Origin of the sequence: Oceanobacillus jeddahensis (genome assembly GCF_000750635.1) — a bacterium.
GTDB classification, from domain to species: Bacteria; Bacillota; Bacilli; order Bacillales; family Amphibacillaceae; genus Oceanobacillus; species Oceanobacillus jeddahense.
Window position 1 is genome coordinate 1,211,104 of sequence record NZ_CCDM010000001.1, and the last position, 115,343, is coordinate 1,326,446.

Here is a 115,343-nt window from a genome sequence, read left to right on the forward strand (position 1 = left end):
GAAAAGCAATGCCTAATTTTTGGCTTGGTATTCTTTTGATTTTATTATTCGCCGTTAATGTTCAACTTTTCCCTGTATCAGGAAGAGGAACATTTATACATTTAGTTCTTCCTGCATTGACATTAGGCACAGGTATAGCAGCTGAAATGACACGGCTTATTCGTTCAAATATGTTAGAAATATTTAGTCAAGATTATATTCGTACAGCCAAAAGTAAAGGTGTTTCCAATCAGGTACTTGTATATAAACATGCATTTAGAAATTCTTTAATCCCTGTTGTTACGATAATGGGATTGCAGCTTTCTCATTTAGTAAGCGGTGCATTAATTACGGAGAGTGTTTTTTCATGGCCGGGAATTGGCCTACTATTAGTTCAGGCAGTTAACGGGAGAGATATGGCAGTTGTCCAAGCAGCGGTGATTGTTATTGCTCTTATTGTTATTGTGATTAATCTACTCACGGATATATTATATCGTTTATTAGATCCTCGAATTAATTATTCATGAAAGAGGTGATACAGTGAATACAAATGAAGAAACACAGTCTTTACAAGTAGATGAGAATCAGCAGCCAGGAATGAAAGTTATGACTTCGTTTTCCAAACTATATAAATTATTAATTAGAAGTAAAACAGGTTTAGCAGGGTTCATTATCGTTTTAGCTGTTATTATCATAGCAATTATAGCAAATTGGATCATACCTCATAACCCAGCTCAGAATGATTTAAGTAATACATTACTACCACCATTTTGGATGGAAGGTGGGTCAACAAATTACTTACTAGGTACAGACAATTTAGGAAGGGATATATTAAGCCGTATTATTATAGGATCAAGGGTCTCTCTCCTGGTTGGGGTGTTTTCTGTTTTACTAGCAGGATTCATTGGATTGTTAGTTGGCGTATTGGCAGGATATTATGGGAAATGGATTGATACTATTTTAATGCGGTTCGTAGATTCTTTTCTTGCTATTCCTAGTATTTTATTCATTCTCGTTGTATTAACTGTATTTGAGCCTAGTATCATGACTCTAATTATAGTTATTGGATTAACCAACTGGGTGGCTTATGCAAGAGTAGTCCGAGGAGAAGTATTAAGTGTTAAGGAAAGAGACTATGTGAGAGCATCTAAGTCCATTGGAACAAATAATACAACGATTATTACTAAGCATATCATTCCAAATATTTTGTCCTCTTTTATTGTTATTTCTGCTTTAAGTGTAGCAACAACCATTATACTTGAAGCGTCATTAAGCTTTCTTGGTTTAGGTATTCAACCTCCAGATGTTTCTTGGGGAGCGATGCTTACAGATGGAAGAGATTATTTAGCTACAAATTGGTGGATTGCTACATTTCCTGGTATAGCAATAACGATAACAGTTTTAGGAATTATCTTCCTTGGGGATTGGCTACGAGATATATTAGATCCAAGAAATACTCTTTCTAAAAAAGGAGGCGTATAGAATGGAAGAAAGTTTGCTGGATATTAATAATTTACACACATACTTTTATACAGAAAATGGGGAAGTGCCTTCAGTTAACGGTGTATCCTTTTCTGTGAAAAAAGGAGAGATTGTTGGTGTCGTAGGTGAATCTGGTTGTGGTAAAAGTGTTACCTCTTTATCTATCCTACAGCTAATTAATCCACCAGGACAGATTAAAGGTGGAGAAATTTTATTTCATGGTAAAGACCTTACAAAAATGTCTGAGAAAGAGATTAGAAACATTCGTGGAAATCAAATTTCAATGATATTTCAAGAACCACTTACGTCATTAAATCCAGTATTTACAATAGGCTATCAAATATCTGAGACGATACGTCTGCATCAAAACCTAGGTAAAAAAGAAGCAAAACAAAAATCTATTCATTTATTAGATAAGGTAGGTATACCTAACGCAAATAAGCAATATCATTCTTTTCCTCATCAATTAAGTGGAGGTATGAGACAGCGGGTTATGATAGCGATGGCTTTGTCATGTAATCCTGAATTACTTATTGCGGATGAACCGACAACAGCTTTAGATGTTACCATTCAAAAGCAAATACTTCGCTTAATGCGTAATTTGAAAGATGAATTAAATACATCCATTATTTTGATAACACATGATTTGGGTGTTATTGCAGAAATGGTTGATAGGGTAGTAGTTATGTACGGTGGAGAAGTAGTTGAAGAAAATGATGTCAATAATATATTTAAAAATCCTAAACACCCATATACAAAGGGGTTATTAGATAGTACACCTAAAATTAATCAATTAGATGAAAAGCTCATCTCTATAAAGGGGAATGTGCCTACACCTGATCAACTTCCACATGGATGTAATTTTCAAGATAGATGCCCGTTTGTAATGGAGAAATGTAGAGAATCCCCTCCAGATTTATTTGAAATGAATAATCAGTCATCTGTAAGGTGCTGGTTGCATCAAGAGGAGGCAAAAGCTTATGATTAAGTTAGAACAATCCGTATCAGAAGAAAGAATAAGTAATCAGGAAATATTACGGGTAGAGAATCTAACAAAACATTATGTAGATTCTACTTCTTTCTTCGGGAGACCAAAAAGTGCAGTAAAAGCCTTAAATAGTGTTAGTTTTTATTTGAAGAAAGGAGAAACGTTAGGGATTGTAGGAGAATCTGGGTGTGGGAAATCTACTTTAGGAAATGTTATCATGCAATTAATAGATGCCACAGAGGGAAATGTCTTTTACCAGGGTAAAAATATTCAGAATATGCCTAAAGCAGAGCTTCAGAAAATCAAGAAGGATATACAAATGATTTTCCAAGATCCATTTTCTTCATTGAATCCACGTATGAAGATATTTGATATTATAGCTGAGCCATTTCTTACACATAAAATTGCAAAAGGCGCTGAACTGAAGAAACGGATATATAATTTATTAGAATTAGTTGGACTAAATAGATCACAAGCTGATCGGTATCCTCATGAATTTAGTGGGGGACAGAGACAAAGGATTGGTATTGCAAGAGCAATTGCTTTACATCCACAATTAGTTGTATGTGATGAACCTGTATCTGCATTAGATGTTTCGATACAGGCACAAATATTAAATTTATTAAAAGAATTAAAAAAAGAACTACAGTTAACATTTATTTTTATTGGTCATGGGATTCCTGCAGTAAAATATATTAGCGATCGAATAGCAGTAATGTACTTGGGAGAAATTGTAGAATTAGCCAGAACGGAAGATTTGTTTGAGAAGACTTTTCATCCGTATACGCAGGGTTTGATATCATCTGTGCCAGTACCAGATCCGTCTTTAAGAAATGAAAGTGATGAGGTATTTATTGAAAAGGATTTACCAGATCAGCGTAATATACCAGTAGGATGTAGTTTTTATGGCAGATGCCCTATTGCGCAGGATATCTGTAAAGAAATAAAACCAAAATTACAAGAACAAGAAACAAATCATTATGTAGCATGTCATTTTCCATTGCATACAGATTAAAGGAGGAGTTAGGATGAAAGTTATTATTGTTGGAACAGGAATCGTGGGAGCAAGTGCGGCTTATTATTTAGTGAATCAGGGAGCGGAAGTAGTTATGATAGATCGCCCTGAAGAGGGAAAAGCTACTTCAGCTGGGGCAGGGATAGTGTGTCCGTGGATTTCTCGTGTAGAAGATCCTCACTGGTATGCTATTGCTAAACGTGGGGCTAAGTTTTACCCAAATCTAATTAAACAACTAGAATCTGACGGGGAAGCAGATACAGGATACAAGATTGTTGGAGCATTAAGTGTAAGTAAAGATAGCGGGGAGTTGGATAGAATTGAAAAAGCTGTTCGAGATAAACAAAGTGATGCTCCAGAACTTGGAGACGTAGAGCGATTGAATCATGAAGAAGCAAAACAAAAGTTTCCTCCTCTGGCAGATGATTTAGGTGCTGTCTATGTATCGGGAGCAGCTAGAATTGATGGGAGATTGCTACGTGAATCTATGAAACGTGCTGCTGTGAAAAATGGTGCGCAATTGATAGAAGGGGAAGCATCTCTCCAGTTTAGCAATCAGGAAGTAACTGGTGTTCGTGTGGAGGGGAATGACATTGAAGCTGATAAGGTATTATTAGCAACTGGAGCATGGGCGCCGGAATTATTGAAGCCACTAGGTATAGAATTAGCAATTGAACCACAGAAAGGCCAAATTGCTCACATCTCTCTTCCAAATCAAGATACTACGGACTGGCCAGTGGTATTGCCAAGGACAAGTCATTATATGTTGGCATTTGATGACTCTAGAGTAGTAGCCGGGGCGACTAGAGAAACAGGTTCCGGGTTTGACTATCGTTTAACTGCTGGTGGTGTTCAACAAGTCTTAGAAGCGGCATTAGATGTAGCACCGGGTTTAGAAGAAGGTACTTTAAAAGAAGTAAGAATAGGATTTCGTCCGATGGGGCCGGATGTACTTCCGTTGATTGGCCAGCTAGATGCCTTTACTGGAATCCATATGGTAAATGGCCTTGGCCCTTCCGGCTTAACGATGGGCCCATATGCAGGCAAATTAGCAGCAAAACAAATTTTAAATGAAGATATGGAGATCGATATGTCTCCTTACCACCCTAATCGAGCAATTTCTAAATCAGTTACTCATTGATATATAAATAAAAGAACCTTTAAAAAAGAGGTTCTTTTATTTATACGATCGTTTTCCTAATATATTTTATAACACCTGACTGTTTTCTAAACACTATATTTTCTATGAAAAATAATGTTTAGGAAGCTTCTTCTATTGCTTCATCAGGTACTTCAATGTCATCAATATTGTTTATATCATCATAGTTTACTTGAATATTTATCTCTACATTGCCAGTTTCATTTTCGACAGAGAGATTGTATTCTAAGTTCTCAATATAATAATCAGACTTATCGACTTCAAAGACAAAATTCAAAGACATGTCTTCGTCAGCGATATCAGAACCACCTAGCAGTATATTGAACGGTTCTTCAAAAGCTTCGTAAATATCCCGCTCAAAGCCATCATAACTAAAGGTATAGGTCCCGCCTTCTGAATCAAATTCAGCATAATCAATTACATTTTCCATTACAGAGACAACATCTCTATAGGAAGGGGTAAATAGAGGCTCACCTTCTTCTGCTTCGCTCTTTACCCAAGGGTTGTCAGCTTCTTGTGTATACATTTCATTGTCGACACGATACGTTTCAACGGTTGTTTCTTCACCATCAGCTTCCATTGTTGAAATTTGATGTAGAGCAGCAGGTTCTTCGGTCAAATTAACTTCTATGTTATAACTTGTCGTTCTTGTAAGGTCAGATGTATCAATATTAAAATCAGCTGCATATTGATTAACATCCCGATGTGAACTTAGCACATTTTCAACAACCTCTTCTTCACTTGCATCTTGAGAACAAGCTATTAAAAAGAATAGTAGAGAAATAGCAAGCAAAGAGCCTATCTTTTTCACGTTTTCACCACCTTTCCCATCATTTTAGGGGAATAATATTACACTCTGTATTCTAGTGTATATCATTCGTAAAGGTTTTGTAAATCGGCTGCAACATATAGAAATATATGCATTTCTCTTTTCATTACTGCGCTTACTTTTTCTTTTCCATTAATTGCATAAAAAGTATTTTAATATACTTCCCTTTATCCTCTAGTTCTGTATGTTGTAAGGCGTGCTGATAGGAGTTAATGACACTTTCCATTAGCAATAAATCTGGGTCATCCGTTTTTAATTGTTCCTGTAAAAACCGGTGATAATATGTCAGTTTATTATTTTCTAATTCTTCTATAAGCCTATCTAGGTCAGTCAATGTTTGCTGTAAGCTGTTCTTAATGTCTTTTTCTGCTACATTCTTTTTCTGATGATAAGGTAGAAAATAGTCTTCCTGTAAAAATGGGGGATACACGTTTGTTTGTTCGATTTGCCTTAGTGCGAAATTAATCGTTTCTTCAATAGGGATCTCTGTTTTACCAATATCCATCAATATTTTAGAAGTTAAATGGATGGTACCGAAGCAGGTAACAGCATTATCATAGGCATATTTTTGTTTCTTATCACCAAACACATCGCAGATTCGTTCTGCCATCCATGTTATTTCTTCCAGATATTGCTGGTTTAAGAATTCTTTTAATTCCTGATGTGCTGTATCTGAACTTCCGAGAGAAGCAAATAAAGCCATGAGGTTATGTTTCTTATCAATATGAAAACGGGCAGCTATTTGCTTTATAAAAATATCTCTATCGGAAGGAGATTTTCCAAGAGCTAATTGTTGCCGGTCATCAATGACTTCATCTTTAATAAATGACAAAATAGCCATTAAGCATTCTATTTTCGAGGAAAAATAATTATAAAAAGTTCCTTTTGATATATTCGCAGTATCTAAAATATCTTGAATCGGAGTTGCAGAAAAACCTTTTTTTATAAAAAGTGTTTGTGCGGCTTCGATAATTTGTTTCTTTTTCTTATTCATTTAACCGTCCCTTTGTATTTATTTTTTGAAAAATAGAACTTGAGTATAATATTTATGGTAGTCTATATCTATTGATATATCAATCTTTTAAAATCATTTTCATTTTTTTGTTGCATTTATTAGACTCCAGGTATAAAATAGTTAAGTCTTAATTGAGAAAGTTGCTATGAAATATTTTTGGTGTCCGATAAACATTTCATTGCGATAAAGTGAAACTTCCTTCAGTGGGGGCTTTTTCATCCCACACTGAAGGTTAGTTGAACGAATCGGGCCGTTACTGGCTGTTGGATCTCCCACTTAGAATTTTCGATTCTTCTTCATTCTTGAAGTGGGAGTCTTATAGCCAGGTACACTGCGATAAAATTTAAACATACAAAGTAGAAGAAAAACAATCGTTATCTAATATGGTGGTTAACGGGTATATGTGATTTTTCTAACGGATGAAAGTGAGGGTATATCAATCATGACAGATATCAAAGAGATGCATAAACAGCCGCCTTATGGCATGATTGCTATTTTATTTATTGGGGCGTTTGTGGCAATTTTAAATGAAACATTATTAAACGTGGCACTGCCTTCCATTATGAACGAATTTGAAGTTGGCCCGACGTCTGTTCAATGGCTGACAAACGGATATATGCTTGTTAACGGGATTCTTATTCCGGCAAGTGCGTTTTTAATTCAACGTTTCACAAATAGAAAACTATTTTTAACAGCAATGACGTTATTTACATTAGGTACGTTATTGGCTGCCGTTTCACCGACTTTTTCGATTCTTTTAACTGCAAGGTTAATTCAGGCTTCAGGTTCGGCAGTGATGATGCCGCTTCTCATGAACGTAATGCTGACTGCTTTTCCAATTGAAAAGCGTGGGACGGCAATGGGGACATTCGGTCTTGTCATGATTGTGGCACCGGCGATTGGACCTACATTATCAGGATGGATAGTGGAACACTTTGATTGGAGAACATTATTCTATATTGTCCTTCCGATCTCCATTATTTCGTTATTAATTGGTGTATTCAAATTGAAGAATATTACGCCGCAGCGTGGTATCAAGTTGGATGTCATTTCGATTATTTTATCCAGCTTTGGTTTTGGCGGTTTATTATATGGTTTCAGTTCAGCAGGAGATGAAGAGATGGGGTGGGGCCACCCGGCTGTCTATATTACAATAATTGTCGGAGTAATTAGTGTTATCGCACTGATCCTTCGTCAATTACGTATGAAAGATCCAATGCTGGAGTTCCGTATTTTCCGTTATCCGATGTTTGCCTTATCTTCGGCCATTTCTGTTGTGTTGGCCATGGCATTGTTCTCAGGGATGATTTTAATTCCTTTATATGTGCAAACGGTTCGTGGTTTTACCCCTTTCGAAGCAGGATTATTAATGCTTCCCGGCGCGCTGGTGATGGGGATTATGTCCCCGATTACCGGGCGGCTATTTGATAAATTCGGTGCCCGTACATTAACGCTGGTCGGGCTTACGATTACAGGTGTGACGACCTATTTATTTACACAGTTAGATATGGAAATTACACTCACATCGCTTATGGTTATCTTTGCGGCCCGTTCATTTGGTATGTCGATGGTAATGATGCCTGTGATGACAAATGGATTGAATCAATTACCAATGCACCAAAATCCGCATGGTACTGCAATGAATAACACATTGCAGCAGGTATCTGGAGCGATTGGTTCAGCCCTGTTGATTACAGTGATGAACAGCAGAACGGGGAAAGAAGCTGAGTCACTGGCTGAGGAAGCAATGAAAAATATTGACCCATCACAGATGCCGACTGGTGCAGCGGCAGAACAGATGGAGGCAGAAATAATGAATGAGGCAATGCTTCATGGAATTAACTTTTCCTTCTTTATCTCTCTGTTAATTATCGCTTTAGCTTTTATTCTGGCGCTGTTTATTAAGAGGGTAGGTACAGATGGTAAAATAATGATGAAAGCAGCAAAAAATAAATAAGTAGAAAAACCATCACCTAATGATCAGGTGATGGTTTTTTATATGATAGGAAAGTACAGCGGACACGATGCCCTAGTACCCACCTTGATCACACGGTGTGACCTTGATCGATAAAAAAATAAGGAAATACGATTTAATTCCCTGCGGTCTTGGGAAACATTGAAGTCAACAAACTTTTGTGCATGAAATGCCTGCGTTTTCTAAAGCGAAGGCAGTTGGAACATGTTAAACTAATAAAAGACGATGTTTACATAAAGCCTAGTTAAAAATGATATAAAAAACAGAAAGCAGGAATATCATGATTCATTTTTCAAAGGTATATAAGCAAGGAAGTAATCCAACAAATGAAGATGCTTATGTAGAAAATCAAAAAAGAAAGTTGTTTGCAGTAATTGATGGAGCAACAGGTTTAGGAGGGTTACCAGGAAAAATAGCAGCAGAAACGATACAACAGCGATTTTGTATGGGAAAGACAGAAGAATCATTAGTGGATATTATTCGTAAGGGAAATATTGATTTAGCTGAGAGAACAGAACAGGAACTCGGCCGGAAGATGGAAGAAATTACGAAAGAAAAACGCAGTACCTGTGGAGTTGCAGCGGTACAATTACAAGAAACATATATGGAGTATGCTCAGTCTGGGGATTGTATGATTTTTGTTCGATATCTAGATGGTGGAATTCAAGCGCTTTCTTATGATCACGTGATGCGATTGGATGAGAAGGCTCTTTCGGACTTATATGCGTCGATTACCAATCGATGTTATCCAACAGTTAGTAAAGAAACTTTTCAACAGATTTATCAAGAAGAAAAAGAAAAGATTGTGCCCACACTAGTAGAAAATCGAAAAAAATTAAATACAGTTGAGGGATATAGTATTATGGATGGTACAGCGGAAGCGATGGAATTTTTAAATTATGGAAGAATTCCGCTTCAGGAGGTGGAAAAAATTTTATTGCTTACCGATGGGATGCAGCTTCATAAAGTAGAAGAGGATGTCTGGAAAGAGACGGCAAATTATGCAATGGAGTATGGCATAGAGTGTTTATTACATGAAGTTGTTCAACAAGAAGAAAGCGACATTTATTTACAAAAATATCCTCGATTTAAGCATGCTGACGATAAAACGGGAATATTGTTGAAATTTGGATGATAAAACAAATTATATTCCCTTTACTTTTTTGAAAAAAAGCATTATAGTATAGACAACTGGTAATAACCAGTTGTTTGAGAGGTGGTACTATTTTTGGATAAATCAAATAAAATACCTTTATATTTACAATTGATGGAAGAAATAAAGGCAAAGATCGAAACTCAAACGTACCGTGAACACGAAAAGCTTCCCTCAGAACGAGAGTTATGTGATCGATATGAGCTAAGCAGAATTACTGTTAGGCAGGCACTGCAAGCACTAGAGCAAGAAGGGTTTATTTATAAGCTTCATGGAAAGGGAACCTTTGTCTCACAAAAAGCGTTTAAGCAAGATTTAAAAAGTCTTTATAGTTTTACGGATGAAATGAGAAAAAAGAATAAAAATCCGAAATCGAATGTCTTAGCATTTCAAGAAATATCTGCTGATGAAAAATTGATGTTGGAAATGGGGGTAGAGGAAGAGGAAAAGATATATGAAGTTGTTCGTCTGCGATTAGCAGATGAGGAACCACTTATCTATGAGACTTCTTATATTCCCGAAAAATGGTTTCCAGGATTAACAAAGCAACGTTTAATTGAAAAACCGATGTACGAAGTGTTTGAAACGGATTTTCATCGAAAAGTGACACGTGTTGTAGAAGATTTTTCAGCAACTACCACAGGAGAAAAAGAGGCTGGTTACTTAGGGCTCACAGAAAAACAGCCTGTTATGCGCATTAAGCGTTTTGCATATCACGATGAAAAACTAATTGAATATACCGTGAGTGTAGCTAGAGGAGATAAGTTTAATTATCAAGTAGAGTTAACGTAAATAAAGTGCGAATAAAATTATTTCGCACTTTTATAAATAATAATCTGGTTATGACAACATAACCAGATTAGGAGGAGGAGTTCTATATGTTTCATTTAACGGAAAAGGAATTAAAAGATGGGTACGGAGGTCATACGGCAAAAGAAATTTATCAGCAGCCCAAAGTGTGGTTAGATGCTTTTACAACCTTTGAAAAAAATCGAACACAGTATCAGAACTTTATTCAGTCTATTTTAAAAAAGCACGCACAGATTCGAGTATTACTTGCTGGAGCGGGAACTTCAGCTTTTGCAGGAGATGTATTAGCTTCTGTATTGCAACGCCAATATCAAGGAACAGTTTCTTTTGAAGGAGCGGCAACAACAGATATTGTTTCGAATCCAGATAATTTCTTGTTTAAAGAAGTACCTACGATTCTCGTATCTTTTGCACGATCTGGAAATAGTCCAGAGAGTGTAGCAGCTGTTGAATTAGGGGAACAGATTGTCGATGATTTTTATCAAGTAGTCATCACTTGTAATAAAGATGGAGAGCTTGCTAAGCGAATAGAAAATGATGCAAATAGTTTAAGTGTTTTAACACCTAATGAGGCGCATGACCAAGGATTTGCGATGACCAGCAGTTATACAAGTATGATGCTTTTATGTTATGAATTATTTTCACTTCAACCAACATCAAAAGATAGTTTCGAATTATTAGCTAAGTGCGCGGGGAATATTTTGGATACAGTTACTCCAACAGTGGAAGAAATTTTAGAAATACCAATGGAGCGAATTGTATATTTAGGATCCGGCTTACTGCAACATGTGGCACATGAAGCTTCTTTGAAGATGCTTGAGCTTACTGGCGGCGAGGTAGCAGCTGTTTATGAATCTTCACTTGGATTCCGTCATGGACCGAAATCTATCTTAAACGATCAATCAGTAGCAGTTGTTTTTCTTTCCGAAGAACCTTATACAAGAAAATATGATTTGGATATCGTGAAAGAACTCGCAGCAGAAGAATCCGAATTGAAATTAATTGTTATCGGAGAACGTTATGATAAAACAATTAAAGAGCTGGCAGATTGGTCACTATTTGTGAATGATACGGAATCAACCATCCAGAATGATTTTTATAACAGCTTGCTATATATCGTCTTTCCACAAATACTGGCATTAAAAAAATCTGTTCAGTTAGGAATTACGCCAGATAACCCAAGTCCGAGCGGTAGTGTCAACCGTGTTGTTCAAGGTGTTACGATCTATGATTATGTGAATGAGGAAGACAAATAAAAGGAGGAGTTCTTGTGGGAAACATTCAAAATACAAAAGAGATGCTCATCAAAGCCAGGAAAGAAGGTTATGCGGTTCCGGCATTTAATATTCACAATTTAGAAACTATCCAGACCGTTGTTCAGACGGCGGCGGAGGAGAAATCTCCAGTTATTTTGGCAGCGACTCCAGGGACAATGAAATACGCTGGGCGCGCATATATTCAAGCAATTGCAGAGGTAGCAGCTAAAGAGTATTCTATCCCGATTGCGCTTCACTTAGATCATCATGAAACGTTTGATTCGATTCAAGCATCTTTAGAGTTAGGTACGAAATCTGTAATGATTGATGGGTCACACCATTCGTTTGAAGAAAACATTTCTATCTCTAAAAAAGTAGCAGAGGCAGCACATGCTCATGGAGCAACGGTAGAAGCTGAACTTGGTAAGCTGGTCGGTCAAGAGGATGATTTAATCGTTGAAGCAAGTGAAGCAGCTTATACAGATCCCGCTACAGTTGTTGAATTTGTAGAGCGTACAGGAGTCGATTCCCTTGCTGTTGCTATTGGAACAGGACATGGATTATATGAAACAGAACCTGATTTAGATTTTGAGAGACTAGAAAAAATTAGCAATCTTATTGATATTCCAATCGTACTGCATGGAGCTTCTGGTATTTCAAAAGAAGATGTGCAGAAATGTATTTCTTTAGGGTGTGCAAAGGTTAATATTTCTACTGAATTAAAAATTCCTTTTTCCCATAGCTTAAGAGACCATTTGACGAATTACCCGAATGAAACGGACCCAAGAAAATATATGGAACCAGCTAAAGAAGCAATGAAAGCTGCTGTTCAAGAAAAAATTGCTATTTGCATGAGTGCTGGAAAAGCTTAAAATATGAGGTTGTGTAAGAAAGGAGAATACCATTGATTCTAACCGTTACTTTAAATCCTTCTGTTGATATACAATATCGTGTCGATGCTTTTCGGGAAAACCATGTTCACCGTGCTCAAACTGTATCCAAAACTGCTGGAGGAAAAGGGTTAAATGTAACACGCGTTCTTTATCAATTGAATGAAGAAGTCATTGCTTGTGGATTTGCAGGAGGACCTCTTGGCAGTTTTATTGAAGCGGAATTAGATAACCGTGGGATTGCACATGAATTTACGCCAATTGCAGGAGAAACACGAAATTGTATAGCGATTATTCATGATGGAAAGCAAACCGAAATTCTGGAAGCTGGTCCCGTTATTACGGAAAAGGAAATCGAAAGCTTTTTGACTGCATTTCAAGAAAGAGCTGAAAAAGTAGAAGTGATTACTATTTCTGGCAGTTTGCCTAAAGGAGTACCGGAGAATTTTTATAATCAATTGCTTGAGATCGCGAATAAAGCAAATAAACCCGTATTATTGGATACAAAAAGCACGCTCATCCAGACCGCTTTGGAAAAAGAGAATATCCCTTTTCTGATTAAACCAAATCAGGAAGAATTTGAAGAACTTGCTGGCATTACTTTTTCGTCAATAGAAACCATTATTGGATCACTAAAGAAACCATTATTCAGCGAGTTATCCTGGGTGGTTGTTACACTAGGAAAAGACGGTGCTATTGTGAAGCATGGAGATAAAATTTATCGTGTAGTTTCCCCCGCTGTAGAAGCTGTAAATCCTGTTGGCTCTGGAGATTCAGTAATTGCTGGTTTAGCTGCTGGATACCGGCGAGGATTAGAAGGAAAAGATTTTATTCAGTTTGGCATTGTAATGGGTGTTTTAAACGCTTTGGAAGAACAGACCGGAAAAATTCGTTTAAATCAGCTGGATGATTATTTGAATCAGATTGAAATCAGGGAAATTACATGATGGATGATAAATTGACGTATTCTCTTTTTTTGGAGGGTACGTCTTTTTATCATGGAGAACCGTCTGTGAAAACCAGACCTCCAAATAAAGTGTGAAAATAAATTTATTTAGGGAGGAGTTAAAGGACGCCAACCTTGTAGACAAAGAATAAATAGCAGGTGAAGTGTATAGCACCGCTGCGGCGGACCGTTTTGCTTTCCGACGTACAACGGTTTTTGATGGGGCGAGTAACCGCAAAAGCTCTTCGGTGGGGCGAGTGATCGCAGCCCCAGTCCCAGGACGTTGCGACTTTAGTCTGCCTAGGGGCACGCTCTTCAGCTAACTTTTGCCAAGAAGAGCGCTTGGCAAAAGTGGATCTTCAGATGGTGCTGATCCCACAAGAGTCAAAACAGTCCGCCTCCGCTAGTTAGGCATTCTATATGTGGAATAGCTGAACAAATAAAAGGTAGTTCAGACAGAAGAGATTTTTTGTGGTGCATGGTAAAAATATTCAGCCAAGATTACGCTCTGTGCATGAAAGCTATTCTAAATGTTAACTATCCACGCTGTTATGATTCGAACTGCTAAACCAACCATTTGAAATAACGAAATGATCGTGTCATCAAGCGATAGAGATACTATTTCGTCCACCCCAATAGGATGTTATCTCTTTCATTCGCTGTAGAATCCCATCAGAGCGCAGGGCAACCATGGAGACTCCTATGGGAACAGGGCGAGCTGAAGATCCACTTGAAAAGCGGTTTTCTTTTCAAGTTAGCTGAAGCCGTCCCCATGGCAGACTAAGACCGCAACGTCCTGGGGTTGCGATTACTCACCCCATCGAAAAGAGTTGTTGCAACGTCTGCACTAGTACGTCCTGGGACTGCGATTACTCGCCCCATCGAAAACATTTGTACGTCGGAAAGCGGAGTGGTTGCCCGGAGCGGAGCCATGCACAACCATCAATTCAACAATGAACGGATATTTAACCAAAAAGCAAATATGGTAATGGGCAACATGTTCATCCTAAAATGGCAAGATATATATGCTTACTCTTAGCTGTGATAGTGGAAGCGGAACAAGCTTGTACTATTAAAAGAAAATAAATTTCTTTATTCCAACTAAATCTATATAAATAAAATTGATTTATTTGTTTATTAATAATTTTTAAAAAAATTATAGACGGATAAAATATAGTATGCTAATATAAGAAAAAAGTTAGTAAATAATTTATTAAAATAACAGTAAATATTTACTTGAAGTAGGTGAGAGATTGGAATATGTAATTGGTGTAGATATTGGAGGAACAAAAATTGCATCTATTGTCGTAGATTCTGGTGGAAATATTGTACAGCGCTATGAACTGCCAAGTATTAAGGGAGATTCAGAGGAAATGTTTCAGCAGGTGGCTGACTGTATTCATCAATTAATGCTGTTAGCAAATATTTCGATGCAGGAGGTAACTGTAATGGGGGTCGGCATCCCGGGCAAAGTAGATCGGGAGAAAGGAGTAGCTGTTTTTCAGAATAATTTACCGTGGAGGGATTTCCCTATTGTCGAGAGATTGCAGGAACAGTTTCCGTTAATACAGGATATTGCAATAGATAATGATGTCTACATGGCAGCGTATGCTGAATGGGAGCTGGCTAAATTACCTCAGGATTCGATGTTTGTATATGTGACGGTGAGTACAGGCATATCCTGTTCTATTATACAGAATGGGAAGTTTCTTAGAGGAAATGGGTTCGCTGGAGAGCTTGGACTTCTCCCGATTGAAAAGAAGAAAACATTAGAAGATATTGCATCAGGACCTGCGATTTTACGGTCAGCGAGAGAAGTGTATAACGATTCAAAGATGGATATAGAAACATTATTTTTGAAGTATAAAAATAATGAGAAGAAGGCAGTGAAAATAATTAACAGCATGCTGGAATCATTAGCGAAGGGAATTTACTCTATCATTTGCTTGATTCATCCACACCAAATTGTCTGTGGGGGAGGTGTGATTAACCATCAGCCATATATCATTGATTTACTAAATAAATTAATTAGCCAATATATGATTTCAGGACAACAAGAGGCCGATAATAATAACTCGGTTAAAATAAGTAGACTAAAAGAAGATGCTGGAGTGGTTGGGGCAAGTAAAAATATTACCAATAATGTAAGCGCTTTAAATCGGAGGAGGTGAAAGGAATCTATTGCAATCCTGAGTATCTGAGTTATCGCTTATACGAAACGATTTACTTTTAGGGGGGATTTTCATTGAAGTTAAAAAAATTATTTATTTTAATGACGCTGATTGTTCTGTTATTAGCTGCTTGTAGTAATAGTGGTTCAAGTGGTGACGCTGCCGCAGAAGAAGATTTGGATAATTTGACAGACTCCGGCTTACCAATTGTAGAAGAATCGATTGATTTAAATATATTCGCAGGAAAAGCTCCTGCAACAGCAGATGATTGGAATGATGTTCTCATTTGGAATGAGTATGAGGAAATGTCGAATATTAATGTGGAATGGGACATGGTTCCTCATGAAGGATTAAGTGAAAAAAGAAACCTTGCCTTAGCGAGCGGCGATTTGCCAGATGCATTCCATAGTGCAGTTATTCCTGTTCCTGATATTTTCAAGTATGGACAGCAGGGAACTTTTATTCCATTAAATGACCTTATTGAGGAACATGCACCCAATCTGAAACAAATATTAGAAGAATATCCAGAAGTAGAAAAAGCGATTACATTCCCAGATGGCAATATTTATTCTTTTCCTTTAATTTATGATCCAGAGTTCTCTGCACTTCGAATTAGTGAAGGACCATGGTTCCGTGAAGATTGGCTGGAAGAATTGGATATGGATGTGCCGGAAACAACCGATGAATTTTATGAATATTTAAAAGCTGTTAAAGAAGGTAACCCGAGTGGGGATGAGAGTATAGAAGAAATTCCTTTTGGGGGGTTATCTATTAATGGTCTGCTAACGTATTTAAAGGGTTCTTATGGAATTGGTAATAAAGGAAAAGGACATCGATTTATCGACTTAGATCCTGATGGAGAAACAGTTCGATTCTATCCAACTACTGACAATTATAAAGAAATGCTTGAGTTTGTTCATAAGCTTTATGACGAAGGTTTGATTGAAGAAAATATATTTTCTATCAGCGCAGAACAATTTTACGCAAATGCTGGAGACGGAGTATATGGCAGCACATACAACCATAGCCCTGCAGAGCTGTTTCCTGGAGAGCACCGGACGGACTATACAGGTGGTGTAGCGTTAGAAGGACCTTATGGAGACCAGGAATTTGCTGGTATTGGATTCCCTTCAGGTACAAGCGGGTTTGTTATCACAAGCAGTAATGAGAATCCTGCTGCAACTGCTCGTTGGATGGATTACTTTTACAGTGATGAAGGTGCTGAGCTGTTCTTTATGGGGATTGAAGGAGAGACATTTGAGAAAACAGAAGATGGAGAATACCAATATGTAGAAGAAATTCGTGATAATCCGGATGGCTTAACTTTAGATCAGGCTGTTGCGCAATACCTCACTTGGCCAGGTGGACAATACCCTGGAATTTTGATGGAAGACTATTTTAAAGGAGCTGAAGGAGCAGAATCATCCAAAGGGGCTGCTGAAAAGTTAGAGCCTGATTTTATAGATGAAGTATGGCCTTCCTTCACATATACAGAAGAAGAAAACAATACGATGACTTCTGTAGGAGCAGATATTGAGAAATATGTTGAGGAAATGACGGACCAATTCATTTCTGGGCAGACGTCATTTACACAATGGGATGATTATGTAGAGACACTTGAAAGCATGGGATTAGAACAATACATGGAAATTCAACAGGATGCTTATGAACGTTATTTAAGTAACTAAGGAAATTAAATAGTGTTTAATAACCAATTAAAACCTCAGGAAATAAGCACCTTTTCTCTTATTTCCTGAGGAAGGATAAGTGATCAAACATCATCAAAAAAAGCTTTGAATGAAAGTATTTTATCAAACAATCATCAATTAATCAGGGCATTGTTTAGGTTGTAAAAGGAGGGCTAGGATGGCAAAGAATCCTGCACGTGCGATGAGTATGAGCAGCAATAGATTGGAGCGGTTTAAGAAAAATGTTCTTTTGAACTGGAGATTATATGTTTTTCTTTTGCCGGCAATGATTTACTTTACCATTTTTCATTATATCCCAATGTACGGAGTGCAAATTGCTTTTAAAGATTTTTATGCAACAGAAGGGATTATAGGAAGTCCATGGGCTGGCTTTGAACATTTTCAACGCTTTTTTGATTCCTATTACTTTTGGCGGCTAATTAAAAACACGGTTATTTTAAGTCTTTATCAGCTTATTTTATTCCCGTTGCCGATTATATTTGCACTTATGCTGAATGAGCTGAAAAATGGAGCTTTTAAAAAATGGTCGCAGACGCTTACATATGCGCCGCATTTTATGTCTGTCGTCGTTATTGTAGGAATGCTCGTTGCTTTTCTGGACCCTATTACTGGAATGGTAAACCATGTTATTACTTACTTTGGGGGATCATCGATTTCCTTTCTGACCAGTCCTGATTGGTTTCGCCATATTTTTGTATGGTCTGGCCAATGGCAAACATTAGGGTGGGGGACGATTATTTATTTAGCAGCATTAGCAGGAGTAAATCCAGAACTTCATGAAGCAGCTAAGATGGATGGAGCTTCCCGGATACAGCGTATTATTCATATTAATATTCCTGCGATACTGCCGACGATTGTTGTTTTATTTATCCTGAATATCGGAAGCTTTATGGCGATTGGATTTGAGAAGGTATTATTAATGCAGAATAATTTGAATGCGGAGACATCAGATATTATTCAAACGTTTGTATATCAAACCGGTTTGTTGGAGGGACAATATAGTTTTGCCGCAGCAATTGGGCTGTTTGACTCGGTTATTAATCTAACATTACTCATTATCGTCAATCAAATTGCACGGAAAACTAGTGAGAACAGTCTGTGGTAAGGAGGAATGACTATGCGAAAGTTTCAGCTGTCCGATAAAGGTTTTGATGTTCTGAATACGATATTTGTTACGATTATCGTCATACTGATTGTTTACCCGCTTATTTTTGTATTAAGTGCATCCATCAGTAGTCCGGCTGCTGTAAATACAGGTAAAATGTGGCTCTGGCCGGTAGATATTTCATTTAATGGATTTAAAACAGTGTTTCAAAATGAAGCTATTTGGTCCGGGTATCGGAATACCATTATATATACAGTGGTCGGTACGATTCTTCATTTAGCCATCTTATTACCTTGCTCATATGCTTTATCAAGGAAAGAAGTAGTAGGAAAACAGTTTATTATGTGGTTTATTCTATTTACGATGCTATTTAATGGAGGGCTGATTCCTACTTATCTTGTGATTCAGTCATTGGGAATGATTGATACGATGTGGGCAATTGTTGTTCCCAATGTTGTTGGAGCATGGTCTATTCTTGTTGCCCGGGCTTTTTTCCAGCAGAGTATTCCAGATCAGCTTGTTGAAGCGTCAAAAATTGATGGGGCTACGGACTTTCAGATTTTCTTTAAAATTGTCTTGCCGCTATCCATGCCAATTATTGCTGTAATGGCACTGTTTCATGCGGTTGGCTTATGGAATCAGTACTTTAATGCATTAATCTATTTATCCGATGAAACGAAATATCCGTTACAGTTGATTCTGAGAGAAATTTTAATTTTAAATGAAGGTATGATGTCTGGCGGTGCAGGAGCAGAAGGTGGATCAGCAAGTTCATTTGCAGAACAAATTGAAACCGCTTCCCTTATTAAGTATGCCGTTATTATCGTATCGTCCCTGCCGTTATTAATCGTCTATCCATTTGTTCAACGGTTCTTTGTAAAAGGGGTATTGATTGGTTCCGTAAAAGAGTAAATGGGTCAAGTGAAGTAGAAAAGATAGGCAGTGTTATATGGGTTTATAGATGAAATAGTATTTTTGATAAGATGGGGAGGGGAGAAAATGACAGGTTTTATGGCAGGCTATTATACTTTGTGTTTATGGATTACGAGATTTCTTTATGTTCATTTTTTATGGATAGGGTTTACTATTCTTGGTTTAGGTATTTTGGGAGTAATGCCTGCAACAGCTGCTATGTTTGCAGTTGTTCGAAAATGGATTCAAGGCGAAGCAGATAATAGTCCGGTGTTTCCATTATTTTGGAAAACATATAAGCAGGAATTTTTAAGAAGTAATCTTCTTGGAAGTATCCTCTTTTTCATCGGCTATGCTTTAATCATTCAGTATCAAATATTACGCTTTCAGGAAGAGACGATGTATTTTATTGCAAGCTTTGCTGTACTGGCCATAGCTATTTTATTTAGTGTCATCGTATTGTATTTCTTTCCTGTATTCTCGCACTTTAAATTATCAGCTATTCAATATCTATTATGGCCATTTATGATTGGATTTTTACACCCGATCTTAACGATTATTTTATTTATTGCTGTAGCAGGAATCTATTATTTTGTTTTTATGACGATACCTGGATTGCTGTTTCTAATGGGAGGAACTGTGGCCGCCTTTATTTTAACTTGGGGCGGACAGTTAACTTTTTCTAAATTTGAATATAAAGAAGAATAAATGGTTGGGAGGAATTAATATGCAGCCGAAAAAAGCTATTTTGATTGGTGCGGGAGATCGTGGAGCAAGAGCATATGCACCTTATGCATTAAATTATCCGAATGAACTTCAAATTGTCTCTGTAGCAGATCCGAATGATGAACGTAGAAACCGGGTAAAGATAGAGCATGAATTGGAAGAATCCGTTTGCTATACTTCTTGGGAAGCGCTTTTACAAGAAGATAAAAAAGCGGATGTTGCTATTATTTGTACATTGGACCGTTTTCATTATCAACCAACGATGAAAGCATTGGAAAAGGGCTACCATGTTCTTTTAGAAAAACCAATGTCGCCTGATCCTAAGGAATGTATTGATATGGAGGCAACGGCGGCTAAATATCAACGCCAATTAACCATCTGTCATGTTCTTCGTTATACAGAGTTTTGGTCAACGATTAAGAAGGTTATTGAACGAGGCGATATAGGAAATGTTGCTTCCATTCAATTAAATGAAAATGTAGAGATTATGCATATGTCGCATAGTTTTGTCCGGGGAAATTGGAGTAATAAAGAAAAGTCGAGTCCCATGATATTACAGAAATCCTGCCATGATATGGATATTATTAATTTTGTTATGGGAAAACAATGTGAACGAATCAGCTCCTATGGATCGTTAATGCATTTTCGTAAAGAGAATAAGCCAAAAGGGGCTCCCAAACGCTGTCTGGACGGATGTCCAATTGAACAGGAGTGTCCTTTTCATGCAGGAAGATATTATCTGGGAGAGGGCAGAGGCTGGGCTAAAAAATTTACGGAAGATCATACCAATGAAGGGATTATAAAAGCATTGCAGGAGACCGATTATGGAAAATGTGTTTATCAAGCGGATAATAATGTGGTAGATCATCAGGTTGTGAATATGGAATTTGAAGACGGCGCTACAGCAACTTTTAGCATGTCTGGATTCACTAGAGAGCAGACTCGTATGGTCCAGATTATGGGGACAAAAGGAGAAATTCGGGGGAACATGGCGGACAACCGTATTTCTGTCTATGATTTTTCTACGAAGCGGGAATCGATTATTAAATTTAGTAAACCAATTGGCGGTCATGGCGGTGGCGACAATAATATTGTCCGTACGTTTTTACATGATATTGATCATTATGGTGAACAGGAGAGCATCTCCTCTGCTGCAACATCATTACGAAGTCATTTAATGGCATTTGCTGCAGAAGAATCAAGGCTTAATCACGGTCAGTCGATTCATATTGATGATTTTTATTCTGCATATGCGACAGATGCTATCAAGTAAACTAGCATTATTTTTTGCAAAAAATGTGCTTAAATATTAAAAAATTGCCGTTAAACCTTTTCAAAACCTCTAATTATCATGATTTTTAGATATAAAAGTGGTACGATGAATACGAATGACACAGGTGGTAAAGAAGGTGTTTACATGGCAACGATTAAAGATATTGCAAAATTAGCTGGTGTTTCAGCGGCAACTGTTTCACGGGTTCTAAATTATGATTCATCCTTATCGGTGACGGATAAAACAAAAAAAAGAATATTTGAAGCGGCGGAAGAGCTTTCTTATCAAAAGAAATCGGCCCACAAATTTGGCGGGCATAAAATTGCAATTGTACATTGGTATACAGAACAAGAAGAATTAAACGATTTATATTATCTATCAATCCGCTTAGGGATTGAACAACGGTGTAAGGCATTGGATATGAACGCAGAAGTCTATTTCTTTGATAATATTAGTGAAATATCATCTAAAGATGTGGATGGAATTATTGCTGTTGGAAAATTTAGTTATTCGCAAGTGAAAGAACTTTCACAGATTAATCAGCATGTTGTTTTTGTAGATTACAGTCCGGATCAGGACCATTATGATGCAGTAATTGTAGACTTTGAAAGAGCAACCTATAAAGTAATTGATTATTTTATTGAAACAGGTCATCAAGAAATCGGTTTTATTGGCGGAAGAGAGATAGCTAAGGGAGAAACAGAGGTTATTTCTGATATGAGGGAACGAACTTTTTGCTCTTATATGCAAGAGTTGGGTTTATTTAAATCAGAGTATGTTTATATGGACATTTTTTCAGTTGATAATGGTTATAAACTTATGAAGCGGGCAATTGAAGAATTAGGTGACCGTTTGCCATCAGCTTTTTTTATCAGCAGTGATGTGATGGCAATTGGCAGCTTGAGAGCTTTGCATGAAGCAACTATTTCGGTACCTGAGAGAGTAAGCATTATTGGCATTAATGATATGTCCATTTCAAAATATGTATACCCTTCATTGTCTTCTGTAAAAGTATTTACAGAAGAAATGGGGGAGGCTGCAGTGGATACATTGTTGGAACGTTTAGATGGAAGGGTAATTGCCAAAAAAATATTATTAGCTACCGAGTTAATTTTAAGAGATAGTGTGAAATAGGAATACGTGTGATGTGAAAATGTAAATATAATAGCGCTCTCTATTACTAATTTTAACTACTTTACAGGAAGCAGGGACGTAAGATGAAGGTACATTTTTTAGGAACAGCAGCTGCAGAAGGTTTCCCCAATGTATTTTGCCGCTGCCAGCCTTGCCAGGACGCCAGAAAGGCAAAAGGAAGAAATATTCGTACCCGAAGCTCTGTGGTTATTGATGATCAATGGAGAGTTGATTATCCGCCAGATGCCTATTATCAGGCACTTAGAGATGATGTAGATATGTCCCAAGTAAACCACCTTTTATTAACGCATACGCATTATGATCATCTTTGTGCAGGAGATTTACTTTCACGAATAGAAGGCTTTGCTCATGGGGTAGAGCAGCCTTTAAATATTTATGGGAATGATCTGGCCTTACAGCAATGCCGAACGATCTTTTCAGAGGAAAGTGGGATTCAACAGCAATTTAACATGCAGCGTTTAATTCCTTTCGAAGCTTTTTGGATTGGGCAAGCAAAAATCACTCCTCTTTTGGCGGATCATGATCCACGGGAAACCTGCTTATTATTCTATATTGAAAAAGACAGCGAGCATTTACTGTATGGGAATGACTCTGGCTGGTTTCCTCCTGCAACATGGGATTGGCTGGAGGGAAGACGCGTGGATATGGCGATTTTAGATTGTACTGTCGGGATGAATGGAAACCCAAAGAGCCGTAACCATATGAGTGTGGAAACGGTCATTGAGGTGAAAAAGCGGTTTCAGGCATGGCATGAAGAAAATACGAAAACAAAAATAATTGCTACACATTTTTCTCATAATTGCGGTTTACTTTATCAGGATTTAGTGGACATACTTGCTCCTTATCAAATAGAAGTTGCATATGATGGGTTGGTTAAACATATTTGAGCAAAGGTTCAAAGTAAAGCCTTTGCTCTAAAAATAAAATTTGTTTTCAGTCAGTGGTGAAAATAGTCGAGAGCAGAAAATAGTTATCACGGATTTGGGACAGACTTTATCTTCACCCCATATCTGGTAACATCGTCCTCATCACAGATAATCCGTGAAATAACCTCAGCTATTTCTTTCGGGCTTTGCTGCATTCCTGTTTTCACCCATTCATTTAGTATCTCGATCGTACCGGCAACTTGAAAAGAAACATTAAATTTTTCAAAATCAGCACCTTGAATAACCCCATGTTGTTTTCTTTCCTCCAGCTCTTTCTCCGTAATTATTTCTTTCACCTTTAATAGAAGTGTGCTATTTCGCTGTTCATTCATAAATAGATGAAATGCGTTCTTATTTTCCCAAATAGAAGCTGCTACCTGTTCGATAAATTCCGCTAATGTAAGGGGTTTATTATTTCTGTAAAGATTTTCAATCCACTCTAAAAGCTGATTCAAAAGCTCATTTTCCAGCTGCTGATAAAGGTCAAAGATATCTTGGAAATGTAAATAAAACGTCCCGCGCCCAATATCAGCCAAATGGGAGATTTCGGAGACGGTTATTTTCGTCAATTCCTTTTCTTTTAAAAGTATTAAAAATGCATTCTTAATTGCTTTTTGAGTTTTCTTTGTACGCCGGTCAGCCATCTTATTCATCCTTCCTGAACACTTTTTGTATAACTGTTTATTATGTAACAGATGGGCAAAAATTGAATATTGTTTCTTCATTTATTCGATTATATAATACGCTTATACATAAATAAACAGTTGTTCAAAAAATAACTGTGAAGGGAAGGGTAAAAGGGTTAAATGAAAAACTTACAGGCAAAAAATATTGCAGTGATTTATGCATATCCTAATGATTCAGGATTTAATTCGGCTATTTTTTCAACAGTAGAGAAGAATATTCACCCAAGGCACCATGTAAAGGTGATAGACTTATATCAAGATAACTTTCGCCCAGTGTTATACTTTGATAATATACATAAGAGAAGAGATTTGCAGTTTGACGCGGAAGTAGAAGAATACAGAGAAATTGTGTCATGGGCCAGCCATCTAATTTTTATTTTTCCCATCTGGTGGGGCGGGATGCCAGCTATTCTAAAAGGTTTTGTAGACCGTGTTTTCGCAAAAGGATTTGCGTATGAGTATAAAGGGGTCATTCCAATAGGTCTTTTAAAAAATAAAACGGGCTGGATTATTACGACGCATGATACGCCGTCATTATATGTGAAGCTCATGCAGCATGATTATGGGAGAGTTTTAAAAAAGCAAATACTCAAAATGTGCGGAATTACACCAACAGCATTCCATACCATGTCTTTTTTAAGGTATAAAAAAGAGAAAAGCAGAAAAAGGTTTTTAGAACAGCTAACAAGAAAAGCGCAAAAAATCTAAATGAAATGATATAGATCAAATCTGGAGGAATACTATGCATAAAAAGAAGTATTATTTAGAAACGATAGATCCGACAACTATCCATATAAAAGTTCTCTATAACTATTTGCAACAGGACTTTGAGCGTATCGAATTACTTCCCCGTTTTGTGATAAAGCGTAATTTAAAGAAGGGCTCCATGAAGGCTGTTTATCTGACAGATGGGCAAGAAAAATATGGGTATGCGATTTATCAGCAAGTAGATGTATTTGGCGGTATTTTTATTTCCTATTTAGCTGTGCGTTCGAAATTCAGAGCGAATGGACTAGGTAGTGAACTCATGCAGCAGCTGAAGGATTTGTCCGCAAATGGTATTTTGCTGGAGGTAGAGGATCCGGAGGCTGCAAAAGGGGAGCAGGATTATGCCAACAGACTTCGAAGGATTCAGTTTTATGAACGGAATGGCCTGCATCTAAATCCAAATATAAAAATCAATTCATTTTTTGTTCCATTGAGAATGATGAACAATGCGGAGCGAACAGATGTTTATGATATTACTTTTTACCAGAAGTTATATAACCGTATTTGGGGCTTGCCGTTGGGAAGTTTTTTTGTGAAAGAAAATCAGTAAAGATGGAGTTATTTCGGGGTATAAAAAAAGAAGCTGGTCTATGATTTCCAACTTCTTTCCTGTCATAATATGATGTTTTCAATTTCAAGCTATTGTTTTTTTGGCTGGTTAATTAAAGGATAAGGAAATAAAGGCTTTACCTGTTTATATCCTTCAAATCTAACTCCCAATAAAGCATTGCTTCCGTCTGTTCCCTTTTTTGCATATTTATTTTTTCTAATACACGCATGGAGGCAGGGTTATCTAAGCGTGTTTCAGCTATCATTTTATGAACTTCTGACGTATGTATAGCCCAATGTATTAAAGCTGTAAGAGCTTCCGTTGCGTAGCCTTTGTTCCAGCAAGTTTCAAGGAACCCATAACCAATTTCTACTACTTTATTTTCATCAGGTTTTCCTTTGAAACCAATATCTCCGACTATATTCCCGGTTGATTTGTGCTTCACAAGCCAAACACCCCAATATAATAAAGCAGGGTCTTCCTTTAAAGCATTTAAATGACGAATTATATGAGGTCCACAAGTATATTCTTCTTTTATCTCAGGAGTAATCGTCTGTTCCGTACAAGGAATAATCATCAGCCTTTCTGTTCCCAACTTCATAAAACGCTCCTCTTTTCACTGCGAATTTAATTAGATATGACTGTTTTCTTCTCTCTTATTATAGCAGAGAAACAGTAGAGGTAATCCTTTAAACCATAGTATATCCAGTAATTAGTATCTGCTAATAATGGCTGGTTTAATTAGCTTGTATGTAGTATAATCAGATTATTTCATGATGGAAAAAATTATTTTATAAAACGAAACTTCATTCAGTGGGAGTTTTCGTCCTTCTCCCGCCTAAATAAATTTATTTTCACTCTTTATTTTGAAGCGAGAGTTTTACGGGCGGTTCTCCGTGATAATCTCAACTATCGTAACTAAGAATAAGCATATATATCTTGCTGTTTCAGGATTATCAAGTTCTTCTTTATTGTGCTTGCCTTTTAGTTAAATCAGCTTTTTTTGAACGAATGATAGTGTATAGCTCCCGCTCCGGCCAGCCACTCCGCTTTCCGACGTACAGGACGTACTAGTGCAGACGTTGCAACAGGACGTTGCGGTCTTAGTCTGCCATGGGGACGGCTTCAGCTAACTTGAAAAGAAGACCGCTTTTCAAGTGGATCTTCAGCTCGCCCTGTTCCCATAGGAGTCTGCGTGGTTGGCCTCCGCTATGATGGGATTCTACAGCGAATGAAAGAAATAACATCCTGTTTGGTTGGACGAAATAGTGGCGCTTTCGTTTGATAACACGATTATTCCAGTATTTTAAATGGTTAGGTTGGTTTAGCAGTTCGAATCAAAACAGCATGGATAGTTAACATCTAGAATAGCTCTCATGCACAAAAAGAAATCATTGCTGAGCACTTTTTCCATGCACCACGAAAAATCTTTTTTGTCTGGCCTGATCTACCTATTTTTGTTCAGCTATTCCACATATAGAACACCTAACTAGCGGAGGCGGACCGTTTTGACTCCTGTGGGATCAGCACCATCTGAAGATCCACTTTTGCCAAGTGCACTTCTTGGCAAAAGTTAGCTGAAGAGCGTGCCCCTAGGAAAGCAAAACGGTCCGCCGCAGCGGTATTTTACACTACACCTTCTATTTCTTTGTCAAGGGAATTATCGAAGGAACGACTAACTCCTGTTTCTATAGAAATGAAGACACTTTCTAAGATGCGAAAGTAGAGTTTTAAAGATATTTAGATAGAAAGGTGACTGCAAAGATGACGGAACAAGAACAGAAAGACTCCCGGTCCTATATTGAAATCATAGGTGACACAGTGGTTGGGAGGCATTTAATTGTTACAATTTTCATCAGCGTTGTACTCAGTTTTATTGGCTTTTTGACTGGCAGAGAGCTTATCTTTCCACGAATTGCCCCGGAAGAAATGATTCAGTCTTATTCATTATTATTAGGGATAGCCGGCAGCGTAACAGGTTTACTGGTTAACACATTTTTATTTAAGCCGAAGAGAACGTTGAATGAAACGGCATCTACGAACAATGAACTAACGGAAATCTATGAGAAGCTCCAGCTGGATATGGATGAAGAGCGTGAATCTATTTTGAATGATCCAGTAACAGCAGAAGAAATGAAGGAGCAGGGTTTTTATAACATGTTTATTTCTGATGAGAAAGAAAAAAGTGATGAGAAAGAGCAGAAATAGTAGAAAGAGGAGAATGAAGGAAAATGGATGTATTACTGATATCGATCGTATTAGCGGTTGTAGCAGGGATTATATTTACAGCGATCGGTTTGATTTCTGGTTCAGATGAAACCGCTGTGCTTGTTCCGGCGACTTTAATTGTTGTCTTACTGGGGGCGCCTCCGGAGGCTGTTTTTGCCTTCTTTATGGCTGCGGTACTTTCTAAACATCTGACGCATGCGATTCCAACTGCATTAATGGGCGTACCTGGAGATACAACAGCAACCCCGATGCTGGATCATGCTAATTTTATGCGGCGGATTGGTCTGCCGCATATTGCTTTACGAAAAATGATTTCTGGAGGAGTAATTGGTGCGTTTATTGCTTTACCTGTATCCTTGGCGTTTGCTGTATTCCTGAGCCAATTCGGCGAATTTTTTCAAGAAAACGCCGGAATTATATTTACGTTAGCAGCAATTTTAATCGGTTATTTTTCCAAAGGACGCTGGGCGAGTATTATTTTAATTATCCCGCTTGCACTAGTAATACAAGGGTTAAATTTGGTGAGTACATCAATTTTAGGAACAGGTTTATCGATCAGTTTCTTCTTAGGAATTGCGATCGGACCGATGTTTACGGATATTTTATTAGCGTCATCTCAAAGTGGCCGGTTAATGATTCAACGTCATCAGCCAAATGAATATAAATTAGCTCCGGAAAAGAAATCCTGGTCAGGATATTTTCCTAATCCATTTAAAGTGTTAACGAAAAAACAAACAGCATCAGTTGCGGGTACGTCCTTTTTATCCTCTTTGACTTTTGCTTTAAGTCCTGTCGGGATGACAGCATTGATGGGAGAACTGGTAGGCTCCCGTGTGAAAGGTCAATATAAGAAATCAACGACGAGCCTTTCTACCATGAACGGGGTAACAGAATCTACTTATATTGCAGAGACAATTATTCCGCTTGTTGCCTTTGGGATTCCGCTCAGTCCGGTAGCAATCGGTCCGGCACAGGCGTTATTTAATGCACCGCCTGTATTTACAACCGAGCCGGTTCATAACCTGCATACGCTAATGGAGCCGCTGGACTTTCTGTTATACGGCTTGATTGGAATTGTTGTTGCCGCTGTTATCGCCTATCCATTTTCGATGAATTTTGCGCGAAAAGCGACTGTTCTTGTTTTAAAATATATTAATCAAGAAGCCATTATTGCGATGTTTATTGGTGTTGTTACCTTACTTGCGTTTTATGAAGGCGGGTTGGTAAGTGTTACCGTTACTTTTGCAATGGCAATGGTCGGCGGATTATTGAATCGTTTCCTTGGTGTAGGAATAGGGGTTCAATTTATGATATTCTATGGTTCCGGCTGGATTGTGACGACATTATTAGGAATGTAGCAGTCGGTTTTATCCAACTGTATTCAGGGTAAAAAAATAGAAAATTTCATAGCATAACTTTTATTTAATGTTTGATAGTAAAACCACAGAAACGCTGGGAAAAAGCTGATTCTGTGGTTTTTTAATGTTTTCATTTTTTTTAATACATTACAGACGGAAGAAATTAGCATTTTTGCTGCTGAAATTCTGCTTGTGAAATTGAAAGTGCAGCATAACTTTTTATTTCAGGCATATCAAAAAAGATTAAAAGATAATATATAACAACAACTTAAAATATGTAAACAATATAATAATAGCAGTTCACTTTTAAAAGTTTACTCACAGCAAGTGAACCAGCTGTGAGTAAGGCAGAATACACAAAACGGTGAGCGTGTGAAACAGTTAAGCTTCTACAAAATTAACCTATATCAAAGGTTATATTTTGCACTCCAAGCAGGAGAATTCAATTTGACAAACAATAAACAACAACATATAATAATAAATAACAATAATATAAATAATAAATAATAACGAAGAGGTGCTGGATATGGATAGTAAAATTGGTGTATGTGTTATTGGAGCAGGCCGGGCAGGATTACTTCATGCGAATAACTATAGAAGAAATGTACCGAATGCAAAATTGGTTGCAGTCGTTGATCCAAATGAAGAAAACGTAAAGCATGCCGTTAAAGAATTAGAAATTGATAAATATTACTTAAACTATCAGGATGCTCTCCATGATGACGAAATAGATGCAGTTGTTATTGTAACTCCAACAAACTATCATAAAGAAATTGCTGTCGCAGCAGCTAATGCCGGAAAACATATATTCTGTGAAAAACCAATGGCTATAAATGAAGATGAATGCGATTACATGATAGAAGCTGCTCAAAAGAATAATGTAAAATTACAGATTGGTTTTATGAGAAGGTTTGATCAAAGCTTTAATTTAGCAAAAGAAGCAATTGAAAATGGTGAAATTGGTGATATCGTTTTAGTTAAATCATTGACAAGAGGACCAAGTGTACCACAGGAGTGGATGTACGATGTTGAGAGAAGTAATGGCCCGTTAGCAGAGGTGAATAGTCATGATATTGATACATTACGGTGGCTGACAGGTGGAGAGTTTAAAAGTGTTTATGCGATAGCAAATAATTATAGATGCCAGGATATTAGCGAAAAATATCCGGATTTTTATGATAATGTCGTGCTGGTATCGGAGTTTGATAATGGGAAGCAAGGGGTAATAGACGGCTCTGTATCTGTGAAATACGGCTACGATGCAAGAGTAGAGATACTGGGTACAGAAGGAGTAATATTCGTCGGCGAAACCTACGATAAACAAATATCCGTATGTAATGTTGAAACGGGTTCTAAACGACCGTTAACTAAAACATGGCGCTCCCTTTTTAAAGAGGCATATTTGGAAGAGGATATTGATTTTGTAAATTGTATCATCGAAGACAGTGAACCTTCCGTTAATGGCCATGACGGTAAAATGGCTGTAAAAGTCGTAAATGCTGGAAATAAATCTATCAAAACCGGGGATAAAGTGATTTTAGATTAATTGCTTCCGAGGAAATAGTGATTTGCTAAAAATACGTGAAAAAGGGGATAATATCCATGCTTTCTGCTAAAATGTATGATAAAGAAAATATAGAGGTTATTAAGGAAGAAATACCTGCAATAAGCGAAGATGAAATTCTGCTAAAAGTAAAATCAGCAGGGATATGTGGGACTGATCTAAGAATTTATCGTAACGGTCATCCGGAAATTCATAAAGACTCTCCGAGAACGCTGGGACATGAATTCAGCGGAGTAATCGAAAAAGTAGGGAGCAGCGTAGACGGTTATAAAAAAGGAATGAGAGTTGCAGCAGCTCCCAATATAGGCTGCGGAAAATGTGATATTTGTGTGAGCGGGAATCAACATTTATGTAAAGAATATAAAGCCATTGGTGTCCAGCTGGACGGAGCCTTCGCTGAATACCTTAAGATACCTGCTAAAGCAATAAATTCCGGTAATATATCTGAACTCCCGGATCATGTATCTTTTGAAGAAGCATCTATTATAGAACCGCTGGCTTGCGTATATAGCGGAATTGAAAAATGCGAGATAAAACCGGGAGATGACGTGTTAATTATAGGTGCCGGCCCAATAGGAATTATGCATGCAATGCTTGCAAAGATTTCTGGAGCAGCCAACGTGTTTATTTCTAACCGTTCCACAAATAGATTAGAGATGGCAAAGGAAATCGACAATTCCTTTATAACCATACCTAATTCGGATTTGAAACGGGAAATAGACCTGCAGACAAATGGGGAAGGAGTCGATGTATGTATTACGGCTTGCTCGTCTGCAGATGCGCAAACATTATCATTAGAATTAGTAAAGTTAAATGGCAGGATCAGCTTTTTTGGTGGATTGCCAAAAGGGAAAGAGAAAGTAGAATTAGATACAAATTTAATTCATTATAAGCAATTAACTATATTAGGTACGACAAAGGCAAGTAATGAACAATTTAGAAAAACCTTACATTTTATTTCGTCCGGGTTATTAGACGTAAAAAAATTAACAACAGGAAAATACCATTTAAATGATATCCATGATGCTTTTGAAGAGGCCATGAGCGGTAAAGGCTTAAAAACAGTAATTGTTTATGATTAAACGTGAAGGGGGTGTACGAAATAGAAAAGGAAAAACCACTGTTTGCAGAAGAAAGAAAAAAACAAATAGTAGCGGTAATAAGAGACAGGAAAAAAGTGACTGTACCATTCTTATGTGACTTTTTTAAAGTATCCCCTGCCACAATTAGAAATGATTTAGCAGAATTGGAAAATATAAAATTAATTAAAAGAACGCACGGTGGCGCGATTGATTTGTCACAAACCGGATATGAGCCGAGTTCCAACGAAAAAAAAGTTAAAAATCTTCATTTAAAAAAAGCAATTGCTAAAGAAAGCGTCAAATTCATTGAGGATAATGATATTATTATTCTTGATGCAGGTACCACCACCATAGAATTGGCAAAATTATTACATGGCTATTCCAATCTCACAGTAGTTGTTAATGATATTACGATTGCGCAGTATCTGGAGAATATCGATGGTGTAAATATTATTCTGATCGGAGGGGCAATTAGAAAAAAACAACATTGTGCAGTAGGACCGATAGCATCAAAGATATTAAATGAATTAAGCGTGGATAAAGTATTTTTAGGAACGAATGGATTTACTTTGGAAAGAGGATGTACGACACCGGATATGAATCAAGCAGAGATCAAAGAAATTATGGTGAAAATAGCGTCTAAGGTATTTGTACTGTGTGACAGCAGTAAGTTTGGGAATACGAGTTTTTCACAATTCGCTCCACCTTCACTTATTGATGTGCTTATTACCGACCATGAGGTTGAAAAGGATTATTATGAAAGCTTAACAAAAGAAATTCCTAAAACGATTATTGCGTATGAATGAATATTTTGTAACGGAGGTTCGGAGAATAGAAGGTATTTACAATTATACTAAAATACTTCTCTTGAAATGGACTGGAGTCAAACAAATAAAACAGTCACAATTCTGAAAATATGTGAGTTATGACTGTTTTATACTCCCGCCAAGCTGTAATGTAAATTATGCTGTTTTCCCAAATGTCTATTTTTTTAATGTCACTTCATCTTTTTATATGAATAACGAGGAAAATGATATTTACGTATCAATCCCGAAAGTCCAAGTAATATGAAACATTATTATCCGCAAACGACGTTTTATTTTTTGCTGATATCGCCTTCGTCCAAGATATCTTGAAGAATAAAAATCATTATGTTACTATGTAACGACAATGTTACTCAATTTGCCATTAAAGTAATGATTAACAATTTTTAAACGAGATAAGGGGAAGAGGCTTCTTTTATTGCCTTTTTCAAAGTAAATTGGTGAACAGTTAAAGCGTTACCATTAATGAGTGAATAAATGAAATGATGGGGCACCATCCAAATATTGTGGTAATAAAAGGAGTTTGAAAATGGACGATAACGTATTAGAAAAATCAGGATTAGACAAAAATGTACCCATTCCTCTTTATTTTCAATTAAAAGAGCTTATTCTAAGAGAAATAAAGAATGGTGTTTATGAAGTTGGTAATACTATTCCGACAGAATTAGAGTTAAGCGAGCATTTTGAAATAAGCAGAACGACGGTCAGACAGGCGATAACGGAACTGGTGCAGGATGGCTGGCTTTATCGGGTGAAAAGTAAAGGGACTTTTGTAGCTAGGCCGAAAATTAATCAAAGCTTTGTACAAGCAATTGGTTCTTTTAACGAGCAGATGATTCAGGCTGGAAGGACACCAAGTACAGAAGTTCTTAAATTTGAAGTGGTGGATGCTACAGAAGAAATAGCAGAAGCATTGCAATTATCATTAGGTGATAAGGCGATCTATATCTATCGAAGAAGGTTTGCAGACGGTATACCCATTGTAATAGTCAGAACGTATTTGAGTTACGAAAAATGTAAGTTCATATTGGATCATGATTTGGAAAACGAATCTTTATACTCTGTATTATCTCGTAGCAATCAAACCAATGTTCACAAGATTAAAAGGCAAATTGAGGCATTAATTCCAAATAAAGAAGATATTCAATATCTGGATTTAACCCAAAAGCATGCTATCCAACAATTTAAATCAGTAGGATATAACGTATTTGACGAGCCTATTGAATATTCTACTGCTAGATATCGAGGAGATCAAAACACTTTTGAAGTGACTATTACAGCTGGTTAAGAAAGTTCATAACATGAGCTTTTTTATAGATTATATATTTACATCAGGAGGGGAAATAATGAAATATATAGTAGCACATGATATTGGTACATCTGGAAATAAGGCAAGTTTATTTTCAGAAGAGGGAAAGCTGATTGGCAGTGAGGTTTCTAATTATGAGACGAAGTATTTTGATGGGAATTCTGTAGAACAGAATGCTCAGGACTGGTGGGACGCAGTATGTGACTCGACCAAGCGAATGCTGGATGAGTATAAAATTAATCCGGATGATATAGCTGCAATTAGCTTTAGTGGTCAAATGATGGGATGTTTATGCGTGGACGAGTCCATAACGCCATTGCGAAATGCCATTATTTGGGCTGACCAGAGAGCAACGAAACAGGCAGAAGAGATTGGACAACATATCTCACAAAAGGATTTTTATAACATTGTCGGTCATATGAATACGCCTTCATACGGTGTACAGAAATTAATGTGGATAAAAGAGAATGAACCGGATGTTTATCAGAAAACGTATAAGGCATTAAATGCAAAGGATTTTATTATTGCTAAACTAACCGGAAATGTCTATACAGATTATTCTGATGGTAATAGCTTTGCTTGTTTTGATTTAAAAAACTTAAAATGGTCTGATGAAATAATCGGTTATGCTGGTATAGATAAAGAAAAGCTGCCTGAGTTAAAACCTTCCACTTTTATAGCTGGAGGCGTTTTAGAAGAAGCAGCGAAGGAAACTGGACTTGCTGTAGGTACGCCAGTTGTAGTTGGAGCAGGAGATGGAGTTACGGCGAGTGTGGGAGCAGGATCTATTGAACCTGGCAGGACATATTGTTCTTTAGGGACGTCAGCTTGGGTAACAACAACAACGAAAGAACCTGTATTTTCAGATGATATGAACACGGTTACATGGGCGCATGCAGTACCAGGATATTATGCACCGAATGGAACCATGCAAACAGCCGGAGGAGCAATGGGATGGCTGAAAGAACAAGTAGCCAAGTATGAATCCTATTTAGCGGATCAAAATGACGCCTCTGCGTATGAATATATTAATGAACAAATAGAATCAGCCCCAGTAGGTTCAAATAATTTAATATTTTTACCATATTTACTAGGCGAACGTGCACCAAGATGGGATGAAAATGCGAAAGGTGCTTTTGTTGGTATAAAAGCAGAAACCACGAGAGCAGAGATGATGAGAAGTGTCATGGAGGGAGTTACCTTAAACCTTTCCATTATCTTGGAGGAGTTAAGGAAAGAAATTGAGATAAATGAGTTAACCGTTGTAAGTGGTGGAGCTAAAAGCTCTGTATGGAGACAAATAATGGCAGATATATTTGATGTAAAGTTAAATACACCTGAAGTATTGGAAGAAGCGAGTTCGATGGGAGCAGCAATCATTGGAGGAGTAGGAGCTGGAGTCTACAAAGATTTTACCGTGATTGATGATTTCTTGAAGATCAACAGTGTTACTACACCAAATTCAGAAAACAACGAAAGATATAATAAAATAAAAGAGCTGTTTGACGAAATATATTTTGCTCTGAAACCTGTGTTTCCTAAATTTTAAGTTTGTAAGAATTCTTTATTAAATAGTTTATATATGGTTCAAATCTTGAAAACGTTATATAAATATATTATAATTTTAAATGAAAGGAATATATCTACATTACTATGTAGTAACAAAGCTACATAGTATCAAATGAGAGCTGGTGATCTTTAAGAGATTGGTTGTATTAGAGCATTTTAAGATGTTCTTACAGTAAAGCATTTTATACAGCAAAGTGTAGATATTTTATGTGAAATGAAAGATAAAATGATGATTGAAATAACTAATTCAGTGAGGTGCAAAGAATATGACAAATAACGTAAATCCTTTTACACTATTTTTTGATTTAGCGAACGGAAAGTCGAATGAAAAAGAATCTAGCAAGCGTTATGTATCAAATATGAAAGGAATATTTCATAATGAAGCTGCTCTTCAGCAAGTAGTGGATGAAGAAGACCGGCTAGTTTATGAATTCTATGAGCTTGATTTACCACAAACAGAAGGAAATATTCTTTTTGGAACAAGTATTGTTTACCCGGGTAAAGTTGGTGATGAATATAACATGACAAAAGGACATTTTCATACAATATTGGACACTGGCGAAGTCTATTATTGTATCAGCGGACAAGGACTTCTGCTTATGGAAAACCCGGAAGGAGATTGGGACACAGGTGAATTTAAACCTGGAAATGCCGTTTATACACCAGGAAGATATGCTCACCGGAGTATTAATACCGGCGATGAACCATTAGTTACTTTCTTTGCTTTCCGGGCAGATGCTGGACATGATTATGGAACCATTGAAACAAAAGGTTTCCGCAAGTTAGTAGTCGAAAGAGATGGAAAACCGGAAGTTATTGATAATCCGAATTGGAAGGATAACTAAGTTTAATTTCACCATATTTTTCGGGGGAGCAGCTTGAACAAGCTTTTTCAAGATTGCGATGAAGTGTATTGGGTATGAAATGACCTGATACACTCCCCGTACTTATGAAAGATTCCTAAATACTCCCGCTCGATGATGGAAGAAGGAGAGGATATCAATGATTCAAACAGTGCAAGGCCATATTTATCCAGAACAATTAGGATTTTGTCACAGCCATGAACATCTGTTTTTAGCTGAAGGACAGCCTGCCAAATTAAATCCGGCATTGAGAATCGATGATTACGAAGCAACGATAGCTGAACTGGAAATGTTTCGATCGATAGGAGGACAGGCGATTGTAGATGCCCAGCCATTAGGAAGCGGTCGTATGGAAGCGGAATTAGCGGAAGCTTCTTTACAAACAGGCACGCATATTATTGCTTCAACGGGATTTCACAAACTTGCTTTCTATCCAGATAATCATTGGATTCGTACTTTTTCAATGGAAGAACTCAAAGCGGTTTTTATTCATGAGCTGACGGCAGGAATGTATGTTGGAACAGATTCACATCCGCCAAAAGAATATACAAATCATAAAGCAGGACAGATTAAGACAGCTATTGACGCGGAGAGAATGGCAGATCCGGATAAAAAGTGGTTTATTGCTGCAGCTCAGGCAAGTATAGAAACAGGAATGCCAATTATGTGCCATACGGAGACGGTGGAGCAGGGGATTTATTTAACAGACTTCTATTTAAATGAAGGAGTCCCCCCTGAAAATATTATTGTCTGTCATTTAGATAGAAAACTGGATAACATTGAAGCTCATAAAAAAATAGCTGATAAAGGTTGTTTTGTAGAATATGACACCATCGGTCGGTTTAAATATCATGATGATGATTCAGAAATAAGCATGTTAAAGCAAATGCTGGAGTGGGGCTTTGAAGATTCTATTTTATTAGGGTTAGATACTACACGGCAGCGGTTGAAAAGCTATGGCGGGGAAATAGGGTTGGACTATATTACAGAAAACTTTATTCCTCATATGAAAAAATATGGGATTTCAAATAATCATATCGACAAGTTTATGGTAAAGAACCCATCTATTGCATTTTCAAAAATAGATTAATAAGGAGGAGGAACAGGATGCAATTACCAGACAGTGCAACACAGCCTACGATGTATTTTATCGGAGTAACAACAACAAAATCTTCCATTATGAAGCTGTTTCCTTTATGGGCGAAGGAATTAGGTCTTGATAATGCCGTATTAAAAGGGATAGACATCGATATTCATGATGAAGATCAGGTTTATCAGGATGTAGTCAATTTTATTAAAAATGACCCCGAGTCCAAAGGAGCACTTGTTACAACGCATAAAATTGATTTGTATAACGCAGCAAAAGAAAATTTTGATTATTTGGATCCTTATGCCAAAATGCTGGATGAAATTTCTTCCATTTCGAAATCCGAGAACGGAAATGAACTTCGAGGGCATGCAAAAGACCCTATTACCAGCGGTCTGGCATTAGAAGAGTTCGTTCCGGAAAACTATTGGCAAAAGGGTGGAGAAGTATTTTTGATGGGGGCTGGCGGCAGTACGTTAGCAATCAGCAGTTATCTAACAGATAAAAAACATGGCGACAACGTACCTAAGAAAATTATTATCTCTAATCGAAGCGAACAACGTTTAGTATCAGCTAAAAATTTATTAAGTAAGCTTGATACGACGACAGAATTTGAATTTCATTATGCACCAAACCCTGAAGACAATGATAAGATTCTTGAAACATTGTCTCCACATTCTCTCGTAGTCAATGCTACTGGTTTAGGTAAAGATCGTCCAGGATCTCCGCTGACCGATAAAGGCGTATTTCCAAACGACAGTCTGGCATGGGAATTGAACTATCGTGGAGAGCTGGATTTTATGCATCAGGCTATTGCTCAAAAAGAAGATAGAAATCTGCATGTGGAAGATGGCTGGATTTATTTTATCCATGGCTGGACACAAGTAATCGGTGAAGTCTTTAATGTGGATATCAAATCTCATATTAATCAATTGGAACAAATTGCAGCGGACTTTCAAAAGAATAAATAATGTCATTGAATTAGGAGATGTTTCTGTTGCCATATAAAGTTTTAGTTACACCAAGATCTTTTGGTAGGCATAGCAATGAACCATATGAAATATTAAATCAGTTTGGCGTAGAAGTAAAAATGAATCCTTACGGTAAGATTTTAACGGAAGAACAAATGATAGAGGAAATCAAGGACGTAGACGGGATTATTGTCGGAGTCGATCCTTTGAATAAAAAAGTACTTCAACATGCTGAAAACTTGAAAGTCATTTCGAAGTACGGCGTAGGTATCGATAATATTGATATGGAGTACGCCAAAGAAAAAAATATTGAAGTGGTTAGAGCCATGAATGCTAATGCCGATGCAGTTGCCGATTATACTTTAGCACTGATGATGGCAGTTGCCAGAAATGTTGTGCAAATTGATAAAGAATGCAGAGAATTGAATTGGCAAAAAATTACCACCGTTGATGTCCATAAAAAAACACTTGGTCTCATTGGACTCGGTAATATTGGCAAAAAAGTTGTTCAACGGGCAAAAGGATTTGAAATGGATATTCTGGCATATGATTTGGTACCTGATGAGGAATATGCAGAAAAAAGTGGTATTCAATATGTTAATAAGTTGGAAGAAATCTTTGAGAAGGCGGATTTTATCACTCTGCATTTACCTTTAAATGAACATACAGAACACATTGTTGGCAGAGAACAGCTTGAACGCATGAAATCGACAGCCGTTTTAGTCAATACTGCTCGCGGTGGCTTGATTGACGAACAAGCGTTATCAGATGCACTGCAGGAACGTTTAATCTGGGGAGCGGGAATTGATGTATTTGAATCAGAGCCGCCGCAAAATAAAGAGCTGCTTGAGTTGGATAATATTGTAATAGGATCTCATTGCGCTGCTTCAACGGTTCAAGCAATTGACAATATGGGAATTATATCGAGTCAAAATCTGGTTGATTTATTCAAGCAATCTGATAAGTAAAGTTAATACGATATTACCAATGAAAGCAGGTGCGTTGAAATGGATAAAGAAACAGTAATAAAGCGAATAGAAGAAGTCGGAATTGTTGCAGTTGTACGAGCTGAAAATGCCGATCAAGCTTTAAAGATTTCAGAAGCTTGTTTAAAAGGCGGCGTTAATGCGCTGGAAATCACATTTACAGTACCGGGAGCACATCGGGTACTGGAAGCATTATCTAACAATTACAATTCTGATGAAATCATTTTGGGTGCTGGAACAGTATTAGATGCAGAAACAGCAAGAATCGCCATTTTGTCAGGAGCTCAATATATCGTATCTCCTTATTTTGAAGATGAGACGATAAAATTATGCAATCGTTATCGGGTTCCATGTATGCCTGGGGCGATGACGATAAAAGAAGTGGTTCATGCAATGGAAGCTGGAGCAGATATTATTAAACTCTTCCCGGGAGAAATAAATGGACCCCAAATGATTAAAGCCATTAATGGTCCAATTCCTCAAGCGAAATTGATGCCTACTGGCGGAGTGGATATAGACAATGTGCATGAGTGGATTGAAGCAGGTGCTGTCGCAGTTGGAGCTGGAAGTTCATTAGTAGGTGGAGCTAAAACAGGAGATTATCACTTAATCACAGAAAAAGCAAAGCAGTTTGTGGATATTATTAAAGAAACAAGGAATAAAAAATAATCTATCCCATTTTCATATATAATATTCGACAAGCCAGGATGGTACGTTAAGAAATTTTGTAGGTTGCAGGCATGAAAGTCACTTGATCCGACAGTCAAACTCTCTTTAAGTAGGTGGCTAAGCTCGTGAATCATGCCTGCCGTACCTTTGTACAAAAATGTGAATTCGTTATGAGCGACAAACAAGAAGATATACACTCTCCTGTTCAAAAATAAATTTAAAGAACATAAAAGAAGATTTAGTGATATAGACCAAGCATTCATTTTTAATTCAAATGAAAACGTTTACTAAAAAGAAAGTATATTCATGATTCCTCAACAAAAAGTTGTAAATATAAAGGAGATAACGAAGATGGGAATAGAAAATTTAATGTCTGATGAACTAATTTGCTTAGATTTGCAGGCAACAGATAAAAAAAGTGCAATAAATGAGCTTGCTGATTTATTTGAAGCAGAACAAAGATTAAAAAATAAAAAGAAATATATTAAAGCTGTGATGAAAAGAGAAGCAGAGTCAACGACGGGAATTGGAATGGGCGTGGCGATACCACATGGAAAATCAAAAGGAGTAACAGAACCCAGTCTTGCTTTCGGTAGATGTCAATCTGGGATAGATTATGATTCTTTAGATGGAAACCCGGTTCATTTAATGTTTTTAATTGCTGTTCCGGAAAATTCTAACGATGAACATTTAAAGATTTTGAGTCAGCTTTCAAGAAAATTAATGCATGAAGAAGTACGAGAAAAATTGCTGAATGCACAAACAACAGATGAAATATATAACATATTGGGGGCTTAACGATGAAAAAAATTGTTGCAATTACTTCTTGTTCAACAGGAATTGCTCATACGTATATGGCTGCCGAAGCTCTCGAGGTAGCAGCGAAAGAATTAGGGTATGAAATTAAGGTAGAGACTCAGGGCTCTATTGGAGCTGAAAATGCTTTAACGCAAGAAGATATTGAACAAGCGGATACGGTGCTTATTGCTGCAAGTACAACCGTTGATAAAAGCAGATTCAAAGGGAAGCGCTTGTTAGAAGTAGATGTGAATGAAGCCATTCAAGATGGTGAAAATCTGATTGAAAGATCCCTTGGTGCATCCGTTTATCAGAAAGAAAGTGATTCAGAAGAGAATAAAGACGATGAAAAGGATAGTGAAGAAGGGAAAGGCGCTTTTAGTGGAATTTACAGCCATCTGATGACTGGTGTATCTTACATGATTCCATTTGTTGTTGCCGGCGGTTTATTGACAGCGTTAGCATTTGCCTTTGGAGGAATTGATGCAGAGGGAGAAATAGCTTCCTCTTTAAGCCAGCTTGGTGATATTGCGATGGCTCTAATGTGGCCGGCTCTTGGCGGGTATGTCGCATTTTCTATTGCAAGCAGGCCCGGTTTGGTACCCGGAATGGTTGCCGGGATGCTGGCATCTTCCATGGATGCAGGATTTTTAGGGTCATTGGCTGGCGGGTTTTTAGCAGGATATACAATTGTAATTTTAAGAAAATTGATTCGATTACCAAAGAATTTCTCAGGTTTATTGCCAATTTTAATTTTACCACTGTTTTCTGTGCTTATTTCAGGTCTTATCTTTATTTACGTTATAGGTGGACCGTTAATTGCACTTAATGATGGACTAACGAGCTGGTTAAATGGATTGACAGGAATTAATTCGGTTCTATTAGGATTAATTTTAGGTGGAATGATGGCCATTGATTTGGCGGGGCCAATTGGTAAAGCTGCCTATTTCTTTGGAGTAGCTTCATTGACGAACTTGTCACAGGGAGAGGTAAGTACCGTAATGGCAGCGGTAATGGTTGCTGGGATGGTACCACCTCTAGCAATGGCGCTATCATCGACTATTATTGGAAAAGAGCGATATACGCTTGAACAAAGAGAAGCAGGAAAATCAGCATGGGTATTAGGTTTTTCATTTATTTCGGAAGGGGCAATTCCTTTTGCAGTTGCAGATCCAATTAGGGTTCTTCCTTCCGTTACTGTAGGAGCGGCTGTAACTGGCGGCCTATCCATGCTGTTTGGTTCAGGAATTGCAGTTCCTCATGGTGGATTTTTTGTCTTCTTTATTCCGGGAGCTGTAGAAGGATTATTATTTTATGTCTTGGCACTTGCTATCGGCGTTGCAATAAGTGGAATCTTAGTAACCGTTTTAAAGAAACCAATCAATAAGAAATCTGATGCTGAAGAAAAAAAGCAGATGAATAAAGTAGGATAAATGCTTGTTTATCGAAGTTCTTGGTGTTTTCTAATGAGGCGGGTAACTGCATTATTATCGGAAAAGTAATATGAACTGACCTTTGCAAGATAAGGGTGCTTTGTATGAATTATTCAACTTCCTTATATCTGTTGACAAAGAGGGGGAGGTAAAGTGTAAGGCGACCGCTGCGGCGGACCATTTTGCTTTCCTAGGGGCACGCTCTTCAGCTAACTTTTGCCAAGAAGAGCGCTTGGGAAAAGTGGATCTTCAGATGGTGCTGATCCCTCAGGAGTCAAAACGGTCCACCTCCGCTAGTAGGGTATGTGATACTGTTTGAGACAGCAAGCTAAAAGTTAGATCAGACAGAACGGATTTTTAATGGCGCATGGAAAAAATGTTCAGCAAACATTCCTGTCTATGCATAAAAACTATTCTCGATATCACCTATCTATACTGTCATGCATCCATTTGAAACACCAGAATGATTGTTTATTTAGGCTAAAAGCAATTATTTCATCTAGCTTCATTAGGATGTTATCTCTTTCATACGCTGTAGAATTCCATCAGAGCGGAGTGGTTGGCCGGAGCGGGAGCTGTGCACAATCACCAATTTTAAAAGGATATGTAACCAAAAGCAAACATGGTAATGAAGAGCGTGTTTATCCTGATGAATGGAAGTTTGATATTGATAAAAGTATAGAAAACGAGGATTCCCCTTTGTATACAAAATCCGAATCTGATCCACATTTTTAAATTAAAAAATGTGAATCCAGATTCGGATTTTTAAGTTTCAATCCTCTATTCTTCCACTTTTTCAATAGATTTCTTCTTCACGAATTGGAATAAACCAACTTCATGAGCTGCTTGGAATGCGCTGACAACAAATGGTCCGAAAATAAGCCCAAGCACGCCGAAGAAAACAAATCCAAAATACATTGATAAGACTGTTGGCAATGCGGCAAGCCCCATTTGATCACCAAGCACCTTTGGCTCTGTGATACGTCTGATTACTAAGAGGAACAATGCTAATACCATCAGCTGTAAGCCTGTTGGAACATCCCCAATAAGCATCATTAAACCTCCCCATGGGACGAGGATTAACGCCGGTCCAACATAGAGTGGAATAATATCCACAATCCATATAATAAAAGTCATTAAAAGGGCGAATCGGGGCGCGATAAATAATAAACTCAAATACGTAATTACAAAAATCATGACACTAAGTAGAAATTGCGCTTTCCAATATCCCCAAAAAACGACTTTTAGACGCTGGAAAAAATGCTTCAATTTGGAAGAAGTATTCTCTGGAAAAAGAGAGAAAAATCCTTGAAACAGTTTCGGTAAATCCAGACTGAATAAGAAGAAAGTAATAAGGTAAACAAGAGATACAAAGAGCAGGTTAGGAATGGATTGAACCCAGGAACCAAGCATGCCGATGAGACTCTCTACTAGGTCGTAGCCGGTATTTAATAACCGTTCCGATTGACGTTCTAATTCACTGATAATAGCATCACGCTGCGGTAAATCAGCAATTAAATCATTGAATCTATAAATAATTTCATTGATAATGGATTGAATCTCACTTCCATATCTGGGAACATTATAACTCCATTCTACAATACGGCTGATTGTACTTGTCAGCATCATATAAATTAATCCGCAAGCTACGACTACAAATGTTGTAAAAACAATCGTTACAGACCAAATTCGTTTCTCTTGTTTTAACAGTTTTTGTAACAGTTTTACCAGCGGTTCAAAAATAACTGCTGTTAATAAGGCTAGTAAAACTGGAACAAAAACGGAAAAGTAAAAATATAAGAATACTGCTAGTGCTATAAGTAAAATACCGATAGTAATTTTTTTAATGAGTGATTGATTTAACAAAAGATTTCCTCCTGCCGAGTAAGACAATAAAATATGATAATATCATTTTATAGCTCGGCTATCAAATTGTAAACTAGATTAGTGGAGCTAAATATTTATGGCCGTTTAACAGGCAGTAAGCCCCGCATCAAGAATTCATCAAATAGGAAGAATCGGGAGCGGGGTAACTGCCAGTATAAGTTCGACTTGTTCACCCCAAAATGGTGTTGATGGGGCAAGCAGTTATAGTATCATTTCGTCTGAGGAAGTTAGGAAACCTCAAATAACGCTTATGCTTCGGATGGCTGGATATAAAACCCGCCAACTTCATTATTGCCGTTAATCGAAACATTTAAAACAAAGGGCTGGTCATCAAATGTTCCTTCATAAATAAATGTTTGATACTCATCTACTTGCTGGTCTTCTACATAATCAAATCCTGTAAATTCTCCAAATTCTGTTTCGAGATCCGTCCATATTGTTTCCAGGTCGGCAGCAGTGATTTCAGATGCCATTGTCTCATCAAAAAGTGACTCTGCTTCATCAAAATCTCCATCATCTAAATGTGTGATAAACGTTTCAGAAGTTTGTGAAGCCTGTTCTTCTGTAACGGCAGCTTCCTCTTCCTTATCAGCAGCGGAATCTCCTCCGTTATTCTCTTGAGCTGTGGAGGATTCTTCCTGATCATTTCCGTTTTCTGTTTCAGAGGATGAATCAGAGTCTCCGCAAGCTGCCAACAAGGTGATTAATAGAATAGAAATAAATGAAATGGCTAATTGTTTTCGCTTCATTATTATATGCTCCTTTTAAAGTATATTATTCAGCTTGTTCATGAATCCAATCACTCATATCTTTGATAACCTGTTCCTCGACATGACCGGGAATATTGTATTCTTCCACCGTTCCTTTATTTTCTCCTTGTGATAAAATAAATAGATGATTGAGATTTGGATAGGATTTTAGTGTTGCTTGTGGTTCGTTTTCAAAAATATCCTGCCATGCAGCGAAGTCGTTCTCCAGGGTTACTTGAAAATCAGCCTCTCCCTGCAGAATAAGCAATGGTTTATTTGAATCAAGAGCGATTTGGCCAACATCGTATTGATCCATTTCATGAAAGTAGTATCCGCTCATTCCGCCAAGGTCATATTCCATTGCTTCTTCAGGTGTCATATCCTGAAAGCTTTCAGCGAGATCTCTAAATTCCTCAGCTTGATCCCTCAAACTTTCTGGAAGCAAGTTGATTTGCTGGTCATATAAAATTTCCCAAAGAGGACGGGGCGAACCGGCTAAAATAATCATTCCGGCAGTGTCCGCTTCCTCATCAATACGGGGCGCAACTATACCGCCTAATGAGTTTCCACCTATATAAACCTGATCGGTCCGGATTCGTTCATCATCTTGCAGAAGGCCGGCTGCTTCCACTGCATCATCAATGGTTTCTTCCTTAACTGTTATCGCAGGACCTAATTCTTCCGCCATTTTTTCACCATGGGTATAGGTGCGCTTATCATAACGTAGAACGGCAATTCCTTCTTCTGCCAGTCCGTAAGCAATATCCTGAAAAGGCCTGTATTTAAAGACAGCTTCATTCATATCACTGCCGCCTGAGCCTTGTACAAGTACGACTGCTGGATAAGGTCCTTCTCCTTCAGCAGGCAAGGTTAATTTTCCTTGGAGAGGATAGCCTTCTTCCGCTTCTAATGTAATATCTTCCTCAACCACGGTATCAGGAAGTGCTAATTCCTCAAATGGGCGGTTTATTTGTAAACTCTCTAGCTTTTCTTCTTCATTCCAGTCCATTTGCACCTCCATTGTTGCGTCATCAAAAATGATTTCACCGGAAACAGTTGTCTCCTCTTCATCAGCAGCTACTTCCAAATTGCTTATTTCTTCAAATGTACTTCCCCGGTTTGCTTCCCAGGACAGCTGTAATTCATCAGCAGGATATTTTTCCAGTAATGCCTCTGAAAAGTATTGTTCGGTAATTTGTTGATATTCCTCATCTTGTAATTGCTGCAGCACTGCTTCTGCATTCTCTTCGGCGGTGTTTTCCTGGCTGGAACAGGCGGAGAGGAGGAAAATGGCCAGACTAATCATTAATATGTATTTTTTACGCAAAAATAATCACCTCTTTTACACGATATGAGTTATGGTCACAAGTATACAAAGCCCCATATATTCATATACGATTTGGAAAGGCATTATGTTTCAAAACAAGACAGATTAATTATTTGTTGGTTTTCTCATATTTCGTTAAGATAGGATTATAGTCGGAAAGATCGGATATGGATAAATTATATGAAGAAAGAGGTGGCATACATGCCGACAAATACAGAAGTTTTTCAAGTGAAAACAAATAAAAAGCAGGAGTTTGTTTTTTTAGACAGCCAACTGGAAAATATTTTAGCTGAGAGCGGTGTGCGGGAAGGAATCATGATTGTATATTGTCCGCATACAACCGGCGCGATTACGATTAATGAAAATGCTGATCCGGATGTGCGCCGTGATTTATCCCTTGGTATGAATGAGACTTTTCCGAATAAAGACGCATATGTTCATATGGAGGGGAACTCAGATGGACATATGAAGTCTTCTGTAGTAGGAACTAGTGAAACATTAATTATTTCCAACGGACAGCTGGTTCTGGGGACGTGGCAAAGTGTTTATTTTTGTGAATTTGACGGACCAAGAACAAGAAAGGTCTATGTAAAAATTATCGAAGGCTGAGGTTGAAGCATTAGAAGGGAGATTATCATTTGACTACTGAAACATTATTATTTAACCCGGAAAGGCATATTGAATTAAAAGGAACACAAAATATTCGTGACTTGGGAGGCTACCCGACAAAGGATGGAAAACAAACAAAGTGGGGAAAATATTATCGGGCTGATTCCTTACATAATGTAGCTCCAGAAGGACATGCTTTTTTACAAAAGGAAAAAGGGATTCATACGATTATTGATTTGCGCTTCAGTATGGAAGGAAAATATAAAAAAGAAGATAAAGCACTTTATAATTTCTATAATATTCCACTACTTGACCCAGCTACATTTACTACAAGAATACCTAAAACTCTTGTGGAAATGTATATGGTAATGTTAGAAAGCAGTAAACCGAAATTTAAAGAAATTATGGACATTTTTCTGGAAAACAGAGAAAATCCTGTCCTTTTCCATTGTCGCGTTGGAAAGGATCGTACAGGTGTCCTTGCAGCTATTTTATTAGATTTAGCCGGAGTACCAAGAGATATTATTGTAAAAGATTATGCGTTAACGGCAGCTTATAAGGAAATAACGGAGGAAGAGCTGAATAATCGTCCGCCATTAATGTCACGAAATCAATTTAAAACATTACTTGGCTGTGAGCCTTCTTATATGGAGGAGTTTTTGGACTATTTATATAAGGCATATGGAGATGCAGCTGGTTTCTTAAAGGCAGTTGGTTTGACAGAGGAAGAAATTGCCGCATTACGTGATGATTTTATAGAAGAATAAAGTAAAAAAAGGGAGATAATCGGTTCAATACCGTGTTATTCTCCCTTTTTAATATTTTTTAATAATACGGTGGATAGGGGTAGCCGTTATAATACCCAGGAGGTCCCATTGGTCCAGGAGGTCCAGGCGGACCCGGTGGACCGTAATATCCCATTGGTCCTGGTGGTCCAGGAGGCCCGGGTGGCCCAGGTGGACCATAAAAACCTGGACCTGGACCAGAATTAAAAGCACTGCCTAATAAACCACCAGCAAGCCCACCAATAAATGGGAAAAAGAATGCGCGCTGTTCTGGCGCATGCTGATTAAATTGTTGATGTGCCGGGTATGCACTATATTGTGAAGCAGGCATATCAAATTGTTCTGGATATTGATAATCCATCACTTGATATTCATCTGCATGTGAATATGCATGGTTTGGGTCAGGTTGCATATACATTCCTCTTTTCTATATAAGCTATATACCTAACCTATGCAGCTGCTTCAATTGTGTTCATCCATACCTCTCTACTGCCGGCTTTTGAAATATATAAGACTAACGGCGGAATAGACGCATGATGAAGCTGACAATGAGAATAAGGATAATCGCACCGATTAAAGCGGGCACGATAAAGAATCCGCCTATTTCCGGCCCTAAATTTCCAAGAATCGAAGTACCGAGCCAGGCTCCAATAAAACCTGCAAGAATATTTCCGATGATTCCTCCCGGCAAGTCCTTACTTACTATTAATCCGGCTACCCAGCCGATAATCCCACCAACAATTAAACTCCATATAAAACTTAGCATAAAAATCATTCCTTTCTATATTTTTATCTATTTCCAACTATGCATATTTTAAAACGAGAAATTATTCATTTTTTAACAAAAAATAGAAGAAGGGACCTCAGCTTTTTTCTGAAGGGATGCAAAAATCAGTTATGGTTTTTAGGTTTAAAGTATTTTTTATGTAGAGAAGGTGATAGGTAATAAGAAGTGGTTTATCTATAAAAATATAAGTGTTTTATTAAAAAAACCTTTAAGGTAAGAATCTTTTATCCTGTATTTAAATTTATGATTTTTGATTTTAAAAGATTATTTTTATTTAATATTTAATTCGATTAGAATGATTAATTTCCTTTATATTACTTTTATTTCTTTTTAATGGCATTATTAAAAATATTTTATAATTTTTATGGTGTTTAGATACATTTTTTCAGTTTTCTTCCGATAAATAATTATAGACAATTAGGAGAGATGAAAAAATGAAGAAATTATTTAAAGCCAAAGGAATCCGGTTTAAGTTAGTCTTATCTTTTTTCTTAATATTATTAGTGCCGGGAATAATCGTAAGTACGATGTCCTATTTTACTTCTACAAATACGATAGAGCAGGAAAAGCGGGATCAAGTTCAGGAGTTAACTGCGGTGATGAATCAGACGATTGATAATACATTTGAGCTGAAGCAGCATGATATGGAAGTTTTATCAAGCGTGATAACAGCAGATGTTATAGAAGATACAGCTGAATTAGAGCGAAGAATGTCTGAATATATCGAAATCCATGAAGAGGCTCCGGAATTTTACCTTGGAACGACTGAGGGAGCCTACCATATGCAGCCGGATTTAGAGATGGAGGAAGGCTATGATCCTAGAGAGCGTGACTGGTATCAGGAAGCTATGGCAAATCCGGAAGAAGTGATTATTTCGGATCCTTACTTGACAGCAAGCGGAGACGGACAGATAGCGGTTAGTATTTCTAAAGCGTTGGAAGATGGATCAGGAGCAATTGGTATTGATGTATCTATGGACTTTATCGGGCATCTTGTATCCGAAATGAATATAGGGGAAAATGGGTATGCTATCCTGCTGGATACAGATCAAAACTTTATTTATCACCCAGAAACAGCAGCTGGGGAAGGTGCGGAAGAATCTTTTTATCAAAATATGTATGAAAATGATTCGGGGACGTTTGGCTATGATTATAATAATATGTCTAAAATCATGGTTTATGATACAAACAACTTAACAGGCTGGAAATTGGGAGGAACCATTGATCAAAGTGAAGTAGAGACTACAGCTAGGTCCATCTCCACACCAGTTACTATCGTACAGACTTTGACCGTAGTAATTGGTACAATCTTTATTTTGTTTCTGATTCGTTCTGTTCTCCGTCCGATCAAGGATTTAAAGGAAAAAGCAGAAATCATCAGCAAGGGAGACTTAACGCAGTCTGTTGAAGTAAAAACCAATGATGAGATTGGCGATTTGGGGATTGCTTTTAATAAAATGGGAGAAAGTTTACGAGAACTGGTTGGAGAAGTGGAGTATAATACGCAGCAGGTTGCTGCCTCTGCACAGGAATTAACTGCGAATGCAGATCAGATGACAAGTTCATCCGAACAGGTTTCTCTGGCGATTCAAGAAGTATCTTCCAGCGCAGAGCATCAGTTAAGCGGTACGGAAGATGGAGTAAATTCACTGGAAGAAGTGTCAACAGGTGTGAACAGAGTAGTAGAAAGTTCATCGCAAGTAAATGAATTCGTTCAAAAAATGAATAAACAGGCAGAGGTCGGCGGACAGGCTGTCAGTAATACATTGAACCAGATGACCTCGATTCAGTCGTCTGTCGAGAGTACGAATGAAAATATTTCATCTCTATTAGAACGTTCAAAACAGGTTAACACAATTTTAAACGCTATTACAGATATTTCTGAACAGACAAATCTTCTGGCGTTAAATGCAGCGATTGAAGCAGCTCGTGCCGGAGAACATGGAAAAGGATTTGCAGTCGTGGCAGACGAGGTTCGAAAACTTGCTGAACAGTCGAAGCTCTCCGCTACACAAATTAGAGGAATTATTGTCGGTATCCAGACGGACGTTGAAAAGGCGGTGGATAAAATGGAGCAGGTCACGACTAATGTAAACAGCGGGCTGGATGTATCCTATGATGCTATTGATAAATTCGGTGAGATTCTCCGATCCAGTGAAAGCATTAAACCGCAGATGGAAGAAGTGACAGCCATTTCGGAACAAATGTCTGCCGCTGTCGGGCAATTAATGGAGACTGTGAATAATTTAGCTTCCATTGCTCGCAATAATGCAGCATCTTCAGAGGAAGTTGCTGCATCTTCCGAAGAACAGCTGGCATCGATGGAAGAAATATCAGCCTCTGCAAAATCATTGTCATCGATGGCAGATGATTTAGCAGAGAAAGTTTCAAAGTATAAATATTAAAATAACGGAATTTATCGGAGTTAACCAAGAAGTAAATCTCTAACTAAATAAAGTTATTCCTTTTCAAAAATGCAGTAGTGAGAAAATCATTACTGCATTTTTAATATGTCGTTTTTTAGGTAATTGAACATAGGTTGAAAAACGTTTGCAGGACTAATTATCGGAAAAAAGTATTCAATTTCTTTTATTCCTGCCGATAGATAAGTATAGAAACTTTTTAGCAGTAAGGGAGGACAAGCATGAAAAATACAGGAATTCGGTTGAAATTAATTGTATCATTTGTTTGTATGTTGTTGATTCCGGGCATTGTCATTGGATTTATGACGTATAACAGCTCTTTAAACACATTACAAACACAACAGGAAAATCAAGTAGAAGAAATTATCACAATTATGGATCAAACCATTGATAATACATTTGCTTTAAAGAACAGAGATGCAGAAGTATTAGCAGAACAGGTGATGGGAGAAATGGTAGATGAAGAATCAGGTGAGATAGCTGAAACCTTCGACCAATACTTTGATTTACATGATGAAGTAGTATCTGTTTATGCTGGTACTGAAGAGGGGACATTTATGGAAACATCGACGGATGTGATAGAGGGAGAGTATGATCCGCGTGAACGCCAATGGTACATAGAAGCGATGGAAAATACGGGAGATATTATTATCTCTGAGCCCTATGTTTCCGCAGGAGCCGATGAAGATATGGTCGTCACCGTTTCTAAAGCATTAGAGGATGGATCAGGTGTTGTCGGTATTGATTTATCGATTGACTTTATTCAGCAGGTCGTTTCCGAGATTCAAATCGGTGAAAATGGTTATGCGATGTTATTAGATGAAACACAGCATTTTATCTATCATCCGACAGTAGATATTGGCAATGAAACAGAGGAGTCTTTCTATGATCATCTGTATGAATCAGCTGGTGGCCAATTTGAATATAACTATCAGGATACCGATAAAATCATGGTTTTTGACACTAATGATTTAACGGGATGGAAAATAGCCGGAACCATTGATTATAGTGAAATTCAAGCAGAGGCAGCTAGTGTTTTTAACACATTATTGATTGTATTAATCAGTGCGATTATTATTGGTTTAGCTATGACGGCACTTGTAGTCCGTTCCATTGTTAAACCGATCAAAGAATTGAAAGAGAAAGCGCATGTTATCAGTACAGGTGACTTAACCCAATCGATTGAAGTGAAAACAAAGGATGAAATTGGAGAATTAGGCGTTGCCTTTAATGAAATGCAAGGAAGCTTAAAAGAATTAATACGTGATGTTGAGTTCAACGCCCAGCAGGTTGCTGCATCCGCAGAAGAATTAAATGCCAATGCTGATCAAATGACGAGCTCATCGGAACAAGTATCATTAGCTATTCAAGAGGTTTCGTCCAGCTCTGAAACACAGTTGAATGGAACAGAGGACAGTGCTAACTCCCTGGAGGAAGTGTCCACAGGAGTCGGCAGAATTGTAGAGAGTTCATCCCAAGTAGCTGAACTGGTAAATCAGATGAGTGATCAAGCAGAAATTGGCGGGAAAGCAGTCACGGATACATTGAATCAAATGACATCGATTCAATCTTCTGTAGATAATACAAATGTTAATATTACTTCATTGATGGCACGTTCCAATGAAGTAAGCACCATTCTGAAGGCAATTACGGATATTTCGGAACAAACCAATTTACTTGCATTAAATGCAGCGATTGAAGCGGCTCGTGCCGGCGAGCATGGAAAAGGATTTGCTGTGGTGGCAGATGAGGTGCGTAAGCTGGCGGAACAATCGAAAATGTCTGCAGGAGAAATCAGCACAATTGTTCAAGGCATTCAAACAGACGTAAAAGACGCGGTTGAAAAAATGTCCCAGGTAACAGCAAATGTAGACAAAGGCTTAGAAGTATCGGATGATGCGATGGACAAATTTAAAGGAATTGTCCAGTCAAGTGGAGATATTAAGCCACAAATGGAAGAGGTCATGGCTATCTCTGAACAAATGGCAGCCGCAGTGCAAGAAGTTTCTTCTACGGCAAATGACTTAGCATCGATCGCTAGAAGTAATGCAGCATCTTCTCAAGAGGTAGCAGCTTCTACAGAAGAACAGCTTGCTTCCATGGAAGAAATTTCTGCATCCGCAAAATCTTTGTCGACCATGGCAGAGGATTTAACAGAAAAGATTAATCAATATAAATATTAATAACGAATCGTTATAGTTCATAAAAAGCCGGGCCTTTTGTATTCCAAGTAATAAACACACTGGAATAGGGTCTGGCTTTTTATTATAAATGTTAATCTGTAAAAGGAAGAAAATAATAGGTATTTAGTTTTAATTATTTTCTTCTTTCTAGAATAGAAGTAGGGAAACAAGGAAAAATGATTCATTTTATATAAATACAGCCGATAAAAAATTAGAAGAATTTAGAAATAAAAGGAGGCTGGAAAATATGAAGAATAGAAAAGAAACCAATGGAGTTAAAAGAAAGTTAATTATATCTTTTTCATCTATCTTGATTATACCAATTCTTCTCATAGGTTACTTGACGTACAACAGCTCCGTTAATTCCATGCAAGCACAGCAGGAAAAACAGGTAAATGAAATCATCGACCTGATGGGGCAACATATTGACGAGACGATCACCTTAAAAAGCAGGGATATTGACGTGTTTGCGGAAAATACAACAGGTGACCAGATAGAAGAGGAAGATGAAGAATTACTTACTGTTTTTGGGCAATATCTACATTTTCACGAAGAAGTAGATGAAGTGTATTTCGGGTCTGAAGAAGGTACATTTCTTATTCAACAAGCAACTGAAGTTCCGGATGATTATGATCCCCGTGAACAGCAATGGTACATAGAAGCAATAGAAAATCCGGGAGAATTAATGATCTCCTCCCCTTATGAAACAACAGCAGTGGATGGAGGAATGGTTGTTACTCTATCCCAATCATTAGCAGATGGTTCAGGTGTTGTTGGTATTGATTTAGCAATAGATTTTGTTCAGGAAATGGCATCCTCGGTTGAAATTGGTGAAAGCGGTTACCCGATTTTGCTGGATCAAGAAGGAAATGTTATTTTCCACCCTGAAAATGAGGTAGGAGCATCGTTGGAAGAAAACTTTCAAAATCAATTAACTGAACAAGATGTCGGCGTTTTCGAATACGCACAGAATAGTGCATCGAAAATTTTAGTGTATGATACGAATGAACTTACTGGCTGGACACTTGCCGGCAGCATTGATTACAGTGAAGTTCAAGACAGCGCCTCGGGGATTATAAAAACACTGATTATTGTAATGATCGTTGCTTTTCTGATTGGAGCTGCTATTAATGCCTTCACTATTCAATCTATCCTTCGTCCGATTAATGGATTGAAAAAACGGGCAAAAGTGATTAGTACCGGAGATTTAACAGAGGAAATAAAAGTATCCAAAAATGATGAAATCGGCCAGCTTGGCACAGCGTTTAATGAAATGCAGCACAGTTTAAGAGAATTGATCCGTGATGTCGAAATGAATGCACAGCAAGTCGCTGCATCCGCTCAGGAATTAACTGCGAATGCGGATCAATTAACCAGCTCATCGGAGCAGGTATCGCTTGCGGTTCAGGAAGTATCTTCAAGCGCAGAAAATCAGTTAGATGGAACGGAAGACAGTGTACGTTCTTTAGAAGAAGTATCAACAGGAGTCGGAAAAATTGTCGATAGTTCAACAAGTGTTTCCAGCTATGTAGACCAGATGAATGAGCAGGCAAATGTAGGTGGACAGGCAGTAAGTAACACATTGAATCAAATGACATCCATCCAATCATCCGTAGAAGATACAAATAAAGATATTCATTCTTTATTAGAGCGCTCGAAAGAAGTAAGTACGATTCTTAAAGCAATTACCGATATTTCAGAGCAGACAAATTTACTTGCATTAAATGCAGCGATTGAAGCAGCTCGTGCTGGGGAACATGGAAAAGGTTTTGCTGTGGTAGCGGATGAGGTGCGTAAGCTGGCAGAGCAATCGAAAATATCTGCAGGAGAAATCAGTCACATTGTTCAAGGCATCGAAAGTGATGTCCAAAGTGCAGTTGAGAAAATGGGACAGGTAACCACATCTGTAAATGATGGGCTGGAAGTGTCCTATGATGCCATTGATAAATTTGGAGAAATCATACGGACAGGGGAAACCATTAAGCCGCAGATGGAAGAAGTGACGGCTACTTCAGAGCAAATGTCTGCCCTTGTCGAACAGGTAACTACAACAGCAGACGGTTTAGCATCGATTGCCAGAAATAATGCAGCGTCTTCGGAGGAAGTAGCGGCTTCTACAGAAGAGCAATTAGCGTCCATGCAGGAAATTTCTGCAGCTGCGAAATCATTATCGTCCATGGCAGAGGATCTGACGGAGAAGATTAAAGTGTATAAATATTAAATACTAATATAAAAAACTGTGTTGAAACGAGGTTTTAAGAGAGGATCTCGTTATCAACTACAGTTTTTTTATTTTTAGGTATTTACTCTTAATATAAATGTTAGCAAATAGAAAAATAGTTATAAAATGGTGAAATTATATTGAATTCATAAAAAATCAACCGATAAATAATAGGTATGAATTCTTAGGGATATATACGGTGTATTTGCAGAAAAAGGAGTGAGAAATGAGTCAATAGATAGTGTATGCTTATTTATATCAATCGTCGAGAATACTAACGGCTTTGGTCGTGAGCGTCTTAGAGAATGTTTGACCTGATTGTATAAACAGCTGGTTCGATACATTATTGCATAAAAGAATGATATATGCATCATCAGAATGAAATTTAACAGCGAGGGAGAGTCAGTTGTGAAGAAATTAATGAAACCAAAAGGAATTCGATTTAAATTAGTATTATCCTTCTTTTTCATGTTGTTGATTCCGGGATTAACCATTGGAATAATGACCTATTTCAGCTCGGTCGATTCATTAGAGAATCAGCAAACAGAACAGGTGAAGGATACTGCTGCGTTACTTAATCAGACGATAGACAATGCATTGGAACTGAAAATAACTGATTTGAATACATTTGCAGCAGAATTTAACAGTGAGCAGATAGATGAGGATGAAGAAACACTAGATCAAGTATTGGGACAGTATAAAGAGATGAATGAGGAAGTCTCCGAGGTATATATAGCTTCCAATGACGGCGATTTGTTTTATAGACAGCCGGATACAGAATTGCCAGAGGGATTCGATGCTACGGAACGTGATTGGTTTATCAATGCCGTAAATAATCCTGGAGAAGTGCAAATTTCAGCACCATTTGAAAGTGCAAGTGAAACAGGAACAGTGGTAAGCATCACGAAAACATTAGACGACGGTTCCGGTGTCATGGGAGTCAGTCTGTATATTGATTCTATTCAGCAATTGGCTTCTGAAGTTTCGATTGGAGAAAATGGCTATGCGGTGATGATTGACCCGCAGCAAAATTATGTGTACCATCCCACCCTTGAAACCGGCGAAAAAGCGGAAGAAAGTGTACTGGGAACAATGTTTGACGATGAAGCAGGCAGTTACGAATATACCTTTGATGACACATCGAAAATCATGGTTTACCAAACAAATGAATTATCTGGATGGAAGCTGGCAGGAACAATTGATTATGATGAAATTAAAGAGGAAGCAGCATCGACATTTACGACGATGATAACCATCATTGTTATCACCTTAGTGCTGGGAACAGCCATTATTTTATTCTTGATCCGTTCCATCACCCGCCCGATTCAGAATATGAAAGAGAATGCAAAAATCATCAGTACCGGTGATTTAACACATTCGATTGAAATCAAAACAACAGATGAAATCGGGGAGCTTGGTCAAGCTTTTAATGAGATGCAGGAAGGATTAAAAAGTCTTGTCCGTGACGTTGAATGGAACGCACAGCAGGTCGCAGCGTCTGCAGAGGAATTAACGGCGAATGCCGACCAAATGACAAGCTCCTCAGAACAGGTATCCATAGCCATCCAAGAGGTATCCGCAAGCTCTGAAAAACAGTTGACGGGTACTGAAGAAAGTGCGAATTCATTAGAAGAAGTCTCCACAGGAGTTGGCCGGATTGTTGACAGCTCTACAAAAGTATCGGAATTAGTGGGACAAATGAGCACACAGGCAGAGGTTGGAGGACAAGCCGTCTCTAATACGTTAAATCAAATGACATCGATTCAATCATCCGTAGATAATACTAACCTGGACATTGCATCCTTATTGGAGCGGTCGAAGGAAGTAGATACAATTTTAAAAGCTATTACCGATATTTCCGAACAGACGAATCTTTTGGCATTAAATGCAGCGATTGAAGCGGCCCGTGCCGGGGAAAATGGAAAAGGATTTGCTGTGGTTGCGGATGAAGTACGTAAATTAGCGGAGGAATCAAAAACATCAGCCGGCGAAATCAGCTCGATTGTCCATGGAATTCAGGCAGACGTCCAAAAAGCTGTGGAAAAAATGTCGGAAGTAACAGCTAATGTAAATAATGGGTTAGAAGTATCCTATGATGCGATTGATAAATTCGGGGAGATCCTGCGTTCAAGTGGAGACATTAAACCACAAATGGAAGAAGTGATGGCCATCTCTGAGCAAATGGCTGCTGCAGTCCAAGAAGTTTCTTCTACAGCAAATGACTTATCGGCGATTGCGAGAAACAATGCTGCATCTTCTCAAGAGGTAGCGGCTTCTACGGAAGAACAACTGGCTTCTATGGAAGAAATCTCTGCATCCGCAAAATCCCTGTCCACCATGGCAGAAGATTTAACAACAAAAGTTGCCGAGTATAAATACTAGTAATGGAATATAGAAAAGAAGGATTTTCTTTCATCACGGAGAACCGTCCGTAAAACTCCCGCCTCAAAATAAAGAGTGAAAATAAATTAATTTAGGCGGGAGATAACGGGCGCTAACTCCCTGAATCACTAAGGCTAATTCAGTGGGAGAATGAAGGAAGCAGACTAAGTTCACCACGTCCTGGGACTGCGATTACTCGTCCCATCGTAAAGAGTTGTGCGTCGAAAAACTCCCACTGAATGAAGTTTCGTTTTATATGGGAGATCCTTCTTTTTTGCGCGATAGAAAAACATAAGAAAAACGATCAATTTACTAAAGTAAAGCAAACTGATCGTTTTTCTTATATATGTTAAACATGCACTCCATAGCTAAAAAACGGGGATAAATAATGTTATATTTTTTCAAGTGGACAAACGTTATCGAGTTTGTCCACCCGAAAAAATGGAGTACAGCCTTATTCTTTCTATACATATTATCCATTCACATGTTTACATAGTAGAACATGGCAATTTGTTTTGCTTTCATAAGAAATACAGCAGTGAACAACAATTACCAGAAAGTATCGCTATGAGCTATCAGCGTTTCCGTTGAATGGGAGTTTTTTCACTTATAGGAAAGCATAAAATTGTAGCGCCAGTTTTTGTTGGGCAAATAATAAGTCCCTGAAGAAACGGTTTTAACGCAACTAAATTTTAAAACTTAGTACAAGTGCACCGATTTTAATGGGACGAATAATTACAGTCCCGCCGAAAGCAATCCTACTTTTTAAGGTTTGATTTGCTATGTTTTCTTTAACATTTGGTCTAATTGATTCAGCAATTTATCCAGCGATTGCGATATTTTTAATAAATTCGGGTCGTTTGGATTTTTTTCATAAACTGCATACATTTCTTTACGCTTCGTTTCAATCTGCTTGTTCAATTCTTCAATTTCTGACATACTCTCACGCCCTCTCCAATCACCAAACAGAAGTTAAGTTGGATATGGCATAAAAAGACACGATAAGGCTCTTAGCAAGATTCTATCAGTAAATGTGAGAAAAATAAAATAAATAAGTGGTAGTAATTTTTTACATCTACCTATTGAAACGCTTACAATGTATACCTTTTTGAGTCTTTACGCGGAAAAGCAAGAATCCAAATAAATTTAAAAAAAATGATAAAAAAGCTTAAACAATTTGTCCCTTTTACCGATATAAGAAATAGATCATCAAAGGATGATTCGTTAGGGCCTTAACGAGTAGAATTTATGATGATATTAACCTAAATGGTTAATATAAATGAGATCACATGGATGTGGCTCAAAAAATTACAATTACATGGAGGTAAGAAATTATGATTATCAATCACAATATTTCCGCAATTAACGCACATCGTCAATTGGGAGTAAACCAAAACGGAGTACAAGGTTCTTTAGAAAAACTTTCTTCTGGTCTTCGTATTAACAAAGCATCAGATGACGCAGCAGGTTTAGCAATTTCTGAAAAAATGCGTAACCAAATTCGTGGGTTAGAACAAGCATCTAACAACGCACAAGATGGAATCTCTCTGATTCAAACAGCTGAGGGTGCATTGAGTGAAACACACGCTATCCTGCAAAGAATGGGTGAGCTTTATAATCAAGCTGCCAATGAAACGTTAACAGAACAGGATACTAATAAAATTCAATCAGAAATTACAGCACTTACCGAACAAATCGGAAGTATTGCTGATCAAACACAATTCAATACGAAAAAATTGTTAAACGGTGAAAATACTTCTCTTACATTCCAAGTTGGAGCTAACTCAGGTGAAACAATTGACTTACAATTGAGCACAAATACAGTTGACGCATTAGGTTTAACTGGTTTATCAGAATTAGATGGAACTAACGCAACAGCTTCAGCTAATCTCGATTTAGTACAAGAAGCCATTAATACTGTTTCTGAAAACCGTTCTAACCTTGGTGCAGTACAAAACCGTCTAGAACATACCATTAATAATCTTGGAGCATCATCTGAGAACTTAACAGCTGCTGAATCTCGAATACGAGATGTAGATATGGCGAAAGAAATGATGGAATTTACGAAGAATAATATTCTATCTCAAGCGGCGCAAAGCATGTTGGCGCAGTCTAACCAGCAACCTCAAGGAGTATTACAACTACTTCAATAATATTAAATCTAAAAGGGACTCTAATAAATTATTATTGGAGTCTCTTTTTAATTATCTTCATATATCTTCTGTCTGTCCCTTTAAAATATAACTATACAAACCGATAATAACAATAGAGTCTACCACTCGACTAATATGTTAAAAGGAAGTGCGATAATGAGTAAGATAAAAGAAAAGGAAAACTTTCAAATCCTAAATATTATTTCTACTTTAATTGAAGCGACAGAACATTTTCTCCAATTGATAAAGCAAAAAGAAATGAAACAGAGTATATATCTATTCAGTTCCATCGTAGAAGGGGTGGGATCTATAGAAAATGTGACTAATAAAACCCAATCAATAGATGAAAAACAAGACAAAGAAAAGGTACAGAAATCATTATTGCTCATCGCTCAAGAATTGGAAAAGGATAAATTAATAAAAATATCTGAGATCGCTCAATTTTCTCTTCTACCTCAATTAAGAAGATGGAAAAAAAGATACGAAGCATATGAATTAGATGTATCCAAACAGCCTATTACGATTGGAGTGTATTTAAGCTCTACTAATCCCTTAAATACACAACCAAAATCTAGAATACATGCTTTATTGGAAGAAGGAAAAAAACAAAACGCCAGCCTTGTATTTTTCTGTTCTGATGATATAAATTTTAAAACAAAAAAAATTAACGGAACCGTTTTTCAAAATGGCTCTTGGCAACAAATGCCGGTCTCATTTCCAGAGGTGGTTTACAATGTTGAAACAACATCACGAAGACAACAAAACCAAATTGAGAAAAAATTAAGAAAAGAAATCCCATTTACTAACTTTGGAATTGGAAATAAATATTATTTTCCAGATAAGTTAATAAGAAAAAGAAAATATGCAGAACTACTTGCTCCTTTCAGGTTAATTAAAGAGGAAGCAACCGTTTATCATTTTCTAGATAAGAATAAAAAAGCTGTTATCAAGCCAATACTCGGCAGACAAGGTTTGAGAGTTTTTTTGGTAGAAAAAAAAGGCGGCCACTATTTTATTCAGGAAGGAAAGAAAGAGAGAGTAGTCGGCCAGAAAAAGTTTAATGAATGGATTCAAGCTATTCTAGCTGTAAAAAATAACGATTATATTATCCAAAATTATATCGAAGCTAGAACGAAAGATGGCGAACCGTTCGATATTAGAGCGCATGTGCAAAAAAATAGCGAAGGGAAGTGGCAAATGACTAAAATATATCCTCGGATTGGGCATAGGCAAAGTATTTTAAGTAATATTAGCCAGGGAGGCAGGACGGAAGAACTTGCAACCTTTTTAGATGTTGAATTTGGTGATAAAGGTAGTCAGTATGCAAAGGATTTAAAAAAGTTAGCGTTAGATCTTATTCTTTATGTAGATAAACTAATGGATTTTTCTTTGAGTGATATGGGAATTGACTTAACCATAGATAAAAGTGGAAGATTTTGGATGCATGAAATCAATAATGGACCTGAATCGAGATACCATCAACAAGACTGGGCTACAAATACAATTGGATATGCCATTTACATAGCTAAAAACGGGATTTACACAACGAATGAATTTCAAAAGCGAGATAAAATAAGAGGAGAATTTAATGCACGTACAGTCAGACTTCCGGTAGCAGAATTGGATAATGAGAGTATAACAATTGGAATGCTGGTATCTGAATTTGAGGAAGACGTTTTAGCAGTTCGATGTGCTTATGTGGCAAAATATGAAGGAAAGCAATTTTATTATTTTACGCCAAAAGATATTGACTTTGATGCTATGCTAATCCGAGGGTACTTCTATGAGGATAAAAAATGGGTACCGAAAGTAGTTCGTTACCCTGATGTGGTTTATGATCGTTTAAGGCTTTTAGGTATAGAGGAACATAAAAGCGTTACTCAAATACTTGGAGATTATAAATCCATTTACGATGAGATGGATGATATTCCTTTTACGAATGAGTTTTATGGCAGTCCTATTAGTAAACTGGAAGTATATGATAAGTTGCAAGCAACTGGGGAGCTAGATGATTTTATCATCCCATATCAGAAAGTGACTCGAACAAGAGATGTATTGGATTATATCGAACGGTATGGGATTGTTATCATCAAACCGAGAGTAGGGACTTTTGCTGAAGATGTTCATTTCGTTTCTAAGATTGATACAGGTAAGTATGTAGTGGCTGAAAAAGAAAATAAAAAATATTATAATGAATTATCATTGACAACTTTCTTGAGTAAGAAGATTAAAGCAGGAGATTACCTTGTTCAAAAATATATAGAAACAAGAACACTAGAAGGGAACCCATTTGATATTCGTGTTCATCTGATGAAGGATGGAACAGGAGAATGGTCGATTATTAAATCATTCCCCCGAATAGGTCTTAACTATGCGACAATAACACGTTTGAGACATGGTGGCTACAGAGGGCAGTTAGAAGGCTTCGTGCAAAGGAATTTTGGAGAAGTAAATCCGGAAAAAATAATAGCTAGTATAGATAAATACTCGTATAAAACAGCTCGTGTTTTTGAAAGTTTATTTATGGAAAACGTTGCAGAGCTTGCGTTTGATTTAGCGATAGATAAAGAAGGGAACATATTTTTAATTGAAGTAAATGTAAACAAGCCTGGTATTGCTACGTATGAATTTGAAGTAGCACAACATGCTATTCCTTATGCTTCCTATTTAGCTGAAACACATAAAAAGATAGAGGTAGGTAATGACCAAGAATAATATTGGCTTATAGGATTGATTTTCTGATTGAAAATAGAAGTATAAGCTAAATAGTTCATTCTATTTCGTGTTTTATATAAAGTGCTCAACGATTTCGTCGAGCTGTTAATGGATATCTTAAATAAAATCATTTGCATAAAAGATATTTTTTAGTGTTCGGGAAAAGTTTATAAACCTTTCCCGATTTTATCGCTATACAATGATAAGGAGTAATTGATTTAAATCCATTATCCAACTTGGAAAATGTAAAGTATTTATATTTGGATGGGAATGCAATAAGTGATGTAACACCATTATCTAAGTTAGAGAATTTGAATTGGTTACATTTGGATGAAAATGCTATCAGTGATATTACCCCCTTAACCAATTTAAAGAATTTGGAGATTTTATTTTTAAATAATAATGCTATTAGTGACTTAGATTCTTTAACTGACTTGGAAAATTTGTGGCAGTTAAGTTTGGATGACAATCTTATCGAGGATATAACACCATTAAAAGAATTATCTTTAATGGATATGTATATCCGTTTGAATGGAAATAAATTCAACGATGATGATACATTAACTGCTTACGGAATAGCGGTGCTATAGTAGATTATGACCCATCAACCAATGCGTATAATTGGTTTTTAGCCGGAGCGTTATTTCTTTTAGCAGGAAGTTATATTTTAATTTTTAATGCATACCGAAATAGGATAAAACATGGATAGTTAGTCGAAAAAAGCTATTCTCATCAGTGCAAAGTTCGCAGGGATGGGAGTAGCTTTCTTCACTAATTTAATATCTGGAGAATCGTGCAAAAAGTCTGTTCAAAATGATAAACGGCGATTTTATACGAGGACATGTTTTTTCTTATGATCATTTGTAATAAAACCACAAACCCATACCCAACCACCACCACTTATAATACAATAAACATACAAAGATTAACGAAAAAGGGGGTCCTTCCCATCTACAAACTACTACTAGCCGATCGTGATAAAGAAGAACTCCAGGGGATTAGCTGGCTGTTGTCTAAATATTCCTTCCCGATAACGAATATTCATTTAACGAATCAGGTAACAGATATGCTGGCAATGCTTGAAAATGAACTTCCCGATATTTTATGTATTGAATTGGATATGATATCGGAGGATAAATGGGAGCTGGTGAAATCATTTATTCACCAGTATTCAGGGCAGGTCATAGCGATGACGGCGGAAGCTACATTTGAGCGGGCAATGCAGGCGATGTCTTTGAAGGCTGTTGATTTGTGGGTGAAGCCGCTCTCGCCTTCGCGTATGAAACACGCTATCCAACAGGCTATTGGAAATCTGACGGTGAATCGTAAGAAAAAAGTAGAAACAGATCTGGACCAAGTTGTGCGTTATGAATCTTTATTTATGGATGATCAAGTGCCTTTTCTTTATCCAGTCTATTTATTAGAGGCAGAACAACGGGAAACGTTAACTGATTTACGAACGTTTATTCAGCAATTTGATTTTGATTATAAGCCATCCGTGTTTTCAACGCATGATTGTATCATTCTCGTATTCCATCACGATTTTCCTGCTCCCTTAAAACAAGCACAGCGATTTCTAAGGGAATGGAGACATGTGGAAGCAAGTTCGATTGCGATAGCTGTACATACGGAAAAGAAAGATTCGCTACATCAAATTTATATGAAACTCCTTCGAATCATGGAAACAACTTTTTTTATTGGTTATGGGCAGGTTCTACCTTCAGAAGAGTTACAAGATTGGGTGGAGATCGACCCTTTTTTAACCGTGGAAGAACAAAGAAATTGGGTTTTTATGCTGGATGAAGGACAGGGAGATAAACTGAAAACATGGCTGTATGACGCGTTTTTTGATATGCAGGCTCCTTATCCTGAGCCGGGGCTGCTTCGTACACGCTTAACGAGTATTCTTGCACAGATCCGTCGTTTTATGTTTCGTAAAGGGATAACAGATCAAGAGAGTGAGAGTTATTATAAAAAGATATTTGAGATTATTTTATACAGTCCTGTTTTATATCGTATTGTCCAAGAGCTCGTTCTATTTATTCATTATCTGTTTCAAACAGTTAAAGAGCAGCATATGTATGCGAAAGCCGATGTTGTTGAGGCGGCCATTGGCTATATGGAAAATCATTATAGTGATGCGACACTTTCATTAACAGATGTGGCAGATCATGTTGACCGCAGTTCATCCTATTTAAGTCATATTCTTACTAAAAAATATCATCAATCTTTTCGTGAAATGTTGGTTTATTTTCGATTACAAAAAGCGAAAGAGCTGCTTGGTGCGACAGATGAGTCCATTCAAAATATTGCAGTCGCCGTTGGTTTTCGCAATCCCAATTATTTTAGTAGAGTGTTTAAATCGCATACAGGACTCACTCCCCGTGAATGGAGATTGCAATAAGAAGGAAAAAAGATATGAAGATGTGCTAATAATCATATATTTTTACAATGATCGAATATTATTACCATAAAATGAAAGCGTTTTTACGAATGATTTATAATTATCTATTATTTTTATCTTATTTCGAAATGAAGTGATCTATATTCCGTTTCTTCTCGTTGATAAAATAAGAATTATCAGAAGACTTCAATGAGGAGTGAATGTGTGATGGAGGAGACGAAACCAAGAGAAATCAAGCAATACAGAGGTACGGAATTAAATACAAAAGGATGGATTCAAGAGGCTGCATTACGAATGTTAAATAATAACTTGCATCCGGATGTAGCGGAAAATCCGGATGAATTAGTCGTGTATGGAGGAATAGGAAAAGCAGCAAGAAACTGGGAGTGTTATGAAGCGATTGTTGCTTCCTTAAAAGCTTTGGAAGAGGATGAGACATTATTAATTCAGTCTGGTAAGCCCGTAGCGGTTTTACCTTCTCATAAAGATGCACCGAAAGTATTAATTGCCAATTCAAATCTTGTTCCGGCTTGGGCGAATTGGGATCACTTTCATGAGCTGGATCAAAAAGGATTAATGATGTATGGACAAATGACAGCAGGAAGCTGGATTTATATTGGAAGCCAGGGGATTCTTCAAGGAACCTATGAAACATTTGCGGAATGTGCCAAGCAGCATTTTCATGGCGATTTGGCTGGGACCATTTCAGTGACGGCGGGTCTCGGTGGAATGGGCGGTGCGCAGCCGCTCGCGGTAACGTTGAATGGCGGAGTTTGTATCGCGATTGAAGTAGATCAGCATCGAATCAATCGCCGAATCGAAACGAAGTATTTAGACACGTATACCGATGATTTGGATGAAGCCATTCGTCTTGCTAATGAAGCCCGCTCGGAAAAGATAGCGTTGTCCATTGGCTTGTTGGGCAATGCAGCAGAATTGTTGCCGAAAATGATTGAAAAAGAGTTCATCCCAGATGTGTTAACGGACCAAACCTCGGCGCATGATCCATTAAATGGGTATGTTCCTGAAGGATTCAGTCTGGAGAAGGCTGATGATTTACGGGGAAAAGATGAAGCAGCATATGCGAAGCTTTCCAAAGCAAGCATGGCAAAGCATGTTGAAGCCATGCTGGAAATGCAAAAGCAGGGCGCTGTTACCTTTGATTATGGAAATAATATCCGTCAAGTAGCAAAAGACGAAGGAGTGGAAAATGCCTTTGATTTTCCTGGTTTTGTTCCAGCTTATATTCGTCCGCAATTTTGCGAGGGGAAAGGACCTTTCCGTTGGGTAGCATTATCGGGAGATCCAGAGGATATTTATAAAACGGATGAAGTTATTTTACGGGAATTTAGTGATAATAAGCATTTATGTAACTGGATTCGTATGGCTCGTGAAAAGGTGAGTTTCCAGGGGCTGCCTTCACGTATTTGCTGGCTGGGCTATGGAGAACGCGCCCGTTTTGGAAAAATTATTAATGAAATGGTTGCCAGTGGTGAAATAAGTGCTCCAATCGTTATCGGCCGTGATCATCTCGATTCTGGTTCTGTTGCTTCGCCGAATCGGGAAACAGAAGCGATGAAGGACGGAAGTGATGCAGTTGCGGATTGGCCAATTTTAAATGCTCTGATTAATAGTGTTGGTGGAGCAAGCTGGGTCAGTGTCCATCATGGCGGCGGGGTAGGAATGGGATATTCCCTTCATGCCGGCATGGTCATTGTAGCGGATGGAACAAAGGATGCGGAAAAACGGCTGGATCGTGTGTTGACGACGGATCCGGGAATGGGGGTTGTCCGTCATGCGGATGCAGGCTATGCGTTAGCCCAGGAAACAGCCCGCAAGAAGAACGTCAACATTCCGATGTTAAAAGATCAATAATATAGATAGCAATTCCCCGGGAAAAGCAGTTCTTTGACTGGGGAGTGCTATTTTAAATATCACTGGCAAATAGAGAAAATGTAACTTCAGGAGGGGAAAACAATGACACAAAAGCTGTTTATTTCAAATGCGAACCAAGTAATTACTATGGCCGGACATTCTGATAAGCCTGCCAAAAAAGAGGCGATGTCCGACATAACAATTTTGGAACATGGGAGTATCTGGGTAGAAGATGGCAAAATTGTTGAGGTAGGTACAGATGCAGAAATGCGCGAAAAATACAAGGAACAACTTGATTCTGCCACGGAAATTGATGTATCGGGCAAAACTGTCACACCTGGTTTGATTGATCCACATACGCATCTTGTCCATGCGGGAACACGTGAAAATGAATATGCCATGCGTTTAAAAGGAAAAACCTATATGGAGATTATGGAATCCGGCGGCGGGATTCATGCTACAACCCGTGCTACACAGGCTGCCAGCTATGAAACATTATATGAAGCGTCAAAAAAACGTTTAGATAAGTTTTTATTACATGGTGTTACCACCGTTGAAGCAAAGAGCGGATATGGATTAACACTTGAACATGAATTAAAACAGCTGGAAGTGGCAGAGCAGCTGCGGCAAAACCATCCAATGGATATTGTTTCTACATTTATGGGAGCGCATGCGGTGCCGCTAGATGAGAAAAAGAATCCGGAAACGTTTGTTACACGTGTCGTAGAGGAAATGATTCCGGAAGTAGCCGAAAGAAAACTGGCTACATTTAATGATGTATTTTGTGAGCGCGGTGTATTTACACCAGAACAATCAAAGCGTGTACTGGAAGCAGGTAAACAGTATGGACTCATCCCTAAGATTCATGCAGATGAGATTGAAGCCTATGCCGGAGCGGAATTAGCGGCAGAAGTGGGTGCCATTTCAGCGGATCATCTTCTTAAAGCATCCGACGCAGGGATTAAGGCGATGGCGGAAAAGGAAGTTGTTGGCGTTCTATTGCCAGGTACAGCATTTTTCTTAATGGCAGAATTTGCTCCTGCGAGGAAGATGATCGATGCAGGGGTTGCTGTTGCATTGTCAACAGACCAAAATCCTGGATCTTCTCCTACGATTTCCTTGCCTTTCATCATGAATTTAGGCTGCTTGAAGATGAATATGACACCAGAAGAAGTATTAACTGCGACGACGATTAATGCAGCGCATGCCATTGGATGTGCAGATGAAGCAGGGAGTCTGGAACCAGGGAAGAAGGCAGATATTACGATTTTTGATGTTCCTAATTATTTAACTTTATCGTATCAATATGGCATGAATCATGTAGATACGGTTATAAAATCCGGGAAGCAGCTTGTGGTGGAGGGGCGGTTACAATGAACCATTATCCTTACCCAATGCTCCATAAGCCCAGCATGATATGGTCCAAACAGACAGAGCAAACAACAGATTTAAAGGTTCATGAATGGATTGAAACGATTGGAGATACTGAGGTGGATTGGTCGCCGTATGATGTGACGATCCTCGGTGTCCCGCTTTCTAAATCCTCTATCAGTACATCGGCAGCCAGTGAAAATCCAGATGCGATGCGGCAAGCATGGAAATCCTTTGGTACGTACAATCTGGATGAAAATATAGATTTGGCGACGTTAAAGGTAGTAGATTTAGGAGATGTGAAGCAGCATGTAACAGACATCGCCTCTTCCCACCAAAATATTGAAGAAGCAATGGCGGCGATAAGAAGTCATCACCCGCATACTTTGCCGATTACGATGGGCGGTGATCACTCCATCACGGCTATGCTGGTAAAGGGCTGGGAAAAGGCGCATCCTAAGGAGACCATTGGAATTTTACAAATTGACTCTCATTTTGATTTACGTGATCTGAAAATATTTGGACCGGCAAATGGCACTCCGATCCGAAATATCATGGAGAGTGGTACGGTTAAAGGAGAGCATATCCACACTATTGGGCTGCATGGTTTCTTTAACGCAAAAGAACTAAAAGACGTTGCAGATCAAAATGGGATTCGTTATACCACTATGAAACAAGCACGTAAAGAAGGAGTAGAGCAAGTTATTGCGCATGCATTAGAACAGCTGAGTCAACAAGTAGATACGATCTATTTAACAGTGGATATGGACGTATTAGATATTGTACATGGACCTGGGACACCTGCTGCAGCGCCAGGAGGGATGTATACAGAAGAATTATTTGATGCTGTTCAGCTTGCGGGAGAACATCCGAAAGTCAAAGCGATGGATATTGTTTGTCTGGATCCAAGAAAAGATGTAGCGCAAATTACGGTGAAAAATGCCGTTCATACGATGTTGTCGTTTTTGACTGGGTATTGTAAGAAGAGAAATAAAGGATAGTTATCGCAATAACTAAACCAATGGTGATAAAGTGAAACTTCCTCAAATGCGGGTTTTCTTTCATTCCTATTGAAGATTAAAGGAACAAAGGCTAAGTTTACGGTATCGTGGGGCTGAGACTGGGGCTGCGATAAAAATTTTTGTTATGGGGATATATTGCTGACAGACTAAATTCAAATAAAAAAGGTTGGGTGTAAAATGAGTGAGATTCAAACGACTAAATATGATGTTGATAATGATTATAATAATAATCGCAAAAATATTATCAAATTCAGCATTTATAGTTTAATAGGTGGATTTATGTTTTTTATCCCCATAACGATTAACGAAAATACTTCCATTATGCTAGACCATATGGTGACTTTCATTCGAAATAATTTTCCTGCTTTTGTACCTTATTATTTATTAATAGTTATTGCTTTGGGTGCCATTTATCCGTTTATTAATGGTACATGGAATAAAGGTAAGGTAAATACAGTTCTATCTTTTTTTAAACTTTTAGGATTAGTTGCTGCACTAATGATTGTTTTTAATATTGGGCCAGCGTGGTTATTTAATCCAGATATGGGACCTTTCATACTCAATAGTCTAGTTACACCTGTTGGCATTCTCGTTCCCATTGGTGCAGTATTCCTTGCACTTATAGTAAGTTATGGACTCTTAGAATTTATTGGAGTACTAATGCAAAGAATTATGAGACCTGTTTGGAAAACTCCCGGCCGTTCTGCAATTGATGCAGTTGCTTCATTTGTTGGCAGTTATTCAATTGGATTACTAATAACTAATCGTGTGTTCAAAGAAGGGAAGTATTCAGTAAAAGAGGCTTCAATTATCGCAACTGGATTCTCTACTGTTTCTGTGACGTTTATGGTAGTTGTTGCTAATACATTAGATTTAATGGGTATTTGGAACCTGTATTTCTGGTCAACACTTGTCATCACATTTTTAGTAACGGCAATTACCGTACGATTATGGCCCCTGAATAAAATGAGTAATGAATACTACGATGGGGCTGAACCTCAATATGAGGAAATAATTACAGAAAATCGCATAAAGGTAGCGTGGGAACAAGCGATGAAAGTTGCTGATAATGCCCCCAGTTTATTTGAAAATATTAAAATGAATTTAAAGGATGGAATGGTAATGACGATGGCAATTCTACCATCCATTATGTCTATTGGTCTGCTGGGACTTGTGTTAGCGGAATATACACCGATCTTTGATATTGTTGGCTATATCTTTTACCCTTTCACATGGTTGGTCCAATTACCTGAACCTTTATTAGCAGCGAAAGCCGTTTCCATGGGAATTGTAGAAATGTTTTTACCTGCTTTAATGGTGACGGAAGCAGTTTTAATAACGAAATATGTAATAGCTGTGGTATGTATTTCTTCTATCATCTTTTTTTCAGCTGTTGTGCCAGTTATTTTATCAACAGACATCCCAATTAGTATTCCAAAACTAATCGTAATATGGTTTGAAAGAGTTGTATTAACTATTTTAATTGCTGCACCGGTTGGATATTTATTACTATAAGGTAAAAGCTATTCCCGTTCATACGATGTTGTCGTTTTTGACTGGTTATCAAAAAAGAAAAGCGATCATATAAATATAACAGGTTCGCAGGTGAAATACTTTTTCATTTTATATGAAATGCCATTAAAATAATTGACTATTACCACTATTCAGATTATAATCGAAAATAGCTACTAGTAAAAAGTTTTATTTTTGAGGTAAAAAGGGAGCGCTTACATGTCGCAAAAAATTCGCATTGGAAAAATTGCCACACTGCTTGCTATGTTAGATGAAAATGAGTACAGCTCCTTTGAATCCATTTTTGACGGGGTGGATACATGCCTTGGAAAAGTCGGGTCCATGAATATGCAGAAGGTTATTTCCGCAGTGGAAACAGCAGTGAAGAGAAGCGGATTAATTGAAGAAGGTATTTATCGGGAAACCCACGCATTATATCATACCATTGTTGAGGCGCTTGAAGGGGTAACCAGAGGACAGCTGGCGATTGGAGAGACAATGCGGACAGTAGGTCTTCGCTTTGCTGTTGTACGCGGGAAACCGTATGAAGAGGAAAAAGAAGGAGAATGGATTGCCGTCGCCTTTTACGGGACAATTGGAGCGCCTATAAAAGGATTGGAGCATGAAGCGGTTGGTCTTGGAATTAATCATATTTAAATGTGTGTTCAAAAATTCGATGTGTCATTTTTATTGAACTTTTTGAACATCTTCTTCAACAAACAAATAACGAAATCATGACCTATAGTAACGAGACGTTAGGAGGTGATGATGGCTTACTTTAGTATGCCGTTATCGCCTCTTTTTGCTGTTTTTTAGAGAAAGTCAGTGTAACGGAGCAGAAAAAATTCCGTTAAGAAGGAGGAAGAAACAATGATTGAATTAACAGGCCATTCTTTAACGATTGAACAACTAAAAAGAATTTTGCTGGATAATGAAAAAGTATCCATTTCCGAAAAAAGCATGGAGGAAGTTCATGATAGCAGATGTGCTGTTGAACAAATTGTAGCAGATAGAGAAACGGTATATGGAATTAATACAGGCTTTGGAAAATTTAGTGATGTGATTATCAATCAAAAGGACGTTGAAAATTTACAATTAAATTTAATCCGTTCCCATGCATGCGGGATTGGTGAGCCTTTTCCGGAAATTGTATCACGTGCCATGATGGTACTGCGGTTGAATGCTTTGCTAAAAGGATTCTCAGGAGTTCGCGGCGTGTTGGTGGAATTACTGGCTGAATTAATTAATAAAAAGATCCATCCAGTCATTCCGCAACAGGGATCTTTAGGGGCATCAGGTGATTTGGCGCCATTGGCTCATTTGGCACTTGTTTTAATTGGAGAAGGGAAAGTCTATGATGAGTCCGGAAACGTAATTGATTCCGCTTCCGTTTTTTCTGAAAAAGGAATTCATCCGATTACATTGCAGGCAAAAGAAGGGCTGGCGCTTATCAATGGAACGCAGGCAATGGTTGCTATGGGGGTAGTCAATTATATTGAAGCGGAACAGCTTGCTTTTGATAGTGAATGGATTGCTGCAATGACAATGGAGGGGTTGGAAGGAATTGTTGATGCTTTTCATCCAGCAATACATGAAGCAAGGGGATACCCGCAGCAAATAGAGGTGGCAAAAAGAATGCGGGAATGGTTAGACGGGAGCAGACTGACTACAAGACAGGGCGAAAAGCGGGTACAAGACGCGTATTCCCTGCGTTGTATTCCCCAAGTACATGGTGCGTCCTGGCAAGCACTTGATTACGTGAAGGAAAAACTGGAGATTGAGATGAATGCAGCCACGGATAATCCGCTGATCTTTGATGAAGGAGAGATTGTTATTTCAGGCGGGAATTTTCATGGCCAGCCGATCGCTTTTGCAATGGACTTTTTAAAAATTGCTGTGGCAGAATTAGCAAATATATCAGAGCGCCGTACTGAGCGGTTAGTGAATCCACAGCTAAATGAATTACCTGCCTTTTTAAGCTCAGAACCCGGTTTGCAATCGGGAGCGATGATTATGCAATACGCTGCGGCATCCCTTGTATCGGAAAATAAAACCTTAGCACATCCTGCAAGCGTGGATTCCATCCCATCCTCTGCCAATCAGGAGGATCATGTCAGTATGGGGACAACGGCATCAAGACATGCAGGAATGATAATACAGAATGCACGACGTGTGTTAGCGATTGAATGTATTTGTTCCCTGCAGGCAGCGGAATATCAAGGCGTAGAAAACCTGTCGCCGAAATTAAAGAAAAAATGGGAGAAGATGCGTCTTGTTGTACCGAGCATTACCGAAGACAGAGTTTTTTCAGAGGATATAGAGAATCTTAATCAGACATTACACCCGCTGTATCATAACAATAACTTTTTTAAAAAAGAAATTTCTATTAAATAAAGAAAAAGAGGGAGTATTTATCGGTTTTTATCGCAGTATAACTGGCTGGGACTGGGGCTGCGGTTACTCGCCCCATCGAAGGGCTTTATAAGACTCCCACTTCTAGAATAGAGGAAGCTCGAAAATTCTAAGTGGGAGATCCAACAGCCAGTAACGGTCCGATCCGTTCAACTACCATTCATTGAGGGATGAAGAAAAACTCCTAATGAATGAAGTTTCGTTTTATGAAAACGGCAGTGTTATCATTCGAGATTATTTTAACTCGCATGATACCTCATAAAAGATTGAAAAATAAAGGGGGAGTTGGGAGATGCTTACAAATGCAGTTTTAGTCAGTGTGCTTGTGATGGTAGTGGTAAGTTTATTTCGTGTCAATGTTTTATTTGCCATTATTCTTGCAGCTTTAACGGCTGGTTTAATGTCTGGAATGAGTTTGGCTGATGCAGCGGAACTGATGGTGTCGGGCATGGGGGGACAGTCAAACACAGCATTAAGCTATGTTCTGCTGGGAATATTTGCTGTGATGATTGGTTTATCAGGAATTACTACAATCCTGGTAAATAAGATGTTAACACTTTTTAAAGGTAAAAAAATGGCACTTGTTTTGACTATTGCCGGAATCGCTTGTTTGTCACAAAATATCGTACCTGTACACATTGCTTTTATACCTATTTTAATTCCGCCATTGTTAGGTCTGTTTAATAAATTAAAATTAGATAGGCGGGCAGTGGCTGCTGCATTAACATTTGGACTTAAAGCGCCTTATATGACAATACCGGTAGGCTTCGGATTAATATTTCAAGGGATTATTCGGGATGAAATGATCGCAAATAACATGCCTATTACCTTGAATGAGGTAACGATGTCTATGTTGATACCCGGGGCAGGAATGGTAGTCGGATTATTGGTAGCTATTTTTATCACGTACCGTAAAGATCATCTGCCTAAGGAAAGCCGGCCGGATGAAGCGAATATAGAAGTTGCGTACACAGAAGAAAAAGGAACTTGGGGATTTTATCAATGGATGACAATTATCGCGATTATCGCAGCATTGGTAACACAGCTTATAACGGAATCACTTATTCTTGGAGCGTTGGCCGGGATCATTATCCTGTTTGCAACGAGAGTAATAAAAATGAACGAGAATGAAAAAGTGGTCCAAAAAGGTATTGGAATGATGGGGATGATAGCTTTTATTATGCTGGTTGCTTCCGGTTATGCGACCGTACTGCAGGAAACAGGAGACATTGAAAAGCTTGTTGAACAGGCAATTTCTATGGTCGGCACATCATCGTTTCTGATTGCTACGACGATGTTGGTGGTTGGATTATTTATCACAATGGGTATTGGTACATCGTTTGGTACAATTCCTATCCTGGCAGCATTATATGTACCAATTTGTGCAGCCGCTGGTTTATCCCCATTGGCAACTGCAGCGCTTATTGGAACAGCAGGTGCTTTAGGAGATGCGGGATCACCTGCTTCTGACAGTACGCTTGGACCAACTGCCGGGTTAAATGCTGATGGAAGGCATAATCATATATGGGATACGTGTGTCCCTACATTTTTGCATTATAATATTCCATTATTTATATGCGGAGTAATTGCAGCAGTAATTTTATAAAATGAAATTTTCCAGATGATTTTCTTTGAAAGTTTTGGTTTTAGAGTCTTGATAGCAGGGTGATTCGCTTAGATCCTGCTATTAGGACTCTTTTTAATTCCTCTCCAAATCCTCCCGGCATAATAAAACTTTTCGGCAATCCTTCATATCCTCTTCTATTCAGCCGATATATTTAATAACAAATCCATTTGAATCAGGTGGGAGGGATTATTATTAATGCGCATCCAAAATAATGTCATGGCGTTTACGATATACAATAATATGAACAACCACTTTGCGAATGCTCAAAAGTCTATGCTCCGTATAGCGAGCGGACAACGTATTAATAGTGCTGCAGATGATCCAGCTGGTTTAGCGATTTCCGAAAAAATGCGAGCGCAGATCCGCGGATTAAATGTGGCAATCCGGAATGCACAAGATGGCGTATCGCTCTTGCAAACAGCGGAAGGTGCGGTGAATGAAACGCATGCTATATTACAAAGGATGCGGGAGCTAAGCGTGAAATCAGCGAACGGAACGTATTCAGAATCGGACCGGAAAATCATGCAAGAGGAGATTGAGCAGCTGCGGGAAGGATTAACGCAGGTTGGACGTGATACGGAGTTTAACAAGCAATCCTTATTAGATGGTTCTTTTACGGATAAACGTATACAAGCTGGTGCGAATGCAGGGCAATATGTTGATATTTCAATTGGAGATGTACGGGCAGCAGCACTCGGGATAGATGAAATTGATATTTCTACACAAGAAGGCGCAGATGCAGCTATTGGAATAGTAGATAAAGCGATAGAACAAATATCCTCCCAGCGTTCCAATCTTGGAGCTTTACAAAACAGGCTGGAGCATACGATCAATAACCTCTCTAATACAGTGATCAATCTCACACAGGCAGAATCGCGGATAAGGGATGCGGATATTGCAAAAGAGATGATGCTATATACCAAACACAGCCTTTTGGGACAGGTTGCGATGGCAATGCTGGCTCAGGGAAATCAGCAGCCGCAGTTGATATTGCAGCTTTTACAGAATTAATTTTTAAAAACGAAAATCTAAAATACTATCTTTGCAGTCTATGATAAACACAAATTAAGTGAAAGAAAGATTTTCTCTTCAAAATAAAAGGTGCTCTTACCAAAAGTAAGAACACCCTTATCTCTATCTCTACCCATGAAACGGGCACCCTTTTCCCTGCCGATAAGCCTTATCCTGATAAAAGAAATTCGGCTTTTTGAACTCATTGCTGTAGGGCTGATGCCAGACATGCGTGGTTGCCGGGGATACAGGCGGGATAAGCCAGGTCCATTTTCCGGTTACTTCCCTTTCAGCTTTTGCTTCCTGCTTTTCGAAAATGCGGAACTGGGATGCGGCGGTGTGATGATCGACAATGGATACACCTTGTTTCTTAAAGGAGTGGAGTGCCATTTCATTCAATTCGATGAGTGCACGGTCCTGCCATAAATTACTGGCATGTTTTGTCGATAAGCCCATGATCTCTGCCATTTTCGGCAGCAAATTATAGCGGTGCTCATCTGCAAAGTTTCTGGCACCGATTTCTGTTCCCATATACCAGCCGTTGAAGGGGGCAGATATGTAATGCAGCCCGCCAATTTCCAGACGCATATCTGAAATAACCGGGATAGCATACCATTTTAAATTTAAATCTGCTACTGCCTCATATTTTGGATGTTCCATAGGGATCTCTGGAATGAATTCTTCCGGGATAGATTTCCAAACAGGAGGCTGGCCGCCGATTTGAATAACAAGCGGCAGAATGTCGAAATGTGTTCCTTCCCCTTGCCAGCCCAGCTGTTCGCATATTTTGGTGAATTCCAGTGAATCTGAATCACCGATAATCCCATTTTCCGTTTCATAACCGGCATAGCGCAACAGCTGATGGTTCCAGATTTTCACGGTTTCTTCTTTGGCCGAGGAGGCAGGGAAGATGGTGATATAGGGTTTGATTCTTCCTTGGTTAAAGGAGTTTTTTAAATGACTGAATAGGAATTCAAATACCTCTTCTTCTGTTGTGGCCTGTCTTGCATCTGCAACGTCGATACGCTCCCAGAATAATCTGCCGATACAACGGTTGGCATTTCGCCAGGCGAGCTTTACTCCGTATACTATTTCTTCATAGGTTTGGGTATAGGTGCCATGTGCATTTATCTCTGTCGTGACTTCATTGATTCGTTCCGCTAATTTTTCTGCAGGAGCACCGGTTTCTGTATAGCAGGTTGTCAGGAAATGCGCTGCTTCCTGCTGCATTTTATCTTTATTCAATGGAATGACCTCCAGCTTTTCACAATGGATCGTATACTTTCTTTTTCATTGTAGCGGAGAGTAAAACGAATTTCTATGATATTCAGCAAATGAAAAGAGGAGTATAGACCTTTGTTCATTTGTCTGTCACATGATAAAGTGAATTGTAGTTACCTTTTAAAAAATGTACGTACTGATTTACGGATTGGTAAACTCCAATTTGAGTAGAATACATTCTGGTCTTATCACGTGATCTTCTATTTTTTGCCCTGTAATTCATGGGATTTTGTTGAAAATTTATCCAAGTGTTAAAAAATTAATTTTGGTTTAATTTAGCAAAAAATGTTTAAATTCATCGAAATAGATGTGTTTTTGTCTGTTATTACATGCTATATTTATACTATATGTATTTGCAGTGTCGGTTGCGAGGAGGAAATGATTTTGGCTCAGGCAGTATTTAAGATTCGGAATAGAAAAATATATGTTACAGAGCTGTTATCTTGGGGTGTATTGAATGAGTCAAAAGATATAATTTCTGGAGAAGACTATGAAAATATACTCTCTTCATATATTGGTCCTCATGTCGCAAAAGAATTTTCAAAGCTTGTTGACGGTGAGGAAGAGCAAATTCATTTTAATGCAACGATTAATAAAAAAAGCGGAGAAATAATGTTATTGAGTGTTTTTGGTTATCAAGTTATATCAGAGGATGGTGTAGAAGTGTTCGGAATCATTTCTGATGATAAGGAAGCAAATAATCAATTGATGATGGCGTTAAAAGAGTTATCAGACATTAAATATGCATTGGATCAATCTGTGATTTTAGCTATTACGAACCGGCAGGGGAAAATCATCCATGCAAATAATCGCTTCAGTGAAATATCCGGTTATTCGAATGAAGAGTTAATCGGTAATACCCATCAGCTGATCAATTCCGGCTACCATTCAAGGGATTTCTTTAAAAAGATGTGGCAGACGATTGGGCGCGGCGGGGTCTGGAATGGCGAAATCAGAAATCGTGCGAAAGACGGTTCTTTTTATTGGGTGGATACGACCATCGTACCGGTAAAGAATGAAAAAGGAAAGCCTGTGCAGTATATTGCGATGCGACATGATATCACAGATAAAAAAGAAAATCAGGAAAAGATTCGGATGATGGCTTTCTATGATCATTTAACAGGGCTTAAGAATCGTCGGAAGTTTGATGAGAATTTAATTAAAAAGATTGAATATGCTGAAAAAAATGCTGAAAAATTTGGTATTATGTTTGTTGATTTAGACGGCTTTAAATATGTAAATGATACACTTGGACACATCATAGGTGATGAATTGCTTATCGCAGTTGCCCGCCGGTTAGAAGAAATCGTCGGTAAAAATGGAGTCGTTGCCAGGCTCAGCGGGGATGAATTTGCTATTCTTATTGATTTTATAACTGCCCCGAGAGACATGCAGCACTATGCAGAATCGATTATTACCAATTTTAAAGAGCCTTTTGCTATTGAAGGGTACCAATTGAGCACGACAGCAAGTATCGGAATATCCACCTATCCGGAGGCCGGTTCAGATGCACCGACGATGATGAAGCACGCTGACTTGGCAATGTATCGTGTAAAAGGTTTATCTAAGAATGATTACCGTTTTTTTGACAGAGAGATGAGAATCTCTAACCAAAGAGCATTTCAAATAAAAAATGATTTAAGAATAGGGTTAGACAATAATCAATTTTATCTTGTTTATCAGCCTAAGGTAGCTCCGGATAAAGAAATTGTCACGAGCTATGAAGCGTTGATCCGCTGGGAGCATCCGAAATTTCGGAGAGTATCGCCGGGTGAATTTATTCCATTAGCAGAAGAGTTAGGCATGATTAATGAAATTGGGGATTGGGTTCTGGAAAATGTTTGCAGGCAGCTGCGATCTTGGAAAACCAAAGGATACGATTTGCTTCCCGTATCTATTAATCTATCGTCCAGCCAGTTCCTGCAGGCGGATTTTGTCGATAAATTCTGGGCTGTTCTTCATACATATCAAGTGGAACCAGCCTGGATTCAGATTGAAATTACGGAGAGCCTCTTTATTGATAATGAAAAATACGTGCAGCAAATTTTAAAAATAATGAAGGAAAATGGAATCAAAATTGCACTGGATGATTTTGGGACAGGGTACTCTTCATTGGCTTATCTGCAAAAGCTTGATCTGGATATTTTAAAAATTGACCGTTCGCTCATTAGTGGAATCTCCAATTTGTCTACGAAGAGAAAAATTGCAACAACCATTGTCCAGCTGGGGAAAAGTATGGGGATGGAAGTCGTTGCTGAGGGAATAGAAACTAAAGAAGAACTCGATATTTTACGTAGTCATGGGATCGATGAGATTCAAGGTTATTATTACAGTAAACCGCTTGCGATAACCGAAATGTCAGAAGTATTGAAGACAGGAAAGCCGGGTAAATAATGGTGACGCATGCTTCTGTATTTGAAAAATGAATAGCGTCATCCCGAAATCTTTTATGATTCATTCAGAGATGACGTTTTAGCAGGATAGACTTGATTTTTCCCCAGGTGCTTTGATTTATATAATGCTTCATCCGCCTAAGGGAGGATTTGTTGCGGATTACTGCAGGTGTTGGGATATGTTTCTGCACCAATTGAAATAGATATGCTTTCCTTTTTAGAAATTTGAAAGGAGTGCGCCTCCACGACCTTGAGAATTCGTTCGGCCACCTTCAGCGCATTGGAAATGCTGCAATTTGGCAGCACAATGAAAATTCATCTTCGCCATTCTGGAATGCCATATCAAATGAACGGATATTCCTAGATAAAATTTCGCCAAACAGTTCCCTCTCCTTTATCCATAATCATACAACTAGGATGGCTTGAAAGTAATGCGGTATAAAGTCTAGCCAGTGTATAGAAGCTCCTGTATTTACTCGTTCCACCGAAAATATTTGTGGGAACGTCAAACTCAGCACATTCTTGTGCAAGCATAAAGATAGGCGAATGTGATTTTTCTAATCCATATGTCTATTTTTAAGTGATTATCCATTACAAATATATTTTATTCTTTTGCTTTGCGGCTGATTCTTTAGGAGTAGTTCTATATTCTAATATTAGAATTTTATCAAGAATCCATGTACTTACCAAAATTTGAGATACGTTTTAAAATAGAATAGACATTTATAATGGCAAAAATTTTATAAAAATGTTTAAATGTACAAGCTACTATTTTTCCTATTCCCGTCTTATCAGAAAATATGCATCATTTGACAGAAAACTATGTTAAAATAAAGATAATTAGTAAATCTTTCAGATTGGGGTGAATGGATAAGTGGATGTCGGAAAAATGTCGATGATTATGAGTCAGGCTAATTTACAAACACAAGTGTCCTTCAGCTTAATGGGAAAAGTCATGGATCAAGCGGAAATGGAAAATGCGGAACTGATTAAAATGCTGGATCAGCCGCGACATCCGAATTTAGGGCATTCCATTGATGTGAAGGCGTAACACTTTTTCTCTGTATGGATGAAGAAGGAAGATAAAGGCTGCCCCGTTTCGGTGTGAAGAAGCGGGGTTATTTACATACTTACCATATATTTTCCAGGAAAGAATGTTATTTACGAGCTCATTAATTTCTTGCACGATAGGAAAGTATAAGAAAAACTATGTATTCACTTAAAGACGAGTGAATACATAGTTTTTCTAATAATCTAGTAACAAATAAAGTATCCTTCACCTTAAAAAAGGGGCGTGGACGTTATTTCGAATGCTAAAAATCGAGCTCAAATTTTGCAAGAAGAATTGATTGAATTATTAAAAAGAGATCTTATCAGCATGGAAGATTATAAACGTATCTTAACAGCCCATCAGGAATATGCGAAACAGATAGATAAAAGTAAGGATGGAGCAGTTCGTGAGGATGCGCAAGATAAGGCTTCTAAAGAGAGGTATCAGGCTGCGGAACAGAATCAACTTGATGAGACAGAGTCATCTACTCCACAGCCGGATAGTACGCCGGTTAAAAAAGTAACCCGGTTTTTCCAGGGAAATAAGGATAAAAAAGAATGGCTGTCCACTCCCGAGGAACAGGAGACGGCAAAACAGAAGAAGGAAAAAACGGTGCGTGAGCCGAAAACAGCAGAACAGATTAGAGAAAGAAATATTACCTGGCTGCTTATTTTAGGGGTTTCTTTCCTTTTAATCAGTGGTTTGGTGGTAGCGACAAGCACTTGGGATCAAATGGGAGCGATGCTAAAGGTTGCGACACTGCTTGGTGTTTCCATTTTCTTTTTAGCTTTAAGCGGCTTATCCTCTCGTTTTCTCAAAATCGAAAAGACGGCTTTTGCATTTTTAACATTAGGAAGTTTATTATTACCAATTGCGATTATCGGTATTGGATTTTTTGGTTTATTTGGGGATTACTTAACATTAACAGGAGAAGGACGCTATTGGCTGGGGATTTTGTGTACGCTTGTACCGCTTCCTTTATACGCCTGGAATGCATATCGGACAAAAGCTAAGCTGTTTGTATGGATTTTTTATTTATTTTTATCTTTTTTTATCGGCTTTTTCCTTGCTGCGCTGCAAATACCAGTAGACATGTTCTTCTTCTTAATGATGCTGTATAATGCGGTTTTATTAGTTGGGTATCATCGTTTTCGAAAAAAGAAAAAACAAGTATTACAGGTCTTTTTACATGAGCTGCCTGCTTATGCGCAGTTAAATTTAATTGTTTCCACGTTATTAATGCTATTTGTTTATAATCAGGAAGTATTTTATAGCTTTAATGTTCTTTTAACTGCTTTTCTGTATATGGCTATGGTGTTTGTTTATCAGACAAAAGGTTATCAGTTTGTGTTTGTCGCTCTATTTGCTTATGGGATTTATCAGCTGACAGAGAATTCGATTTTGTACACAGCTGACTCCTTGATCTATGCCTTAATGAGTGCGGCATATTTAGGATTTGCTTATGTGATGCGGAAAGACAGCTTTGCAAGTAACGTTTTTTACTATACGAGCGGAGTTATTTCGGGTTTTGCTTTTCTGTATATCAGCTTTCAGGGCTTAATTATCCGGGCAGATGGGAGCTCCTGGTTTATGCTGCTCGCGTATATCGTGATTGCAGGTACGTACGTCTATCTTGCAGAGGTAACGAAGCGGGGTGTTTTCCGGTGGATAGCTCCTGCATTCTTTATTGCTGCAGGGGTTCAGCTTTGGTCATTAATGATACGTCCTTATTTCCCGGAAAGCATTCTTAACTTTATGTTTTTCTATACGATAGCTTTATTTCTGTTTATCGGCTTCCAAAGCCGGATTCCGTATATGCAAGCAATCGGGAAAAGTATGTATTTCTGGTCTATGCCGGTACTTGGGATCACCATTTTGCTGAAACTTTTCATGCTGGAGTTTGTTGAGGTTGCAGTCATGCTTGCATTAACAGGTGCTGTTGCGTTGTATATGACGTTTGCATCGACAAAGCCGTTGGAGAAACAAGTTACTGCCTGGGCTGTTCCGCTCAATTGGCTATTAGCAATGTATATACTGTATTTTGAATTTGCAGAGAGATCCTATGTTTATCGGAGTCAGCTGGATCTTCCTTTTCAACTGGCAGCGGCAGGATTGATATTATTTGGGATTAGTCTTATTTGGAAGCAAAGAAAGCAGCAGGAATTGACCCGAACAACATTCTATACAGGGCAGGGAAGCTATCTGTTAGCAATACTTCTGTTATTTGCAGATTTTGCAGGAGATGAAATAGCTGTACGGCCTTTGATTTTATTCGTGGGAATCGGCGTCATGTATTGGCTGGTCCGTTTTACAGGCAAGCCTCTTTATTGGAGTTTGGTTGCAGCAGTAAGCTTAGGATTTTATGTGTCATTACGAAGCACATTTTCGATCGACACCTTCGAAGGTTTTGTCTGGTTTATGCTTGGCTTGCCAATTTTATTCTTAGCAGTTGATCGCTATTTAGGGAAATTTGATGTTCATTTAAAACCGTATTTTTTCTATTTTGCGCAAGCAGTGCTGCTATTTCTAGTATTCATCATAGCTGGAGATAGTGTTATAAAGCCTGTTCTTTATCCAGCAGTCTGGCTCGTTCCATTGGCGGTTTATGTGTATACGGCATGGGCAAGGGAAAAAGAATGGGAGATAAAAGTAGCTTTATATGCTGGTTTTCTCATGCTTATTGGAGGAGTTCCGGCGTTCATTTCCTATTATGAATGGATGACAGACGTGTCCTTTGTCTATGCTTGGCTGATTACCGGAATCCTCATGATTGCTGTTTGGTTAGCGGCTCCGGTAGTATGGAAGCGTCGAATGGAATATTTTTTCATTCCCTATATGAATCTGGTTTTAGGTATGGGCGTATTTTTATCCGTAGTGGAGGAATTTTGGCAACTTGTATGCTTTGCAGGTCTTGTTGTAGTAAATGTATACTTCCTGCATATGCGAAAGTGGACATTATATCTTGTTGTACCGCTGTTTTTTTCGATTTATCTATGGCGCGTGCAGGGGATATTTGAGGAATCGATGGAATTATGGCTGATTTATTGTATTGGTTTTGGCATTTTAGCAGTAGCAGGAAGGTATATATTTTCCAAACTATATATCACTCAAAAGGGGAGTGTGCAAGCAATCGATTGGTACTCTCTGATGGCATTAGCATATCTTGTTTTTGCATTAAATTGGGCAAGAGAGCCAGATACGATTTGGCTGACCGTTATAACACAAGTGCTTTTTGCTTCCTGGTTTTTCTTGCAAATGGATCGTGTGGGAAACAGAATGCTGCAAAAATTATTTGTAACCATTGGCGGTGTTGTTTGTTTAGCTCCGTATTACCTAGTACTTGACTATTATATCAGCGCAATTCCAGAAGTACTTTATGCAGAGCTTCAGGCGCTGCCAGTACTTGCCTTAGCTATTATTTTATCTAAGAAAACATGGCATGAGTATGAATCGCTTATGCGGCATGTCCAGACAGTGCTTTTGATTATTGTTACGGTATATCTAATTGCTGATGCGATGCAGAGCGCTACTATTATGGACGCATTGATTATTGGTATCTTATCTATCCTTTCTTTACTGGCCGGGATGCGTTATCAATTGAAATCATATTTCTTTGTCGGGATAGGAACCCTTTTATTTAATGTGATCTATCAAACACGTCCTTATTGGGGAAACTTGCCTTGGTGGGCATATCTACTTATTGCTGGAGTATTATTTATTAGTATTGCCAGCTATAATGAATGGAAAAAACAACAGGACGGAGAAGGGAAAATTGAGAAAAAGCTGAAGCAAATGATTACGCGATTTAAAGAATGGAATTGAAAAAGAGCAGGTTGGAAATGCTATATTATATAGTGTTTGCAATCTGCTTTATTTTTCACAAAAAGCATTTATAAACTTTTTCTATGAAAATGGAATTAGGCAAATTTGTTTATTTTTGTAATTATAAGGCGTACACTATATATGTAAATAAATTGAAATAACAAAGGAAAGAAGGATTGCTCATGGGATTCAAAAATGTAACAGTAGCAGGCAGTGGTGTGTTAGGAAGCCAAATTGCCTTTCAGATTTCTTTTAAGGGATTTAATGTAACGGTTTATGATATTAATGATGAGGCTGTCAGTGCTGCAAAAACACGTATGGAAAAATGGCAGCAGCGTTATAAAGAAGATGTAAATGCATCCGATGCAGAAGTAAAAGAGGCATTTGAAAGCATACATTTCTCTACAGATTTAAAAGAAGCTGTGTCAGACGCAGATTTAATCATTGAAGCGGTTCCGGAAAAAGAAGAAATTAAATTAGACTTCTATAAAAAATTAGCAGAAGTTGCTCCGGAAAAAACAATTTTTGCATCTAATTCATCTACCATGCTTCCAAGTCAATTTGCAGAAACAACCGGACGCCCAAATCAATTCCTGATGCTTCACTTTGCCAATGAAATTTGGAAAAACAATACGGCAGAAATTATGAAGCATGAAGGAACGGATATGAACGTGTTTGACGAGGTTGTAGAATTTGCGGAACAAATCGGTATGGTCGCACTGCCTATCTATAAAGAGCAACCAGGTTATATTTTAAATTCCCTGCTCGTCCCATTTTTAGACGCGGCACAGGATTTATTGGTAAATGATGTTGCAGACGCAGAAACCATTGATAAAACATGGATGGTAGCTACCGGTGCACCTCGGGGTCCATTTGCTACACTGGATGTTATTGGAATCCGTACGCCGTATAACCTGTCTGCAGCAAAAGGAGAAGCTGGAGATAAGAAAGCGCAAAGGGTTGCGAAGTTTTTAAAAGAAACTTACCTGGATAAAGGAAAATTCGGGATTGAATCAGGAGAAGGCTTTTATAACTATCCTGATCCGGCATATGAAAATCCTGATTTCCTGAAATAAATGAAATCACAAAAAAAGCTGTCCGGCGGGGCAGCTTTTTCTAATCATTGTTTTTCTACTGAGATGCTTGTTGCAGCTGCTGATAATACGCCATTGTTTTGTCAGGCTGATCTGTATTTATAATGACAAAGTTATCTTGTGTATGGACCACAATATAAGGAGCTTTATCCGAACGGAGAAAGAGTTTGCCTGCTCCGAGTTCTTCCATACGATAATTTCCGAGGTGTTTTCCAAACATAGAAATGCCGTTTGTGCGTATGATGATTTCCGGGAGTTCATCATAAAGAGATATTTCTTCCACATCGGAAAATGCCCATTCTTCTCCATATAAACCTGTCATTTCAAAGGAATTCTCGTGTATTTCTAATGTGTTTGGCAAAAAGGGGATGGCAAATACGACAATTACCAAGATAAAAGAAACCGCTAAAACCGTTTTATTTATCTTTTGTGATTTCTTTTTCCTCTTTTTTGTCATCAACAAGGATTCAATGAATAAAACAATAAGCATGACGATATATGAACCTTCCATAGCATAGGGAATATGGAAGAGCTGGAGCAGAAATCCAAGCGTTAAAACAATGCCCACATGCAGCATCATCTTACCGACAGCTTGCGGGTAACCTGCTTTAATCATTTGCTGTTGTTCCTCAGGGCTGCTCGAATGAAAACCGCTGATAAGACGATAATTTTTGCGAATTAAAATCAAATAACTGAAAAAGAAAAACATAAGAATGAGAAAAATTTGAATCCCGTATAAGTATTCCATCAGGTACCCCCTCCATATTTTGATTGCATTATAAATACGGGAGAAAGGCAGAGAAAGTTTCAACCGGAGAAACGGTTCTTTAAAAAAACTTGCTTTCTGTGTCGATTAGGATTAAATTGTACATATTCCAATGGATATAGATGATGTACGGATAAAGGTCAGGTGGTTAAATGAAGTATCTCTTCATCATGATGGGAGCCTTTTTTGGAGCAATAGCCCGTTATGAAATCAGTTTATGGTTTGGCGGACAGTCATTTCCCATAGCTACGGTTACGGTCAATATTATCGGCTGTTTCTTTTTAGGGTTTTTACTCACACTTGTTTCGCTTTCCAGGCATGATCGTCAAGTATGGGCACTGACTTTTGGCACGGGGTTTCTAGGAGCTTTTACGACGTTTTCTACCTTTGCATTAGATATACTGCTGCTTAACTTGCCAATGGCTCTTGGATACATTGGGATAAGTATCATTGTGGGAATTACTTTTGCCGGTCTCGGGGTTTGGACAGCGAATGTTGTCTATTCTTATTTCAGGAAAGCTTAAAAAGAAAGAGGTCTTCTTATGGGTTTTGTAGGTGTAGGCGGTGCAATCGGAGCATTATTGCGTTACATAATAAGTGAATATATGAAGCCGTTAAAAGCTGAGAAAGGGCTTATTTTTCCCATTGCAACCTGGATGATTAATGTATCAGGCTCTCTTTTGTTAGGGATTCTTTATGAGCTTCATTTACCGTTCCAGATGTGGCTGCTGTTAGGAGTCGGCTTTTGTGGCGGTTACACAACCTTTTCCACTTTTGGTAAAGAAGTTATTGATCTGTTGCTGGATAAGCAGTGGTTGCCAGCTTTCTGGTATGTTATCACATCTGTTTTGTTAAGTATTATAGCAGTTTGGATCGGTATACATTTGGCTTCTGTTGTTTCTTAAAACGGTTGTTTAAAGTGTACAATAAAAATGCCTCATAATATAGGGAACAGATTATTTGTAGTTTTGTAAGCGTTTTCGTAAAATGGGAGATAATCATATTTTAAAGGAGAGGTGTTGTATGCGAGATAAGGTTGTATTAATAACTGGTGGAGCCGGCGGAATTGGTCAAGCAGCAGCAAAATTATTTCTAAACGAAGGAGCTAAAGTTGTTTTAGTCGATATTAACGAATCATCCTTAGCCAAAGCAAAGGAATCTCTCACAGACAGTCCGGAAAATGTAGGCATTATTCAGGCAGATGTAACGAACGAAGCAGATGTAAAGAACTATGTTCAGGAAACAGTTAAGCAATTCGGCAGAATCGATATTTTCTTTAATAATGCAGGAATTAATGGTCCTGTTGCGGAAATTACAGATTTGGATAAGGATACTTTTGAACAGGTCATGTCGATTAATGTTACCGGGGTATTTTTGGGATTAAAACATGTACTTAAGCAAATGAAAGAACAGGGGCATGGACGAGTGATTAATACAGCATCTAATGCCGCATATATCGGTTCAGCGGGAATGGTTGGCTATATTGCCTCTAAACATGCTGTTGCTGGTATAACGAAGACGGCAGCATTGGAAACTGCTCCATTGGGAATTCGTGTAAACGCAGTAGCTCCTGCTGCCATTGATACACAAATGCTTAAGGATATTCAAAATAATTTAACGCCGGGAGAGCCGGAAAAATCAGGAGAAGCTCTAAAACAAGGCATTCCAGTTGGAAGATTTGGCGCACCTGATGAAGTTGCGCAGATTGTCCGATTCCTGGCATCGGATGAAGCGTCGTTCGTGCATGGTGCATTATATAATGTAGATGGTGGAATGCAGGCAGACTAAATTTTATGCATAAAACGAAACTTCATTCAGTGGGAGTTTTCGCCCTTCTCCGTGATAAAAAAGCAGTTATCTCGGTTTATTCGAGATAACTGCTTCTTCAGAGCTTAAATACCAGTATTTTCTACTACGGCATCTTTATTATTAAATTTCTTCTCATCCAGGTTGCCGAGCACTTTGGAAGTGACGGTACCTGAAACCATGCTGCCGTTGACATTGACTGCGGTACGACCCATATCAATAAGCGGCTCAACGGTAATCAGCAAACCAGCAAGCGCAATCGGCAGTCCCATAGAGGACAGAACAATAATCGCTGCGAATGTTGCTCCGCCGCCGACACCAGCAACACCAAATGAGCTGATTGCTGTAATTAATACAAGCTGTACAATAAAGTCAAGTGACGTTGGATCAATACCGACAGTCGGTGCAATCATAACGGCAAGCATCGCAGGATAAATTCCTGCACAAGCATTTTGCCCCATGGTTGCGCCAAAGGAAGCTGACATGTTGGCAGCTCCGTCATCTACTCCCAGCGCCTCTTTCTGTGCGGTCACATTCAATGGAATCGTTCCTGCACTGGAACGGGACGTAAAGGCAAATCCGAGTACCGGGAAAACTTTTTTCATAAACGTAATCGGATTTAACCGGAATCCGCTGACGATAAGCATGTGAATAAGAACCATGACAATCAATGCCACGTAAGATGCAATCACAAATTTACCAAGCTGGACAATCCCTGCAAAGTTTGTCGTGGCAACCATATTCGTCATCAATGCTAATACTCCAAATGGAGTTAAGCGTAAAATAAGTGTTACAAGCCGCATAACAATAGCAAATACGGCATTTACCATCCGTGTAAACCGCTCTGCCTGTTCCGGCTGTTTCCTGCTCACTCCAAGAGTGGCTATTCCAACGAGAACAGAGAAGATAACGACAGCAATAACAGATGTTGAACGTTCTCCGGTCATATCTAAAAAGATATTATTTGGAATAAAATTAATGATACGTTGTGGTGTTGTTTCTTCTTCCATCGATTCAAAATTTTCTTCCATGGAAGCACCGCGTTCTGTTTCTTCCTGTCCTGCTTCGATTTGTTCTGCATTTAAATCAAAGATGAGAGAGGTTGCGACACCAAGAGTTGCTGCAACAAGTGTTGTTGAAATAAGTACCCCAATTACCCATGCGGCCATTTTTCCAAGCTGTTTTGTTTCATTCAAATTGATAATGGCACGAATAATCGAAACCATAACCAGTGGAACAACAATCAGCATGAGGAAACGGATATATCCGCTGCCGACAATATCGTACCAATCGAGCGTACTTGTAAGAATATCGGACCCTTCTCCATAGATAACCTGGAACAGAGCTCCTAACACAATTCCAATTCCCATACCTGTAAATACGCGTTTGGCAAAGGAAACATGTTTTTTCTGCATATAGATTAATAAACCAATTAATGCAAGTAAAACAACAATATTTAATAATATAAACCAATTATCCATTTGGTATAATCCTCCTTCGTAAAAATGTTCCTGACAAATCCAACAAAAATAGTACGGATTAAACTATACAATGATTCTTTTATGATTTCAAGATAGTTGCTTCGAATGGTTTTATAAAACCAAGTAAGTTTATTGGTTTTTATTATATGCAGGTTATAAGATATTGGCTATTCTTTATATTAAAACTCGATTTTCGCACCTAAGAATAAGCATATATATCTTGCTTTTGGATTAAATCAGCTTTTTTGAAAGAATGATAGTGTATAGCTCCGCTCCGGTCAACGACTCCGCTTTCCGACGTACAAATGTTTTCGATGGGGCGAGTAATCGCAACCCCAGGACGTTGCGACTTTAGTCTGCCATGGGGACGGCTTCAGCTAACTTGAAAAGAAACCCGCTTTTCAAGTGGATCTTCAGCTCGCCCTGCGATGCACAAAGAGGAATGATTGCTGTACATTTTTACCATGCACCACAAAAAATCTCTTCTGTCTGATCTACCTTTTATTTGTTCAGCTATTCCACGTATAGAACATCTAACTAGCGGAGGCGGACCGTTTTGACTCCTGAGGGACCAGCACCATCTGAAGATCCACTTTTGCCAAGTGCTCTTCTTGGCAAAAGTTAGCTGAAGAGCGTGCCCCTAGGAAAGCAAAACGGTCCGCCGCAGCGGTATTTTACACTTCACCTGCTATTCTTTGTCAAGGAAGTTATCAAAAGAACGTTCAACTCCTGTTTCTATGGAAATGAAATTACTTTTTAATCCCAGGCTTTATTATGCACCAACTCCGAAATAACATGATTGATTTTAAACAAGAAAAAGAGAAGAGGAATTAAGATAGACGTCGTTACTATCTTTTTTAGCTCTTCTCTGATTATGTTAATTATTTAAATGTTTCTTTCTGAACGGTGTATTTTGCTAATTTCTCACGGTTAACCTCATAACCAATTCCTGGAGAAGCAGGGACCTGTACCATTCCATCTTTGACAGTTACTTCTGGTTCAATAATGTCTTCATCCCAATAACGGGAAGAAGCCGCAGTGTCTCCAGGTAAAGTAAACGCAGAAAGGGAAGTAATCGCAATATTATGTGCACGTCCAACCCCTGATTCAAGCATGCCGCCGCACCACATTGGAATATTTGCTTCTTTACATAGTTCATGGATTCGTTTCATGGTTGTAATTCCACCGACACGGCCAACCTTCATATTAATAATTTTGCCGCTGCCGATTTGAATCGCTTGTCTGGCATCTTCATAGGAATGAATACTTTCGTCCAGGCAAATTGGCGTTTTAATATGTTTTTGCAGCTCTGCATGGTCAATTAAGTCGCCGGCTGTTAATGGCTGTTCGATCATCATGAGATTATATGGGTCCAGTTTCTTTAGAGTTTCCATATCATCCAGTGTGTAAGCGGAATTCGCATCAACCATCAGTGGAATATCAGGAAAGTTTTCACGAATTTCTCTTACTACCTCTACGTCTTTTCCAGGTTTAATTTTAACTTTAATTCGTTTATATCCTTCTGCTGTTTTTTCTTTAATGTTTTGAAGCAGGCGCTCCATGTCATCTTCAATGCCAAGACTGACGCCAACTTCAATTTCCGTTCTGCATCCGCCGATAGCTTCTGCCAGAGAGATACCTTGTTGTTTTGCATAGATATCCCATGCAGCTGCATCAATGGCTGCTTTGGCTAAGTTATTGCGTTTAAATGGTTCAAATAAATCAGTAAGCTCATCAGGATGATTTATTTCGCGGTTTAGCGTTAGGGGAATCAAATATTCCTCCAGCATAACCCAGGCAGCTTTTGTAAATTCTTCAATATAAAGCGGAGATTCAGAAGTAACACATTCTCCCCAACCAATTGTTCCATCTTCATCTTTTGCTTCTAAAATGATAAATTCACGGTCCTGTTCTGTTCCAAAGCTGGTCGTGAACGGGTTTTTCATTCGCATATTCATACGATGCATTGTTATTTCGGTGATTTTCATTGGTAAGACTCCTTTTGTCGGCAAATGAAAAAAGAATAAAGCTTTCCCATTTGCATCATTGTAATTAGGGCATTCATTAAAAGAATTCTAACAAAATACCTTTATCCAATTAAGTTCTATTATAGTGTATTTCTGTACTTTATAGCAATATGGCAGTTGAATGGCTTCCGATTTTAGAAAAACAGCACTTAAACAGACACTACAAAAACTCAAAGGCCTTTGATAAGGCCTTTGAGTTTTAAGCAAATAGGTTCATTGCCTGTTCAAATAATTTTAATTGGCTATTCAATTCTTCATCAGATCGGACATAAGAATAGGTGCCATCATTTGCTTGCTGTCTTGCTTTTAGAGAATCACGGAGCATTAAATCGAGAATATCGTAAATACGCTTTTTGATCCGATTTTCATAAATAGGAAACATCAGCTCTACACGTTTAATCATATTACGCGTCATTAAATCTGCTGAGGATAAGAAAATATTGATTTCCCCATTATGATGGAATAGGTAGACACGGCTGTGTTCCAGAAAGCGGCCGACAATGCTCAGGACACGAATATTTTCACTAACACCCGGAATGCCGGGACGTAAGCAACAGATACCACGAACAATTAAATCGACTTGAACGCCGGCTTGAGAGGCTTCATAAAACTTTTTAATTAACGGCTTGTCTGTTAAAGAATTCATTTTAGCAATAATCCGGCCATTTTTAAATTGCTCATGAAACTTAATTTCCTGATCGATATGATGGATTAAATCATTACGGATATCAAAGGGAGCCATGGATAGATGATGAAAATCAGGCTTTTCAGTATAACCGCTCAAATAATTAAAGAAATTAGTTGCATCAATGCCGTATTTTCGTTTGGTCGTTAAATAAGACATGTCTGTATAAAACTTGGCGGTTTGATCATTATAATTTCCCGTTCCAAGGTGGACAACACGTTCAATCCGGTTAGCCTGCTTCCGAACAATTAATGTGATTTTACTGTGCGTTTTCAAAGAAATCATGCCATAGATGACATGGCAGCCGGCAATTTCTAACTGCTTTGCCCACTCTACATTATTCGCTTCGTCAAATCGGGCTTTTAATTCCACTAAAACCGTTACTTGCTTCCCATTTTCCGCAGCACGTTTTAAACTGGCAATAATCGGTGAGTCTCCACTGACACGGTAGAGTGTTTGTTTAATTGCCAATACTTCCGGATCATCTGCAGCCTCCCGCATTAGATCGGAAATTGGTTCAAATGATTCGTATGGATGATGAAGAAAGAGATCTCTTTTTCTGACAGCTTCATACACCGTTTCATCCTCGTGGATATCCTGGGCCGGCTGGGGAATGAAAGTTTCATAAATAAGGTGCTCATAGTCATGCTTTACTTGATCATAAAAATCATTTAAACAAGTTAGATCAAGCGGACCGTCTACAATATACAAGTCCTTTTCATGAATTTCCAGTTCATGAAGCAGAAAGGAAATGATTTTCGGGTCTTGTTCCATTGCATTTATTTCCAAACGGACAGCAGCGCCAAATTTTCGTTTTTTCAGCTCTTTTTCAATTTCTTTTAATAAATCATGTGCGCTATCCTCGTGAATATTCATATCTGCATTTCTGGTAATACGGAAAGTGCTTGAGGAAATAACACGGTAGCCTTTAAAGAGCTTATAAATAAAATGACGTATGAGATCTTCTAATAGTACATAGTGATGTTTTTCATCAATCTGGATGAACCGGTCCAATAATGCGGGTACCTGTACAATAGCAGTTTTCTTCTGGTGTTGTTCTTGTTCATATTCATCTTCTAATTGAATGGCAAGGTTTAACGATTTATTTAACAGCATCGGAAAAGCACGGTAAGCATCGATTGCCATCGGTGTAAGAATCGGGTAAATTTGTTCATCAAAGTATTGCTCAAGTGTCTCTAATGTCTCAGCGGACAGATTTGTCATTTGAAAAAGACTAATATGCTGCGCTTCGAGTTCATCCTGTACTTGTTTATATAAATCATATTGTTGCTCAACTAAGCTGTGATTAAAGGTTGCAATGGCAGCAAGCTGTTGTTTTGGAGTCAGGTTTGATTTATCATCGGGACGATTAAACCCTGCTTTTACTTGATCTTTTAATCCTGCAACCCGCACCATAAAAAACTCATCTAAGTTTGATGAAAAAATAGATATAAATCGCAGTCTTTCAAGAAGTGGATTATTTGCATCAGCTGCTTCTTCTAATACACGTTTATTAAATGAGAGCCAACTCAGCTCCCTGTTGTTATAAGAGGCAGATGAGTTGGTGACTTCTTTTTGTTTCTCCATAGAATACACCATCCCTTTTTTAGAGGATGTTCAAAAAGTCCAATAAAAATGACACGGCGGAAAAAGGAACTTCTACTAAGATCACCCACGTCCTGTGGGCAACGTAGAAGTCACCGCATCCTGCGGAAGTGCGTTGGCTTGCTTTTCCGGTACTCACGTATCTAAAAGCATAGAGGAACTTCTGTTAAGACCGTCCACGTCCTGTGGACAACACAGAAGTCATCACATCCTGTGAAAGTCCGTTCCTCAAAGCTGCGCCGCCTTGAACTTCTTGGTCCTATTTATCGCCCTTTTTGAACACTCACTTTTAGTCCTATATATATCATAATCCTTTTCTATATAAAGTATGTTAAAGAGGTGTAAAATTTGTGTGAACAATCTGTTTTGACAGGAGAAGAGGTTTTCCAATAGTCCTCCTTTTCAAGCTGCTGTATTGATTACGGAAAATGCCCATAGAAAGAAAGTACGTTTTATAGAGTATGGAACTCTAATTCAACATCTTTTCCAATTGCTTTTTCTAAATGTTTCTTCTGCTTTTCAGCCTGGTATTCTTCTGGCATCGCATTTGCTTTCGTATAGACACGAATAAGGACATGATTTTTCTTCCATTTAAGTGCTATTTCTTCGACAACCTGTCTTTTGGTGGCGTCCAGACAGTAGGTGAATTTTAATAAAGAACCCAGATTTAATAATTTATGACGCTCTTCTTTTAAGAACCATGATTTGTATGGCTGGATAAACTGCTTGAAGACGGTTTTATTTTTATAAGAGGCAACAAGAGCCAGTTTCAGACGTTCGCGATGCTCCAGCCCGTCAATGGTACGATTGGCAAGCAGATAAAAAGTATGCTGGGCACTGGATTCTGAATCAATATACTCCCCGAGATTAAATAAAAGACTGGACATTTTAAGCAATTCCCGGTCCTGCCTGTCTAAATGGATCAGCCCGTTATCCTTGCAAAAATCAAATATTTGGTCCGTTAACTTTTGAACATGCCGGATGTGTCTATTGTTTAAGTTATAATCATTGACAAGCTCCTGAATACTTTCCTTGAGCACATTCGGGTAAAGGGGGGCATCCGTTTCCCGGGCCAGGTGTTCATATAAAACGCCGTCACGGAGTCCTTTCCGACTCAGCACAAGACTTTCTGCTTCAACAGTCTGATAAAGACAGTGAAAAACTTCAATTGCCGGAATAATAATATCTGCCCGGTCTTTCGTCAGCCCGTCTACTTTTGCTAATTTATTTGGTTTTAAGGAAGTTAAATAGTTGCTGACCTCGACAATATCCTTTTGAAACATTTGATATTCATGCAGACCAGCCAGAGGATAGGATTCCAGATTTTGATGAATTTGTGCCATATTACGGGCACTTCCGCCAATAGCTACTAATTTTACTTCTTTATTTTCAAGCCATGGAAGTGTTGCAAATTGTTCTTTTAAATAGTGGCGCAGTTTTTTTAATTCCTGGGTGGTTGGAACCGGGTTTTGAAAGAAGTCCTTTAAAGTAAGTGCCCCAAAAGGAAAGCTGTGTGATTCTTTTAATTCCCGGTTTTGGAAATAGGTCACCTCTGTACTTCCACCGCCGATGTCCACGGTTACACCTTCTTTTAAGGAGGTAGAGTGGACAACGGCTAAATATCCATAGTATGCTTCTTCCTCTTCACTGAAAATGCGAATATTTAAACCTGTTTTTTGAACAATCTGTGTTTCAATTTCCGTTTTATTTTCAGCTTGACGAATGGCAGCTGTAGCCGCGCAAATCGTATCCTGTAAGGTATAGGTACGCAGTACTTCCTGAAAGCTTTTCAGCGTATTTATTAAAAGATCTATCCCGTCCTGATTTAACGTATTATCTTCTTCCAAAAAAGTTCGCAGCCTGGTGGAGGCTTTTACGTTTTCGATTTCTTTCAGACGGTTACTCTTTGTTTTCTCGTAAATTACTAAACGCATGGTGTTGGATCCAATATCAATGATGGCATAGTTTTGTTTCTTCATTTCTGCCGCCTCCTATGTTTTAGCATTTCTTAATTTTTAGTTTATCATATTTTTTAATAAAAGACGGTATAAAGACAGTGTTATTGTCAGATAAGAAAGAATAATCCGATTATCATTTTTCTGGGGGGATGCATATCTTGAATAAAGTAATGAGAGAGGAGTGTAGAAATAGAATGAACGAAATTAATGTATACTCAAATAATCAGCAGGGGACGTACCCGAATGCATTTTTTAACAATGTTGGTTTGAGTGGTCCGCTATATAATCAAGAAGTAAGAAGACCGTATCCTTACCACGGACATGGCCCTTTTTTTGGTAATCCTGTATTGGGATTTGGCGTGCCGTTCTTGGGCGGGTTAGCGGCAGGATTGTTACTTGATGATATTGGAGGTCCGCCTCCATATTATTATCCGTATCCCCCTTATTATCCATACCCGCCATATGGTTATTACCCTTATTAGAGATCTCATTTATAAAAAACTCAACTATCGCACCTAAGAATAAGCATATATATCTTGCAGTTTCAGGATTATCAAGTTCTTCTTTATTGTGCTTGCTTTTTAGTTAAATCAGCTTTTTTTGAACGAATGATAATGTATAGCTTCCGCTCCGTCCAACCACTCCGCTGAGTTAGGATTCTACAGCGAATGAATGAAATAACATCCTGTTGGGGTGTACGAAATAGTATCTCTATCGCTTGATGACACGATCATTCCGTTATTTCAAATGGATGGTTTAGCAGTTCGAATCATGACAGCATGAATAATTAACATCAGGAATAGCTTTCATGCACAGAAAGTAATCTTGGCGGAACTTTTACCATGCAGCATAAAAAATATGTTCTGCATGACCTACTTTTATTTGTTCAGCTATTCCACGTATAGAACATCTAACTAGCGGAGGCGGACCGTTTTGACTCCTGAGGGATCAGCACCATCTGAAGATCCACTTTTGCCAAGTGCTCTTCTTGGCAAAAGTTAGCTGAAGAGCGTGCCCCTAGGCAGACTAAAGTCGCAACGTCCTGGGGTTGGGGCTGCAATTACTCGCCCCATCGAAGAGCTTTTGCGATTACTCACCCCATCGACAAGAATTGTTGCAACATCTGCACTAGTACATCCTGGGACTGGGACTGCGATTACTCGTCCCATTAAAACCGTTGTACGTCGGAAAGCAAAACGGTCCGCCGCAGCGGCGCTTTACACTTCACCTTCTACTCTTTCTTTGTCAAGGAAGTTATCAAAAGAACGATCAACTCCTGTTTCTATAGAAATGAAGTTTCTTTTTAAGGTGCGAAAGTTGAGTTAAAAAGGTAAGCAAAATATTGTGTTGCTTGCCTTTTCGTATGATGGAAATTTCTTCTTTAAAAAAAAGACTTGTAAAACGCTTTCTATTGATTTATACTACACCTAAATCGGTTTACTAAACCGATTTACTAATCAAATTTATATAGGTGAAGCAAATGAAAAGAGTAACGATGGCAGATGTAGCTAAATATGCAGGAGTGTCAAAAAGTACGATTTCTCAATATTTAAATGGTCGCTTTGACTATATGAGTGAAGAGACACGTGTGAAAATAGGCCAAGCTGTGAAGGATTTGAATTATCGTCCGAATATGGTGGCCCGAAGTTTAAAACAAAAATCATCAACAACCATAGGGGTTATTGTAGCAAATATTCTTCACGTATTTTCCACACAGGTCATCCGGGCGATCGAGGATTTTTGTCATCAAAGAGGGTTTCATGTCATTGTATGTAATGCAGATGATCAGCCGGAAAAAGAAAAAAAGTATATTGAAATGTTAAAAGCAAAGCAGGTTGATGGAATTATTGCTTTTCCTACCGGCGATAATGTAGAGCTCTATCAACAGCTTCTGGACGAGGGATATCCATTAGTGTTTATGGACCGGATTGTCAAAGAATTGAAAGTGGATACGATCCTTTTGGATAATGAAGAAGCGGCAAGATTAGCAGCTGAAACTTTATTACAGGGAGGCTATAAGCATATTGCAATGATAAGCCCGCCTTTACTCGAACAGGTAACACCAAGAGTAGAGCGTGTGAATGCCTTTCAAGAATCTATTAAAAAGATGGGCAAACAGCATCCTGAGGTTTCTTTAATTACCGGGAAGATCAGTACGATATATGAAAAGCTGGATACATTATTTCAAAAGGACATGCATCCAGATGCTATTTTTGCTATTAATGATCGTGTGTTGCATGAAGTGCTCTCCTTTTTAAGCAGGAGAAATATACAGATACCGGATGACGTAGCCATGATTAATGTGGATGATGTATCTTTTGCCGATTTTTATAATCCGCCGCTTACGACAATATCCCAGCCGGCTTTTGATATGGGAAAGAAAGCTGCAGAAATCTTATTTGCAGTTATTTTAAAAGAAAAAACAGATAGGCATCCCGAAACGATGCGATTCAAACCAATTTTAGTACGGAGAAAATCTTGTTAAGGAGAGGATACAACGATGAAGAAAATATTGGACACAGTAGCTGGAGAGATGCAGGAAGTACTATCTCAGGTTGATGCGGATCAAACAGAAGAATTGGCCGAGAAAATTCAAAAAGCAAATCGGATTTTTATTGCAGGGACAGGCAGGTCTGGGCTGGCAGGCAAAATGTTTGCGATGCGATTGATGCACAGCGGTTATCACGTGTATGTAGTTGGAGAGACGATTACACCGAGCCTTGAATCAGATGATTTATTACTATTAATCTCTGGATCCGGGGGAACGGCTTCCCTTTTAAACTATGCCAAAAAAGCAAGAGAAATTGCGGCTTCTGTAGTCTTGGTTACTACAAACCCGCAATCTGCTATTGGCGAATACAGCGGTCACGTAGTCCGTATTCCAGCCGCTACGAAAAAACGGTTAGAAGCGGAACCAGAAACCATTCAGCCACTTGGAAGTCAATTTGACCAATCTGCCCACCTGGTTTTAGACAGTATTGTTGTTTATTTACTACAAACCTATCCAGGCGATCGCAATGCAGAAAGCCTAAATCAAAAACATACTAATTTAGAATAGGAGATTTTAATATGACGATTATTGAAGGAATCAAAAAAGAAAAAGTAGTTGCCGTTATCCGCAAATCGAGTGAAGAAAATATTGTAGGAATTCTGGAAGCTTTAGCAAAAGGCGGAATTCATCATGTTGAAATTACAGCAGAAACCCCGAATGTTAATGCAATTATTGAAAAAGCGGTGGCAAATGTAGACGAATCGATCAAAGTTGGTGCTGGTACTGTACTGGATCCAGAGACAGCACGTTCTGTTATATTAGCAGGAGCTGCGTTTGTTGTTGCTCCTACATGGAATCCAAAAACATTGCAGCTTTGTCAGCGCTATGGAATAGAGCATATCCCAGGTGTTTTAACACCAACGGAAATAACAACTGCATATGAACATGGCGCCCGGATGGTAAAGGTATTTCCTGCTGATGCAGTGGGGCCAAAGTATATTAAAAATATCCGTGGTCCGCTTCCTCATGTAACAGCGATGGTAACAGGCGGAATTACCAAGGATAATTTGAAAGAATATCTGGATAATGGCAGTGCAGCAGTCGGGCTTGGCAGTAATTTAGTAGATGCTTCTAAACTAAAAACAGAAGAAGATTATCAAGAATTGACAGCACGTGCAAAGGAATTTATAGAATTAGCAAAGTAAGAAACAGATAAACAGATAAATAGAAAAGTGATTTACAGAGACGGGCATTTATTTTGGTCAATGCCCGTTTCTGTAAGAATATATCTCATTTTTGAATGGAAGAGGAGGATACACATGATAAAGTTTAATAAATACGCTTTCATTTTTAGTGTGTTTACGATACTGTGTCTTTTCTTAACAGCTTGTGGAAATGACGAACTCGAAGTTGAGGATGACGGCACGCTGAAAATTATTGCAGCACACAACCAGACCTCCCCCGATAATCCTTATCAAGCTGGACTTTTAAAGTTTAAAGAAATTGTAGAAGAAGAGTCGGACGGTAGAATAGAAGTGGAGGTTCATGCCGGTACGATTGGGACAGAGGAATCGGAACTGGTTGAAAAGCTGCAGCTGGGAGCTGCCGATGTTGTGGTTGTCTCCCCTGGTTTTATGACACAGACAGGTATTCGGGAGGTTGATTTATTTTCTGCCCCATACTTATTTACAGATTATGACCATTGGCTTCGTACGGTAGATGGGGAAGTAGGAGAAGAGATGGCACAAATTATTAATGAAAAATCCGATAACTCGTTTAAGCTTCTGGGTTACTGGTCGGCAGGGACAAGACATTATTATGGGAAAAGGCCTGTGGAAACTGTTGAAGATATGCGAGGGTTATCATTCCGAACACAGACATCGGGAGTAGTGTCAGACTTCTGGACACAGATTGGTGCTATTCCATCCGGGATTTCATGGGGAGAATTATATCAGGGCTTACAGCAGGACGTTGTAGATTCTTCTGAAAACGCATACCCGTTCTTTGTACAGCAATCCCACCATACAACTCCAAACGGAAAATATATTAGTGAGACAGCGCATGATTATACAACACGCTTTCTTCTTATAAATGGAGAGAAATTTGATAATTTAGATGAAAATGAACAGCAAATTGTTTTGGATGCAGCAGAAGCCTCTGTTGAAACAGAACGTGAAGTGACATTGGAACAGGATGAAGAATATAAACAGCAGGCAATTGATGATGGTGCAGAAATTAATGAAGTAGATCGGGAGCCATTTATTGAAGCGGCGCAGCCTATTTTAGATGAATTTGCGGAAGAAATTGAAGTAGAAGAAATGCTTGAGGAAATCCGCACGCTAGCAGAGGAGTAAGGAGGGAGATCACATGAAAAAATTTATACAAGTGTTGGAGAAAATACAAACTGTTGTTGGAGTACTTTTCTTATGTGTCTTCTTTTGCGTCATTGTTTTACAAATTATAACGAGACATTTAGGAATATCGGTCATCTGGACAGAGGAGGCTGCGAATTATTCTTTTATTTGGGCAGTATTTATGGGAGCAGCTATTATGGTAAATCGCAGAGAACATTTTAATTTTGATTTCCTGCAGCAAAAGCTTCAAGGGAAGAAACGCATTTATTTAAGTCTTTTTAATGATACTGTTTTAATTATTTTTAATGTATGTATCTTTTTATTAGGTTTACAGATTGTCAGTGAATTTTGGAATTATACATGGTCAACGCTGCCTGATATGAAAATGGGCTATGTATGGGTGGCGATCCCCATTATGGCTGGTACTATGTTGATTTACACCTTTTTTCATATGGTGGAGCATGTACAAAAGCTTAAAGTCAAGGAGGTGCATGAATAATGGGATTTCTACTTGTTGGTTTATTTTTAGTGCTCATGCTTATTGGTGTACCAATTGCTTTTGTCATTGGAATTGTTGCTCTCATTGGTATTTTAAATATTCCTTATACGCCGGAAGCAACGGTTGCTATGTCAATGGTAAATGGCCTTGATTCGTTCGTACTGCTGGCTGTTCCATTATTTATTCTGGCAGCTAACCTGATGAATTCAGGGAAAATCTCTGAAAAATTGATTGACTTTGCCTTAGCAATTGTCGGACCGATTCGCGGAGGTTTAGCGCATGCGAATGTACTTGTTTCAATGATGTTTGCAGGTGTATCCGGAGCAGCGCAGGCGGATACAGCCGGTGTAGGTAAAATTCTGATTCCAAGCATGCTTCGTAAAGGCTATGACAAAGAAACTGCTGTTGGGGTTACCGCAGCATCTTCAACTGTAGGAGTGGTTATCCCTCCAAGTATTCCGATGATTATATTTGCTGGACTGACGAATGCTTCGGTTGGAGCTCTATTTCTGGGAGGAATCATTCCAGGCATTTTAATTGGCTTAGCTATGATGATATTCATTTATGTGATAGCTGTTAAAAAGGATTATCCGAGAGATAAACGTGTAAAGATGAAAAAACTTTTCAAATTATTTCTCGATGCTTTTCCTGCACTATTAACACCTGTCATCATCATTGGAGGTATTATAACTGGATTTTTCACAGCTACAGAAGCTGCAGCAGTAGCATCGATATATACAGCAATTGTTTGTATGTTTTACTATAAAACATTAAAATTGAAAGATTTCCCAAAAATATTATTTGATACGTTAGCACTTAGCTCTTTGTCTTTATTTGCGCTTGCAGCAGCCAGTGCACTTGGAGAATTAATGAGTTACTATCAGCTGGGAGCAATTGCACAGGAGTTTTTCGATAATAATATTGGTACGCGCTGGTTATTTATTCTGATTATTATTGCATTCTTCTTATTTATCGGGACATTTATGGATGCCATTCCAGCGATGATTTTATTTGTACCAATTATTTTACCGACTGCATTAGAATTTGGAATCGATCCAGTGCATTTAGGATTAATCGTGATCATTACACTGGCGGTTGGACTTATTACACCACCGTATGGGCTTTGTCTATTACTTGCGGCGAAGATAGGGAATATGTCAATAGAACGATCCTTTGTAGCGGTAATTCCATACATTGCAATTGTTTTAATCGTTCTGTTGTTTGTTGCATTCTTCCCGAATATAGCATTCTATATTCCTAAATTAATTAATCCAGCCTTGTTTTAATGGAAGATTCTAAGAGGAAGGAAGTTTAACATGATGGAAATATCAGATAAACAGCGTGCTGCAGAAAAAGCAGCTGAAAAAGTGAAAGATGGAATGGTACTTGGAATAGGCTCTGGTTCAACGGTAAATTATATGTTAAAAAAACTTGCCAAGCGAATGGAGGAAGAGGGGCTACAGATAAAAGGAATTCCTTCTTCTAAAAAGACAGAGAAGTTAGCAAATGAATTGGGGATTCCGCTGACAACTTTTGCTGAAAATAGGAAGATTGATCTTGCGATTGATGGAGCTGATGAGATAGATGAGCATCTTCAGCTTTCTAAAGGTGGCGGGGGTTCGCTTGTTCGTGAAAAGATGGTAGACAGTATTGCCGATTATTTTATTGTTATTGCAGGAGAAGATAAACTGGTTAAAAGCTTAGGAGAATTTCCTTTACCTGTAGAGGTGGTTCCTTTTGGTTGGGAGCTAACCGAAAAAAGACTTGCAGATCTAGGGTGTCAAACCGCCTTACGCTATCAGGAAGGCGAACGATTTATTTCGGATAATGGCAATTATATTATTGATTGTCAATTCGAAATCATTGATGATCCGGAAAAGCTGCATAGTGAGATAAAATCACTGCTTGGCGTAGTAGAAACAGGAATATTTGTAAATATGGTCGATGAAGTAATTATTTCCAAAAATGGACAATTAAGATCGCTAAAAAAATAGAAATAAATGTTGGAGGAGATAGAATGAAAGATGTTATTACATTAGGAGAAGCAATGATTGTTTTTAATCCAGATACTACTGGACCAATGAAATTTGTAAATGGGTTTAAAAAGTATATTGGGGGAGCTGAGCTTAACGTGGCTGTAGGTTGTTCCAGACTTGGTTTGAACACAGGTTATATCAGTCGATTAGGAAATGATGAGTTTGGTAAAACCATTCTTACCTTTGCAAGAGGCGAAGGAGTAGATGTAAAAGAAGTTGATTTGGTGAATGGTTATCCTACATCATTAAATTTTAAAGAAATTATGGAAGATGGCAGTGTAAAAGTCTTTTTTTACCGCGATAAGTCACCTACTTTAACAATGAAACCGGAGGAATTAAATGAAGACTATATAAAAAATGCCAAAGTGCTGCATTTGACAGGTATTTTTCCAGCAATCGGCGGAGACAATTTGGAAGTCATGATGGAATCCATCCGTCTGGCTAAAAAACATGGTGTGAAAATTTCATTTGATCCAAATATCCGTCTGAAGATGTGGACAAAAGAAGAAGCGAAAGAAGTATTATTAAAGATTCTTCCACATGTGGATATTTTGCTTACTGGAGAAGATGAAATGGACATTATTATCGGAGAGAGCGAACCGGAAGCGATTATTGAGAAAACAAGGGAATTTGATATTCCAACCGTTATTATTAAACGTGGAGAGCTTGGCTCCGTCGGCTATGATCAAGGTCAAACCATCCAGGCAGACCCTGTGAAAGCTACTAAAGTTGTAGATACAGTCGGAGCAGGTGATGGATTTGATGCAGGGTTTCTTTATGGATATCTTAATAATTGGGATCTGGAACGCAGCTTACATTTTGCTAACACAATTGGGTCCATGGTTGTTAGTATTGCAGGAGATAACGAGGGGCTCCCGTATTATGAGGATGTCCAAGAGCGCTTAGGGGAAGTAGAACGGATTGAACGGTAAGGAGGTATACTAGTGAGATTACAACTAGCGTTAGATAGATTATCAAAAGCCAGATGTATCCGTTTGGCTGAGGATACCAAGCCAGATGTTGATATTATTGAAATTGGCACAGGGGTCATCAAAGAATACGGTATGTCCATTATCCGTGAGATGCGGGAGCTTTTTCCAGATAAAACGATTCTGGCTGATATGAAAACCTGTGACGCAGCAAAACATGAAGTAAAACAAGCACTGGAAGCAGGAGCAGATATAACAACGGTGATGGGATTTTCGGCAGATGCTTCGATTAAAGATGCATTAAAGGAAGCGGAGAAACTGGGCGGACAAATTATGATTGATTTATTAGAAATCCAATCAAAGCAGCGTGTGGAAGAGTTGGCTTCATTAGGAGTAGAGCTGGTAAGTCTTCACATAGGGAAAGACCAGCAAAGCAAGGGATCTTTTCATGAAGATCTATTTAAATTAACAGAAGGAACAAACCTGACAGTAGCTGTTGCCGGTGGTATCAATGCGGAATCACTGCCAAGCATTGTGGAAAAAGATCCGGATATTATTATTGTCGGCAGCACCATAACAGGACAAGAAAATCCACAAAAAATGGCAGGGAAATTAAAATCTTATCTGAAAAAGTAGATTGAAATAATACATTTTATCACGGAGAACCGCCCGTAAAACTCCCGCCACAAAATAAAGAGCGAAAATAAATTTATTTAGGCGGGAGATAACGGGCGCTACCTCCCTGAATCACTTAGGCTAATTCAGTGGGAGAAGGGCGAAAACTCCCACTGAATGAAGTTTCGTTTTATCACGGAGAACCGTCCGTAAAGCTTTCCCCTCCAAATAAAGCGTTAAAATATAATATTTTCATACAGAATAACACAGGTTGTTAATAACCTGTGTTATTCTATTATTAGACAATAATATGATGGAAGCGTTTTGCAAGTTATTTAAACTTTCGTGTTTTTTAGTATAATGAACTAAACAGATTTATGAAACCATAGGAAAGGTTGATTCGTATGAAACTGGGCACAATTGGATCAGGTAAGATTGTTCAGGAAATGTTACGGGCAATTGAACCGATTGAAGAGGTAACCTGTGTTGCGGCATACTCCAGGAAACAGGAGACTGCTGATGCATTGGCTGGAGATTTTCAAATTCCGAAAACCTATACATCTTTGGAAGCGTTTTTTAGCGATGAAGAGTTAGATACAGTATACATTGCTTCACCTAATAAACTGCATATGAAGCAAGCGCTTCAAGCTTTAGAAAATAAAAAGCATGTCATTTGTGAAAAGCCATTTACACCAACTGCAAAAGAGGCAAAAGAATTAAAGAAAGCAGCAAAAGAGAATAATGTCTTCGTTTTTGAAGCAATTCCAACGCTGTTTTTACCTAACTTTATTGAGCTGTCTAATCATATTGAGCGGTTAGGCCCAATTCGGTTAATCCAATGTAATTATAGTCAATATTCCAGTCGCTATGACCAATTAAAAGCTGGAGAAGTGACCAATATTTTTGACCCTGCATTTGCAGGTGGAGCATTAGCAGATATTAATGTATATAACCTCCATTTCGTATTACGCTTGTTTGGCAAGCCTTCAGAGGTTGTTTATAAAGCGAATTTATTTGAAAATGGTGTGGATACTTCGGGGATTGCTTTGCTGTCTTATCCAGGATTTCAAGCAAGCTGTGTGGGATCGAAGGACACTGCCGGTGAAAATTTTGTCTCCATTCAGGGAGAAGATGGCTATATGTATATTAAACCTGGAGCGAATGGTGCCAGAAGTGTGAAAATCACAATTGATGGGAAGACAAAGGATATTTCCGTAAAACAGGATCGTGCAAGACTGACCTATGAATTTATTCATTTTAACCGAATTATCCAAAATAATAACAGGGAAGTATTTGAGGAATTAATAGACCATACGATTGCAGTTGCTGAAGTTCTGGAGGATGCACGTGGCCAGGCAGGTTTATCGTAGTGTAACTGGCTGGGGCTGCGATTACCCGTCCCATCATAAAGTTTTGTGGATCGAAAACTCCCTCCACTGAAGGAAGTTTTACTTTATAAAGGAATAACTAAAAACGCCGTACTATAATACGGCGTTTTTTTAATGGAGCTTACGGGGATAGAATACGTAATCAATCTTCAATGTCTACCATATGGGAGGATATGGATTGTTTTGGAATAGTTATGATTAAAATTCCATTTTCAAGGGTTGCCGTAATGCTGTTTTTTGGTATATTAAAAGGGAGTGTGATAATGCGTTCTTTTTGCTGAATGGATTTTTTATTTACGTTTTCCTTATCCGTCTGTAATGAAATTGTTTCGTCTTTATTTAATGTTATCTTGATACGATTACCTATTATTTCAATTTGAATATCTTGCCGACGGTATCCGGGAACTTCTGCTTTTACATAAATATTATTCTCTTTTTCAACTATTTCTGCGGGAAAATCATTAAGTATCTGACCCTGAAAAGATTTAAAAGAACGGGAAAATAAATTATCCATTCGATCAACAAATTCTTGAAAGGGGGTAAAATCAATATTCCAATTTTCAGGGAATACTTTTTTCTTATCAGAACGGGGATCTTGCTTATCGGAATCCATCAAAAAACCTCCTTGCTATAGATTTTGACGTGGACAGGAATAGAATAGGATACTTTATTCGGATAGCGCGTGATAAGACTATTCTATGCAGTGATTATAGAAGCTGTGCACAACTGTATAGGTAAAAGTTATGAGGTAGAACGAGGATAAAGATAACAAGTATCAAATGACTGAAGAATCGTAAAAAAACTTATGGAGTGCTTCATTAATCAAGTAATGTAATATTTGTTTTTTAATAAGAGAATGTTCAAAAAGATTATCTTAAGAAATAGCGGGAACTCACGGACGCTTATGTTGTGATATAAAAGGAGAGAAGAAAGATTGAGTAAATTTTGTAAAGAATGTGGGAAACCGATTGCGGACGGGGTTCAGTTTTGTAAACACTGTGGAACAAAAGTAAACAAAGCTGTTCCGGAGAATAAAGCACCGCAACCCGAAGCAGAAAAAACACCTATAGAGCAATCGGATAACGGGGAAAAGCGTACAAGAACTGAACAACAAACGCGACAAGTAAAAAAAGAAAAGAAACCAATGTCAAAAAAGAAAAAAGTATTAACAGCAATTATTGGATTTATCGTATTATGCGGCATTGGTTTAGGTGTCTGGGGAAATATGTATTATTCAGAGGAAAATACGGCAAAGCGTTTTGCGGATGCGATAGCTGAAGGAGATACAGAATCTGTTCAAGAGATGGTTACAGTAGATGGCAAGACGCTGTCTAATGAAGAAGCCAATGCTGTGACAGCAATGAAAGATGAAGAGGAGTTTGCTTTTATTAGCGATAGGGATCCAGATACATTGTTTGATGAACTTTCGGTATTTGAGATGGAGCAATCTGATGATAAAGCATTCCTTGTCTTCACGCAATACCATGTAGCAGCTGAGCCGCAGTATGTTACGGTCTATTCGAATGTGGAAGGCGTGCAGACAACATTTAATGGCGGTGATTTTGAAGAACAGGATGCTGCTTCGGATTATATTGAATATGGTCCGTTAGCTCCAGGAATGTATGAAGCGGCAAGCAGCTTTGAAACAGATTACGGAGAAGCTGCAAAGAGCCGGAACGTTCTGTTAATGGATATGAATAACAGCTATGATTCGGAATTAGAAGTTGGTGAGGTCACCTTTTATGAAATGTTCGACGCTAACATACCTTACGATTCCATGGAATTAATGATTAATGAAGAGCCGCTTGAAATGAATACGGACAGTGATTATGTTACTGCCGGACCACTTTTACTCGATGGTTCGATGGAATTAACCGGCGTTGTCAAAACGGATTGGGGAGATCTGCAAATTGACCCAATCGCTATTACAGACAGAGAACATGATGTGTATATTACAGATTTATTAAATGAAGGAGCAGAAGAAGATATTAAAGAAGTCATTACAGGGTTTAGTGAGGGCTATGTGGAAGCGATCGCTAAGTTGGATGCATCTGTCATTGAAAATATTTCAGAAGAACTGAGTGAAGAATTAGAGGACGAACTTTTCGTATCTTTTGATGAGTATGGATTTAGCGGCAGATTGGATGAAATTGGGATTGCTTTTGCAGACGCAGAATATTATTCAACAGACAACCCTGCCTTTCAAATACCCGTTCAGTTGAAGATGACTGGAACGTATGATCAGGATTCGGAGTATGAAGAAATAAACGTAGAGGCTGCTTTTATTGTTCAATATCAAACTGACAGCGGAAAATGGGATATGTATTATTTTTCGGATAACTTTGATCCTGGCGATGTTGATTATACATTTTTTGATGCATCCGGTGAAGAGTATGAAGGCGTTGTTTTAGAGGAAGAAGAGGAAGATGACGAAAATAGTGAAGACGACAGGGCTTCAGAGGATGAGGAACTTACTGAAATCAAAGAAGTTGTTGAAAATTACGTTGATAATCTAGTCTGGGCTATCAATACTGGTGACTATACTTTTGTGGAAAATTATATTGCTTCTGGCAGTGATTTAGATACGATGCAGCAGGATTTAGTAGAACGTTTATACGATAGCGGACTGACACAGGAGATGCTGTCTGTATCTGTAGAAGATATAGAAGAGATTGATTCGGAAACATGGGAAGTAACAACGAATGAATCGATTGAATTGAGGTATGCCAGCGGTGAAACGGAAGAAGAAGATTATCAGTGGACGTACACGGTTGAGTTAACGGACGATGGATACCAATTAACGAATTTAGAATAAACGGGACAGCCGGAGGGAGAACTTCTGGCTGTCTATTTTTACATGATGATTACCACTATTCTAATAAAATACTTGACCTGGCATCCGTTTATCCGATAATCTATATTCTATGAATACAAAAGAAGTGAGGAAGTTAGCCAGTGAATATGTATACAGATAAACGGGCAGATTTTTATAAGGACCGTTATGAAAATAGAGCAAGATTAATGATTAAATGTCCTGATCAGCCAGGCATTGTGTCTGCAATTTCTACATTCCTATGGAACCAGCAGGCAAATATTGTATCATCTAACCAATATACGCAAGATCCAAAAGGCGGCGAATTCTTTATGCGCCTTGATTTCGAATACCAGCCTGGAGCGGATGTGGAAAAACTGAAGCAGGAATTCCAAGAAATTGCAGATCGTTTTCAAATGGATTGGCGCTTAAGCCTGGTTCACGAGTTGAAAAATATTGCTATCTTTGTTTCTAAAGAACCGCATTGTTTATTAGAACTGCTATGGGAGTGGCAAAGCGGCGATTTGATGGCAAATATTCCGGTCGTTATCAGCAATCATGAAAATTCTCGGCAAATGGTTGAAGCATTAGGAATTGATTTTTATCATCTGCCAATTACCAAAGAAACAAAGCAAGAGGTTGAGGCGAAGCAAAAGGAAATTTTAGAGGATTATGATATTGATTTAATTATTCTTGCACGATACATGCAGATTCTTTCACCAACATTTGTAGAAGTATTTAAAAATAGAATTATTAATATCCATCACTCCTTCTTACCGGCATTTATTGGTGCAAAGCCATATGAACGTGCATTTGAAAGAGGAGTAAAAATGATTGGTGCAACCTCGCATTATGTTACCAATGATTTAGATGAAGGGCCTATTATTGAGCAGGGAATCGAGCCGGTCGGGCATGAACATAATGTCGAAGATTTGAAAAAAATCGGGCAGTCCATTGAACGCCGGGTACTTGCACAAGCTGTTAAATGGCATTTGGAAGACCGGATTATTGTTTATGGAAATAAAACAATTGTATTTGAATAAAAAGCAAAGGGAATGCTGCTGATTGGCGGTATTGTCGAATTAAAAAACACAGCTGGTGTTCAGCTGTGTTTTTTCGATTCTATTGTTTTTCCGTTTCCCGTTCCCAGCACTCAATACCCGTCTGGTCGTCTAAGGTATCTTTATAGAAAACAGGGTCTTTTCCTTCTTTCCGCTGCCTCATATAATCCTTTAATAAAATATTGGCTTTTTTAAACAAGATAGAAATAGCATAAAGGTTGATCAATGCGAGTAATGCCATGGTAACATCAGCTAAAGACCAGACTAAGCCAAAGGAAGCTAATGTGCCAAATACAACCATCACAAGCGCTGCAATGCGATAAATAAACAGGATGGTCTTAGAGTCTTTAATATAAGCAAGATTGTTCTCGCCATAATAATAATTTCCAAGAATCGAACTAAAGGCAAAAAGGAAAATGGCAATGGCTATAAAAATACCTGCCCAATCTCCCAGCATCTGGGTGAAAGCGGTTTGTGTCAATGCAATCCCGTCTTCTTCACTTCCGGCAAAACCGCCAGCTGATAAAATAATTAATCCAGTAGCCGAACAAACTAAAATGGTATCAAAGAAAACTCCTAAAGCTTGCACCAGACCCTGTTTGACCGGGTGACTTACTTCTGCGGTTGCCGCTGCATTTGGTGCAGCTCCCATTCCAGCCTCATTAGAGAATAGTCCGCGTTTAATCCCCAGCATAATGGCTGCTCCAAAGCCGCCTCCTGCAACTTCACGAATTCCGAATGCATTCTCAAAAATAAGAACAAACATATCTGGGATAACCGTAATATTTAAAGCTAAGATAATCAGTGCCAAGCCGATATAAATGATTGCCATAAAAGGGACAATAATTTGTGAAACATTAGCAATACTTTTTAAACCGCCAAAGATAACGATGGCTACAAAAATGGTCAAAATAACCGCAATCCAGACAGGATCTATATCAAACTGGGAACTGAACGCAATGCTGATGGTATTTGATTGAACAGAGTTAAAGACCAGCCCATACGTAAAAGTGATCATAATTGCAAATACAATACCAAGCCAGCGTTTTTTCATTCCTTTTTCAATATAATAAGCGGGCCCGCCACGGTATTGATTATTGTCTTTTTCTTTATAGAGTTGTGCCAGGGTACTTTCAACAAATCCGGAAGCGGCGCCGAGTAAAGCAATCAACCACATCCAGAATAATGCCCCTGGTCCACCGAGAGCAACTGCAGAAGCAACACCGGCCATATTTCCAGTACCGACGCGGGAAGCAGCACTGATTGCAAATGCCTGGAAGGAGCTGGTCCCTTTTTTACCAGATGCATCGTAGGATTGTTTATCCGCTACAGCGCGGAACATTTCCGGTAATAAACGAAACTGGACAAAGCCGGTCCGAATTGTAAAATAAAGACCTAAACCTAGTAAGACAATAATTAGAATATACGACCAAAGAAAGTCATTGACATGACCTATCATCGATTCAAAAATATCCATAAATTTCCCCCATTTCATTAAATAAGTATATTCTTTTTCCTGCTTTAACATGTCAGTAAATTCAAAGCTTAAGCTTAAATCTGTGTTGATAACCAACATATTTTGTTAAAAGCATCGATCCTCTGCTGATAAGCAAGATATATTAATAATTACCCAACTTCATTGTGAAAAAAACAATTAAACAGGCAGTATATTATCAAAATCAGCAACCGGTAAAAGAAACCAGAGTTGAAATATTGCTTTATTTACAGAGAACAATTTATTATACCATAAAATCATTGATGAAGAATTTTGATAATGTGTTGAACTGCTTCTTCAAGCCTTTCCTCTGCAATTCCTGCAAAACCAATCACAAATTGAGGGTAAGGGAAAACAGCATTTTTAGAAGCGTAGTAGGAAATAGGATAGATTTTAATCCCTTCTTGTTCTGCGCTCCGAAGTATTTCTTTTTCAGTCAGACCGTTTCTCACTTCACAGACGACATGGAGTCCAGATTGTTCCCCGAGAAGCTGGATAGACGGTGTATAAGGATCAAATAATTGGTTTACAAACTCAAATTTCTTCCGGTATATTTTTCGCATCCGATTTAAATGCTTTTCAAAATACCCTTCCTGAATAAAATGCGCCAGCACATGCTGGTCGATTCGCGATACCGTTGAATGGTGAAAAGTGAGCCTATCCCGATATTGCTCTAATAATGATTTTGGCAGAATCATATAGCTGATTCGCAAGGAAGGTATCAATGATTTAGAAAAAGAACCAAGATAGATGACACGATCATTGAAATCCATTTTTTTCATTGGAGGAATGGTTTTTCCTGTGTAACGGAATTCGCTATCATAATCATCTTCAATAATATAACGGCTTTCTGCTTCATTTGCCCATTGTAACAGCTGATTACGCCGGTTGATGGAGGTAACTGTTCCATATGGAAAATGATTAGAAGGAGTCACATAAATATAATCAGGTTCTAAGAGACGGATCGCTTCAATAGAAACGCCTTCCTCATTCATATCCAAGGCTCGTCCTAAAAAGCCAAAATGAGTTATCAACTTCATCATCAATTGATAACCAGGATCTTCAATACCGAATATGGTAGACCTGGAGAGAAGAGATAGAAGTTGTTGCATTAAAACTTCAATTCCTGCCCCTACCACAATTGTGTCTGGATCGCAGTCAATGCCGCGCGCATGATAAACATAATGGGCGATAGCTTCACGCAGCTCTTTGTCTCCTTGAGCCTCTCCAAGTAAGAGTAAATCGTGATTGGTTTCATCAATTACTTGCCGATTCAATTTTCTCCATGCAGAAAAAGGAAATACTTCTGTATCTATTTTATTCGGAGAAAAATCAAATAAAATAGCAGTATCTTCAGCGACCTTGGAAATTTCTTTTTTTGTAGCGTGCTCAACGAACTCTAGATCTCCATGCGCTAATACGTAAAAACCTTTTCTTGGCTGAGAGGTAATATATCCTTCAGCTAAAAGCTGTTCAAAAGCTGTTTCTACCGTGTTTTGACTTACTTCTAAATGATTAGCAAGCTTACGTTTGGAAGGCAGCTTCTGCCCATACGGAAGCCGCTCTTGCACGATTTCCTGTTTAATAAATTCATAAAGCTGTTCATATAAAGGGATGTCTATTGTTTTATCCAGATGGACAGATAGTAAATCCATTATTAATCTCCTCCAAAAACTGACCTCATCAAATGATATAAAATTGGCACTTTCATTCATGTCATATTATTTCTATAATAATAAAAAATCAATAAATAATCTAGGAGGAAATAACATGACAGAACGAGTAACTGGTACAGAACGTGTAAAAAGAGGGATGGCGCAAATGCAAAAAGGCGGCGTTATCATGGATGTAGTGAACAAGGAGCAGGCAAAAATAGCTGAAGAAGCTGGTGCTGTTGCCGTCATGGCATTGGAAAAAGTTCCTTCTGATATTCGTGCAGCTGGTGGCGTAGCAAGAATGGCAGATGTCAGTATTGTCGAAGAAGTGATGGAAGCCGTATCTATTCCGGTTATGGCAAAAGTACGTATTGGTCATATCGTTGAGGCGCGTGTTTTGGAATCACTTGGCGTGGATTATATTGATGAGAGTGAAGTGCTTACCCCGGCAGATGATTTATTCCATTTGGATAAAAAACCATTCACGGTTCCGTTTGTCTGTGGCTGTCGTGATTTAGGAGAAGCAGCACGCCGTATTGGAGAAGGCGCATCGATGCTACGTACAAAAGGGGAGCCTGGTACAGGAAATATTGTTGAAGCAGTACGACATTTACGTGAAGTGCAATCTCAGGTGAGAAGAATTGTACATATGAACGAAGATGAACTGATGACGGAAGCGAAAAACCTTGGAGCTCCATTTGAAATTTTATTACAGGTAAAAGAAACTGGCAGGCTACCGGTAGTCAACTTTGCTGCAGGCGGGGTAGCCACTCCGGCAGATGCTGCATTGATGATGGAGCTTGGCGCAGATGGTGTTTTTGTAGGATCAGGTATTTTTAAATCTAAACAACCTGAGAAATTCGCCCGCTCTATTGTGGAGGCGACAACTTCTTACCAGGACTATCAAAAAATTGGTGCGCTTTCGAAAGACTTAGGCGAAGCAATGAAAGGGATCGATATGAAAACATTACGTGCAGAAGATAGAATGCAGGATCGCAGTTTTTAAGTCTTGTGAAAGGAGAGAATAGCATGAGTAAACGTAAATATAGCATCGGCATACTTGGCATGCAGGGCGCAACAGAAGAACATGCCAAACATATATATGACCTGGGACATGAAACCATTCTCATTAAAAATAAAGAGCAGCTTGAGAAGGTGGATGGCTTAATTATTCCTGGTGGAGAAAGTACAGCTATTTGGCGCTTGATGAAGAAGAATAATCTTGTTGAAGCTGTGCAACAATTTGCTGAGTCAAAGAAGCCAATTTTCGGAACATGTGCCGGCCTCGTTTTGCTTGGTAAAGGTCAGGTGGAGGCAGGTCAGATTGTGAGTTTAGGGCTGATGAATATACAAGTGAAACGGAATGGTTTTGGCCGACAGAAGGATAGCTTTGAAGCTGGTTTAGCTGTCAAAGGAATGAAGGAGACTTATCTAGCAGTATTTATTCGCGCGCCGTATATTGAATCAGCAGGAGAACATGTAGAGGTTTTAGCATCCTATGATGATAAAATTGTGGCTGCAAGAGAAGCCAATTTGCTGGTAGCGGCCTTTCATCCAGAATTGACTGACGACAATCGATTCTTGGAATTATTTCTTTCGATGGTAGGAGAGAAAACGGTAGTAGCAGTTTAATTAAAAGAGCTTCTAGTGATTAAAAATATAATTATAAGAAAAAAATTTGTTTATTGCTTAAAAGTGGTAGATCATGTGAGAAAAGACGTAATAGCAACACTCTTCGTTTAGGGGATATTTGTAGTTTTAAAATCGTATTCTATATTATTCTAATTTTTTAGTAATAAAATAAATTAATAAAGTATTGACTTTTTTTAAAATGAATATTATAATTTGAAAGAATTATAAGAAAATTTATTTTAATATAGATCATTATTTATATAATGATCTATTTTTTTAAAGTCATCCAAACAAAAAGTTTTTTTAAATAACTTTCTGTTTGTTTGGATATAAAAATATATAATGTGGTGATAAAAGTGAGAAATTCTGAAATTGATATCCATTTCTTAAAAAAAATAATGAAAGGTTTAGCTGCGCAATTTGGTGAGAACTGTGAGGTTGTTTTGCATGACTTAACTTTACCTTATGACAAAACAATAATTGCTATTGAAAATGGGCATATCACAGGAAGAGGAATTGGAGATCCTGGAACTAACCTAGGATTGGAAGTCTTGCGTGGAGAAATTGAAAGCGGGGATAGATTTAATTATGTTACCCAAACAAAGGAAGGGAAGCTTTTAAGGTCTTCTTCAATTTATTTGGAAAATGAAGATGGAGAAGTAGTTGGCAGTCTTTGTATTAATTTTGATATTTCTGAATTAATGATGGCAGAAAACGTAATAAAATCTTTAA

The 115,343-nt window shown here is 38.2% G+C and carries 96 protein-coding genes (2 of these 96 only partly in view); 77 read left to right on the forward strand and 19 right to left on the reverse strand.

What is annotated here, in order from left to right; all coding sequences use genetic code 11:
• The 5 genes from BN986_RS05330 to BN986_RS05350 all read left to right on the forward strand — a co-directional run.
• A protein-coding gene (locus tag BN986_RS05330; protein ID WP_040978614.1) for an ABC transporter permease crosses the window boundary here: on the forward strand, positions 1-506 show its 3' portion. The gene continues 412 nt to the left of window position 1, outside the view; 506 of the gene's 918 nt are visible here — the last part of the coding sequence; its start codon lies beyond the left edge, outside the window; the stop codon is at positions 504-506.
• Between the two features lie 70 nt (positions 507-576).
• Positions 577-1,461 (forward strand): ABC transporter permease, encoded by an 885-nt coding sequence (locus BN986_RS05335; protein ID WP_081922152.1) that lies wholly within the window; start codon positions 577-579, stop codon positions 1,459-1,461.
• 1 nt (position 1,462) lies between these two features.
• A complete protein-coding gene (locus tag BN986_RS05340) occupies positions 1,463-2,449 on the forward strand; it encodes an ABC transporter ATP-binding protein (protein WP_040978616.1) in 987 nt (328 codons plus the stop codon).
• Complete coding sequence (locus tag BN986_RS05345; protein WP_040978617.1) at positions 2,442-3,464, forward strand: ABC transporter ATP-binding protein; 1,023 nt, start codon at positions 2,442-2,444, stop codon at positions 3,462-3,464. The genes BN986_RS05340 and BN986_RS05345 overlap by 8 nt, the downstream gene beginning before the upstream one ends.
• A 13-nt stretch (positions 3,465-3,477) precedes the next feature.
• The gene (locus BN986_RS05350; RefSeq protein ID WP_040978618.1) at positions 3,478-4,605 is read left to right on the forward strand and encodes an NAD(P)/FAD-dependent oxidoreductase; all 1,128 of its coding nucleotides are present in this window, start codon (positions 3,478-3,480) and stop codon (positions 4,603-4,605) included.
• 118 nt (positions 4,606-4,723) lie between these two features.
• On the opposite strand, the gene BN986_RS05355 is transcribed toward BN986_RS05350, so the two are convergent.
• Both BN986_RS05355 and BN986_RS05360 read right to left on the reverse strand, forming a co-directional pair.
• Positions 4,724-5,434 (reverse strand): DUF6612 family protein, encoded by a 711-nt coding sequence (locus BN986_RS05355; RefSeq protein ID WP_040978619.1) that lies wholly within the window; start codon positions 5,432-5,434, stop codon positions 4,724-4,726.
• A gap of 133 nt (positions 5,435-5,567) precedes the next feature.
• Entirely contained in the window at positions 5,568-6,446 is an 879-nt protein-coding gene (locus BN986_RS05360) for a TetR/AcrR family transcriptional regulator (protein ID WP_040978620.1), read from the reverse strand.
• 463 nt (positions 6,447-6,909) lie between these two features.
• Here BN986_RS05360 and BN986_RS05365 point away from each other — a divergent pair, with 463 nt between their 5' ends.
• From BN986_RS05365 to BN986_RS05430, 14 genes are all read left to right on the forward strand, one after another.
• Positions 6,910-8,424, forward strand: a complete 1,515-nt coding sequence (locus BN986_RS05365) for a DHA2 family efflux MFS transporter permease subunit (protein WP_040978621.1) — start codon at positions 6,910-6,912, stop codon at positions 8,422-8,424.
• Between the two features lie 298 nt (positions 8,425-8,722).
• Entirely contained in the window at positions 8,723-9,577 is an 855-nt protein-coding gene (locus BN986_RS05370) for a protein phosphatase 2C domain-containing protein (RefSeq protein ID WP_040978622.1), read from the forward strand.
• A 93-nt stretch (positions 9,578-9,670) separates the two neighbouring features.
• Entirely contained in the window at positions 9,671-10,387 is a 717-nt protein-coding gene (locus BN986_RS05375) for a GntR family transcriptional regulator (protein WP_244444947.1), read from the forward strand.
• 86 nt (positions 10,388-10,473) lie between these two features.
• Entirely contained in the window at positions 10,474-11,661 is a 1,188-nt protein-coding gene (locus BN986_RS05380) for an SIS domain-containing protein (protein WP_040978624.1), read from the forward strand.
• A gap of 14 nt (positions 11,662-11,675) precedes the next feature.
• The gene (gatY, locus tag BN986_RS05385) at positions 11,676-12,533 is read left to right on the forward strand and encodes a tagatose-bisphosphate aldolase subunit GatY (protein ID WP_198136781.1); all 858 of its coding nucleotides are present in this window, start codon (positions 11,676-11,678) and stop codon (positions 12,531-12,533) included.
• 32 nt (positions 12,534-12,565) lie between these two features.
• Positions 12,566-13,498 carry a hexose kinase gene (locus BN986_RS05390; protein ID WP_040978625.1) on the forward strand — a complete coding sequence of 311 codons (933 nt, stop codon included), beginning with the start codon at positions 12,566-12,568 and terminating at the stop codon, positions 13,496-13,498.
• Positions 13,499-14,750: 1,252 nt separating this feature from the next.
• A complete protein-coding gene (locus BN986_RS05395; RefSeq protein WP_052400649.1) occupies positions 14,751-15,668 on the forward strand; it encodes an ROK family protein in 918 nt (305 codons plus the stop codon).
• A 74-nt stretch (positions 15,669-15,742) separates the two neighbouring features.
• Positions 15,743-17,356: an extracellular solute-binding protein gene (locus tag BN986_RS05400; RefSeq protein ID WP_040978626.1), complete on the forward strand. Its 1,614-nt coding sequence runs from the start codon at positions 15,743-15,745 to the stop codon at positions 17,354-17,356.
• Between the two features lie 202 nt (positions 17,357-17,558).
• The gene (locus tag BN986_RS05405; RefSeq protein ID WP_040979210.1) at positions 17,559-18,482 is read left to right on the forward strand and encodes an ABC transporter permease; all 924 of its coding nucleotides are present in this window, start codon (positions 17,559-17,561) and stop codon (positions 18,480-18,482) included.
• Between the two features lie 12 nt (positions 18,483-18,494).
• Complete coding sequence (locus BN986_RS05410) at positions 18,495-19,394, forward strand: carbohydrate ABC transporter permease (RefSeq protein ID WP_040978627.1); 900 nt, start codon at positions 18,495-18,497, stop codon at positions 19,392-19,394.
• An 87-nt stretch (positions 19,395-19,481) separates the two neighbouring features.
• A complete protein-coding gene (locus BN986_RS05415; protein ID WP_040978628.1) occupies positions 19,482-20,102 on the forward strand; it encodes a YesL family protein in 621 nt (206 codons plus the stop codon).
• A gap of 19 nt (positions 20,103-20,121) precedes the next feature.
• On the forward strand, positions 20,122-21,393 hold the full coding sequence (locus BN986_RS05420; RefSeq protein WP_040978629.1) for a Gfo/Idh/MocA family protein: 1,272 nt from the start codon (positions 20,122-20,124) through the stop codon (positions 21,391-21,393).
• Between the two features lie 144 nt (positions 21,394-21,537).
• Positions 21,538-22,527: a LacI family DNA-binding transcriptional regulator gene (locus BN986_RS05425; protein WP_040978631.1), complete on the forward strand. Its 990-nt coding sequence runs from the start codon at positions 21,538-21,540 to the stop codon at positions 22,525-22,527.
• Positions 22,528-22,610: 83 nt separating this feature from the next.
• A complete protein-coding gene (locus BN986_RS05430; RefSeq protein ID WP_040978632.1) occupies positions 22,611-23,435 on the forward strand; it encodes an MBL fold metallo-hydrolase in 825 nt (274 codons plus the stop codon).
• An 86-nt stretch (positions 23,436-23,521) separates the two neighbouring features.
• On the opposite strand, the gene BN986_RS05435 is transcribed toward BN986_RS05430, so the two are convergent.
• A complete protein-coding gene (locus tag BN986_RS05435; protein ID WP_052400650.1) occupies positions 23,522-24,118 on the reverse strand; it encodes a TetR/AcrR family transcriptional regulator in 597 nt (198 codons plus the stop codon).
• A 162-nt stretch (positions 24,119-24,280) separates the two neighbouring features.
• Between BN986_RS05435 and BN986_RS05440 the strand changes: the two genes are divergently transcribed.
• Positions 24,281-24,868 carry an NAD(P)H-dependent oxidoreductase gene (locus tag BN986_RS05440; RefSeq protein ID WP_040978633.1) on the forward strand — a complete coding sequence of 196 codons (588 nt, stop codon included), beginning with the start codon at positions 24,281-24,283 and terminating at the stop codon, positions 24,866-24,868.
• Positions 24,869-24,902: 34 nt separating this feature from the next.
• Positions 24,903-25,478 (forward strand): GNAT family N-acetyltransferase, encoded by a 576-nt coding sequence (locus BN986_RS25680; protein ID WP_052400651.1) that lies wholly within the window; start codon positions 24,903-24,905, stop codon positions 25,476-25,478.
• Between the two features lie 136 nt (positions 25,479-25,614).
• Here the strand turns inward: BN986_RS25680 and BN986_RS05450 are convergent, their stop codons facing one another.
• Positions 25,615-26,079 carry a GNAT family N-acetyltransferase gene (locus tag BN986_RS05450; protein ID WP_040978634.1) on the reverse strand — a complete coding sequence of 155 codons (465 nt, stop codon included), beginning with the start codon at positions 26,077-26,079 and terminating at the stop codon, positions 25,615-25,617.
• A gap of 1,163 nt (positions 26,080-27,242) precedes the next feature.
• On the opposite strand from BN986_RS05450, the gene BN986_RS05455 reads away from it, so the two are divergent.
• From BN986_RS05455 to BN986_RS05525, 15 genes are all read left to right on the forward strand, one after another.
• Positions 27,243-27,686: a hypothetical protein gene (locus BN986_RS05455; protein WP_040978635.1), complete on the forward strand. Its 444-nt coding sequence runs from the start codon at positions 27,243-27,245 to the stop codon at positions 27,684-27,686.
• 23 nt (positions 27,687-27,709) lie between these two features.
• Complete coding sequence (locus BN986_RS05460) at positions 27,710-29,065, forward strand: tripartite tricarboxylate transporter permease (RefSeq protein ID WP_040978636.1); 1,356 nt, start codon at positions 27,710-27,712, stop codon at positions 29,063-29,065.
• A 526-nt stretch (positions 29,066-29,591) separates the two neighbouring features.
• The gene (locus BN986_RS05465) at positions 29,592-30,611 is read left to right on the forward strand and encodes a Gfo/Idh/MocA family oxidoreductase (RefSeq protein WP_040978637.1); all 1,020 of its coding nucleotides are present in this window, start codon (positions 29,592-29,594) and stop codon (positions 30,609-30,611) included.
• Between the two features lie 56 nt (positions 30,612-30,667).
• Positions 30,668-31,711, forward strand: a complete 1,044-nt coding sequence (locus BN986_RS05470; protein ID WP_040978638.1) for a zinc-dependent dehydrogenase — start codon at positions 30,668-30,670, stop codon at positions 31,709-31,711.
• A gap of 11 nt (positions 31,712-31,722) precedes the next feature.
• A complete protein-coding gene (locus BN986_RS05475; RefSeq protein WP_052400652.1) occupies positions 31,723-32,517 on the forward strand; it encodes a DeoR/GlpR family DNA-binding transcription regulator in 795 nt (264 codons plus the stop codon).
• A 547-nt stretch (positions 32,518-33,064) separates the two neighbouring features.
• On the forward strand, positions 33,065-33,823 hold the full coding sequence (locus tag BN986_RS05480; protein ID WP_040978640.1) for a GntR family transcriptional regulator: 759 nt from the start codon (positions 33,065-33,067) through the stop codon (positions 33,821-33,823).
• A 58-nt stretch (positions 33,824-33,881) separates the two neighbouring features.
• Positions 33,882-35,393: a xylulokinase gene (gene xylB / locus BN986_RS05485; RefSeq protein WP_040978641.1), complete on the forward strand. Its 1,512-nt coding sequence runs from the start codon at positions 33,882-33,884 to the stop codon at positions 35,391-35,393.
• 286 nt (positions 35,394-35,679) lie between these two features.
• Positions 35,680-36,258, forward strand: coding sequence for a glucose-6-phosphate isomerase (locus BN986_RS05490; RefSeq protein WP_040978642.1), 579 nt, complete (start codon positions 35,680-35,682; stop codon positions 36,256-36,258).
• A 157-nt stretch (positions 36,259-36,415) separates the two neighbouring features.
• A complete protein-coding gene (locus BN986_RS05495; RefSeq protein ID WP_040978643.1) occupies positions 36,416-37,366 on the forward strand; it encodes a phosphotriesterase family protein in 951 nt (316 codons plus the stop codon).
• Between the two features lie 17 nt (positions 37,367-37,383).
• Positions 37,384-38,334: a shikimate dehydrogenase family protein gene (locus BN986_RS05500; RefSeq protein WP_040978644.1), complete on the forward strand. Its 951-nt coding sequence runs from the start codon at positions 37,384-37,386 to the stop codon at positions 38,332-38,334.
• A gap of 26 nt (positions 38,335-38,360) precedes the next feature.
• The gene (locus tag BN986_RS05505; RefSeq protein WP_211198893.1) at positions 38,361-39,302 is read left to right on the forward strand and encodes a phosphoglycerate dehydrogenase; all 942 of its coding nucleotides are present in this window, start codon (positions 38,361-38,363) and stop codon (positions 39,300-39,302) included.
• 39 nt (positions 39,303-39,341) lie between these two features.
• Positions 39,342-39,989, forward strand: coding sequence for a bifunctional 2-keto-4-hydroxyglutarate aldolase/2-keto-3-deoxy-6-phosphogluconate aldolase (locus BN986_RS05510; protein ID WP_040978647.1), 648 nt, complete (start codon positions 39,342-39,344; stop codon positions 39,987-39,989).
• Positions 39,990-40,340: 351 nt separating this feature from the next.
• Positions 40,341-40,787: a PTS sugar transporter subunit IIA gene (locus BN986_RS05515; protein ID WP_040978649.1), complete on the forward strand. Its 447-nt coding sequence runs from the start codon at positions 40,341-40,343 to the stop codon at positions 40,785-40,787.
• 2 nt (positions 40,788-40,789) lie between these two features.
• Positions 40,790-42,220, forward strand: a complete 1,431-nt coding sequence (locus BN986_RS05520; protein WP_040978650.1) for a PTS fructose transporter subunit IIC — start codon at positions 40,790-40,792, stop codon at positions 42,218-42,220.
• Between the two features lie 513 nt (positions 42,221-42,733).
• Positions 42,734-42,955, forward strand: a complete 222-nt coding sequence (locus tag BN986_RS05525; protein WP_040978651.1) for a hypothetical protein — start codon at positions 42,734-42,736, stop codon at positions 42,953-42,955.
• 45 nt (positions 42,956-43,000) lie between these two features.
• Here BN986_RS05525 and ytvI read toward each other — a convergent pair whose 3' ends face one another.
• The 3 genes from ytvI to BN986_RS05540 form a co-directional block, all read right to left on the reverse strand.
• Complete coding sequence (gene ytvI / locus BN986_RS05530) at positions 43,001-44,086, reverse strand: sporulation integral membrane protein YtvI (protein ID WP_052400653.1); 1,086 nt, start codon at positions 44,084-44,086, stop codon at positions 43,001-43,003.
• Positions 44,087-44,355: 269 nt separating this feature from the next.
• On the reverse strand, positions 44,356-44,856 hold the full coding sequence (locus BN986_RS05535; RefSeq protein WP_040978652.1) for a DUF3887 domain-containing protein: 501 nt from the start codon (positions 44,854-44,856) through the stop codon (positions 44,356-44,358).
• A 25-nt stretch (positions 44,857-44,881) separates the two neighbouring features.
• On the reverse strand, positions 44,882-46,183 hold the full coding sequence (locus tag BN986_RS05540) for an alpha/beta hydrolase (protein ID WP_052400654.1): 1,302 nt from the start codon (positions 46,181-46,183) through the stop codon (positions 44,882-44,884).
• Positions 46,184-46,384: 201 nt separating this feature from the next.
• Between BN986_RS05540 and BN986_RS05545 the strand changes: the two genes are divergently transcribed.
• Positions 46,385-46,792 (forward strand): secondary thiamine-phosphate synthase enzyme YjbQ, encoded by a 408-nt coding sequence (locus BN986_RS05545; RefSeq protein ID WP_040978653.1) that lies wholly within the window; start codon positions 46,385-46,387, stop codon positions 46,790-46,792.
• A 29-nt stretch (positions 46,793-46,821) separates the two neighbouring features.
• The gene (locus tag BN986_RS05550; RefSeq protein ID WP_040978655.1) at positions 46,822-47,559 is read left to right on the forward strand and encodes a tyrosine-protein phosphatase; all 738 of its coding nucleotides are present in this window, start codon (positions 46,822-46,824) and stop codon (positions 47,557-47,559) included.
• A gap of 58 nt (positions 47,560-47,617) precedes the next feature.
• Here BN986_RS05550 and BN986_RS27315 read toward each other — a convergent pair whose 3' ends face one another.
• The gene (locus tag BN986_RS27315) at positions 47,618-47,989 is read right to left on the reverse strand and encodes a hypothetical protein (protein ID WP_052400655.1); all 372 of its coding nucleotides are present in this window, start codon (positions 47,987-47,989) and stop codon (positions 47,618-47,620) included.
• Between the two features lie 102 nt (positions 47,990-48,091).
• Positions 48,092-48,343: a GlsB/YeaQ/YmgE family stress response membrane protein gene (locus BN986_RS05560; RefSeq protein WP_040978657.1), complete on the reverse strand. Its 252-nt coding sequence runs from the start codon at positions 48,341-48,343 to the stop codon at positions 48,092-48,094.
• A gap of 455 nt (positions 48,344-48,798) precedes the next feature.
• Here BN986_RS05560 and BN986_RS05565 point away from each other — a divergent pair, with 455 nt between their 5' ends.
• The 4 genes from BN986_RS05565 (at position 48,799) to BN986_RS05580 (ending at position 57,573) form a co-directional block, all read left to right on the forward strand.
• The gene (locus BN986_RS05565) at positions 48,799-50,769 is read left to right on the forward strand and encodes a HAMP domain-containing methyl-accepting chemotaxis protein (RefSeq protein WP_040978658.1); all 1,971 of its coding nucleotides are present in this window, start codon (positions 48,799-48,801) and stop codon (positions 50,767-50,769) included.
• Between the two features lie 239 nt (positions 50,770-51,008).
• Positions 51,009-52,970 (forward strand): methyl-accepting chemotaxis protein, encoded by a 1,962-nt coding sequence (locus tag BN986_RS05570; RefSeq protein ID WP_040978659.1) that lies wholly within the window; start codon positions 51,009-51,011, stop codon positions 52,968-52,970.
• A 247-nt stretch (positions 52,971-53,217) separates the two neighbouring features.
• Entirely contained in the window at positions 53,218-55,191 is a 1,974-nt protein-coding gene (locus BN986_RS05575; protein WP_040978661.1) for a methyl-accepting chemotaxis protein, read from the forward strand.
• A gap of 408 nt (positions 55,192-55,599) precedes the next feature.
• Entirely contained in the window at positions 55,600-57,573 is a 1,974-nt protein-coding gene (locus tag BN986_RS05580; RefSeq protein ID WP_040978662.1) for a methyl-accepting chemotaxis protein, read from the forward strand.
• Between the two features lie 780 nt (positions 57,574-58,353).
• On the opposite strand, the gene BN986_RS26085 is transcribed toward BN986_RS05580, so the two are convergent.
• Positions 58,354-58,512: an aspartyl-phosphate phosphatase Spo0E family protein gene (locus tag BN986_RS26085; RefSeq protein ID WP_074435615.1), complete on the reverse strand. Its 159-nt coding sequence runs from the start codon at positions 58,510-58,512 to the stop codon at positions 58,354-58,356.
• A 395-nt stretch (positions 58,513-58,907) separates the two neighbouring features.
• Between BN986_RS26085 and BN986_RS05585 the strand changes: the two genes are divergently transcribed.
• From BN986_RS05585 to BN986_RS05640, 12 genes are all read left to right on the forward strand, one after another.
• Positions 58,908-59,726 (forward strand): flagellin N-terminal helical domain-containing protein, encoded by an 819-nt coding sequence (locus BN986_RS05585; protein ID WP_040978663.1) that lies wholly within the window; start codon positions 58,908-58,910, stop codon positions 59,724-59,726.
• Between the two features lie 156 nt (positions 59,727-59,882).
• The gene (locus tag BN986_RS05590; protein WP_040978665.1) at positions 59,883-62,441 is read left to right on the forward strand and encodes a YheC/YheD family protein; all 2,559 of its coding nucleotides are present in this window, start codon (positions 59,883-59,885) and stop codon (positions 62,439-62,441) included.
• Between the two features lie 236 nt (positions 62,442-62,677).
• Positions 62,678-63,031, forward strand: a complete 354-nt coding sequence (locus BN986_RS05595; RefSeq protein ID WP_040978666.1) for a leucine-rich repeat domain-containing protein — start codon at positions 62,678-62,680, stop codon at positions 63,029-63,031.
• A gap of 263 nt (positions 63,032-63,294) precedes the next feature.
• Positions 63,295-64,845, forward strand: coding sequence for a helix-turn-helix domain-containing protein (locus BN986_RS05600; protein WP_187378523.1), 1,551 nt, complete (start codon positions 63,295-63,297; stop codon positions 64,843-64,845).
• Positions 64,846-65,052: 207 nt separating this feature from the next.
• Positions 65,053-66,720 carry a urocanate hydratase gene (hutU, locus tag BN986_RS05605; protein WP_040978667.1) on the forward strand — a complete coding sequence of 556 codons (1,668 nt, stop codon included), beginning with the start codon at positions 65,053-65,055 and terminating at the stop codon, positions 66,718-66,720.
• 102 nt (positions 66,721-66,822) lie between these two features.
• The gene (gene hutI / locus BN986_RS05610) at positions 66,823-68,097 is read left to right on the forward strand and encodes an imidazolonepropionase (protein ID WP_040978668.1); all 1,275 of its coding nucleotides are present in this window, start codon (positions 66,823-66,825) and stop codon (positions 68,095-68,097) included.
• On the forward strand, positions 68,094-69,092 hold the full coding sequence (locus tag BN986_RS05615; protein WP_040978669.1) for an agmatinase family protein: 999 nt from the start codon (positions 68,094-68,096) through the stop codon (positions 69,090-69,092). The genes hutI and BN986_RS05615 overlap by 4 nt, the downstream gene beginning before the upstream one ends.
• Positions 69,093-69,290: 198 nt before the next feature.
• Complete coding sequence (locus BN986_RS05620) at positions 69,291-70,628, forward strand: YjiH family protein (RefSeq protein ID WP_040978670.1); 1,338 nt, start codon at positions 69,291-69,293, stop codon at positions 70,626-70,628.
• Positions 70,629-70,844: 216 nt separating this feature from the next.
• The gene (gene hutP, locus BN986_RS05625) at positions 70,845-71,282 is read left to right on the forward strand and encodes a hut operon transcriptional regulator HutP (RefSeq protein ID WP_040978671.1); all 438 of its coding nucleotides are present in this window, start codon (positions 70,845-70,847) and stop codon (positions 71,280-71,282) included.
• A gap of 213 nt (positions 71,283-71,495) precedes the next feature.
• Positions 71,496-73,019 (forward strand): histidine ammonia-lyase, encoded by a 1,524-nt coding sequence (hutH, locus tag BN986_RS05630; RefSeq protein ID WP_040978673.1) that lies wholly within the window; start codon positions 71,496-71,498, stop codon positions 73,017-73,019.
• 310 nt (positions 73,020-73,329) lie between these two features.
• On the forward strand, positions 73,330-74,643 hold the full coding sequence (locus tag BN986_RS05635) for a Na+/H+ antiporter family protein (protein ID WP_040978674.1): 1,314 nt from the start codon (positions 73,330-73,332) through the stop codon (positions 74,641-74,643).
• 216 nt (positions 74,644-74,859) lie between these two features.
• A complete protein-coding gene (locus BN986_RS05640) occupies positions 74,860-75,675 on the forward strand; it encodes a flagellin N-terminal helical domain-containing protein (protein WP_040978676.1) in 816 nt (271 codons plus the stop codon).
• A gap of 129 nt (positions 75,676-75,804) precedes the next feature.
• On the opposite strand, the gene BN986_RS05645 is transcribed toward BN986_RS05640, so the two are convergent.
• On the reverse strand, positions 75,805-76,905 hold the full coding sequence (locus BN986_RS05645; RefSeq protein ID WP_040979219.1) for a nitric oxide synthase oxygenase: 1,101 nt from the start codon (positions 76,903-76,905) through the stop codon (positions 75,805-75,807).
• Positions 76,906-77,340: 435 nt separating this feature from the next.
• Between BN986_RS05645 and BN986_RS05650 the strand changes: the two genes are divergently transcribed.
• From BN986_RS05650 to BN986_RS05660, 4 genes are all read left to right on the forward strand, one after another.
• Entirely contained in the window at positions 77,341-79,350 is a 2,010-nt protein-coding gene (locus tag BN986_RS05650) for a putative bifunctional diguanylate cyclase/phosphodiesterase (RefSeq protein ID WP_052400656.1), read from the forward strand.
• Positions 79,351-80,223: 873 nt separating this feature from the next.
• Positions 80,224-80,400 (forward strand): YjfB family protein, encoded by a 177-nt coding sequence (locus BN986_RS26090; RefSeq protein WP_074435616.1) that lies wholly within the window; start codon positions 80,224-80,226, stop codon positions 80,398-80,400.
• Positions 80,401-80,643: 243 nt separating this feature from the next.
• Positions 80,644-84,222, forward strand: a complete 3,579-nt coding sequence (locus BN986_RS05655; RefSeq protein WP_052400657.1) for a hypothetical protein — start codon at positions 80,644-80,646, stop codon at positions 84,220-84,222.
• Positions 84,223-84,404: 182 nt separating this feature from the next.
• Positions 84,405-85,298, forward strand: coding sequence for a 3-hydroxyacyl-CoA dehydrogenase (locus BN986_RS05660; RefSeq protein ID WP_040978677.1), 894 nt, complete (start codon positions 84,405-84,407; stop codon positions 85,296-85,298).
• Between the two features lie 55 nt (positions 85,299-85,353).
• Here BN986_RS05660 and BN986_RS05665 read toward each other — a convergent pair whose 3' ends face one another.
• A complete protein-coding gene (locus BN986_RS05665) occupies positions 85,354-86,064 on the reverse strand; it encodes a DUF3784 domain-containing protein (RefSeq protein WP_040978678.1) in 711 nt (236 codons plus the stop codon).
• A 170-nt stretch (positions 86,065-86,234) separates the two neighbouring features.
• Here BN986_RS05665 and BN986_RS05670 point away from each other — a divergent pair, with 170 nt between their 5' ends.
• From BN986_RS05670 to BN986_RS05680, 3 genes are all read left to right on the forward strand, one after another.
• Positions 86,235-86,606, forward strand: coding sequence for a fluoride efflux transporter FluC (locus tag BN986_RS05670; protein ID WP_040978679.1), 372 nt, complete (start codon positions 86,235-86,237; stop codon positions 86,604-86,606).
• A gap of 18 nt (positions 86,607-86,624) precedes the next feature.
• On the forward strand, positions 86,625-86,987 hold the full coding sequence (gene crcB, locus BN986_RS05675; RefSeq protein ID WP_040978680.1) for a fluoride efflux transporter CrcB: 363 nt from the start codon (positions 86,625-86,627) through the stop codon (positions 86,985-86,987).
• A 118-nt stretch (positions 86,988-87,105) separates the two neighbouring features.
• Entirely contained in the window at positions 87,106-87,870 is a 765-nt protein-coding gene (locus BN986_RS05680; protein ID WP_040978681.1) for an SDR family NAD(P)-dependent oxidoreductase, read from the forward strand.
• A gap of 104 nt (positions 87,871-87,974) precedes the next feature.
• Here BN986_RS05680 and BN986_RS05685 read toward each other — a convergent pair whose 3' ends face one another.
• The 4 genes from BN986_RS05685 to BN986_RS05700 all read right to left on the reverse strand — a co-directional run bounded on the left by BN986_RS05685 (position 87,975) and on the right by BN986_RS05700 (position 95,665).
• Positions 87,975-89,369, reverse strand: a complete 1,395-nt coding sequence (locus BN986_RS05685) for an L-cystine transporter (protein WP_040978682.1) — start codon at positions 89,367-89,369, stop codon at positions 87,975-87,977.
• 881 nt (positions 89,370-90,250) lie between these two features.
• Positions 90,251-91,357 carry an o-succinylbenzoate synthase gene (gene menC / locus BN986_RS05690; RefSeq protein ID WP_040978684.1) on the reverse strand — a complete coding sequence of 369 codons (1,107 nt, stop codon included), beginning with the start codon at positions 91,355-91,357 and terminating at the stop codon, positions 90,251-90,253.
• Between the two features lie 238 nt (positions 91,358-91,595).
• Entirely contained in the window at positions 91,596-93,668 is a 2,073-nt protein-coding gene (locus BN986_RS05695; protein ID WP_040978685.1) for an RNA degradosome polyphosphate kinase, read from the reverse strand.
• Between the two features lie 470 nt (positions 93,669-94,138).
• Positions 94,139-95,665, reverse strand: a complete 1,527-nt coding sequence (locus tag BN986_RS05700; protein WP_040978687.1) for a Ppx/GppA family phosphatase — start codon at positions 95,663-95,665, stop codon at positions 94,139-94,141.
• 137 nt (positions 95,666-95,802) lie between these two features.
• On the opposite strand from BN986_RS05700, the gene BN986_RS05705 reads away from it, so the two are divergent.
• From BN986_RS05705 to BN986_RS05755, 11 genes are all read left to right on the forward strand, one after another.
• Positions 95,803-96,126 carry a hypothetical protein gene (locus BN986_RS05705; RefSeq protein ID WP_187378537.1) on the forward strand — a complete coding sequence of 108 codons (324 nt, stop codon included), beginning with the start codon at positions 95,803-95,805 and terminating at the stop codon, positions 96,124-96,126.
• A 998-nt stretch (positions 96,127-97,124) separates the two neighbouring features.
• On the forward strand, positions 97,125-98,129 hold the full coding sequence (locus tag BN986_RS05710) for a LacI family DNA-binding transcriptional regulator (protein ID WP_040978688.1): 1,005 nt from the start codon (positions 97,125-97,127) through the stop codon (positions 98,127-98,129).
• A gap of 15 nt (positions 98,130-98,144) precedes the next feature.
• The gene (gene hxlB, locus BN986_RS05715) at positions 98,145-98,702 is read left to right on the forward strand and encodes a 6-phospho-3-hexuloisomerase (protein ID WP_040978689.1); all 558 of its coding nucleotides are present in this window, start codon (positions 98,145-98,147) and stop codon (positions 98,700-98,702) included.
• 11 nt (positions 98,703-98,713) lie between these two features.
• The gene (locus tag BN986_RS05720) at positions 98,714-99,340 is read left to right on the forward strand and encodes a bifunctional 4-hydroxy-2-oxoglutarate aldolase/2-dehydro-3-deoxy-phosphogluconate aldolase (RefSeq protein WP_040978690.1); all 627 of its coding nucleotides are present in this window, start codon (positions 98,714-98,716) and stop codon (positions 99,338-99,340) included.
• Positions 99,341-99,454: 114 nt separating this feature from the next.
• Positions 99,455-100,489, forward strand: a complete 1,035-nt coding sequence (locus BN986_RS05725) for a TRAP transporter substrate-binding protein (protein WP_052400658.1) — start codon at positions 99,455-99,457, stop codon at positions 100,487-100,489.
• A 13-nt stretch (positions 100,490-100,502) separates the two neighbouring features.
• Complete coding sequence (locus BN986_RS05730; RefSeq protein ID WP_040978691.1) at positions 100,503-100,988, forward strand: TRAP transporter small permease; 486 nt, start codon at positions 100,503-100,505, stop codon at positions 100,986-100,988.
• Complete coding sequence (locus BN986_RS05735) at positions 100,988-102,274, forward strand: TRAP transporter large permease (RefSeq protein WP_040978692.1); 1,287 nt, start codon at positions 100,988-100,990, stop codon at positions 102,272-102,274. The genes BN986_RS05730 and BN986_RS05735 overlap by 1 nt, the downstream gene beginning before the upstream one ends.
• A gap of 30 nt (positions 102,275-102,304) precedes the next feature.
• Complete coding sequence (rpiA, locus tag BN986_RS05740) at positions 102,305-102,982, forward strand: ribose 5-phosphate isomerase A (RefSeq protein WP_316244918.1); 678 nt, start codon at positions 102,305-102,307, stop codon at positions 102,980-102,982.
• Positions 102,983-103,005: 23 nt separating this feature from the next.
• Complete coding sequence (locus tag BN986_RS05745) at positions 103,006-103,956, forward strand: sugar kinase (protein ID WP_040978694.1); 951 nt, start codon at positions 103,006-103,008, stop codon at positions 103,954-103,956.
• 12 nt (positions 103,957-103,968) lie between these two features.
• The gene (hxlA, locus tag BN986_RS05750; protein ID WP_040978695.1) at positions 103,969-104,589 is read left to right on the forward strand and encodes a 3-hexulose-6-phosphate synthase; all 621 of its coding nucleotides are present in this window, start codon (positions 103,969-103,971) and stop codon (positions 104,587-104,589) included.
• Between the two features lie 383 nt (positions 104,590-104,972).
• On the forward strand, positions 104,973-105,938 hold the full coding sequence (locus BN986_RS05755) for a Gfo/Idh/MocA family protein (protein ID WP_040978696.1): 966 nt from the start codon (positions 104,973-104,975) through the stop codon (positions 105,936-105,938).
• 160 nt (positions 105,939-106,098) lie between these two features.
• On the opposite strand, the gene BN986_RS05760 is transcribed toward BN986_RS05755, so the two are convergent.
• On the reverse strand, positions 106,099-106,569 hold the full coding sequence (locus BN986_RS05760) for an Hsp20/alpha crystallin family protein (RefSeq protein ID WP_040978697.1): 471 nt from the start codon (positions 106,567-106,569) through the stop codon (positions 106,099-106,101).
• A gap of 321 nt (positions 106,570-106,890) precedes the next feature.
• On the opposite strand from BN986_RS05760, the gene BN986_RS05765 reads away from it, so the two are divergent.
• Together BN986_RS05765 and purU are read left to right on the forward strand one after the other, a co-directional pair.
• Positions 106,891-108,771 carry a TcaA NTF2-like domain-containing protein gene (locus BN986_RS05765; RefSeq protein ID WP_040978698.1) on the forward strand — a complete coding sequence of 627 codons (1,881 nt, stop codon included), beginning with the start codon at positions 106,891-106,893 and terminating at the stop codon, positions 108,769-108,771.
• 146 nt (positions 108,772-108,917) lie between these two features.
• The gene (gene purU / locus BN986_RS05770) at positions 108,918-109,811 is read left to right on the forward strand and encodes a formyltetrahydrofolate deformylase (RefSeq protein ID WP_040979226.1); all 894 of its coding nucleotides are present in this window, start codon (positions 108,918-108,920) and stop codon (positions 109,809-109,811) included.
• Positions 109,812-109,890: 79 nt separating this feature from the next.
• Here purU and BN986_RS05775 read toward each other — a convergent pair whose 3' ends face one another.
• Both BN986_RS05775 and pdxR read right to left on the reverse strand, forming a co-directional pair.
• The gene (locus BN986_RS05775; protein ID WP_040979227.1) at positions 109,891-111,306 is read right to left on the reverse strand and encodes an alanine/glycine:cation symporter family protein; all 1,416 of its coding nucleotides are present in this window, start codon (positions 111,304-111,306) and stop codon (positions 109,891-109,893) included.
• 275 nt (positions 111,307-111,581) lie between these two features.
• On the reverse strand, positions 111,582-112,979 hold the full coding sequence (pdxR, locus tag BN986_RS05780) for a MocR-like pyridoxine biosynthesis transcription factor PdxR (protein ID WP_040978699.1): 1,398 nt from the start codon (positions 112,977-112,979) through the stop codon (positions 111,582-111,584).
• Positions 112,980-113,094: 115 nt separating this feature from the next.
• Between pdxR and pdxS the strand changes: the two genes are divergently transcribed.
• From pdxS to BN986_RS05795, 3 genes are all read left to right on the forward strand, one after another.
• Positions 113,095-113,985 (forward strand): pyridoxal 5'-phosphate synthase lyase subunit PdxS, encoded by an 891-nt coding sequence (gene pdxS, locus BN986_RS05785; RefSeq protein WP_040978700.1) that lies wholly within the window; start codon positions 113,095-113,097, stop codon positions 113,983-113,985.
• Positions 113,986-114,008: 23 nt separating this feature from the next.
• Positions 114,009-114,611 (forward strand): pyridoxal 5'-phosphate synthase glutaminase subunit PdxT, encoded by a 603-nt coding sequence (gene pdxT, locus BN986_RS05790; protein WP_040978701.1) that lies wholly within the window; start codon positions 114,009-114,011, stop codon positions 114,609-114,611.
• A 323-nt stretch (positions 114,612-114,934) separates the two neighbouring features.
• Positions 114,935-115,343, forward strand: partial view of a helix-turn-helix transcriptional regulator gene (locus tag BN986_RS05795; protein ID WP_316244919.1) — the 5' portion only. 275 nt of this gene lie beyond the right edge of the window; 409 of the gene's 684 nt are visible here — the first part of the coding sequence; the start codon lies at positions 114,935-114,937; its stop codon lies off the right edge, out of view.

Coding starts and splice junctions, on each gene's coding strand:
- BN986_RS05455 (WP_040978635.1), top strand. CDS start 27,243: ATGACGGAACAAGAACAGAAAGACTCCCGGTCCTATATTGAAATCATA.
- BN986_RS05760 (WP_040978697.1), bottom strand. CDS start 106,569: ATGGATTCCGATAAGCAAGATCCCCGTTCTGATAAGAAAAAAGTATTC.
- BN986_RS05645 (WP_040979219.1), bottom strand. CDS start 76,905: ATGCAGCAGGAAGCAGCGCATTTCCTGACAACCTGCTATACAGAAACC.
- BN986_RS05560 (WP_040978657.1), bottom strand. CDS start 48,343: ATGCTAAGTTTTATATGGAGTTTAATTGTTGGTGGGATTATCGGCTGG.
- BN986_RS05470 (WP_040978638.1), top strand. CDS start 30,668: ATGCTTTCTGCTAAAATGTATGATAAAGAAAATATAGAGGTTATTAAG.
- BN986_RS05405 (WP_040979210.1), top strand. CDS start 17,559: ATGAGTATGAGCAGCAATAGATTGGAGCGGTTTAAGAAAAATGTTCTT.
- BN986_RS05600 (WP_187378523.1), top strand. CDS start 63,295: ATGATCATTTGTAATAAAACCACAAACCCATACCCAACCACCACCACT.
- BN986_RS05545 (WP_040978653.1), top strand. CDS start 46,385: ATGCCGACAAATACAGAAGTTTTTCAAGTGAAAACAAATAAAAAGCAG.
- BN986_RS05775 (WP_040979227.1), bottom strand. CDS start 111,306: ATGGATATTTTTGAATCGATGATAGGTCATGTCAATGACTTTCTTTGG.
- BN986_RS05720 (WP_040978690.1), top strand. CDS start 98,714: ATGACGATTATTGAAGGAATCAAAAAAGAAAAAGTAGTTGCCGTTATC.
- BN986_RS25680 (WP_052400651.1), top strand. CDS start 24,903: ATGCATAAAAAGAAGTATTATTTAGAAACGATAGATCCGACAACTATC.
- BN986_RS05490 (WP_040978642.1), top strand. CDS start 35,680: ATGACAAATAACGTAAATCCTTTTACACTATTTTTTGATTTAGCGAAC.
- crcB (WP_040978680.1), top strand. CDS start 86,625: ATGGGTTTTGTAGGTGTAGGCGGTGCAATCGGAGCATTATTGCGTTAC.
- pdxT (WP_040978701.1), top strand. CDS start 114,009: ATGAGTAAACGTAAATATAGCATCGGCATACTTGGCATGCAGGGCGCA.
- hutP (WP_040978671.1), top strand. CDS start 70,845: ATGTCGCAAAAAATTCGCATTGGAAAAATTGCCACACTGCTTGCTATG.
- menC (WP_040978684.1), bottom strand. CDS start 91,357: ATGAAAATCACCGAAATAACAATGCATCGTATGAATATGCGAATGAAA.
- BN986_RS05335 (WP_081922152.1), top strand. CDS start 577: ATGAAAGTTATGACTTCGTTTTCCAAACTATATAAATTATTAATTAGA.
- pdxS (WP_040978700.1), top strand. CDS start 113,095: ATGACAGAACGAGTAACTGGTACAGAACGTGTAAAAAGAGGGATGGCG.
- BN986_RS05590 (WP_040978665.1), top strand. CDS start 59,883: ATGAGTAAGATAAAAGAAAAGGAAAACTTTCAAATCCTAAATATTATT.
- BN986_RS05515 (WP_040978649.1), top strand. CDS start 40,341: ATGGGAATAGAAAATTTAATGTCTGATGAACTAATTTGCTTAGATTTG.
- BN986_RS05680 (WP_040978681.1), top strand. CDS start 87,106: ATGCGAGATAAGGTTGTATTAATAACTGGTGGAGCCGGCGGAATTGGT.
- BN986_RS05350 (WP_040978618.1), top strand. CDS start 3,478: ATGAAAGTTATTATTGTTGGAACAGGAATCGTGGGAGCAAGTGCGGCT.
- BN986_RS05410 (WP_040978627.1), top strand. CDS start 18,495: ATGCGAAAGTTTCAGCTGTCCGATAAAGGTTTTGATGTTCTGAATACG.
- BN986_RS05480 (WP_040978640.1), top strand. CDS start 33,065: ATGGACGATAACGTATTAGAAAAATCAGGATTAGACAAAAATGTACCC.
- purU (WP_040979226.1), top strand. CDS start 108,918: ATGTATACAGATAAACGGGCAGATTTTTATAAGGACCGTTATGAAAAT.
- BN986_RS05710 (WP_040978688.1), top strand. CDS start 97,125: ATGAAAAGAGTAACGATGGCAGATGTAGCTAAATATGCAGGAGTGTCA.
- BN986_RS05360 (WP_040978620.1), bottom strand. CDS start 6,446: ATGAATAAGAAAAAGAAACAAATTATCGAAGCCGCACAAACACTTTTT.
- BN986_RS05570 (WP_040978659.1), top strand. CDS start 51,009: ATGAAAAATACAGGAATTCGGTTGAAATTAATTGTATCATTTGTTTGT.
- BN986_RS05730 (WP_040978691.1), top strand. CDS start 100,503: ATGAAAAAATTTATACAAGTGTTGGAGAAAATACAAACTGTTGTTGGA.
- BN986_RS05520 (WP_040978650.1), top strand. CDS start 40,790: ATGAAAAAAATTGTTGCAATTACTTCTTGTTCAACAGGAATTGCTCAT.
- BN986_RS05430 (WP_040978632.1), top strand. CDS start 22,611: ATGAAGGTACATTTTTTAGGAACAGCAGCTGCAGAAGGTTTCCCCAAT.
- BN986_RS05670 (WP_040978679.1), top strand. CDS start 86,235: ATGAAGTATCTCTTCATCATGATGGGAGCCTTTTTTGGAGCAATAGCC.
- hutH (WP_040978673.1), top strand. CDS start 71,496: ATGATTGAATTAACAGGCCATTCTTTAACGATTGAACAACTAAAAAGA.
- BN986_RS05685 (WP_040978682.1), bottom strand. CDS start 89,369: ATGGATAATTGGTTTATATTATTAAATATTGTTGTTTTACTTGCATTA.
- BN986_RS05500 (WP_040978644.1), top strand. CDS start 37,384: ATGCAATTACCAGACAGTGCAACACAGCCTACGATGTATTTTATCGGA.
- hutU (WP_040978667.1), top strand. CDS start 65,053: ATGGAGGAGACGAAACCAAGAGAAATCAAGCAATACAGAGGTACGGAA.
- BN986_RS05695 (WP_040978685.1), bottom strand. CDS start 93,668: ATGGAGAAACAAAAAGAAGTCACCAACTCATCTGCCTCTTATAACAAC.
- BN986_RS05700 (WP_040978687.1), bottom strand. CDS start 95,665: ATGAAGAAACAAAACTATGCCATCATTGATATTGGATCCAACACCATG.
- BN986_RS27315 (WP_052400655.1), bottom strand. CDS start 47,989: ATGCAACCTGACCCAAACCATGCATATTCACATGCAGATGAATATCAA.
- pdxR (WP_040978699.1), bottom strand. CDS start 112,979: ATGGATTTACTATCTGTCCATCTGGATAAAACAATAGACATCCCTTTA.
- rpiA (WP_316244918.1), top strand. CDS start 102,305: ATGATGGAAATATCAGATAAACAGCGTGCTGCAGAAAAAGCAGCTGAA.
- BN986_RS05450 (WP_040978634.1), bottom strand. CDS start 26,079: ATGAAGTTGGGAACAGAAAGGCTGATGATTATTCCTTGTACGGAACAG.
- BN986_RS05380 (WP_040978624.1), top strand. CDS start 10,474: ATGTTTCATTTAACGGAAAAGGAATTAAAAGATGGGTACGGAGGTCAT.
- BN986_RS05365 (WP_040978621.1), top strand. CDS start 6,910: ATGACAGATATCAAAGAGATGCATAAACAGCCGCCTTATGGCATGATT.
- BN986_RS05735 (WP_040978692.1), top strand. CDS start 100,988: ATGGGATTTCTACTTGTTGGTTTATTTTTAGTGCTCATGCTTATTGGT.
- BN986_RS05565 (WP_040978658.1), top strand. CDS start 48,799: ATGAAGAAATTATTTAAAGCCAAAGGAATCCGGTTTAAGTTAGTCTTA.
- BN986_RS05370 (WP_040978622.1), top strand. CDS start 8,723: ATGATTCATTTTTCAAAGGTATATAAGCAAGGAAGTAATCCAACAAAT.
- BN986_RS05345 (WP_040978617.1), top strand. CDS start 2,442: ATGATTAAGTTAGAACAATCCGTATCAGAAGAAAGAATAAGTAATCAG.
- BN986_RS05660 (WP_040978677.1), top strand. CDS start 84,405: ATGGGATTCAAAAATGTAACAGTAGCAGGCAGTGGTGTGTTAGGAAGC.
- BN986_RS05415 (WP_040978628.1), top strand. CDS start 19,482: ATGACAGGTTTTATGGCAGGCTATTATACTTTGTGTTTATGGATTACG.
- BN986_RS05575 (WP_040978661.1), top strand. CDS start 53,218: ATGAAGAATAGAAAAGAAACCAATGGAGTTAAAAGAAAGTTAATTATA.
- BN986_RS05535 (WP_040978652.1), bottom strand. CDS start 44,856: ATGAAGCGAAAACAATTAGCCATTTCATTTATTTCTATTCTATTAATC.
- BN986_RS05525 (WP_040978651.1), top strand. CDS start 42,734: ATGTTATCTCTTTCATACGCTGTAGAATTCCATCAGAGCGGAGTGGTT.
- BN986_RS05435 (WP_052400650.1), bottom strand. CDS start 24,118: ATGGCTGACCGGCGTACAAAGAAAACTCAAAAAGCAATTAAGAATGCA.
- BN986_RS05425 (WP_040978631.1), top strand. CDS start 21,538: ATGGCAACGATTAAAGATATTGCAAAATTAGCTGGTGTTTCAGCGGCA.
- hxlB (WP_040978689.1), top strand. CDS start 98,145: ATGAAGAAAATATTGGACACAGTAGCTGGAGAGATGCAGGAAGTACTA.
- BN986_RS05510 (WP_040978647.1), top strand. CDS start 39,342: ATGGATAAAGAAACAGTAATAAAGCGAATAGAAGAAGTCGGAATTGTT.
- hutI (WP_040978668.1), top strand. CDS start 66,823: ATGACACAAAAGCTGTTTATTTCAAATGCGAACCAAGTAATTACTATG.
- BN986_RS05755 (WP_040978696.1), top strand. CDS start 104,973: ATGAAACTGGGCACAATTGGATCAGGTAAGATTGTTCAGGAAATGTTA.
- BN986_RS05465 (WP_040978637.1), top strand. CDS start 29,592: ATGGATAGTAAAATTGGTGTATGTGTTATTGGAGCAGGCCGGGCAGGA.
- BN986_RS05495 (WP_040978643.1), top strand. CDS start 36,416: ATGATTCAAACAGTGCAAGGCCATATTTATCCAGAACAATTAGGATTT.
- xylB (WP_040978641.1), top strand. CDS start 33,882: ATGAAATATATAGTAGCACATGATATTGGTACATCTGGAAATAAGGCA.
- BN986_RS05620 (WP_040978670.1), top strand. CDS start 69,291: ATGAGTGAGATTCAAACGACTAAATATGATGTTGATAATGATTATAAT.
- BN986_RS05585 (WP_040978663.1), top strand. CDS start 58,908: ATGATTATCAATCACAATATTTCCGCAATTAACGCACATCGTCAATTG.
- BN986_RS26085 (WP_074435615.1), bottom strand. CDS start 58,512: ATGTCAGAAATTGAAGAATTGAACAAGCAGATTGAAACGAAGCGTAAA.
- BN986_RS05745 (WP_040978694.1), top strand. CDS start 103,006: ATGAAAGATGTTATTACATTAGGAGAAGCAATGATTGTTTTTAATCCA.
- BN986_RS05420 (WP_040978629.1), top strand. CDS start 20,122: ATGCAGCCGAAAAAAGCTATTTTGATTGGTGCGGGAGATCGTGGAGCA.
- BN986_RS05615 (WP_040978669.1), top strand. CDS start 68,094: ATGAACCATTATCCTTACCCAATGCTCCATAAGCCCAGCATGATATGG.
- BN986_RS05725 (WP_052400658.1), top strand. CDS start 99,455: ATGATAAAGTTTAATAAATACGCTTTCATTTTTAGTGTGTTTACGATA.
- BN986_RS05340 (WP_040978616.1), top strand. CDS start 1,463: ATGGAAGAAAGTTTGCTGGATATTAATAATTTACACACATACTTTTAT.
- BN986_RS05460 (WP_040978636.1), top strand. CDS start 27,710: ATGGATGTATTACTGATATCGATCGTATTAGCGGTTGTAGCAGGGATT.
- BN986_RS05635 (WP_040978674.1), top strand. CDS start 73,330: ATGCTTACAAATGCAGTTTTAGTCAGTGTGCTTGTGATGGTAGTGGTA.
- BN986_RS05640 (WP_040978676.1), top strand. CDS start 74,860: ATGCGCATCCAAAATAATGTCATGGCGTTTACGATATACAATAATATG.
- BN986_RS05665 (WP_040978678.1), bottom strand. CDS start 86,064: ATGGAATACTTATACGGGATTCAAATTTTTCTCATTCTTATGTTTTTC.
- BN986_RS05440 (WP_040978633.1), top strand. CDS start 24,281: ATGAAAAACTTACAGGCAAAAAATATTGCAGTGATTTATGCATATCCT.